The sequence below is a fragment of the Acinetobacter seifertii genome, assembly GCF_000368065.1.
Taxonomy (GTDB): domain Bacteria; phylum Pseudomonadota; class Gammaproteobacteria; order Pseudomonadales; family Moraxellaceae; genus Acinetobacter; species Acinetobacter seifertii.
Genome location: NZ_KB851200.1, coordinates 1,029,890 through 1,145,232, shown reverse-complemented (window position 1 = coordinate 1,145,232; position 115,343 = coordinate 1,029,890). Strand labels below are relative to the sequence as shown.

Annotated in this window: 103 protein-coding genes and 6 pseudogenes (2 of these 109 running past the window's edge); 37 read left to right on the top strand and 72 right to left on the bottom strand. The window is 38.8% G+C overall.

Going from position 1 to position 115,343, the window contains the following annotated elements; all coding sequences use genetic code 11:
• From F985_RS12825 to mgrA, 5 genes are all read left to right on the top strand, one after another.
• Window positions 1-802 carry the 3' portion of a TauD/TfdA dioxygenase family protein gene (locus F985_RS12825; protein WP_004701559.1) on the top strand. The gene continues 107 nt to the left of window position 1, outside the view, so 802 of the gene's 909 nt are visible here — the last part of the coding sequence; its start codon lies off the left edge, out of view; the stop codon is at window positions 800-802.
• Window positions 803-853: 51 nt separating this feature from the next.
• Window positions 854-1,921 carry an ABC transporter substrate-binding protein gene (locus F985_RS12820; protein ID WP_004701556.1) on the top strand — a complete coding sequence of 356 codons (1,068 nt, stop codon included), beginning with the start codon at window positions 854-856 and terminating at the stop codon, window positions 1,919-1,921.
• Window positions 1,922-2,049: 128 nt separating this feature from the next.
• Window positions 2,050-4,245: a TonB-dependent receptor gene (locus F985_RS12815; protein WP_081401367.1), complete on the top strand. Its 2,196-nt coding sequence runs from the start codon at window positions 2,050-2,052 to the stop codon at window positions 4,243-4,245.
• A gap of 62 nt (window positions 4,246-4,307) precedes the next feature.
• Window positions 4,308-5,636 (top strand): LLM class flavin-dependent oxidoreductase, encoded by a 1,329-nt coding sequence (locus tag F985_RS12810; protein WP_025469130.1) that lies wholly within the window; start codon window positions 4,308-4,310, stop codon window positions 5,634-5,636.
• Window positions 5,637-5,647: 11 nt separating this feature from the next.
• Entirely contained in the window at window positions 5,648-6,646 is a 999-nt protein-coding gene (gene mgrA / locus F985_RS12805) for an L-glyceraldehyde 3-phosphate reductase (protein WP_004701550.1), read from the top strand.
• Between the two features lie 66 nt (window positions 6,647-6,712).
• Here the strand turns inward: mgrA and F985_RS12800 are convergent, their stop codons facing one another.
• The 3 genes from F985_RS12800 to F985_RS12790 form a co-directional block, all read right to left on the bottom strand.
• On the bottom strand, window positions 6,713-9,190 hold the full coding sequence (locus F985_RS12800) for a TonB-dependent receptor (RefSeq protein ID WP_004701548.1): 2,478 nt from the start codon (window positions 9,188-9,190) through the stop codon (window positions 6,713-6,715).
• 225 nt (window positions 9,191-9,415) lie between these two features.
• Window positions 9,416-11,080, bottom strand: coding sequence for an arylsulfatase (locus F985_RS12795; protein ID WP_004701546.1), 1,665 nt, complete (start codon window positions 11,078-11,080; stop codon window positions 9,416-9,418).
• A gap of 117 nt (window positions 11,081-11,197) precedes the next feature.
• On the bottom strand, window positions 11,198-12,019 hold the full coding sequence (locus tag F985_RS12790) for a Crp/Fnr family transcriptional regulator (RefSeq protein WP_004701544.1): 822 nt from the start codon (window positions 12,017-12,019) through the stop codon (window positions 11,198-11,200).
• Between the two features lie 221 nt (window positions 12,020-12,240).
• Between F985_RS12790 and F985_RS12785 the strand changes: the two genes are divergently transcribed.
• A complete protein-coding gene (locus F985_RS12785; RefSeq protein WP_004701542.1) occupies window positions 12,241-13,194 on the top strand; it encodes a TauD/TfdA dioxygenase family protein in 954 nt (317 codons plus the stop codon).
• A gap of 72 nt (window positions 13,195-13,266) precedes the next feature.
• Window positions 13,267-14,367: an ABC transporter substrate-binding protein gene (locus F985_RS12780; RefSeq protein WP_004701540.1), complete on the top strand. Its 1,101-nt coding sequence runs from the start codon at window positions 13,267-13,269 to the stop codon at window positions 14,365-14,367.
• Between the two features lie 215 nt (window positions 14,368-14,582).
• Here the strand turns inward: F985_RS12780 and F985_RS12775 are convergent, their stop codons facing one another.
• A complete protein-coding gene (locus F985_RS12775; RefSeq protein ID WP_004699130.1) occupies window positions 14,583-15,917 on the bottom strand; it encodes an ISNCY family transposase in 1,335 nt (444 codons plus the stop codon).
• Between the two features lie 754 nt (window positions 15,918-16,671).
• On the opposite strand from F985_RS12775, the gene adeT1 reads away from it, so the two are divergent.
• Window positions 16,672-17,667: a putative multidrug efflux protein AdeT1 gene (adeT1, locus tag F985_RS12770; RefSeq protein ID WP_004701539.1), complete on the top strand. Its 996-nt coding sequence runs from the start codon at window positions 16,672-16,674 to the stop codon at window positions 17,665-17,667.
• A gap of 86 nt (window positions 17,668-17,753) precedes the next feature.
• Here adeT1 and F985_RS12765 read toward each other — a convergent pair whose 3' ends face one another.
• Window positions 17,754-18,653, bottom strand: a complete 900-nt coding sequence (locus F985_RS12765; protein ID WP_004701538.1) for a LysR family transcriptional regulator — start codon at window positions 18,651-18,653, stop codon at window positions 17,754-17,756.
• Between the two features lie 110 nt (window positions 18,654-18,763).
• On the opposite strand from F985_RS12765, the gene F985_RS12760 reads away from it, so the two are divergent.
• Entirely contained in the window at window positions 18,764-19,687 is a 924-nt protein-coding gene (locus F985_RS12760) for an alpha/beta hydrolase (RefSeq protein WP_004701536.1), read from the top strand.
• Window positions 19,688-19,839: 152 nt separating this feature from the next.
• On the top strand, window positions 19,840-20,724 hold the full coding sequence (locus F985_RS12755) for an alpha/beta hydrolase family protein (RefSeq protein ID WP_004701533.1): 885 nt from the start codon (window positions 19,840-19,842) through the stop codon (window positions 20,722-20,724).
• Between the two features lie 35 nt (window positions 20,725-20,759).
• Here the strand turns inward: F985_RS12755 and F985_RS12750 are convergent.
• From F985_RS12750 to F985_RS12730, 6 genes and pseudogenes are all read right to left on the bottom strand, one after another.
• Window positions 20,760-21,278, bottom strand: a pseudogene (locus F985_RS12750) (GNAT family N-acetyltransferase).
• Between the two features lie 304 nt (window positions 21,279-21,582).
• Complete coding sequence (locus F985_RS12745) at window positions 21,583-22,476, bottom strand: LysO family transporter (RefSeq protein ID WP_004701530.1); 894 nt, start codon at window positions 22,474-22,476, stop codon at window positions 21,583-21,585.
• Window positions 22,473-23,312 (bottom strand): 2OG-Fe dioxygenase family protein, encoded by an 840-nt coding sequence (locus F985_RS0104365; RefSeq protein WP_004701528.1) that lies wholly within the window; start codon window positions 23,310-23,312, stop codon window positions 22,473-22,475. Before F985_RS0104365 ends, F985_RS12745 begins: the two co-directional genes overlap by 4 nt.
• Window positions 23,313-23,450: 138 nt before the next feature.
• Window positions 23,451-24,011, bottom strand: a complete 561-nt coding sequence (locus tag F985_RS12740; RefSeq protein ID WP_004701526.1) for a TetR/AcrR family transcriptional regulator — start codon at window positions 24,009-24,011, stop codon at window positions 23,451-23,453.
• 735 nt (window positions 24,012-24,746) lie between these two features.
• Entirely contained in the window at window positions 24,747-25,055 is a 309-nt protein-coding gene (locus tag F985_RS12735; RefSeq protein WP_004701524.1) for a helix-turn-helix domain-containing protein, read from the bottom strand.
• Complete coding sequence (locus F985_RS12730) at window positions 25,052-26,383, bottom strand: type II toxin-antitoxin system HipA family toxin (protein WP_004701522.1); 1,332 nt, start codon at window positions 26,381-26,383, stop codon at window positions 25,052-25,054. Before F985_RS12730 ends, F985_RS12735 begins: the two co-directional genes overlap by 4 nt.
• A gap of 293 nt (window positions 26,384-26,676) precedes the next feature.
• On the opposite strand from F985_RS12730, the gene F985_RS12725 reads away from it, so the two are divergent.
• Window positions 26,677-27,117 carry an HD domain-containing protein gene (locus tag F985_RS12725; RefSeq protein WP_004701521.1) on the top strand — a complete coding sequence of 147 codons (441 nt, stop codon included), beginning with the start codon at window positions 26,677-26,679 and terminating at the stop codon, window positions 27,115-27,117.
• A 199-nt stretch (window positions 27,118-27,316) separates the two neighbouring features.
• Here the strand turns inward: F985_RS12725 and F985_RS12720 are convergent.
• From F985_RS12720 to F985_RS12660, 13 genes and pseudogenes are all read right to left on the bottom strand, one after another.
• A pseudogene (locus F985_RS12720) lies at window positions 27,317-28,087 on the bottom strand (hypothetical protein); the annotation flags it as partial.
• A 28-nt stretch (window positions 28,088-28,115) separates the two neighbouring features.
• Window positions 28,116-28,817, bottom strand: a complete 702-nt coding sequence (locus F985_RS12715; RefSeq protein ID WP_001223318.1) for an IS1-like element ISPa14 family transposase — start codon at window positions 28,815-28,817, stop codon at window positions 28,116-28,118.
• 60 nt (window positions 28,818-28,877) lie between these two features.
• Window positions 28,878-29,276: pseudogene (locus F985_RS12710) on the bottom strand (hypothetical protein); the annotation flags it as partial.
• A complete protein-coding gene (locus F985_RS12705; RefSeq protein ID WP_004701518.1) occupies window positions 29,269-30,597 on the bottom strand; it encodes a TolC family protein in 1,329 nt (442 codons plus the stop codon). The gene F985_RS12705 and the pseudogene F985_RS12710, both read right to left, overlap by 8 nt.
• Complete coding sequence (locus tag F985_RS12700; RefSeq protein ID WP_004701517.1) at window positions 30,594-32,180, bottom strand: GH3 family acyl-acid amido synthetase; 1,587 nt, start codon at window positions 32,178-32,180, stop codon at window positions 30,594-30,596. The genes F985_RS12705 and F985_RS12700 overlap by 4 nt, the downstream gene beginning before the upstream one ends.
• The gene (locus tag F985_RS12695; protein WP_171063669.1) at window positions 32,177-32,965 is read right to left on the bottom strand and encodes a hypothetical protein; all 789 of its coding nucleotides are present in this window, start codon (window positions 32,963-32,965) and stop codon (window positions 32,177-32,179) included. Before F985_RS12695 ends, F985_RS12700 begins: the two co-directional genes overlap by 4 nt.
• A 188-nt stretch (window positions 32,966-33,153) precedes the next feature.
• Window positions 33,154-34,701, bottom strand: coding sequence for a DHA2 family efflux MFS transporter permease subunit (locus tag F985_RS12690; protein ID WP_004701515.1), 1,548 nt, complete (start codon window positions 34,699-34,701; stop codon window positions 33,154-33,156).
• Window positions 34,702-34,724: 23 nt separating this feature from the next.
• Window positions 34,725-35,786: an HlyD family secretion protein gene (locus F985_RS12685; protein WP_004701514.1), complete on the bottom strand. Its 1,062-nt coding sequence runs from the start codon at window positions 35,784-35,786 to the stop codon at window positions 34,725-34,727.
• Between the two features lie 681 nt (window positions 35,787-36,467).
• Window positions 36,468-37,928, bottom strand: a complete 1,461-nt coding sequence (gene iaaH, locus F985_RS12680; RefSeq protein WP_004701513.1) for an indoleacetamide hydrolase — start codon at window positions 37,926-37,928, stop codon at window positions 36,468-36,470.
• A 92-nt stretch (window positions 37,929-38,020) separates the two neighbouring features.
• Complete coding sequence (locus F985_RS12675; RefSeq protein ID WP_004701512.1) at window positions 38,021-38,740, bottom strand: response regulator transcription factor; 720 nt, start codon at window positions 38,738-38,740, stop codon at window positions 38,021-38,023.
• Window positions 38,741-38,982: 242 nt separating this feature from the next.
• The gene (locus tag F985_RS12670) at window positions 38,983-39,246 is read right to left on the bottom strand and encodes a hypothetical protein (RefSeq protein WP_025469128.1); all 264 of its coding nucleotides are present in this window, start codon (window positions 39,244-39,246) and stop codon (window positions 38,983-38,985) included.
• Window positions 39,243-40,052 carry a hypothetical protein gene (locus F985_RS12665; RefSeq protein ID WP_004701510.1) on the bottom strand — a complete coding sequence of 270 codons (810 nt, stop codon included), beginning with the start codon at window positions 40,050-40,052 and terminating at the stop codon, window positions 39,243-39,245. The genes F985_RS12670 and F985_RS12665 overlap by 4 nt, the downstream gene beginning before the upstream one ends.
• A gap of 2 nt (window positions 40,053-40,054) precedes the next feature.
• Window positions 40,055-40,417 carry a hypothetical protein gene (locus F985_RS12660; protein ID WP_004701508.1) on the bottom strand — a complete coding sequence of 121 codons (363 nt, stop codon included), beginning with the start codon at window positions 40,415-40,417 and terminating at the stop codon, window positions 40,055-40,057.
• Between the two features lie 109 nt (window positions 40,418-40,526).
• Between F985_RS12660 and F985_RS12655 the strand changes: the two genes are divergently transcribed.
• A complete protein-coding gene (locus tag F985_RS12655) occupies window positions 40,527-41,177 on the top strand; it encodes a hypothetical protein (protein WP_228128569.1) in 651 nt (216 codons plus the stop codon).
• A 107-nt stretch (window positions 41,178-41,284) separates the two neighbouring features.
• Here F985_RS12655 and F985_RS12650 read toward each other — a convergent pair whose 3' ends face one another.
• From F985_RS12650 to F985_RS12630, 5 genes are all read right to left on the bottom strand, one after another.
• Complete coding sequence (locus F985_RS12650) at window positions 41,285-42,679, bottom strand: methylenetetrahydrofolate reductase C-terminal domain-containing protein (RefSeq protein WP_004701504.1); 1,395 nt, start codon at window positions 42,677-42,679, stop codon at window positions 41,285-41,287.
• 72 nt (window positions 42,680-42,751) lie between these two features.
• A complete protein-coding gene (gene ntrR, locus F985_RS12645; RefSeq protein WP_004701502.1) occupies window positions 42,752-43,519 on the bottom strand; it encodes an ADPR responsive transcriptional repressor NtrR in 768 nt (255 codons plus the stop codon).
• 60 nt (window positions 43,520-43,579) lie between these two features.
• On the bottom strand, window positions 43,580-45,073 hold the full coding sequence (locus F985_RS12640; RefSeq protein WP_004701500.1) for a nicotinate phosphoribosyltransferase: 1,494 nt from the start codon (window positions 45,071-45,073) through the stop codon (window positions 43,580-43,582).
• An 11-nt stretch (window positions 45,074-45,084) separates the two neighbouring features.
• Window positions 45,085-45,969 (bottom strand): phosphoribosyltransferase family protein, encoded by an 885-nt coding sequence (locus tag F985_RS12635; protein ID WP_004701498.1) that lies wholly within the window; start codon window positions 45,967-45,969, stop codon window positions 45,085-45,087.
• A 181-nt stretch (window positions 45,970-46,150) separates the two neighbouring features.
• Window positions 46,151-46,960 (bottom strand): sulfite exporter TauE/SafE family protein, encoded by an 810-nt coding sequence (locus F985_RS12630; RefSeq protein ID WP_004701496.1) that lies wholly within the window; start codon window positions 46,958-46,960, stop codon window positions 46,151-46,153.
• Between the two features lie 98 nt (window positions 46,961-47,058).
• Between F985_RS12630 and F985_RS12625 the strand changes: the two genes are divergently transcribed.
• Window positions 47,059-47,847, top strand: a complete 789-nt coding sequence (locus tag F985_RS12625) for an AraC family transcriptional regulator (protein ID WP_004701495.1) — start codon at window positions 47,059-47,061, stop codon at window positions 47,845-47,847.
• On the opposite strand, the gene F985_RS12620 is transcribed toward F985_RS12625, so the two are convergent.
• The 6 genes and pseudogenes from F985_RS12620 to F985_RS12595 form a co-directional block, all read right to left on the bottom strand.
• Window positions 47,842-48,330, bottom strand: a complete 489-nt coding sequence (locus tag F985_RS12620) for a GNAT family N-acetyltransferase (protein WP_004701494.1) — start codon at window positions 48,328-48,330, stop codon at window positions 47,842-47,844. The two genes, F985_RS12625 and F985_RS12620, sit on opposite strands and share 6 nt — an antisense overlap.
• Window positions 48,331-48,332: 2 nt before the next feature.
• The gene (locus F985_RS12615; protein ID WP_004701493.1) at window positions 48,333-49,097 is read right to left on the bottom strand and encodes an ABC transporter ATP-binding protein; all 765 of its coding nucleotides are present in this window, start codon (window positions 49,095-49,097) and stop codon (window positions 48,333-48,335) included.
• Window positions 49,094-49,495: pseudogene (locus F985_RS12610) on the bottom strand (FecCD family ABC transporter permease); the annotation flags it as partial. The gene F985_RS12615 and the pseudogene F985_RS12610, both read right to left, overlap by 4 nt.
• A gap of 27 nt (window positions 49,496-49,522) precedes the next feature.
• Entirely contained in the window at window positions 49,523-50,224 is a 702-nt protein-coding gene (locus F985_RS12605) for an IS1-like element ISPa14 family transposase (RefSeq protein ID WP_001223318.1), read from the bottom strand.
• A gap of 55 nt (window positions 50,225-50,279) precedes the next feature.
• Window positions 50,280-50,900 (bottom strand): annotated as a pseudogene (locus F985_RS12600) (FecCD family ABC transporter permease); the annotation flags it as partial.
• A gap of 2 nt (window positions 50,901-50,902) precedes the next feature.
• Window positions 50,903-51,922 (bottom strand): ABC transporter substrate-binding protein, encoded by a 1,020-nt coding sequence (locus tag F985_RS12595; RefSeq protein ID WP_004701486.1) that lies wholly within the window; start codon window positions 51,920-51,922, stop codon window positions 50,903-50,905.
• A 642-nt stretch (window positions 51,923-52,564) separates the two neighbouring features.
• Between F985_RS12595 and F985_RS12590 the strand changes: the two genes are divergently transcribed.
• On the top strand, window positions 52,565-54,112 hold the full coding sequence (locus F985_RS12590) for a tyrosinase family protein (RefSeq protein ID WP_004701484.1): 1,548 nt from the start codon (window positions 52,565-52,567) through the stop codon (window positions 54,110-54,112).
• 41 nt (window positions 54,113-54,153) lie between these two features.
• Window positions 54,154-56,118, top strand: a complete 1,965-nt coding sequence (locus tag F985_RS12585; RefSeq protein WP_004701481.1) for a multicopper oxidase family protein — start codon at window positions 54,154-54,156, stop codon at window positions 56,116-56,118.
• Between the two features lie 62 nt (window positions 56,119-56,180).
• Here F985_RS12585 and F985_RS12580 read toward each other — a convergent pair whose 3' ends face one another.
• The gene (locus F985_RS12580) at window positions 56,181-56,813 is read right to left on the bottom strand and encodes a TetR/AcrR family transcriptional regulator (protein ID WP_004701479.1); all 633 of its coding nucleotides are present in this window, start codon (window positions 56,811-56,813) and stop codon (window positions 56,181-56,183) included.
• Between the two features lie 167 nt (window positions 56,814-56,980).
• Between F985_RS12580 and F985_RS12575 the strand changes: the two genes are divergently transcribed.
• Both F985_RS12575 and F985_RS12570 read left to right on the top strand, forming a co-directional pair.
• Complete coding sequence (locus tag F985_RS12575; protein ID WP_004701478.1) at window positions 56,981-58,558, top strand: MFS transporter; 1,578 nt, start codon at window positions 56,981-56,983, stop codon at window positions 58,556-58,558.
• On the top strand, window positions 58,555-59,640 hold the full coding sequence (locus F985_RS12570) for an HlyD family secretion protein (protein WP_004701475.1): 1,086 nt from the start codon (window positions 58,555-58,557) through the stop codon (window positions 59,638-59,640). The genes F985_RS12575 and F985_RS12570 overlap by 4 nt, the downstream gene beginning before the upstream one ends.
• Window positions 59,641-59,717: 77 nt before the next feature.
• On the opposite strand, the gene F985_RS12565 is transcribed toward F985_RS12570, so the two are convergent.
• The 6 genes from F985_RS12565 to F985_RS12540 all read right to left on the bottom strand — a co-directional run bounded on the left by F985_RS12565 (window position 59,718) and on the right by F985_RS12540 (window position 66,162).
• The gene (locus F985_RS12565; RefSeq protein WP_004701472.1) at window positions 59,718-60,974 is read right to left on the bottom strand and encodes an OprD family outer membrane porin; all 1,257 of its coding nucleotides are present in this window, start codon (window positions 60,972-60,974) and stop codon (window positions 59,718-59,720) included.
• Between the two features lie 78 nt (window positions 60,975-61,052).
• Window positions 61,053-62,396 carry an MFS transporter gene (locus F985_RS12560; protein ID WP_004701471.1) on the bottom strand — a complete coding sequence of 448 codons (1,344 nt, stop codon included), beginning with the start codon at window positions 62,394-62,396 and terminating at the stop codon, window positions 61,053-61,055.
• Between the two features lie 111 nt (window positions 62,397-62,507).
• Window positions 62,508-63,209 (bottom strand): fumarylacetoacetate hydrolase family protein, encoded by a 702-nt coding sequence (locus F985_RS12555; protein ID WP_004701469.1) that lies wholly within the window; start codon window positions 63,207-63,209, stop codon window positions 62,508-62,510.
• Between the two features lie 32 nt (window positions 63,210-63,241).
• A complete protein-coding gene (gene maiA, locus F985_RS12550; protein WP_004701467.1) occupies window positions 63,242-63,880 on the bottom strand; it encodes a maleylacetoacetate isomerase in 639 nt (212 codons plus the stop codon).
• A complete protein-coding gene (locus F985_RS12545) occupies window positions 63,877-65,097 on the bottom strand; it encodes a 3-hydroxybenzoate 6-monooxygenase (RefSeq protein WP_004701465.1) in 1,221 nt (406 codons plus the stop codon). The genes maiA and F985_RS12545 overlap by 4 nt, the downstream gene beginning before the upstream one ends.
• A gap of 27 nt (window positions 65,098-65,124) precedes the next feature.
• The gene (locus tag F985_RS12540) at window positions 65,125-66,162 is read right to left on the bottom strand and encodes a cupin domain-containing protein (RefSeq protein WP_004701463.1); all 1,038 of its coding nucleotides are present in this window, start codon (window positions 66,160-66,162) and stop codon (window positions 65,125-65,127) included.
• A 154-nt stretch (window positions 66,163-66,316) separates the two neighbouring features.
• Here F985_RS12540 and F985_RS12535 point away from each other — a divergent pair, with 154 nt between their 5' ends.
• Window positions 66,317-67,222 carry a LysR family transcriptional regulator gene (locus F985_RS12535; RefSeq protein ID WP_004701462.1) on the top strand — a complete coding sequence of 302 codons (906 nt, stop codon included), beginning with the start codon at window positions 66,317-66,319 and terminating at the stop codon, window positions 67,220-67,222.
• A 22-nt stretch (window positions 67,223-67,244) separates the two neighbouring features.
• On the opposite strand, the gene F985_RS12530 is transcribed toward F985_RS12535, so the two are convergent.
• A complete protein-coding gene (locus F985_RS12530) occupies window positions 67,245-67,976 on the bottom strand; it encodes a GntR family transcriptional regulator (protein ID WP_004701459.1) in 732 nt (243 codons plus the stop codon).
• 111 nt (window positions 67,977-68,087) lie between these two features.
• On the opposite strand from F985_RS12530, the pseudogene F985_RS12525 reads away from it, so the two are divergent.
• The 3 genes and pseudogenes from F985_RS12525 to F985_RS12515 all read left to right on the top strand — a co-directional run.
• Window positions 68,088-68,363: pseudogene (locus F985_RS12525) on the top strand (SLC13 family permease); the annotation flags it as partial.
• A gap of 281 nt (window positions 68,364-68,644) precedes the next feature.
• Window positions 68,645-69,214 carry a TetR/AcrR family transcriptional regulator gene (locus F985_RS12520; RefSeq protein ID WP_004701455.1) on the top strand — a complete coding sequence of 190 codons (570 nt, stop codon included), beginning with the start codon at window positions 68,645-68,647 and terminating at the stop codon, window positions 69,212-69,214.
• A gap of 141 nt (window positions 69,215-69,355) precedes the next feature.
• On the top strand, window positions 69,356-70,375 hold the full coding sequence (locus tag F985_RS12515; RefSeq protein ID WP_004701454.1) for an MBL fold metallo-hydrolase: 1,020 nt from the start codon (window positions 69,356-69,358) through the stop codon (window positions 70,373-70,375).
• Between the two features lie 69 nt (window positions 70,376-70,444).
• On the opposite strand, the gene F985_RS12510 is transcribed toward F985_RS12515, so the two are convergent.
• A complete protein-coding gene (locus tag F985_RS12510; RefSeq protein WP_004701452.1) occupies window positions 70,445-71,143 on the bottom strand; it encodes a type 1 glutamine amidotransferase domain-containing protein in 699 nt (232 codons plus the stop codon).
• 138 nt (window positions 71,144-71,281) lie between these two features.
• Between F985_RS12510 and F985_RS12505 the strand changes: the two genes are divergently transcribed.
• The 3 genes from F985_RS12505 to F985_RS12495 all read left to right on the top strand — a co-directional run bounded on the left by F985_RS12505 (window position 71,282) and on the right by F985_RS12495 (window position 74,086).
• Window positions 71,282-72,616, top strand: coding sequence for an ISNCY family transposase (locus F985_RS12505; protein WP_004699130.1), 1,335 nt, complete (start codon window positions 71,282-71,284; stop codon window positions 72,614-72,616).
• Between the two features lie 170 nt (window positions 72,617-72,786).
• Window positions 72,787-73,203 carry a MerR family transcriptional regulator gene (locus F985_RS12500; RefSeq protein WP_004701448.1) on the top strand — a complete coding sequence of 139 codons (417 nt, stop codon included), beginning with the start codon at window positions 72,787-72,789 and terminating at the stop codon, window positions 73,201-73,203.
• Between the two features lie 76 nt (window positions 73,204-73,279).
• Entirely contained in the window at window positions 73,280-74,086 is an 807-nt protein-coding gene (locus tag F985_RS12495; protein WP_004701447.1) for a type 1 glutamine amidotransferase domain-containing protein, read from the top strand.
• 67 nt (window positions 74,087-74,153) lie between these two features.
• Here the strand turns inward: F985_RS12495 and F985_RS12490 are convergent, their stop codons facing one another.
• From F985_RS12490 to F985_RS12475, 4 genes are all read right to left on the bottom strand, one after another.
• The gene (locus F985_RS12490; RefSeq protein ID WP_004701446.1) at window positions 74,154-74,729 is read right to left on the bottom strand and encodes a dihydrofolate reductase family protein; all 576 of its coding nucleotides are present in this window, start codon (window positions 74,727-74,729) and stop codon (window positions 74,154-74,156) included.
• Window positions 74,730-74,930: 201 nt separating this feature from the next.
• Window positions 74,931-75,998 (bottom strand): saccharopine dehydrogenase family protein, encoded by a 1,068-nt coding sequence (locus tag F985_RS12485; RefSeq protein ID WP_004701444.1) that lies wholly within the window; start codon window positions 75,996-75,998, stop codon window positions 74,931-74,933.
• A gap of 15 nt (window positions 75,999-76,013) precedes the next feature.
• The gene (locus F985_RS12480; RefSeq protein ID WP_004701442.1) at window positions 76,014-77,252 is read right to left on the bottom strand and encodes an NADH:flavin oxidoreductase/NADH oxidase family protein; all 1,239 of its coding nucleotides are present in this window, start codon (window positions 77,250-77,252) and stop codon (window positions 76,014-76,016) included.
• Between the two features lie 161 nt (window positions 77,253-77,413).
• A complete protein-coding gene (locus F985_RS12475) occupies window positions 77,414-78,244 on the bottom strand; it encodes an alpha/beta fold hydrolase (protein WP_004701441.1) in 831 nt (276 codons plus the stop codon).
• Between the two features lie 317 nt (window positions 78,245-78,561).
• On the opposite strand from F985_RS12475, the gene F985_RS12470 reads away from it, so the two are divergent.
• A complete protein-coding gene (locus tag F985_RS12470; protein WP_004701439.1) occupies window positions 78,562-79,461 on the top strand; it encodes an acetoacetate decarboxylase family protein in 900 nt (299 codons plus the stop codon).
• 85 nt (window positions 79,462-79,546) lie between these two features.
• Here F985_RS12470 and F985_RS12465 read toward each other — a convergent pair whose 3' ends face one another.
• Together F985_RS12465 and F985_RS12460 are read right to left on the bottom strand one after the other, a co-directional pair.
• On the bottom strand, window positions 79,547-80,341 hold the full coding sequence (locus F985_RS12465) for a TorF family putative porin (protein WP_004701437.1): 795 nt from the start codon (window positions 80,339-80,341) through the stop codon (window positions 79,547-79,549).
• Between the two features lie 81 nt (window positions 80,342-80,422).
• Entirely contained in the window at window positions 80,423-81,337 is a 915-nt protein-coding gene (locus F985_RS12460) for a LysR family transcriptional regulator (RefSeq protein WP_004701435.1), read from the bottom strand.
• 100 nt (window positions 81,338-81,437) lie between these two features.
• Between F985_RS12460 and F985_RS12455 the strand changes: the two genes are divergently transcribed.
• The 7 genes from F985_RS12455 to pcaD all read left to right on the top strand — a co-directional run bounded on the left by F985_RS12455 (window position 81,438) and on the right by pcaD (window position 87,838).
• Window positions 81,438-82,544, top strand: coding sequence for a muconate/chloromuconate family cycloisomerase (locus F985_RS12455; RefSeq protein ID WP_004701433.1), 1,107 nt, complete (start codon window positions 81,438-81,440; stop codon window positions 82,542-82,544).
• A 23-nt stretch (window positions 82,545-82,567) separates the two neighbouring features.
• Window positions 82,568-82,858: a muconolactone Delta-isomerase gene (catC, locus tag F985_RS12450; protein ID WP_004701431.1), complete on the top strand. Its 291-nt coding sequence runs from the start codon at window positions 82,568-82,570 to the stop codon at window positions 82,856-82,858.
• A gap of 159 nt (window positions 82,859-83,017) precedes the next feature.
• Entirely contained in the window at window positions 83,018-83,938 is a 921-nt protein-coding gene (catA, locus tag F985_RS12445) for a catechol 1,2-dioxygenase (protein WP_004701429.1), read from the top strand.
• Between the two features lie 134 nt (window positions 83,939-84,072).
• On the top strand, window positions 84,073-84,744 hold the full coding sequence (locus tag F985_RS12440; RefSeq protein ID WP_004701426.1) for a 3-oxoacid CoA-transferase subunit A: 672 nt from the start codon (window positions 84,073-84,075) through the stop codon (window positions 84,742-84,744).
• An 18-nt stretch (window positions 84,745-84,762) separates the two neighbouring features.
• Window positions 84,763-85,416, top strand: a complete 654-nt coding sequence (locus F985_RS12435) for a 3-oxoacid CoA-transferase subunit B (RefSeq protein WP_000121765.1) — start codon at window positions 84,763-84,765, stop codon at window positions 85,414-85,416.
• Between the two features lie 417 nt (window positions 85,417-85,833).
• Window positions 85,834-87,048, top strand: a complete 1,215-nt coding sequence (gene pcaF / locus F985_RS12430) for a 3-oxoadipyl-CoA thiolase (RefSeq protein WP_004701424.1) — start codon at window positions 85,834-85,836, stop codon at window positions 87,046-87,048.
• A 10-nt stretch (window positions 87,049-87,058) separates the two neighbouring features.
• Window positions 87,059-87,838, top strand: a complete 780-nt coding sequence (gene pcaD, locus F985_RS12425) for a 3-oxoadipate enol-lactonase (protein ID WP_004701423.1) — start codon at window positions 87,059-87,061, stop codon at window positions 87,836-87,838.
• Window positions 87,839-87,902: 64 nt separating this feature from the next.
• Here the strand turns inward: pcaD and F985_RS12420 are convergent, their stop codons facing one another.
• The 14 genes from F985_RS12420 to F985_RS12355 all read right to left on the bottom strand — a co-directional run bounded on the left by F985_RS12420 (window position 87,903) and on the right by F985_RS12355 (window position 103,868).
• Window positions 87,903-89,390, bottom strand: a complete 1,488-nt coding sequence (locus F985_RS12420) for an NAD-dependent phenylacetaldehyde dehydrogenase (RefSeq protein ID WP_004701421.1) — start codon at window positions 89,388-89,390, stop codon at window positions 87,903-87,905.
• Window positions 89,391-89,433: 43 nt separating this feature from the next.
• Window positions 89,434-91,041 (bottom strand): GMC family oxidoreductase, encoded by a 1,608-nt coding sequence (locus F985_RS12415; RefSeq protein ID WP_004701419.1) that lies wholly within the window; start codon window positions 91,039-91,041, stop codon window positions 89,434-89,436.
• A gap of 66 nt (window positions 91,042-91,107) precedes the next feature.
• The gene (locus F985_RS12410) at window positions 91,108-92,325 is read right to left on the bottom strand and encodes a hypothetical protein (protein ID WP_081401364.1); all 1,218 of its coding nucleotides are present in this window, start codon (window positions 92,323-92,325) and stop codon (window positions 91,108-91,110) included.
• A 144-nt stretch (window positions 92,326-92,469) separates the two neighbouring features.
• Window positions 92,470-94,785, bottom strand: a complete 2,316-nt coding sequence (gene tynA / locus F985_RS12405) for a primary-amine oxidase (RefSeq protein ID WP_081401281.1) — start codon at window positions 94,783-94,785, stop codon at window positions 92,470-92,472.
• Window positions 94,786-94,993: 208 nt separating this feature from the next.
• Window positions 94,994-95,908 (bottom strand): transcriptional regulator FeaR, encoded by a 915-nt coding sequence (gene feaR / locus F985_RS12400; protein ID WP_004701415.1) that lies wholly within the window; start codon window positions 95,906-95,908, stop codon window positions 94,994-94,996.
• Window positions 95,909-96,106: 198 nt separating this feature from the next.
• Complete coding sequence (locus F985_RS12395) at window positions 96,107-97,063, bottom strand: p-hydroxyphenylacetate 3-hydroxylase reductase component (protein ID WP_081401280.1); 957 nt, start codon at window positions 97,061-97,063, stop codon at window positions 96,107-96,109.
• Window positions 97,064-97,108: 45 nt separating this feature from the next.
• Complete coding sequence (locus tag F985_RS12390; RefSeq protein WP_004701410.1) at window positions 97,109-98,062, bottom strand: PDR/VanB family oxidoreductase; 954 nt, start codon at window positions 98,060-98,062, stop codon at window positions 97,109-97,111.
• A 34-nt stretch (window positions 98,063-98,096) separates the two neighbouring features.
• Window positions 98,097-98,834 carry an SDR family NAD(P)-dependent oxidoreductase gene (locus F985_RS12385; protein ID WP_004701408.1) on the bottom strand — a complete coding sequence of 246 codons (738 nt, stop codon included), beginning with the start codon at window positions 98,832-98,834 and terminating at the stop codon, window positions 98,097-98,099.
• Window positions 98,835-98,844: 10 nt separating this feature from the next.
• Complete coding sequence (locus tag F985_RS12380; protein WP_004701406.1) at window positions 98,845-99,330, bottom strand: aromatic-ring-hydroxylating dioxygenase subunit beta; 486 nt, start codon at window positions 99,328-99,330, stop codon at window positions 98,845-98,847.
• Window positions 99,331-99,340: 10 nt separating this feature from the next.
• Window positions 99,341-100,618, bottom strand: coding sequence for an aromatic ring-hydroxylating oxygenase subunit alpha (locus F985_RS12375; RefSeq protein WP_004701403.1), 1,278 nt, complete (start codon window positions 100,616-100,618; stop codon window positions 99,341-99,343).
• A 29-nt stretch (window positions 100,619-100,647) separates the two neighbouring features.
• Window positions 100,648-101,181 (bottom strand): nuclear transport factor 2 family protein, encoded by a 534-nt coding sequence (locus F985_RS12370; protein ID WP_081401278.1) that lies wholly within the window; start codon window positions 101,179-101,181, stop codon window positions 100,648-100,650.
• A gap of 4 nt (window positions 101,182-101,185) precedes the next feature.
• Window positions 101,186-101,545, bottom strand: a complete 360-nt coding sequence (locus F985_RS12365; RefSeq protein ID WP_000387554.1) for a hypothetical protein — start codon at window positions 101,543-101,545, stop codon at window positions 101,186-101,188.
• A 28-nt stretch (window positions 101,546-101,573) separates the two neighbouring features.
• A complete protein-coding gene (locus F985_RS12360; protein WP_081401363.1) occupies window positions 101,574-102,722 on the bottom strand; it encodes an acyl-CoA dehydrogenase family protein in 1,149 nt (382 codons plus the stop codon).
• A gap of 36 nt (window positions 102,723-102,758) precedes the next feature.
• On the bottom strand, window positions 102,759-103,868 hold the full coding sequence (locus F985_RS12355; protein WP_004701396.1) for an amidase: 1,110 nt from the start codon (window positions 103,866-103,868) through the stop codon (window positions 102,759-102,761).
• Between the two features lie 149 nt (window positions 103,869-104,017).
• Here F985_RS12355 and F985_RS12350 point away from each other — a divergent pair, with 149 nt between their 5' ends.
• The 3 genes from F985_RS12350 (at window position 104,018) to F985_RS12340 (ending at window position 107,616) form a co-directional block, all read left to right on the top strand.
• Window positions 104,018-104,485, top strand: a complete 468-nt coding sequence (locus tag F985_RS12350) for a MarR family winged helix-turn-helix transcriptional regulator (RefSeq protein WP_004701395.1) — start codon at window positions 104,018-104,020, stop codon at window positions 104,483-104,485.
• Between the two features lie 415 nt (window positions 104,486-104,900).
• Window positions 104,901-106,250: a spinster family MFS transporter gene (locus F985_RS12345; RefSeq protein ID WP_004701392.1), complete on the top strand. Its 1,350-nt coding sequence runs from the start codon at window positions 104,901-104,903 to the stop codon at window positions 106,248-106,250.
• 109 nt (window positions 106,251-106,359) lie between these two features.
• Window positions 106,360-107,616, top strand: coding sequence for an OprD family outer membrane porin (locus F985_RS12340; protein ID WP_004701391.1), 1,257 nt, complete (start codon window positions 106,360-106,362; stop codon window positions 107,614-107,616).
• A gap of 33 nt (window positions 107,617-107,649) precedes the next feature.
• Here the strand turns inward: F985_RS12340 and F985_RS12335 are convergent, their stop codons facing one another.
• Genes F985_RS12335 through F985_RS12320 form a run of 4 tightly spaced genes read right to left on the bottom strand, consistent with a single transcriptional unit; the run spans window position 107,650 to window position 111,487 of the window.
• Entirely contained in the window at window positions 107,650-108,393 is a 744-nt protein-coding gene (locus F985_RS12335; protein WP_004701388.1) for an SDR family oxidoreductase, read from the bottom strand.
• A gap of 15 nt (window positions 108,394-108,408) precedes the next feature.
• Complete coding sequence (locus F985_RS12330; protein WP_004701386.1) at window positions 108,409-109,107, bottom strand: histidine phosphatase family protein; 699 nt, start codon at window positions 109,105-109,107, stop codon at window positions 108,409-108,411.
• Window positions 109,104-110,225 carry a phosphotransferase family protein gene (locus F985_RS12325; protein WP_004701383.1) on the bottom strand — a complete coding sequence of 374 codons (1,122 nt, stop codon included), beginning with the start codon at window positions 110,223-110,225 and terminating at the stop codon, window positions 109,104-109,106. Before F985_RS12325 ends, F985_RS12330 begins: the two co-directional genes overlap by 4 nt.
• 17 nt (window positions 110,226-110,242) lie before the next feature.
• Window positions 110,243-111,487 carry an acyl-CoA dehydrogenase family protein gene (locus tag F985_RS12320; protein WP_004701381.1) on the bottom strand — a complete coding sequence of 415 codons (1,245 nt, stop codon included), beginning with the start codon at window positions 111,485-111,487 and terminating at the stop codon, window positions 110,243-110,245.
• Between the two features lie 88 nt (window positions 111,488-111,575).
• Here F985_RS12320 and F985_RS12315 point away from each other — a divergent pair, with 88 nt between their 5' ends.
• Together F985_RS12315 and pcaU are read left to right on the top strand one after the other, a co-directional pair.
• Window positions 111,576-112,496: a LysR family transcriptional regulator gene (locus F985_RS12315; RefSeq protein WP_004701379.1), complete on the top strand. Its 921-nt coding sequence runs from the start codon at window positions 111,576-111,578 to the stop codon at window positions 112,494-112,496.
• Between the two features lie 42 nt (window positions 112,497-112,538).
• A complete protein-coding gene (gene pcaU / locus F985_RS12310; protein WP_004701378.1) occupies window positions 112,539-113,351 on the top strand; it encodes an IclR family transcriptional regulator PcaU in 813 nt (270 codons plus the stop codon).
• A 96-nt stretch (window positions 113,352-113,447) separates the two neighbouring features.
• Here pcaU and F985_RS12305 read toward each other — a convergent pair whose 3' ends face one another.
• The 4 genes from F985_RS12305 to F985_RS12290 all read right to left on the bottom strand — a co-directional run.
• A complete protein-coding gene (locus F985_RS12305) occupies window positions 113,448-114,314 on the bottom strand; it encodes an MBL fold metallo-hydrolase (protein ID WP_004701375.1) in 867 nt (288 codons plus the stop codon).
• A gap of 4 nt (window positions 114,315-114,318) precedes the next feature.
• The gene (locus tag F985_RS12300) at window positions 114,319-114,732 is read right to left on the bottom strand and encodes a DUF6691 family protein (protein ID WP_025469125.1); all 414 of its coding nucleotides are present in this window, start codon (window positions 114,730-114,732) and stop codon (window positions 114,319-114,321) included.
• 4 nt (window positions 114,733-114,736) lie between these two features.
• The gene (locus tag F985_RS12295; protein WP_004701371.1) at window positions 114,737-115,150 is read right to left on the bottom strand and encodes a YeeE/YedE family protein; all 414 of its coding nucleotides are present in this window, start codon (window positions 115,148-115,150) and stop codon (window positions 114,737-114,739) included.
• A 133-nt stretch (window positions 115,151-115,283) separates the two neighbouring features.
• Window positions 115,284-115,343 carry the 3' end of a DUF6438 domain-containing protein gene (locus F985_RS12290; RefSeq protein ID WP_004701369.1) on the bottom strand. 408 nt of this gene lie beyond the right edge of the window, so the window shows 60 of its 468 coding nt (coding positions 409-468); the start codon falls outside the window, past its right edge; its stop codon occupies window positions 115,284-115,286.

Sequence of the window (115,343 nt, the reverse complement as noted above, 5' to 3'; positions counted from 1 at the left end):
TAACCCTGAGGTCTTGGATCAAATTAGGCAATCATTGCTTGAACATAAAGTTATTTTTTTCCGTAATCAGGAACATTTAACCGATCAAGAACAGGAAAAGTTTGCCGAATTACTTGGACAACCTATTTCACATCCTACTGTTCCAGTGGCAGAGGGTTCGACTTATATATTTGAACTTGATTCCCGTCATGACGGTCGTGCAGACGTTTGGCATACCGATGTTACCTTTGTTTCAAATTATCCAAAAATCAGCATTCTAAGAGCAGTAACTACCCCCAATCGAGGGGGAGATACCACATGGGCAAATACAGAAGCAGCCTATGATGAATTGCCTGAGCCACTAAAGCTCCTTGCCAATCAGCTCCGTGCGATTCACACCAATGATTTTGATTATGGTGGTTTTCGGCCTTCTGCAAGTGATGAAGTCGTAAAACGCCATCAAAAAATCTTTGCTTCAACGGTCTATGAGGCAGAACACCCATTGGTCAGAGTACATCCTGAAACAGGTAAGCGAACCTTAATTTTAGGCCAATTTTTTAAACGATTTGTGGGTCTGACTGCTAAAGAGTCCAACAAGCTATTTGAAATTTTTCAAGATCGTATTACCAAACCAGAAAACACGATTCGCTGGACGTGGAAGGACGGAGATGTCGCTATTTGGGACAACCGTGCCACTCAGCATTTAGCCGTTAATGATTATGGTAATGCTTTGCGTATTATGCGACGCGTTACGTTGGCAGGCGATGTTCCTGTTGATATCGATGGCAAAGCGAGTAAGCAAATTAAGCCATCTACGTCATAAGTGACTAAATAATACGACGCTAATTTATCAATAAAAAATGTGGAAAATATAATGAAACCATCAATTTTTAAGAAATTGATCTTGCTGAGCTTATTGGCTTTTGGACATGCCAGTTACGCTGAAAGCCTTAAAACAATCCGAATTGGTTCTCCCGATTTGACTGCTGGTCAGAAACACGCGGGTGGTGGAGTTGTTGATGTGCTTTACAACAAAAAATGGCTTGAGCAAGAACTTGCAAAAAAAAATGTCAAAGTGGAATGGCATTTCTTTAAAGGTGCTGGGCCAGCTATTAATGAAGCATTGGCCAACAATCAACTAGATTTCGCCTTTTTAGGGGATTTACCTCCAATCATTGGTAAGGCCAATGGATTGGATACCCAATTACTTGTTCCAACGGCGCGCGGTATCACCAATTATTTGGCGGTAAGATCTGATCTTCCGATCAAAAATTTTGCTGAATTAAAAGGGAAACGCGTTGGTTTGTTAAGAGGAACAGCAGATGAATTGTCATTTGTGAGTGCATTGAACAGCCAAGGTTTAAAGCTCAACGATGTGCGAGTGGTCAATTTAGACTTTAACGCCGTCAACGCTGCTTTGGCCGCAAAAAAAATTGATGCATCATGGGGACCTTCTCGATTTTTTGCGTTACGTGACAAACACATCGTTAACTTGCCTATCAGTAGTCGTCAGTTAAATGGTGCAGGATCTACTCAAGGTGTGTTTTTAGGTCGTCAATCGTTTATTCGACAACATCCAAATGAAACACAACAGGTTGTGACTCAGGTTGTAAAAGGTCTGAGTTGGCTCTCAAATGAGCAAAATCGAGTACCACAAGTCGCACTCTTTTTTACCCAATCGGGTTATCCAGCATCTATCTATGCTCAGGAACTCAATGGTGTAAATCTGAAGTTTTTATATTCACCGTTATTTGATGGCTATTACACCCAACAATTGCAGCAAAAAATCACTTTGGCTACGCAACAAGGGTTGATACGCAAAAATATTGACGTCAAAAGCTGGATTAATCCGTCATTTGTAAATCAAGCACTTGAACAATCAAATTTAAAGACCTACTGGAAACCAACTCAGCAGTACGAATATTTGAAATCAGTGAAATAAGCACCGTCTTTTAAAACTTAATTATGGGGTAAATAATGTCGATACATTCGAAGAATGTAGCGCGTGATCCGTTCACGTCAGCTACTAAACAAAAAATTTTAAATTTAAGTCTGCTTTCGCTGAGTATCTTGTCAGTTTGGGGACAAGCTCATGCAGAAACAGTCTCAAATACCGCACGTTCTTCAGAGGATGTGGCACAGTTAGAAACCGTAGTTGTGACAGCAACACGCCGTGAAGAATCACTCCAAAAAGTACCTGTTGCCGTTTCAGTTATTAGTGGAAAGGAACTCGATAAGCAACAGCGAAACTCACTTGAAACATTAGTAACACAAGTACCGAGTGTTAACTTTCGGGCTGGAGCTTCCAATAAAGATACTTCTTTATTTGTTCGCGGTATTGGAACTGTTACCACTTCACCGGGTGTTGAGCCTTCCGTCTCTACAGTGATCGATGGCGTTGTGTACAGCCGACCGGGGCAAGCAACACTCGATTTGTTAGATGTGGATCGTATTGAAGTTCTTCGTGGTCCGCAAGGAACACTTTTTGGTAAAAATGCATCGGCAGGTGTAGTCAATATTGTGACCAAAAATCCAACCAGTGAAACCTCTGGTTATATCGATGCCTATGCCACTAACGATGGTGAACAACGAATTAAACTAGGAGCATCTGGTACATTAATTCCTGAAAAATTAACTGCCAATGTCTCGGCGCTATTAGGTAATTTTGATGGCAATGTAGATAACCTTACAACCAATCAAGATGTTAATGGCTATAAAAACTATGGGTTTAGAACCAAATTTGAATATACGCCTACCGATAGTTTAGTTTTAGGCTTTACTGCCGATTATCTGCATAAAAAAGGAAGTGCCCCAACAGGTATTGTGGTTAAAAATACCGATGCCAACTATGCAGCAGCATTATCGCCTGTTGTAGCATCTCCAACCAATCGAAGTACGGTTGAAAATACTCAAGCCTCGACTGATGATACCAATCAGGGGGTAGCGCTTACCGCAGACTGGACATTAACCAATCATCAATTGTCATCCATTACGGCCTTTCGCCAATGGAAAAACACACAGATTGGTGACAGCGATCAGCTTGCTGCTCCGACACCAAATTTTGCAGGAATTGCCGATTTAGGTCATGTTAACAGTAAGCAGTTTTCTCAAGAAATTAGAATTAAACCGCTCGATCATGGTTTTTTTGATTATGTCGCGGGTCTATATTTTTCTAAAAACAAAAACGATGAGACTTATCAACGTGAGTCAACTTGGTACAACAATGCTTCTAATGCTTATGTCGTAGATTTTGGTAAGGCAATCTATAACACAGACAGCACCAACTATGCTGCATTTGGTGAAGGTACCTTTCATTTCACAAATCGGTTGAGATGGATTGCAGGCTTACGTGTTACTCGAGATGAGTTGTCTTATGATCATAGCCGAGTTTCAACTGTTCCAAGCAGTGTAGGTGTCCGAAATGCTATTCGTTCTTCATTTAGCAGTGATGGATCAACCAGTGAAACTGGAGTTTCGGGCCGTATTGGACCTCAATATGACTTTACACCGAATATATTGGGCTATTTTACCTATTCAAGAGGTTATAAAGGTCCTGCATATAACGTTTATTTTAATATGCAGCAAAATGATACACCTGTCATTGATCCTGAAACGGCTAACTCTTACGAACTTGGTCTCAAATCTCAATGGCTGAATAATCGTCTGCGTGTCAATGTTGCGTTATTTAATACGGATTATGATAACTATCAGGCAAATTTTAGAACCCTCGACCCAAATGGTTTCCCGATAACCCGCTTGGTTAATGCAGGAAGTGTTTCTACCTATGGGGCCGAAATTGATTCGGTATATAAGATTAATCCAAATTGGGCACTAAACTTTTCAGGTGCCTATACACATGCACGAATTGATGACTTCAAATGTCCAGCTGCCGATACTTCGTGCCCAAATGTAAACGGTAAGCCGCTGCCATTTTCTCCTGATTGGAAATTTAATACCCAGCTCGATCGCTATTTTACTCTAGCAAATAACAAGCAAATTGAACTTTCAACCCAATATGCATGGCAAAGCAAAGTACAGTTCAGTCTCGACCAAAACCAAAACACCATTCAGGGTGCATATGGACTTTTGAATGCGAGCATTGCTTTAGCTGATACTGCTTCTGACTGGCGATTGGCATTGAATGTACGAAATATAACGGATAAATCATATGCGACCTTACTGAGCACAAATGGTAGCCGTATTACTCGTCAAGTCCCTAGAGATGATGAACGCTATTTTGGCATTTCATTCCGTAAAAATTTCTAAAAAGTATGTCTAGTACGCCTCGTTTTTTTCGAGGTGTACGCCCATCCATTGGACTGATTAAAATGAGTAATTCTTCGTCTACAAGAAAGCTTCACCTTAATTTATTTTTAGACGGTTATGGCCATCATTTGGTCAGTTGGAGACATCCAGCGAGTCAATTAAACCTAAGCCCCTATGAGCGCTACTTAAATGCAGCAAAAATAGCTGAAGAGGGTAAATTTGATGCCATTTTTTTTGCCGATAGTCTAGCTGTTGATCCAGCAACAGCCACATCAGGCAAAATTCGCGGTAGCGAGGTTGAGCCCCTTACGTTACTTTCAGCAATCGCGACACAAACCCGTCATATTGGACTCATTGGAACAGCTACAACAACCTATAATGAGCCATATCATCTCGCAAGAAAATTTGCCTCTTTAGACCAAATTTCTGCTGGACGTGCAGGCTGGAACCTCGTCACCACTGATTTTGCGCTTGAAGCGAAGAATTTCAGTACAAAGGAACATGTCAAACATCAAGATCGCTATGCACGTGCTGAAGAATTTCACGATGTCGTAAAAGGACTTTGGAATAGTTGGGATGAGGATGCAGCTATTCATGATAAAGCCACAGGCATTTTCTTTAATCCAGATAAGGTACACACGCTCAATCATTGCGGTGATATTTTCCAGGTAAAAGGTCCACTCAATATTAGCCCAAGCCCACAGTTTCACCCTGTGGTGGTTCAGGCAGGCAGTTCAGAACGAGGTAAAAATCTGGCAGCTCGTACGGCAGATGTCATTTTTACTGCGCAATCTAACTTAGCCGCGGCACAGCAATTTTATAGCGATGTAAAGCAACGTCTTGAAGACTTTGATCGCCAAGAACATGAGTTAGTGGTCATGCCTGGCGTATATGTGCTTGTTGCTCATACACATGAAGAGGCGAGGAAACAGCAACAGCTTTTAGATGAACTCGTTGATGATGACATTGGCCTAGCGCTTTTAGGAAGAATGCTGGGCAATTTTGACTTAAGCGGTGTTGATGTGAATGAGCCTTTAGCTTCCTTAGATTTATCTGAAACCCAAACGGGGCAGCAAAGCCGTCAGCAATTGATTCAGGCTCTTGGGCAAGAGCAGGGTCTAACCATTAAACAGCTCTATCAACGTATTGCATCGGGACGTGGGCATTTTTGTTTGGTTGGAACGCCAGAATATATCGCCGACCAGCTTGAAGAATGGTTCGTTAGTGGTGCAGCAGATGGATTTAACATTATGCCTGCCGTTATATCAAATGGAATTAGAGACTTCGTCGATCTGGTTATTCCCATCCTTCAACAGCGCAATTTATTCCGCAAAGAATACGAAGGTCAAACATTAAGACAAAACCTTGGCCTCTTGGCTGCTACCGAATAAAAGGGCAGAGTATGTATCTCGCAAATTCAGAACGATATCAATCATTCCAATATCGAAAAATTAAAAATAGCGGTTTGGTATTACCACCATTGTCACTTGGTTGCTGGCATAACTTTGGAGATGACACTCCAATTCAGCAACAAAAATCGGTACTTTACACGGCATTTGATCATGGAATTAATCATTTCGATCTGGCCAATAATTATGGAACACCTTTTGGAAGTGCAGAGAAAAATATTGGGTACTTTTTAAAAACTGATTTCAAGCCATATCGAGACGAACTCATTATTTCGACAAAGGCAGGCTGGGACATGTGGCCTGGACCTTATGGACAAGGTGGTAGCAGCCGAAAATATCTGATGGCTAGTCTTGATCAGAGCTTACAGAGACTGGGGCTTGATTATGTCGATATTTTTTATTCACATCGCTATGACCCAGAAACACCGCTTGAAGAAACAGCCAAGACACTTGCTGATATTGTGCAACAAGGTAAAGCTCTCTATGTGGGGATTTCTTCTGGATATACACCAGAGTTAACATTACAGTTGATAGAATTGCTTCAGGCTTATCACGTTCCACTTACTTTGCATCAACCGATTTACAATTTTTTTGAACGTCAGATTGAGCAAGGTTTAACGGAGACTGCTAAACAAGAGGGTTTTGGTGTAATTACGTTCTCACCACTGGCCCAAGGCCTTTTGGCTGGACGATATCTGAATGGTGTACCTGAAGACTCACGTATCGGGCGTGGTAGTCGTTATTTACAGTCAGAGCATCTCGTTTCATTGAAGCTACAGCAAATACAGCAGTTAAATGAAATAGCAAAGCGTCGAGACCAAACATTGGCTCAATTGTCATTGTCGTGGGTTTTACGTGATGAACGTATTACATCGACAATTATTGGTGCTAGCCGACCAGAGCAGATCATCGAAAACTTAAAAGCATTGCAAAACACGGTGTTTAGTGCAGATGAGTTGACTCAGATTGACGCTATTCTAAATAGGCCATAACTTGATACAAACTTTGCAGCATGGCTTTCAAGGAGCCAGTGCTGCAATGATTGAGCATTTTATTTGTTAAAAGCTAAGTTTCACTGTTGCACCAATAGTACGAGGCTGACCTAAACTAGCGAGAACAATACCATTAGAAGAATTCCATGTATTAGTTACATAGATTTCATTGGTGAGATTTTTTACCCATAGCGCAACATCCAATTCATTTTCACCAATACGATGTCTGGCACCTAGACTCGCATTTGTTAATCCATAGGCTTTAATAACACTGTACGGGTTATTATCTAAAGAGCCATATGACCAATCTCGCCAAGCATAACTTCCTGAAACATAGGGCTGCCAGTTATTATGCTCAGCTAAGTCATAACGGAAATTGAAATTTGCAATCCATTTCGGTACGCCATATACACGCTCTCCAGATAGATCTTGTGTGTTTACGCCTGTTGGAATGCTGATATTGGATGGAGCAGGGGCATTTTTATATTCTGTATAGGTAGTATCGTTAAGAGAGCCATTAAAGTTAAGTGTAAGGCGACGAATAGGTTGATAGGTTGCATCGAGTTCAATCCCTCGGCTGCGTACTTTACCCGCATTTGCCAATACACTCACTACAGAGTTACCGACTTGTTCATAGCTTGTGGTTTGATAGTCAGAAACATCAATCCAGAATATATTACTATTGAGCTGTAAGGTATTATTTAGAAAATTCTGTTTCAATCCAATTTCATAGTTATCTGCTTTTTCAGGATCAACCTTTAACGAGTTAGCACCCGCTGCTGGTGCAGAACCAATGCTTAGGTTAAAGCCACCAGATTTCTCGCCGTGTGAATACGTTGCATAGGCCAGTGTGCTCGGATTTACCCGATAGCTGCCAGTCAGTAAGCCAGAGTAACTTAAACCATGTTGCTTCAGTTCACCCGAATCGTATGCGCCAAGCTGGGCATTTAGTAAATTACGCTCTGCCGCACTTAAACCCGAAACTGGAGTACCCCCAATAGGGTCGGTTCTATAGATACTGGCAGATTTATCTTCATAGGTGACTCGTGCACCTGTGGTGATGTCTAACTTCGGTGTCGCATGCCATGTACTTTGACCAAATAGTGCTGAGCTTTTTGTCTCAGTTGTTCCGTATGCATACGAATCTCGATTATTCAAAATATTCGATTGACCATTTGCAATTAAGGTTCTCACGCTCGGAACGTTATAAAGATAGAATGCGTCAGCCGTATCTCCATATAAAGAGAAAGTCGTATTGTCTAACTGTTGCTGAAAGTAATATAGGCCCGTTACCCAATCCACTTTTTGATTTCCAGCAGATGTTAGGCGTAGCTCTTGAGAATACTGTTTATCTCGAACCGAAACACCGGCATTCGTCAATGCATTTGAACTAATAAAATCACTATTGGTTGGAGTGAAGTTCCAAAAGCGGTATGCACTAATCGACGTAATTTTTTTACCGCTATCTAGCGACCAATTGGCTTCTGCCGATCCACCACCTTGTTCAACAGACATATGTTGTGGGGCATCTGAATGAATCTGTTTATCTTTCCAGTTGGTATAAAGATTTTTGGCACCTGACTGTGTGGCATTTTCTAAGTAACGATTGTAGTTATTTCCATATACGGTACTGTTAAACGTTGGCCCAGCGTAGTACACCACCATCGCACCTTGATCATCATCTTGCTTGTTGTAATCTGCAATTAGACGTAAATTAAAATTCTCTTGCGGCTTCCAGAGAATTTGACCGCGGACACCTTCGCGATCTGTATTGTTATAATCTTTACCATTATAGGTATTATGAATAAAACCATCTTGAGTTGTTTTATAAAAAGAGAGTCGGCCTGCTACAGTTTCGGATAGAGCATCTGAAAATGTTCCTTTAGCCTGCAAATAATTGCGTGAGCCAAAAGAAATTTCAGCAGAATGGTCTGGGTCGAAGGTAGGCTGTTTTGAGCTAATGTTTAATAAACCCGCCGTGGTATTTTTACCAAATAATGTCCCTTGTGGCCCGCGTAATAATTCGAGTTGGGCAATATCTAATAAATCAAATACAGCCATGCCGGGGCGACCTAAGTAAACATTGTCCAGATAGACCCCAACACTAGCTTCCAAACCATCACTGGCTGGGTTATTACCCAAACCTCGAACAGCTACACTCGATTGACGTGGGTTCAAGAAAGCAACATTAAGGCTGGGTAGGGCTTGTTGTAGATCTTCAAGTTTGCTGAGTTTTTGTGTTTCCAGTGTTTTAGCACTTAAAATACTAATCGGTGTTGGAACATTTTGTGCTTTTTCTTCACGTCTTCGTGTAGTCACTATAACATCTGCAAGCTGAATGACATCATCTGCTTTACTGTTTGACTTTGAATTTGACGTACTGGCTTCCGTTACCGCTGTACCTGAAGTAGCGGAAGTGTCCTCGGCATAGACAATAGATGAATATCCTGCACACCCTATAAGTGAAATAAACAGACTTTGCGTGATTTTATTTAAAACTAATCTTTTTCTCTTGAAGTGAAAGGTGTGCTTTTGAACTGACATTAATGACTCCGTTTTGTGTTTTCTTTGTGATGATTTTAATTTTTATGTAATTGAACACTGTCATTATCAGTACAAACTTAAGTTTATATTTTGATGATCTTATCTTTATATTTAATAGTAATTTTTTAAACATAGGCCTTTTAAAATATTATTCAGGCGGCAAATGTAAAAGCCAGCATTTGCTGCTGGCTTAGTTCAATCTAAATACTAATCTTTTCGTTATTTTTATGCTTCAAATGGTTCTAGCTGATCATTCTGTAATAATCTTCGTTGTTGCACATTTTCGATGACACCATTTTCTTTGACATAAGTTGCCCATTCTTTGAGTAATTCATCGAGCTTTTCTGGATATTGTTTTGCCAAATCCTGAGTTTCGCCTTTATCATCTTTAAGGTTGTATAGCTGCCAGCGATTTGGACCATTTGGCGCAGGGATGAAGAGCGCTTTCCATTCTCCTTTGCGCAGAGCCTTTTGACCAAATAACTCCCAGCCTGTGACATGATCTTCACTGTGAATATGGTCTTGTTGTACTTGTAAATAAGGCAAGATAGAACGACCTCGTAGGGGTACCAATTGACGACCTTTATACACCTGACCAGGGTGCTGAATATTTAAATAATCTAATAGGGTTGGTAGTAAATCCATAACCGTCAAAAATTCGTGACTGATCTGATTTTGGCGTTTAAACCCTGCATAGTGAATGAACGAAACTGTTCTAATTCCACCTTCGCTAGTGTGTGCTTTATATAGGCGAGCAGGGGCAGTGGCTGCTTGTGCCCAATGTTCTCCGTACCAAACATATGAGTTTGCTCGTCCAATATTATCAATACTGTTGTCGTAATATTGCTCGATAATTTCATTAAGTTGACCTCCAAAGACGGGTAGAGCTTCGAGTTGAGCACCTTCTGCACCATTGTCTGATTGAAAAATAACAATGGTATTGTCCAATTCCCCTCGATCTTTGAGGTATTCCACCACACGTCCAACGTTTTGATCCATACGATCTACCATGGCCGCATAGACTTCCATAATTCTTGAAGACTTATCACGTTGCTCTTGAGTAAGATTTTCCCAGAATGGAGTTCTAGCGAGGACAGGGTGAATCGTTGTTTCCGCATCTACCAATTGAAGTTGCTTGAGTTTCTCAAGGCGCTGTTCACGTAGCTTGACGGGGCCATCTGCATAGCGTCCTTTATATCGATCGATATCTTCCTGAGGTGCCTGAAGTGGCCAGTGCGGTGCAGAGAAAGGTAAATATGCAAAAAAAGGACGTCCTTGGCGTGCTTCATCATCTTGTAAAAAGTCTAGAAGGCGAGTGGTAAAATAATCTGATGAATAAAACCCTTGAGGCAGTTCTTCCGAAAACTCATCATCTTCTGCATAGAGTCCTTTTGTTGACTTAAGTAAGCGTGGAATTTGGTCTTCTGGAATATCAGCTTCAAATAAATAATGATTAGCAGCCCCAGGTAATAGTGCAAAAGAACGTTCAAACCCTTTTTTTATTGGAAAATATTCTGGTTTTAGTCCCAAATGCCATTTCCCAGACATAATGGTGTAGTAACCTGCATCTTTTAATAATTCTGGTAATGCGGCAACTTTGTTATTTAGTACACCTTCGTAGCCTTCTTTACCTTCAAGTTCTGGGGTAAGGGCCTCAGCCATGGTTCCTAAGCCAGCTAAATGATGGTCAGTACCTGAAAGTAACATCGCACGAGTGGGGGAGCAGGTTGACGCCGTATGAAAATTAGTCAGTCTTAAGCCGTTTAATGCTAATTGATTCAAATGAGGTGTATTGATTTCTCCGCCAAAAGCACCTAAATCTGAAAAACCTAAATCATCTGCCACAATCAATAAAATATTAGGTTGGTTATTGATATTTACATCTGTCATGTTTTATCCAACAAAGCGACTAAAATGCTTAGTGTAAATATGACAAATTTTTATTCTGTTTCTATTCTGACAGTTATCTCCTAATAAAATCATATCATTATGACAAAAGCAGATATATCAAAGAAACTTAGTGGTACTGTTGAACTGATGAGTCTGAGCAATATCGCTTAGTTTTTCAAAGTCCAAAATAAAGATTTGATTGTATTTAACCTCAATGATGTTTTGGTTCGAAAGCGCTGCTAGTTCTTTATTAATGCTTTGTCTTGAAGTCTGCAAAAGCTCTGCCAGATTTTCCTGACTCAATTTGAGATTCAGTAAAATTTTATCTTTGTCCTGATAAGAATGATAATCCACTAGAAAAACTAGTTTTTTAGCGAGACGAGTTTGCAATGTTTCAGTTGAATAAATGAAGTTTTGTTCACGATTTAGTTGTGTTCTTACACAGATTAATTTCAGCACCATAAACAAAGCATCTGCGTTATTTCTGATAACATCCATAAACAATTGGCCAGGAAGGTTGGCAATGACCGTTCTACCTTGTGCAATATGGTCGTGAAGTAGGGGTTGACCCGTTACAATCGGAACAATATTGATTAATGTACCTGAGGGCACAAAAATATCGGTGTGATATTTACCTTGCGATGTGCTCCAGCCAAGTTTAAGTGCGCCTTCAAGCAAAATATTGATATCAGTGCACGGATCATTTTGATTGTATATCGTTTGATTATGATAATACTTTCTAATTTTTAAATGCTGAATAAGCGTAGATTTCTCTGTATTAGATAAAGATTGAATAACCTGATAGTTTTCTAAAATACGAATACTTTTATGAATAAATTCATTCGTTATAATTTGATGATCCGAAGATTGTCCGCCGTCAAAATCATTCTGATATTTTGAGATAGGATTCCTAAACTCGATAATTGATGATGCTTTCATGATAAATCAGAGATATAAACTAAGATTTTAAACAGCTTATCAGAGTTAAAATTTATTCAAATTTCAAAAAAATATAATTTCATATTTAATTTTCATATGTGCGTGTTATTAATTATTTAAATATCAAAATAATTTTTTACGTGATGGATTGTCTCTGAAATAACAGAATAAGCCGCCGTTTCTGATAAAAATTCAGTCATATATTACGACAGGAAATTAACATGACAACATTTATTCAGAAACCAGCACAACAACTACAAGTTAAAAAATTAACTGGTCGAATTGGGGCTGAAATATCAGGCATTCATTTAAGCTCTGAGCTTGATTCATCTACAGTTCAGTTTATACACGATGCGCTACTAGAGCATAAAGTACTCTTCTTTCGTGGCCAGCAACATTTGGGGGACACCGAACAAGAGAAATTTGCAGAATTGTTTGGTTCACCCGTTAAACATCCAACAGTACCAGCGGTGGATGGCACAGATTTTATTTTTGAACTTGACTCACAAAAAGGTGCACGAGCTAACTCTTGGCATACTGATGTCACTTTTGTCGATGCTTATCCTAAAATTAGTATCTTGAGAAGCCTAATCATCCCTGAAACAGGTGGTGATACAACTTGGGCAAATACTGAAACTGCTTATGAGGACCTTCCTGAGCTTTTACAGCAATTTGCTGAGCAATTGGTAGCTGTACATTCAAATGAATATGACTATGGTGGACCAAAACAAAATGTCGAGCCTGAACAACTAGAAAGACTGAAGAAAATTTTTGTATCTACCAAGTATGAGACAGAGCATCCAGTAGTCGTAGTACATCCAGAAACTGGCAAGAAAAGCCTATTACTTGGACATTTTTTCAAACGACTTGTGGGATTCAGTCAAAGTGATTCACAACTTTTATTTAATATTTTACAAGAAAAAGTAACGCGACCAGAAAATACAGTACGTTGGCAATGGCAGGAAGGAGATGTGGTGATTTGGGATAATCGCTCTACACAGCACTACGCGGTTAACGATTATGGTGATCAACATCGCGTTGTACGCCGAATTACACTTGCCGGTGAAGTAACGACTGGTGTACATGGTTTAAAAGGTAAAACCACATTACCCAAAGATTTATCAGCAGAACAACTCGAAAAAGCCAAGCTTCACGCTGTTTTAAATGCCAATTAAAGACTATTTTAAACATGCAAAACGTCACTGTTGTTAAGCAGTGACGTTGTATATGTTGTTGAGAAAAACGATATGGCCACACTATCAAAACGTAATCGATTTATCTGGATTATTCCTGCGCTTATTTTTATTGCTTTATTACTGTTTATTTTCAAACCATCTTCATCAGCACCATCAAAAACAACAAATCAGACTGAAAACATTGTAAAAATTCGAATTGCTGTACCTGATCTAAGCAGTAGTGAAAGACACAGCAGCGGCACACCATTAGTTGATTATATTTACTTAAATCAGTTACTTGAAAAAGAATTTTCAAAGAAAAATATTCAGGTTGAATGGCAATTTTTTAAAGGTGCAGGGCCTGTAATTAATGAAGCCTTAGCCAATAAGCAATTAGATTTTGCTTTTTTAGGTGACTTAGCTGCCATTATTGGTAAATCGAATCAAATCGATACTACTTTATTGGTAGCGACTGGACGGCACATAGATGCTTATTTGGGTGTTTTGCCAAATAAAGGATATACCAGTCTTGAACAGTTAAGAGGTAAACGAATAGCAATTTTTCAAGGAACTGCTATGCAATTATCGTTTGATCAATATATCGAGCGATATGGCTTTACTGAAAAAGATTTCCGCATTATTAATTTAGATCCTGCTGCGGCCAATGCAGCACTTGCAGCGAAGCAAATTGATGCTAGCTGGGGTTTAATGCCAATTCTAGCGCTCAAACAACAGAAAATTGTAGAAGTTCCTCTGAGTACTGGGCAGAGACAAGATGGTGCTGGAACAATTCAATCAGGTTTGGTGGGCCGTAGTGAGTTTATTAAGCAACATCCTGAAATCGTACAAACATTGGTCAATACGGTTTTACAATCAGCACATTGGGTTTCACAGCCTGAAAACCGCGATAATGCCATTCAACTTGTCACTAAAAATGCAGGATTACCAACAGAACTCTATGCATTGAGTCTACAAGACAAAGCCTTAAAAACGGTTTTTTCACCACTTTTGGATGAATATTATCTAGGGCATCTACAAGAAGGTGTGCAGACTGCATTAAAGGCCAAGCTGATAAAACGCGATGTTGATGTAAAACAATGGCAAAATGCTGAGTTTGTAGAACGAGGTATTCAACAGTTGAATTACGTCAATTATTGGAATTCTTCAAAATAAAATTATGAAATTAATTTAACTGTGCAAAAAGACCTTAACAAAGGTCTTTTTTATAAATTGCATAATACGCATCTAAAATAATTAATGATTCTTTGTAGAGGCAACAAGTATAGCTAAACGTACAACAACAGAATCAAGGACTTAATAGTGAATTATACAACTGTTATTCACCAATTAAAATGTCTATGCGATAAACCATTTAAAATGTCCTGTTTTTAACCACAAGAGTCAAGCACAGGATTTAACTTTCTTTGTTCAATAACAGCTTTCTGAGCTTTACGACTCGGCATACTTTTCTTGAGACGGGAACGTTTATTCTGTTTTTCCAACTCTTCATGCTGTTGCTGAATATGTGCCAGAACTGTACCTAACCGTTTATTCTCAACGATCTCATTCTGCTGTAGCCCAGCTAATTTATTGAAAATGCTGTAGTTGAGCTTTCGTCCCTCGTACATGAGGGCCACAGTGCCATCTGGGTACTCCAGAAATGAAATATATTGCCCAACAAGCTTATGATTCAGCTCTGTCGGTTCAAGCAGATAAATACATTTGTCATAGGTCAGGGTCAGATTCTTGGTGACCTTACGCGGTTCCTGCCAGGTAAAAATATCATCCAGTTCAAGATGAGATTCGGTTAATGGCCGATGTAAATTCTTTGAGTTTCGCGCACACTTGGCAAACTTCTGATTGAAATGCTCAATAAAGCAGGGCAGCCAGGCATTTGCCTCGGCAATTGAACAGATACCTTCTAGGCGCATTTCCTTGATCAGGCGATCCTGGAGTGTTCTATTGGCACGTTCCACACGGCCTTTGGCCTGGGGTGAGTTGGCGAAGATAATATCAATATTTAACTCATTCAGAATCCGCCCAAATTGCGTGATCTGGCTGTCCTGGCTCGATTTCTGGTTCACTCGGAAGACCGAATGTTTATCGCTATAAAAGGCCAGAGGCTTACCGTATTGTTCAATGTAGGCTCGGGTTGAAAGCATATAGTCGAAGGTCGTTTCCGCCTCACAGAAGCGCAGATGCAACAGCTTTCCAGTGGCATCATCGATATAAACCAGCAAGCAGCACTTAGCAGCGCGTCCTTCGAACCAGTCATGATATGAGCCATCAATCTGGATTAGCTCACCGAAGCAATCCCGGTTATAACGTGGCTGATATGGACGTTTAAGGCGCTTGGATCGTGGAATCCAGAGGTCATTTGCAGTCATCCAGCGCCGAAGCGTTTCTACCGGGATATTCAGGTCAAACATGCTGCTGAGCTTCTCATGGGCCAAGGTAGGTCCAAATCCCAGCAGATGTTCAGAAATAATGGAAAGACATTTTGATTTTAATAAATCATCATGGCGACGATGGCCAGGTTGACCACGACTGGCATGCGCCATACCTGAAACACCATCTTGATTGAGCTTCTGTAATAACCGGGTAATTTGACGGGTTGAAAGATTAAGGATTTCAGCAGCACGGACTTGTGTAATACGATGATCTCGAACGTCTTGCAGAACAGCAAGACGTTGAATTTCTTTGTCAGACATAGTGATCAGCATCTATATTTCATATCCAGTCCATGATGTTTAAGCCATCATAAACTAGACATTTTTATTGGTGAGAATATAGACACTTTAAATGGGTTCTAACAACAACTGTTCGTATAATGTATATTATGTTAAATAAGATATGTAGAAACCTACCTATATATGACTTTGGCTACTCTACGTTGCTGCTACGCCGTTTATTTTTTACTATGGTCAATTATTAAGCTTGTGCCAATTTCTGCTGAGTCTTCGCGCTCTTAATTACCTTTGGGATAACCCTATTTCTAATTTTAGTCAGAATAATTCTCTAGGCAGCCTTCTACAAAATGTAATTACACTTTTATATTTGCCCTAGCGAGCTGATCGACTCACTACATCCTAAATTCATCATCTGTATTTGTGGTTACTGGATACCTAGAGATTATTTTGCTAAATCGACTTTTGGCTCCTAAAGTTATTAATTTGCTTAGGCTAAATTGCAATACACAAAAAATTTTCTATCTTATTGAAATTTATATAAATATTTCTAAAAACCCTCTTTACATGCTCTTAAAAACTGATATAGTACGTGTGTGCAGCTATTCTTTAAATTTAACTCACTGATAGTGCTCAAATTATTTAAGCCATAGCTAAATCACAAAAAAATAAGATCCAACTCAAAGCTGTCTTTTGACTTCTTCACTAAATATTTTCCTTGAAATGCCATATCTAATCTACGTCAGACTCATAAAATAATTTTTATAATTTGAATAATGGATAATTAAATATGGATCGTTTGAAAGTTATTTTATTGATTGCAAGCACATGTTTAACAACAACTCTTTATGCCAAACAACAAGTCGTCTGTGTTTTTGACCCAATTGGTAAGTCAGGAGATGCTTTCGCTTTAGCTAAAGACTATGCTCTTGAAGCCAAAAATTGGGGAGCTGATCTATCTTTAAAAGCATATGTTGATGAACGTGTTGCGGCTGAAGACTTAAAAGTTGGGAAATGTGATGGCGCTATTATTAGCGGTTTACGTGGCCGTCAGTTTAATAAATATACAGGGTCTTTAGATGTTGTTGGCGCATTAACAAATATGAAAACGGCAATTAATGCCTATAAGCTGTTGTCATCACCCATGGCCGCAAAAAACATGGTGGTAGGCCCTTACGAAATTGCAGGTTTAGGGACTATTGGCCCTGCATATTTATTTGTAAATGATAGAAGTATCAATACACTCGCTAAAGCTGCCGGTAAGAAAATTGGGGTATTTAAATATGATGAAGCTCAACCAAAGCTTGTGCAACAGGTTGGCGGTCAGGCTGTATCGGTAGACGTCACCAATGCTGGCGCAAAGTTTAATAACCATGAAATTGATATTTTACCCGCTCCTATTGTAGCATTTAAACCTTTTGAGCTATACAAAGGTTTAGGTGAAAAAGGAGCTATCGTTCGTTTTCCTTTAACTCAAATTTCAGCAAACTTCATTATTCGTAAAGACCAATTTCCAGCAGGTTTTGGGCAAAAGTCACGGACTTGGGTAGCCAGCCAACTAAACAGAACGTTTGGCGTTATTGCTAAATACGAAAGTGATATTCCTTCAAAATACTGGATGGATATTCCTAAAAATGAACAATTAAACTATATGAAAATGATGCGCGAAGCACGTATACAGCTAACAAAGGCAGGTATTTACGATCCTAAAATGATGAATTTTCTTAAGAAAGTAAGATGTAAAGAAAACCCAAGTAATTTTGAATGTGCGTTAAATGATGAATAAATTAAGGAACTTCTTCTTTCATCATTAACTTAAACCAATTTTCTTACACGGATGTTCTGAAATACCCATGTTCATTTAATGAGCAGCTATTTTTTATTAAAATTTTCTTTTAACGCATCAATTAAGATATTTAATAAAGGTGCTTGCTCACGTCTGTGGGGATAATACAGATGATAAGGTTCATAGCTATGTCGCCAGTCCTTAAGTATCTCTTCTAATTCACCACTTTCAATATAAGGCTGAACCATATCAATAGGTAGATAAGCGATTCCTACACCGCTCCTTACTGCTTGAAGCACTGGAGATAAGGTTGTAAAAATAACTTTAGCGTTAACGGTAACTGTCTGAGTTTTACCTTGTTTGGTAAATTGCCAACGATAGAGTTCACCATGTGTTGGTAATCTTAAATTAATACATTGATGTTCAACCAAATCTTTTGGATGCTTTGGGTGACCATAACGAGCTAAAAACTCTTTGGTTGCAACAGTGAGCATTTGTATTGGCTCACTCACCTGTAAAGCAATCATATCTTTAGAAACTAAACCGCCTCTTCTAAGTCCTGCATCAAAACGCCCTTCTACAATGTCAACAAGACCATAATCAGATATGATCTCTACTGAAATTTTTGGAAATTGTTGTATGACTTTTTCAACTGCTGGCCATAAAACACTTTGTATTCCATATTCATCTGCGCTAATACGTAATGTTCCTGCTGGATCATTTTTTAAAGCACTAATTTGATTTATGCCATTTTCTATTTCTTCTATTGCAGGTTGAAGCAAATTTAATAGATATTCACCTGCTTCTGTAGGTGCCACACTTCGTGTTGTTCTTGATAATAGTTTTATGCCAATTCGGTCTTCTAAATTACGGAGTGTTTGACTAATGGCTGACTGTGAAGTCCTGAGTTTTGCGGCTGCGCGGGTAAAGCTCCGTTCTTGAGCAACGACCATAAAAGTGTGTAAATCATTTAAATTTTCTTTCATTATTTATAAGTATTCAATATAAGTGCTATCTAATTATAGTGGATTATCATAATAAATCACTACGGGTATATTTGTTTCATCGACCTAGTTTCTCTATTGGAGATAAGATGATGAAAACTGTAACCTTCAAAAATAAAAATATTGATGTTTCTGCAACTATACGTTTTCCAAAAGATTTTGATGAAAACAAAAAATATGCAGCGATTGTATGCGCCCACCCAATTAGCAGTTGTAAAGAACAAACTGCCGGCGCAATCTATGGTGAAAAACTCACTGAAGCTGGGTTTATTACTTTAGCATTTGATGCATCGTATCAAGGTGCTAGTGGTGGTGAACCTCGTTTTCTTGAAGACCCTGCAACACGTGTAGAGGATTTCCGCTGTGCAGCCGACTATTTAACAACGCTTACTTATGTTGATGAAAACCGTATTGGTGTATTAGGTGTGTGTGGTGGCGGTGGTTATGCTGTTAATGCTGCTATGACTGAACGCCGTTTTAAAGCAGTCGCAACTGTGGTTGCAGCAAACTATGGTCGTTTAATGCGTGAAGGTGACCAAACACCTGAAGCTGCCATTAAAACTTTAGAAGCCATTGCAGCACAACGTACTGCGGAAGCTCGTGGTGCCGAACCGTTTATTACTCAGTACATCCCTAACTCACAACAAGAGCGTGAACAAGCTGGCATTCATGATATTGATATTAAAGAAGCTGTAGATTACTACAAAACCCCGCGCGGTCAGTCAGAAGGTTCACCCAATAAACTTCGCTTTTCAGGGTTAGCGGCTGCTGTTGGGTTTGATGCGTTTCATTTGGCAGATCATCTACTCACCCAACCCTTACAAATTGTGATTGGTGGAGTTCCGGGAGGCTTCGGTTCATATCGTGACGGTTATGAGCTATATAGCAAAGCGGCTTCTAAAGATAAAAACCTCTTTGTAGTTAAAGGTGCAAGCCATTATGACTTATATGATCAACCTGAACCTGTTGCTCAAGCCTTAGAAAAAATTATTCCATTCTTTCAAAAGTATCTTTAAAAAAGATGTTGGAAAGTTTCTCAATCGGGGAACTTTCCAAACCTTGTCTTGAGTATTCAATTTAGCAAAAACAATTAATAAACTTATATATTGATTTTAAATTTCAATAGTTAGAGAATCATTCACAACCATAAATAACTATAAGAGTTCTCATGCTTCCTAATAAGAAAAAGAATATAGCCCTTTGCTACATTCTTCCTTTGATTTTAGTTATTGGCTTCTATGCCTTTTTCCGTGTATCTATTCTTCCTTATATTTATACCAAGCAAGCACAGCATCAACTTTTAATAGCAAACAATCAAACAACTGAGATTTATTGGAAAAAACCAGCTCTCTTAGCCGATAAAAAGTATCCAGCAATTATCTTCTTACATGGTATTCAGAAAGATAAACAAGGTGCTAAAGCCTTTGTACGCTCAGGCTTGTTAAGTGAATATGCTAAAAAGAACTTTTTCAGTTTTGCTGTATCTATGAGTGGATATGGTGAGTCATCTGGGAAATCAGACTTTTGTGGTAAAGCCTCACAAAATAATCTTATACAAGCCATTAATTTTGCTCGATCACAGCCCAATGTTGACCCAAACAAAGTTGCAGTAGTTGGAATTAGTTGTGGTGCGTCTATAGCAAATGTTGTAGCAAATTCTGGAAAGATAAATGCTTTAATTCTGGTCTCTGGGTTTTATGACTTTAAAGGTATGTATGCTGAGTGGAGTTCTAACGCTAGAACACTACCGTCAAATGTTATGAACGAGATAAATGAATCTATAACTGCTGAGAAAAATATAGAAACAGCATCTAGTACAAGATCATCATTACCAATTTCGTCTCAGTATCCACCTACTCTTATATTAGTTGGCACTAAAGACCCTATTGTTGGCCCAAAGCAAAGTATTCAGCTACATCAAGTACTTGATAGTAAAGGTATTCCAAACACTTTAGAACTTATTCAAGATGCCAAACATCCTGTGCCTGCTAATGTCTGGAAAACTAAAAGTGATTCATTTTTAGAAAAAACTTTGAATATAAAAATTAAATGATAAATGGGTTGCTCTGTAGATACTTATATCAGCCCTCAATCAAGATTTTTATAATAAATAGCTGTGCCGTCATAGTTCCCGTTTGAACTTAATGCAAAACTTGGAATTACTCCCACACGAACAAATCCAATTTTGCTATATAAAAGTTCGGAGACATCGCCTTCACGCGTATCTAAAACAAGTAAGCGCAAATCCTTTTCTCGTGCAAAATTTTCTAGTTCATTCATTAGAAATGTTGCTATTCCTTGTTTTCTTGCTTTTGTCAGAACCATGAGTTTTTCAACTTCGGCTCTATGAACGCCGTTCTTTTTACTCACCAAGGACAATTGAACACTACCTACAATTTTTCCTTGTTGAATGGCAATCCACAGACGACTATTACCTTGTGCTAATTTATGGTTGACCTCACGCCAATAATCTAAGACTTCGTTCTTTTCTACGGGAGCTAAGAAACCTATAGAAGCTCCGCTATTTATAGAATCTTCTAACAATAGTGATAAGCCTTATTCATAGTCACCAATTTCTTTTATTTCTAAAATTTCAATATTTTTCATATTTCTTCTCAAAGTTATTTGAATAAAATTTTATTAGATCTTATTTTAGAAAATTATTAAAAGTAAAGTATCAGTTATATCAACCACTCATACTCGATGGTAAAAGTATTCCAAACACCTTAGAACTTATTTAAGAATGCTAAAACTATGGCTGCTTTTGAAAAATACTTTGAATATAAAATCAAGTGAGATTGATTTAAATTTTAGCCAGCAGAGACAATACCTATTGTCTAACCACTGGCTAAAATTTATTTATAACTAATTAGGTTTTAGTCAATATCCAACTAATTTTTATCATATTCTTTTAGACAAATACTGAAAAGAACACAATAAAAAAAGGTGCCAATACTGTTAAAATAAAACCACTAAAAATAGCAATCTGAACATCTAATTGTGAACAATTGTTTTTTACAAATGGAAGTGTTGAGTCCATAGCTGTAGCACCACAAACTCCAATCACAGGATTCGGATAATTTCTTCCAAGAAGATATAATAGTCCTATGGCATAAAACTCTCTGATTAAATCAGTAAGTAGAGCAAATGTGCCCTGCTCTGGTCCTAATAGCTTTCCTATTAACGGTCCCGATAGAGAGAACCATCCAAAGCCACTTCCTAAAACGACCAGTTCAAAAAAAGATTTACCTAAAATAAATTTTGCTACATAAGCCGCAACAAATAATGAAAGGATTGTAACTAAGGGCACCTTAAAGTGATTGATAGTTAGAGATTGAATTCTAATCGTTGATAAATCAATTCCCACTAAAAAAATTAAAATATAAAGTAAAATACTACTTATAACCTCACTACTCCAACCACTAGGCAGTAAAAGATATAAGACCATACCAATAATAACCATAGAAATGGCAATTAAGCATTCTTTAATAGGTTTAAAAATCTCAGATAAAGATTTTTTATGTTCATTTACATTTTTAACCCTTTTAAATAAAAAGATAAAAGTAACTAAAGTGATTATTGTTGAATAAACAAAAGATTCTAAAATTACTTTTGTACCTAATTGCTTATCAAAAAGAATACTACCAAATTGAAATCCTATAGATATTAAAAGTAACCAAACTAGAATAGATATATAACTAACTAATTTATCTCTAGTATTACTATTTGCGGCTTGTCCGACTCCCCATCCTGAGACCAGAGCTAATATGATAGGGAGTAATGAAAATATAAGGTGATTTATCATATGTTTTGTTTCGTTAGGGAATAATCAATTAAAATCATCCATCTTTCACCTATTAAATCATCTTGATATGATTCAACTTTTTTAATTGGTGATACATAATGGCATACAGAGGAATCATGAACAGCGAAACTATCGGAAATATTTTTTAATGTAAAATGACTATAAATATTCTCAACATTAACCTCTTTTAGACTTTTATTTCTCTCACTTGGATGAGCTATATAATTTTCCCCTCCAACAATATTACCACTACGATAAATTAAGTGAGCAAAAGTAAAAGGTTCTCCATCCTGATGAAAACAATCTGGTGAACTAATTCCTAAAATACCATTTGAATTAGAGGTTAATTTAACAAAATGTACCCCAATATAAATAGGAAGATAATGATCGTTTAGTCCAAATGTTAACTTATAATCATCAATAACAAGTTGATTTAAATACTTAGTCTTTTTTACATCTTCACTTAAAGCATTAAAGTATCTGATAGAGCTATGTTCGGGGTTGTTATTCCCTTGGTCATATCCTGATAAATATTCACCATTATCATTTGCTACAGGTGGTAACCAAATTGGTTTTATCTCTTTTTCCCATGGCAATATTAAAGCATTTCCGTACCGACGATATCGCTGGGTATCTGAAGGAGCAAATTGATCTTTTTCTAACATTTGAAACTCTTCAAATATTACTCTTTTTGAATCTGAATCAACCTCAGCAGCCTTATATTGTAAAAAGCCATTTTTTTCAAACGAACTTTTTAAAGCTAAAAAAGAATCTTGATAGTTAACATCTAAAAGCTCTTCTGAATTTATTGTGTTTGAGTATGCTAAGTTTTTCATATTTTACCTATTTAAATATTATTGATTTATATTATGTGAAATAGCATTATACAGAACTGTCTGTACTCTTCAACATGAAAAATAAGAATTCAAATACATATTCATAGTTAGTCCGGACTTAATCATCTACTCAATTATTCAATGAATTTTACCCCCCATCCCCCTCAAAAACACCTCCAACACCCTTTCATCAACTTCATCTGAGCTTAAAAGCTGAATGATTGCACCATCAATCATATATAGAAAGAGTTTGGCATCTGTAAAAGAAACATCGGAGTTAAGTGCTCTAAGCTGGCTATATATTTCGTTGGTGAGCCATGTTCTATATCTCACGGCGGTTGTGTACGCATTTGGGTAGTTATTTTTCGTTTCAAAAATGGCTTTAAATAACAGGTAATACAGCCCGTCTATGTCTGCATGTAAGTCATAGAGCTTTTTAAGTTTATCAGCTGCGCTGGTGTATTCGTCGTATTCGACCATAGAGACTACTTTTTCTTGGAGTCGTTCTTTTTGTACGATCAGGCAAATTTCAATAAAGCGTTCTTTAGATTGAAAGTAGGTATAAAAGGTCATTTTTGGAATACCAGACTCTTTTACAAGTCTGTCCACGCCGACTATATGAAACCCGTTGTAGTGAAACAGCTCAATTGATTTATTTACGACTTTTAATGCACGTGTTGGGAGAGTCAAATTTTGCATATTTTTACCGTTATAAATTAAATTTTTGTTGTATATAAATGAGATATAAAACCCTTCCACTTTTCTAAAGGTGAAAAAAAGGCGTAGCAAAGCCGTAAAGACTGTGCCGAGCACATCTCAAGTTTTAGTTGTTGATGAAGTTTTAAGTAATAACGAGCTAAAGCCTGAAAAAGCCTTACGGCGATCAAGCTGCGTTAAATGTTTTAAGCTGTATTGTTATAGCTTTTGGCAATGGTTGCCAAGAAATTATGGATGTGCAAAGCCAACTCCTTATATATGGAGTTCTGCCAGAGCATAAAATTTATGGTGGCAGAACGGAAGAGGGTTAGCAGACTGGTTTCGACTCCAGCACACCCGAGGGTGTCCCTCTCCCGTCCTACCGCTACGGGAGGGAACTGGGAGTGCGCGCACAAAACTATTCCTCAGAAGAAATAATCCTGATGCGGTCGAAACAAACGGTCTGCTAAAACCGACTGGCGATGTAGGCCAGCCCGCAAATGGTAATCTCCAATATTTGAGGTGTCAATGTGAAATTGGCTAGAAATTATTTAAATAGTTATTATTTTTCATTTAATTAGATAATTAAGGAAATTCTTAAGTAATATTTACAATCATCTTTTATATCATTAAGTTAAAGTTTAAAATTTCAAAAAGTTAAAAGTTATAGGCTAGATAAGCTCAAAAACTTTTTTTATAACGTTCATGAGCTTACCCTAATGAATATTCATTAGGTACCTACTCGCTTGGCTTTATAATTTTACTCACAATATGTTCATGCGTAGGCACAAGCCCTGCTTTTAAACCAAGTGGCTTAAATACTTTATCCAACACAGACTGAGTCAGTTTACCTTTATCTTGCTCAATGTCTGTTAAAGTTCGACGGCTTATACCCACTAAAGTTGCATATTGTTCTTGAGACAAGCCCAACACATTTTTGCGTAAATACGAGAGCAGTTGTCCTAGCGTAATCTCACTCAACAAATACTGTTTATATAAATCGATAAGAACTTGCTGACGGTCTTGGGTTTGATTTTTTATATTCATAGCAGTTCCCATCTTTTTAATTTAGCTTCTATGTAATCAAATGATAGCGCAGGCATTTCAATAATTTGTTTCGGAACACCTTTCTCAACTAATCGTTGTCTTAAGCCAAGCAGATTATTTGCCAGAGTCTTTAATGTTGCTAGCGATACGGCAGGATCACACCAAGTAGCAAGTTTTTGAGTAATTTGCGCCCAACGGTATTCACCACCTTCTTCGTATGGACTTCCCCAAGTCGTCGATCTGGTCACAACTTCTGGATCGGCTTTCATAGGTGCAAAGTCATAAATAGGCGAAAGATAAACTTTTCCAGATTTTTTTAGGAATGAGGTATTACGACCGTGGTTATCTGAGTTACCAAAAATGATATTGAGTAAATCTCGTTGTAACCACTCACAAACAAATTGTGAAGCATCAAAATCTGCATCAATGCTTGTGAGTAATCTACATAGATCTTCAATGACTTCAAAATGATTAAGATGACTGCCTGAAGATTTATTGAGTATCGAATACACAGACTCTAGGCCATGACGATGCCAACTTTGATCACGCCATTCTGTGTCAAATCGTGGTAGCCACAAAGATGGATATTTTGTACCTTCAATGAGCTGCATTTGCGTTGTTTCAATAGTACTAAAACCTAACTCATTGAGTATTTGATAGTAGTAATATTCAGCTCTGAGAATGTCACAATCAATTTCACTACGTTTATTTCGCGGAAATTTAACTAAATAATGCTGATCTGGCTGATCAAATTGTTCTTGGTAGGTATCAATCCAGACTTGTTGCTCTGGTGAAACACGAATAAGTAACTTGGGAGCTTCACCACCTGCACCAGTTGCACCACCACTAATAGCTCCCATTTGTTGAGCATATTCCAGAAAATCAATATTACGCTCAGCCACATCTTCCTTAGAAAAATAACGTAAATGTAAGGTTGATTCTGGGTTTAGAGGAGGTAATGCTTCCTTAATTCGTAAATTACCAACGGGTGCCATCCCACCTTTTTCTAACAGAATACTTTCTTGCTCTGCATGGGTTAAACGTTGTAAATCTAGATAGTTCACCCAATAACGGCGTGCGGCTCCAGATGGAACAATGTCATCTAAAAAGCCAAACCATGTGTTCGATTCGTGTTTTATAAGAATTTGTACAGGAAGCGATAAACTACAGGCGTGCTCATCTCGTCTGTCTAAGTATTGAATAGCATAATCCAATTCATATTCTAGTTCGCTGGCACTAGCCGAACCCAACTTAGGTTCTAACAGTTTTAGCTCTGCTATATCTATCCAGTTTTTATTTAGTAAAGCTTGTATTGTTAATTTTTTCATTCGTGTAAATGAGCAATTATTTTCTCAAAAATACTATAAAAATGATTTTTTGTGAATATATTTGCGCAATTTTATTTATTTTAGATAAATTTGAGCAAATTTTTGCGCATTGCATATTTTTAGATAGCAATAATTTATTTATTCTTTTGCATACGTTGAATATCACGTTGCGGAGGCTCTCCAAACAAACCAGAGTATTCACAACAAAGCAGCTATTCAGTATAAAATTATGACCTAAGCGACCATCTTACAAATTAGGCCGCGTCATATACTTAAAGTGATAAGAGCAAAAAATGACTCAAAATCAAGTTGAACTCGCAGAGAAATTATCAAAAGAATCTCATCAAGGTCAAAAGTATGGGCCTCATGATTACTTTGAGTACCATATTAAAGGTGTAGTCAATTCATTAATCGAGCATCAATTTTCAGAAATCTACATTATTACCGCCCTTCTACACGATAGTGTTGAAGACACGCCTCTTACCCTAGACAAAATCGAAAGTTTATTTGGAAAAGAAATCCGCGATGCCGTCGATGCATTAACTAAACGAGAAGATGAAACACGCGAAGAATATTTATTCCGTTGTGGTTTAAATCCAATTGCTCGAGTGGTGAAACTTCATGATGCAGCCTTTAATGCGCATAACTCACATAAGGACAATAATCACTCACGCGTCGATTATTACCTTCAAACCATGTTAGCTGTTTCAACGGCGCAAGATAGGTTGGCCTAAAGGGTCAAAGTTGCTAGGTTTATTAAATCAAAAACGTTTTATCTTGATTTTGTAACGTAATCAAAATCACTATTAAAAAGTCTCTTGCTCTAACGAACATTCACCATTTTGCGCATATATTTGCTCAAACTTATTTAACATTCATAAGAATTGAGCAAATATTTGCGCATTCATGACCTATGGCGAAGCTATCTAAGCGTTAAATACGCCCAACTTCTAAGTATGGAATCAGGTTTTTATCAAAATTTGGTCTTGGGTCGCCCTCATAACTAATAAAACCATGCATACCCGTTAAACGCTCACCTTTATAAAACTGATTTAACTGATAACGCGGGTCTTTATGGGAAAGTGTAAAACTCACCACACCAACACCCTGCTCTTTGGACTGGTTATAAGCGTCTTCGAGCATTTTATGATGCAAAGCTAAATCTTCGGGATGACACACAAGCGTATGCAATACATGGTACTGAATCGAGTCACCGAGTTTAGGCAAACGCATCCCTTTAGTAATTGGAGTTAGCAAATTATAAACGGGTCTAAGCACACCTATAGCCGAAGTATAATTTAGAATTTTAGTTTGTTTAATACTATGCTGATCCCACAAGCCAAACATCCCCACCAGTTTTTCATCCTTAAAGTAAAGTGAAAAGTCTGAGAGTTTCATCCCTGAAAAATACTGATGACCTTGAGCAAGTTCTTCAAAGTTATAGGCTGGAATAAAGTTATAGTATTCTGCCATGTCGCGAATAAACTGATTCATGGCTGGTACATGTTCGGCTTCGGCTATACAACTATGAATCTCTTGAATATCACTTTGCTGAGAAGTCTGCTTTAGAAAAGCCGTGATTTTTCGTTTTGCGCCAGTACTCGTCAGACTGAGTGTCTCTATAAGCCCTTCATCATAATAATCAGGCATTCCGGTTTTGCCCGTTTGTATAGCGGCGCGTGCGGCATGGTTATCATCAAAAATAGGTGGTGTTTCAAAAAGTATGCTGACATTAAATGAAGCCATTATTGATGTAAAAAAAGGTTAAGTCGAAAGCTTTAAAATGGTTTTCAATCTTTTTTGAAAAATTACAACTCCTTCTAAAACCACGCCTAATTCGATGCCTTATTTTGCAATTATTACCTTCAATACCTACAGTAAAAAATTTACCAATACTTTGCTTGCAGTTTTTAAAAGCAGTTATGAAACTGTCCCAATGATCACTTGCAATTCGGGTGTAGTGAATACCTAATTGTTTAAGCTTTGTTTTCAATCGTTGAACTGTAGCTAAGTCTCTTTTACCCCAAACATAAGCAACAATCTCACCTGTTTCTCGATGGTAGGCGTAAATAAGCCATTGTTTATTATTTTTATTTCCCACAAAAGTCCAAAACTCATCAACTTCAAGAGACTCATAATGACTTTGTTTAGGCTGAATTTGGTAGGTCGATTCGGTTAAAGTACGTAAAACTTTACCGATACTGATTCGCTCAACTTCAGCGATATCTCGTATACCACTACCTCTGACCATCAACTGTAATATTTTTCGAGTAATGCCTGAATTACATCCTAGATAGCTCAGAGCATGGTCACCAATAAACTGACGTTTACAGTCTTTGCACTGATAGTTTTGTTTCCCATCTACTTTGATGCCATTTTTCTTTATACTGTCACTGAGGCAGGTTGGACATTTGATTTCTAGAGTTATTCGCATTTCTCTATTTTATCAAAATTCAACCTGCTTTGTTTCAGCATACTTTTTGAAACACCACCCAAAAATAATCATTTGGCTAAAGTTGGGTGCGTGCATGGTCTGTTTTACATGCTTGGCTAATACCTTCACCAGTGATTTACCCCGATAACTATGATCTACCCGTAAGTCGCCAGCGTATCGCAAGTTTTGAACGCTCCGATCAACATAACAAGGACGATAGCCATTGCTATAACAAGCGAGTTTCTTTTGACTCTCGGTGTCTTCAATTACAACATGCAGTTTATGCCGATACACAATGTCGGACGCCTTAAAATAACTCGGTTCACGCTGAAAGCTAATTTGTATACCTTTGGTGGTCATGGGCACCGCAATTAACTCTCGCAAAGCCTCGTCGTCTGCCAAAGTTGCTTCACGGGTAATCAGGGTATTTTCTACGAGTGGTGTATTTGTTTTATTCATTATTCACCTGTTGTGCGGTCTGCATAGGAACCAAACTATTTAAGCGCCCCATTTGGTCGAGGAGCTGATAAACAAACACCACTTCGTCTTGTTCATTTACGGTTTTCTGAGTTTGGGCATCGAGTAGCTTCTGCTCGGTATTAAGCAAGTCAAAGGTGGTTTTGGTGCCCACGTCAAACTCTTTACGTGTATAAACAAAGGCAATCGACGCTGCCTCTATGGCATTTGCCAGTGCGTCTTTATTTTGTCGGATGGTTTGAAGCTGCGCGTAGGTGGTACGGGTACGCTTATTTAAGTCCAGTTCAAGACTTCGTATTTTCTGGTGAGCCAAATCGATATCGGCCTGCGCTTTTTTAACATTGGCGCGATTTAAACCATCGTCATAGAGCGGAACATTGAGCTGCACTCCAATCATATAGTTATTACTTTCAGAACCAATATAACTCGCTTCATCTTGCTTTCCGGCACGGCTGGTCAGCATGACTGTTGGCCACAGTTCCCGTTTAGTTAAAGCGTATTGTTTCTCTGCGGCTTGCATTTCATATTTAGCGCGCATTAAAGCTGGATGGTTCTTGGTTTGCGCCAAAATCTCATCTAATCCATTCGGTATAGCAGGCAATTGTTTAATTGCAACAAGGTTGTCAGGTGTTGTACCAGTTACTTGATAAAACTGTGCTTCACTTACAGTCAAGTTAGACTGCGCCTGTGTAATATCGGCTTGGCCTTGCGCGACTTGTGCCAAAACTTGAGCCAAGTCTGCACGGGTAATCATACCGACATCAAAACGGCGCTTTGACTCATATAAAGACCGTTGCAGATTTGCCATAGTCTTTTGTCTGAGTTCTAAAATGGCTTTCTTCTTTAATACGTCGGTATAGACCATGACCGTATTTAAAATCGTTTCCGACCGTTGATCTGACAAACCTTGGTGTTGGGCAGAAAGCTGACTCTGGGCAATATCTACACCCAAGCGATGCCGCCCAGAGGTATAAATCGGATAATCTGCCTGTAACTGCAAACTTCGTCCTTTACGGTTTCCTTCGGTTGGAAACATAACTTTTGGTGGCGTATCTATTCTTTCATAGTCAAGTTGCCCAACTAAATTGACTTTGAGTCCATCGCGCTGTTTAGCCTGTTCAAGCATAGCGGTAGACTGGTTTACGCTTAAACGGCTGACTTCAAGCTGACTTTCATGTCTTAAACTGGCAGACAACGCCTCGTCTAAAGTCATGGCATGTGTATTCGACACAACCAACACGCCTAAATACAAGGCGTGTCGAAGTGTTAAAAATCGAGTATTAAATGACTTCATCCCTTTCATAGTTGTTCCAAACTATTGAGGGTGACTTTTTTAAGTGGCTCAGGTTTGATATTGCCTTCGATAATGCCATCAAACATGACCAGTTGCTTATACGCATTCCAGCCGTTATGGGCTTGGCGAATTTGAGGCTGGTCGAGCTGTCCCAAGTTTCGTGCAAGTTCATAATGGAAGTTTTGACGCAAAATACTGTCGATATATTCATTGCTAATGCTGTGGTGAATTTCACCTTCAAAAAGCACACAATAAAATGGTTTAACTTGTTGTTGAGTATCAATGGCAAGTAAAGAAATCGCTTTCGATTCCGTTTCATTTAACTGAGACAACAACTGCTGGGCAGTTTCAGGTGCAAGTTTCTCACCGACCAGATCTACCCCAAAACGGCGGCCTTGGAACTCAAAACACGGAATTTGCTCTATAAAGTCAGTCACTTTTAAGCAGTCATCTAGACAATAACGCAGTAAGCCATTCCCCGAAGTAATGAGTGGGCTGACCACATCGCCTTGTTTGAGTTGCCATGAAGGAACGATTTGACCTTGTTTCTCACCTTCTAAGTATTCAAACTCATAGAAATGACTTTGGTAGGCCAATGGGTATTGGTTGTTATAGGGAATAGTCACTACACCTTCGGTTGCCCATAACCCTTTGCCTTCAAACTGAACACTGGGCAATTTCTCTTTTAATTTCTCGGCCCAAGCTTTTGAGCCTGCGGTATCCCAACTCGAAACCAGACTTAACTTTGGCCAAAGTTTTTTAAAGTCGATCTGTGCGCCGTTTGAACTTGCAATTAATGCTTGAGCACTTTCACGGCTATGGGGTGCGGTCACTTCTTTTAGTGAAGCCTGACGGTTGCCCCATTTGCCACTGTTAAGCACCTCTATCACGTCTTTTTGCAATGACTCCAAACGCTCAAGCAATTGCAACGCAAACGTTGGACTCCATACCGAAATCATCGCTAAATTACGGTTTGCGACCAAATAACAAATGGTGGCAAACAGTGCATCATCTGCATTGGCTGCAAAAGCAACGTTACTTGGAACGGCTTGGGTAAACTTAGATAAAATGCGCTTACCTACGCCAAGTAGCGCACTGTCATCATTTAAGTTTTTATCTTTTAAAACTTCACGCTGACTTTCAGGTAACCATGACACCGACCAGTAATGTGTACCCGAACTAAGCTCTGGACACTTACGGTATAAACTTGCCATCCACGGCGCAATCGCATGGTCAAGTTCATCTAAAAACAGCTTGGTATATGGAATAAACTTGATTTGTTCACTCGAACCACTGGTTGGCTGGAAACGAACCAGCTTACTACTAGACAGTGAAAGCTTTTGTTCACGGTAACGCTGAATGTCTTCTCGCCATGCGCTATAACGAGTCGCAGGAAAGGCTTTTACAAACTGCTCATAGTTTTGAACCTTTTTATCTTTGGCAAAGGTCGAGGTCTGTAATATCGAATGCAAAATTTGACGTTGTGTGGTTTCTAAAGCATTAAACTGTTTTTGGAAATTACGGTCAGATGCATCACACCATTTTTTTAAAATAAGATGCGAGCCAAGCGTTAGCCATTCATTAGTTTTCATTGGATGGCCTCTCTACGTTTTGTTTTATGGGTTACACAAGCTTCAAACTTTCCTTTACTGGTTGGCTTAGTCATGAGCTTAACTGGGAAACGGGCAATATCTTTCCAGCCTAGACGACCAATACATGGCAGTTCTGTACCGGCTTTCCATGTCGGATTTTTTTGTTCAAAGAAATGAATATTTGGGTTCTTTTCTCGCATTTCGGCGGTAATGGGTGCAACTTCGCCTTTTAGTGGCTGATAGTCATCACCAAAGTTGAGTAAACCAGCTTCACGGTCGTAATATTCACCAAAGAATTTCTCACAGTAGTGCTCAACCACTTCCGAAAGGTGTTGGTTTTCATCTTTAATGTTTGGGTAATAGACATAGTAGTTATTGGCAAGTAATAGATAGGTCTTATAGCCCTTAGAAATGAGTAACCAATAAAGTTCGTTAAAAGGATATTTGATGCGAAGCTTAATCATAAGCTTGAGCATGGTACTTTGTAAGCTACGGGTGCCCCAGAACTTCTTCAAAATGACCGTATCACCGCTAAAGAGCACGGTGTAGTCTTTACCGTTTAAGTAGAAGTGCTGCACCACAACAGTCGAGAAACCCACAATCTCATCTGTTTCTGAGTCAAAAATTAAGATCGCACCGCTTTTATTTTCAAAATCATCTACAAAAATAGAAAATCTGGTATTTTCATAATACTGTTCGTAAATGGAATACATCTCTTTTAGTCGATCAGTATCAATTTGCTCTTTTTCAAAATATTGCCCATAAGTTGCGTTTTTCAGGTTCAATTTTGAAATCAGTTTATATGTTGTATTAATCATAATACTTTAATCTCCCACATTCAGATCTGTGAGTTCCGCTCGCTCGTACGGCGATGTTAGAAACTCGTATAAATGTTCTTTTTCTAAGAAGGGATACGTTTTGATATGCCCTATTGTTTTCATTCTTTAAAAAGCTGTCTTTTACTGCTAAAAATTTACATATTCATTTTCTTCCCCCTGTCCATAAAGATGGTTAAAAAGGCGGTCACAAACATAATGATTGCGAGCATGCGTAATAAATCATTAAAGCTCGATGTCAGAGCCTGAAAATGAATGTCGCGATAAATCACACTCAGCGCGATTTGCTGGGCATTTGCACCGACTTCTTGATATTGCGCCGTGAGTTGGTCAAGCCTTTCTGTAAAAATCCAGTTTTGCGGTGTCATCGCCTGATTAATCTGGGTAACATGCATGGCGGTCAGCCAGTCTAAGGATGAGTTAATCAGCGCCAGTCCAACCGCGCCGCCGATATTGCGCATCAGGTTATAAATACCACTGGCATCGGCCACTTTACTAAGTGGCAAAGTGCTCATCGCCAAATGCGACACCACAATTAGGCAGATCATAAGACCAATACCTCGGTAAATTTGCGGCCAAAACATAAAGTCATAATCGCTGTGAATACTGAGGTGCGAATTTAGCCATACACCAAAACCAGCCAGAACCATTCCCACAAATACGGTTTTGCGGGTATCGAAGTTAGGAATAAGCCACGCAAGGAACGGTGCAAAACAGAACATGACAATGCCTGTCACCATCATGACGTGACCAATTTGGCTACTGTTCATTTCACGGACTTGCCCAAGAAACACGGGAATCATGTAACCCAAGCCATACAGCGCCATACCAATCACAAACGTTGTAATTGCACTTAAGGTAAAGTTTTTGTTTTTAAATACCGATAAATCGAGCAAAGGCTTAGGCTGGGTAAAACTTCGAGAGAAGAAAATCATGCCGCCTATCAGGCAGACCATAAAAGCAATACGAACGCCTGTGTCTGCAAGCCAGTCATGTCGTGCACCTTCATCGAGGAAATATTCAAGCCCACCCAAAAACATCGCCATACCGACCAGACTAAACCAGTCCATGCTTTTGATGAGTGAATAGTTCGCTCGGTCGATATTTGGGCCTGAGTAAATGACCGTAGCAATGATAATGCCCGGAATAATATTGATCAGGAACATCCAGTGCCATGAGAAGTTATTGGTGAGCCAACCTCCAATGGTGGGGCCAATCGCAGGCCCTAAAGTACTGATCATGCCAAACATGACCAAAGGCAATGACCGTTTTGGTTCGGGGAACAGTAAATACAACGCCGTCATGGAAGTCGGAATCATGCCGCCGCCCATAAAGCCTTGAATGCCACGGAACACCAGTAAACTTTCCAAGTTCCATGACAAAGCACAAAGTAAAGAACTCACCGTAAAACCAATTGCACAGATGGTGTAATACACCCGTGTTGAAAGCACCCGCGAGACAATACTCGACATTGGAATTGCAATAATTTCGGCTATTAAATAAACCGTTTGTACCCAAGTGACTTCATAACGACTTGCACTCATGCCAGCTTGAACTTCGTTTAGAGAACTCGCCACAATTTGAATATCAAGAATCGCCATGAAGTTGCCAAAAATCATGGCAGCAAAAATTGCCCATGCAGTTTTTGCAGGAAACCTCCACTCGGCTTCAACATGCTTATTCATTTTCTTATTACCTAAAATTTTTATTAAGTTCTTAGGTCAACGGTGGCACTCACCGACATTCCAGGTTTTATCAAATCAATATGTGGGCTTGAATCTATGGCAATACGTACAGGAATACGCTGTACAACCTTGTTAAAGTTGCCCGTTGCATTGTCCGGTGGCATGAGTGAAAAAGTTGCACCTGAAGCTGGTGAAAAACTCTCAATTTTTCCGGTATAGGTGAGGCTCGGATAGGCATCAAGTTTTAACTTCACCTTCTGACCAACATGCATTTTTTCAATTTGGGTTTCTTTAAAGTTCGCTTGTACATACAAACTGTTTTCAGGAATGATCGCCATTAAGCGGGTTTGTGGAGAAACACGTGAGCCTTTTTGAATTGCAAGGCTACCGATCTTACCGCTCACAGGACTCACCACTTTTGAAGAAGCTAGATCGACCTGATAGAGATTCAAATTTGCATTGGCACTTTGGATATCTGCTAAAAGCTGTGCTCGACTCGCTTGTAAACTCCCCAACTGAGCTTCTGCTGCATTTACGGCGGCTTGCGCTTTGCTGAGCTGTGCTTGAGCTGTTAAATATTGAGACTGAACACCCTCAAAGTTTTGACGGGTAATCACGCCATCTTTTAATAAGTCTTGATAACGCTCAAACTCTTTTCTTAAGCGAGTTAAATCGGCTTGTGCTGCAACTACGCCACTATTTGCTTCTGTAATTGATGACTTGGCAGACTTTTCATTTTGTTGTTGTACACCGAGTGCGGCTTCTTTCAAGCTGACCACAGAACGGGCTTGATCATAACGAGCTTGATAATCGCGGTGATCTAATACCGCTAAAGTTTCCCCTTTTTTTACCACCTGATTATCATTAATTAATAACTCCATCACTTCGCCTGAAATCTTTGGCATCACCCAAGTTACATCGGCTTGCACATAAGCATTATCAGTAGATTGATAAAATCGGTATACAAAAAAATAATATACGATACCAGCAATTAAAAATAACAACAGGACACTAAAAACCCCCCATGTTATTTTCTTTCGACTTTGGAAATTAGTATCAGTTTCTAGCTGAGCTACGTTATCCATATTCATTCCGCTTATTTGTAATATTCGATTTTTTATTTAAGCCAATAAAATTATTGGTTTCTTATTTACGTAACTTTTCACTTGGTTTTATTCAATGAATCGTGACAGCGTAAAATTTGGTGCAAATTATGGTTCTGAAGTTAATTAAATATCATTGACCTCTTTGCCATATATTTTTTCTATTTATGTCAATAAATCATGTTATATAAACTATATTTAAAAAATATTTAATTCTAATTACGATAGATTTCTCTTAATAAATCGATTTAAAAATCAAACATAAATATTTGTTAATTAACAAATTACCAAAATTATTTATATTTTATTCAAAACTCCAAATCGGTTAATTTATTGCAAAAATGTTAACAATAAGTTTTATTGTGTAATATTTAAGTATTATTAATTAAAATAACATGTAATTTAAAAATGAGTTAACAATCAAAATTTTTATACTTATACATATAGAATATATATAATTTATAAATATTATATTTTTTAAAAACAACAATAAGAAATCTAACAAAATCATTAAAGATGATAAACGGTAATTTTTAATAATTAAGTCACTCTACCGAGTAAAGTGACTTATATTTTTCCAGATAAAATAAAAGCAGAAACTATCTCAAACCCATTATTTAAAAGCAAAAACAAACCTTTAAAAATAGTAGTTTAAGTGATTTTTTATTGATTTAAACCTTTGAAAATTTTTTCTAAAGTTATTCCAATAGCAAGTATTTCACTGTCCTGATGAGCTAAGCCATCTATTTCTAAACCAACTGGCAGTTTTGATTTCGCCCCCTTTCCAATAGGTAAACTCAGCCCTGGTATTCCTATATTACTGCCGGGATCTGTATTTCGCATGAGGGTCTGGAAAGTTTCAATTGAATAAACTTGTTCATTTGCTAGTGGTGCCACAATTGGTGATGTTGGGAATAATAAAGCATGTAAGTTATGCGCTTTAAATGTGTTTTGATAGAGTTCAAGCAATTGTGGCCGAGCTTCGCTAATCGCTTTTTCATACAAAGGTAAAACTGGAACAAGTTGCCCCGTCGGATCTAGAGTTAGCTCAGGAAGAATATTCAGTTTAAAAATTGCCTGTACATCTGGGCTTGAGATCTGATCGACTACAGCCTCTATGGTCAAATTTACATGATGATCTTTCAAATATTGAATTAGGTCATATTTGCCTTCATAGATGGCCACAGGAAATGAAATAGCTTGATTGAGTTGTTCTAAATTTGGCATATCGACCGGAATAATTTCGACTCCTGCACTTTTTAAAAGCTCAAGCGCAATACGAGCCTGCTCATAAACATCTTCGTCTAAATTATTCCAAAAATATGAATTGATACCGAGTCGAATTTGATGAGGCTCAAATGGTTCTTTTCTTGGTTCTTGAGTAATAAGCTCATCAATTAAAATAACATCAGATACGGTATGAGCTATTGGGCCAGCGGTATCGCGAGTATGTGAAATTGGGGTAATACCTTCTTGTGAATATCGTCCTACTGTTGGACGAAAACCTACACAACCATTTAGGGCACTTGGCAGTCGAATAGAAGCACCTGTGTCTGTACCCATAGCAATCGGAACCATGCCCGCTGCAACAGCCACCGCACTGCCCGAAGAAGACCCACCAGCAATGTGTAACGGGTTTACAGCATTTCGTGTACCCACAACGCCTTCTATATGCATGGCAGTATTATAACCTGTTACCCCAAAGGCTAATTCGTGCATATTGGCTTTACCAACAATGATTGCACCTTGATCAATAAGCTTTTGAATAACGGGGGCAGAAGTTTGAGGTCTAAATTGAGCTAAAGCTGGCGTACCTGCACTATTGGGAAAACCTGCAACATGAATATTGTCTTTAACCGCAATTAAAATACCCATCAAAGCTGGACATGGTTTTCCACTCAGTAGGTATTTATCCCAATATTGAGCTTGTTGAATTGCTGAAGCTTTATCTGTGCTAATAAATGCATTTAAAGATTGCTGTTTTTCAATATTATCGAAGTAATGATGCACAAGCTCTTCACAAGATACTTTTCTTTCATGAATGAGTTTAGTAATGATATCTACTGAAGCGTTTGATAAATCGAGTGATTCGATCCCATTATTTTTTTCATTTGTATTTAACATAGTAACTTAGAATCCATTTAAGTTGTAATTTTAGGAACTTAGTATAAATTGCTCATTGATTCGCATCCTCAAATTTGAGGATTGCTTAAACTTTAATGTCGAATGAGCAAGGCCATTTCAGTGCGATTATTGCAGCCGATTTTTCTCATAGAATTGTTCAAATGAGTCCTTAATGTAGTAAAGCTAATACCAAGTAAATTTGCCACCTCTTTATCACTTAAACCTTTAATTACCAAGCGAACCACTTTTTGTTCACGCGAAGTCAAACCGTATTGACTTGATAAATTAGTTGGTAAGGCTTGGGTAAAATAAGGTTCAAGTAGGCTTAATATTCTTTTTTCACGTTCACCAAACATGTCAGCGTCTTTCGCACGCCAAATGCGTAAATCACCAATATCCATACCGTTTCGGACAAAATAAATATTGATGCCATGATACAAACCATAGGCACTCAAAAACTCATTGTAATAGGGTGTTTTTTTCAGGTCTGCGAGAGGCATAACCTCATTTACAAAGGTTGGTTTTTGACGTTTACGAAGCTGTACAGTAATCGGATCATCAAATTGCCAAACACACTCATAGTCCTCCATCGCTTTTGGGTCGATTTTCCATATAACGCCTTCTCTCGATAAGTTATTGGTTGAATCCCAAATATAAGATGCCGCGAAATCAGCCCGTAATAAGATGGCAATATCTGCAAGGATATTTTCACGTAAATTGTATTGCCCTTTCCCTGAGCCAAGTTTCCATAATATTTCGGAGAACAATGTAAACTCAGATGGGCTGAAATCCTTTTCTAAAAGTGCGGTCATTGTTTACCTATACAACGAAATCCAACGAATTTTAAGAAGATCGGTTAAGCGCTTCCTTTGAGCTTATTCTTATTACTAACTCCATCCTTTTCTATAACATTTATATGCAAATATTAAAATAATTTTAAAGCATACTGCCTACTTAAAAATATTTCTTTCTTAAAAGCGGCTATTAGTAAAACCCTGAAAACTCAGGGCTTTGAAAGCCTTAAATACATAAAAATAAATTTAGCTCAAATGTATTATTTTTTACATTCAGATAGATACTTTTCAATCATGAAATTGACTATATCTGTTTCACCACGAGCCTCCCTAGTTTTTTCAGTATTGTAAGTTTTCCAAACTTCATCCCAATGGTCTTTAATATATTTGACCATACATTCCTTGTAAGGATTTGGTGTATTTTCATGAATATGCGCTAAGAATTTGTCTTGATGCTTAGCGGTGGAATTGGCACAACCAAATAATGAAATCATAAGAACTAATCCTATACTTAAATTCTTCATTTTTTAATAATATATCCTTCATCAACTAATGGATCTTTATCTTTAGGTTTTAAACTCCAACCTTTGATTAAATGAAATCCTTCCGAAATAACACCTTTTCCTGAAGCCTTCCCTGCAAGAGGATAAATAATTTCAGGTTTAGCAAATTTTGATTTCTTAAAATTATAATGCCACATATAGGGATTTATAACATTTAAAGTAGGGATACCAGCTTGCTTTATAGCTCCAGTCCCATCCGGTAAATTACTAATATATTTACTTAAAATATCCCTAGCTGTTTCAGCACAAGTATCATTTATCCAAGCTGTATACTTTTGGTCGCCAGAAATGATTTGTTGACGTACTTGATTAGCTTCAGCAATTATTTTTTTAGCTGAATCTTCGTTAACCACTATTCTATAAAGCGTTGCAGTTTCCCCAATTCCATAATCAGGTGTTCCTGGCCGACTACTAGCATATCCATCTTTGATAGGGGCACCAGTATTCCATTTGTTTGGTGCTTGGCTATTTCCTTTATTAAACCATCCACTTTTTCCTGCACCAGATGGCCCAAAACTAAAAAAGACTTCAACAATATCATTTTTGGTAACGTAAAAAAAAGCATGACCATAATCAATATCTAGCAATTGTGTTCGCTCATTACTTTTTGAAACCCAACCATTATCACGTTCAACAAAAGCATCAGGATAGTTAACCTCAAAACCAATGGTCACAATATATTTATTTAAGACGACAGAAGTTGTAGGTTTATCATTTGCTGTTCTAACTTTCTGGAATTTCTTATATTTAACTTCATTTTCGGCCATAATTATTTCAACCCTAACTGCTCCATTTTTTCAATAGCATCAGCACCATAAAAAACTCTCAATTCAGTATTTTCAGCATAAAAAACTCGTTTAGTTAAGCCCTCTTTATTTGTTTTACCTATATGTGCTTGATTATTTTGATCTAAAATTAAATATTCCGTATTTTCACATGGATTATTATTTTCATCTATAACTTTAAATTGATGGCTTTCTTCATGAGGTACAAATGTTGGTAATACACGAGCTTTTACAGCGACTTCAGCACCACTTTTGAAAATATGTTGACCAGCTTGATATAAAATTTTTCCACCTGTTGAAATCATAATACCTTGCTTATTTATTACAATACGTGAACCACCAGCCATTTTTATTCTCTATAATGTAATTTTGTGTCTAGAATAACACATCTTTTTAAAATTCAAATAATGTATATCTATGACAATGATTATATCCGCCCACTTAGGGGATTTTATCTTGATTTCAGCAGACAAACGGGCAATGATCTTTGACTTGGAAACAGGGGCAATGCGCGTATCAAATAATGATGAATCAAAAATAGAATTATGGTGTAGAGGCGCTATCGCAGGAACTGGTGATACCGTATTAATAAATAGAATTATGAATTACTTTAAGAGTTTAAATCCAACTGATCTAAATCTTTACCAATTAAGTATAATTCATAAAGAAGTTGAAAGAAGATTAATAGAAGGAATACCAAAAGAGGTACTAATTAATACTACAATAATTTTTTCAATATATAATGGCTGTGAAACTTCTTTATATACTATACCAATTGAGCAGTTTTTTAAGAAAATTGATATAGAAGGTATACCAATTATTCGCTCTAGAATATATGAAGTTAAAGAGTGGACAATAGATATTTGTTGTTTTAACCTTCCATCTGATTTAAGCAATTTTCAGAATTTTCAATGTAATTTGAAAAGTTTATTAAATTTTGATAACGAAATTGATTTTATTAACTATTACATCGAACAATTAAAAAAACTTTTTGCAATTCATTCCTTAATTGATTCTAGCATAACACCTTCATTTGACCTTTATCTTCAATCTTGTGAAACTGGGAAAAATTTGGCGTTACATGTTAAAAACTATAATTTAAACTAATCTATTGATGTTTAACTTAAAATATTTACTATAATTTTTGACTTCTATTAGCTTATACACCGCTTTTTAATTTGAACTATCGTTGTGCTTAAGATGGAATGCAAATCTTAAGCTTCCACACCTAAATACCAATTTTTCCAAGAACTGGTTCCTCTGATTTCAAGAGGCACAGTTGGAATGAGTTTTTCTTTTAATATTTCAGTTTGTTCAACAGCTTTAGCAAGTCTTGCTTTGACCGAATGAATACATTCACGGTCACCAAATTCACAGCGGTCTAAAGTTGTTCCACCACAAGGCCCGTTGGCTAAACCTTTTGGACACGTTTCAGGGCAAATATATAAAGTATCGCTTAGGCGACACTGACCACAGCTTTCACAACCCACTAAGCTATGTTTACTCAGTACTTCTGTTTTAAGTAATACTTTAGCGACCAAAGTATTTTCCCAAAAAGACGCTTTAAAAATAAACCGTCCAATACCTTTAGCAATTTTTGAACCAAACATTGCTTCATGCATAACATGCAGTTGGCGATATTTAATGATTTGTTTAGACGTTGGCTGACGCGAAAACCGAGCAATTTCAGGCGAAAACTCTTTACCTTTAGTGACTTGCCAAAGTGAATTCCAAAGCTCTTCTAAAGCTTTAAGCTCCAGATGTCTGTATTGCTCGACGTAGCTTTCAAGCAGCATTTGCTCCTCTGGCTTATGGCAGGCAGATAAGTGAATTCCTGCAAATCCTAAGTGTTTACATATCAAAATTTGCAAAGCGCAGCGTAAATAAACTCGGTCGGTATGCCCTGCCTGTTTTTCATCTGCCAAGACTTTTAGCATGTGGGGAGTAATTACAATACCTGCAACTTTATGCTTCACCATAAAATTGGCACGACCTAAAGTCAGTGGCATGACGCAAGCCAGTATTTGCTGTGAATAATTGTTTTTGGTTAAAAATGCTTTGGCTTGTTTTAAAGCTTCAATGTCATAGCCCAATTGGGTAATGATAAAGTCAGCACCTGCTTTAATTTTCTTATGTAGTTTTAAATACTGTGCATCACGCTCAGCTTCAACATATTTAAATGGGTTAAAAGCAACCCCAATACGAAACCCGCCATGTTGCTTGGCAGCCATTACGGCGTTTACGGACTCTAAGTAACGACTACGAGGCTGCCCATCTCGACCATTATGGTGTTCTTTGAGTTTATCACCTGTAAGCAATAACAAGTTTTGAATATTGGCTGCTTGAGCTTGTTCTAAAAATTGCTCGAAGTCTTGTATATCTCGGGCCTTACCTGAAAAGTGTAAGACTTTATCGATTGAGTCCGGATAACTTATGCTGGCTTCAAGCGGAGCAATATCATGATCTGAATGTACGCGATCTGCCAATGTCATTGCAGCCGGATATCCTGCAAACTCATGTTTCACAGGATAAATTTCATGCAGTGAAGTGAGATATTCCACCAACACAAAAAACTGATTTTGTTGGAAGCAGGGAGAAACGTGTGACATAGGCAAAGTGCTGATCAAAAGATGACATCAATCATAAGCGCGGCATTATAAATCAAAGTGCATCAAGATGCGCTAGTCAGAAAGCTCATTGTTTTGCTTATCTTCACCCTCCTTATTTCTGGGTAATTCGAGTGAGCGTGGAAATATAAAATCAAAAGAATCGAGTGCGTAGCGGTAAAGCTGAGCTGGGCGTTTTCCCACAATTTTACTGTGATTGGTTTCTTCAACTGCACCTGCTTCTATCATACGGCGTCTAAACGCTTTTTTATCTAACGATTGCCCAAGAATAATTTCATAAATAGTCTGTAGCTCGGTAAGTGTAAATAATTCAGGCATCAGACTGGCTGGTAATGCGGTATAGCGGGTTTTATTGGTTAAACGCTCTAAAGCTAAGCTGAGCAATTCATTATGATCAAACGCCAATGCTAAATCTTGTGCTTTTGCTACAGACACCCATTCGCTGTACTCAGCCAAAGCTTGGTATTGATAGGCATTAAAATCAATTAAAGCAAAATACAAAATCGTCACAGCCCAGCCACGCGGGTCACGTTTGGCATTGCCGACAGAAGCAACTTGTTCCAAGTAAGGTGAAGCAATTCCTGTTTTTTCGACTAGCTTACGATAGGCTGTGGCCATCAAATCTTGGTCATAGGTTAAATCGGCAAAACCACCCGGTAAAGCCCATTGGTCTTTGGCTGGAAAGTTGGGTCGCTTAATGAGTAATACCTGCAACTGACCATTAAATACCGAGAAAATAGCCATATCGACCGTGAGTAAAGGTGCGTCATAATCTCGGCGATCATAACTGGCAAGGAATTCTTGTTCAGTTTGAATAGTCACGTTCAGCCTCTCAATAAAAATGATGAGCCGATACACATGCAACGGCTCATCTAAACTCAATTATGCGATGGATAAACGCTCGCGAATTTGATCCAAAGTACACTCATATTGAAGTTTACCATTTTCAAAGACTGTTTTAAGTGCTCCGCCTTGTTCTTGTTCGGCTGTTTGCTGATCAAACAAGGTAAAACCATTTTCACTTTCTTCGATGCGTAAAAGACCTTTCGCAGATTTTTTCACACCTGAGTCAGTAATTGGGTCTTTAAACAGCTCGCGTCCTACACCATTTACTTGCCCCCAAGTCGCTTTCACAGCAAATCCAAAGGTATCGCGAGTTAAATAGTTATAGGTAAAGCTGCCTATACCAAACACCAAGTTGTTTGAAGCAAAGCCTTTGACTTCTAATCCTTCTAAAATACGCTGTGCACGTTCTAAAGTAATCGAGTCGCCATAAATTAAACCGACACGTTCATTCAGTACTTTATAGCCTTGGTCTGTGGTTGTACCACTAAACACTTCCCATAAACATTCAACTGCGCCTTTGTAGGCTGGGCTACCGACTTCGGCGTCTGGGTCACCACAAATAATTTTGACAGGGTCACCAGAGTCTGGTCGGAAAACCAATTTAGCCAAGCCTAAAGCATTGGGTTGTCTTGCCAAAATTTCAGATTTTAAAACCACAGTAAACTCGGTAATCACTCGCCAAAAATCCCATGTATCAGACACAATACTGACAACACCAGACGGATAAAGCTCACAGATTAAACGCTTAAATGTTTCTAGCTCACTGTTTTCTGTGCCCATACACATCACACTGTGTTCGGTCGCTGGTACAGATATCCCAATCACACCTGTGGCATTGTAATATTCTTCTGCGTAGTCAATTGAAGCAACCGAGTCTGTTCCAATAAAACTAGTTAAGTGCCCCACACCTGATTGTGCAGCATCATAAATTCCACTCATACCACGGCTACTAAAATCGTGTCCTTGCACAGGTACAAAATCGAGTGGTGCGCCAGTTTTTAAAGCATATTGAGTTAATAAGCGTTTGTACTCATAGGCAATTGTGGCCGTAGTACAGCTTTTCCAAAGCTCAGCACTTAATACAGTTTCAATATAGTTAGTTAACCAAAAGAAACGTGGGTCAGTGTTAATCACGGTGAGCACAGGTACACGCATATTGACGCGGCTGCCTTCTGGCAAGGCTTTAATGCGTAATGGTAAATATCCCAAGTCGTGTAACGCTTCAATGTGATCAACCGGTACAGCACCTTCACCTAATGAACTATCCATACGGCGTTTATATGCAGCCACAATTTTTTCTTTAGGCTGTTTGAAAAAGCCTTCATTCCATGTATCTATTAAAAAGTGTTTGATAAAACCCTGAAGACCAAAGAACACAACTTTATCGTCAAAGTCAGGTAGCATTTTTGCGAGTCGAGATGAACGCGGCGTAAAGTTGGCGTATACATACTCTGTACCTGCTGGATACTGACGTCTGTGATCAGCTTTATAAAAATCGATAGCGTTTAATGGATTAAGTTTAATAGTCATCTTTGTTCTCTTTATTTTGCTGCAAAAGCAATTACTGAAATTTTGTCTGTTGCTTGTTGTGGAAAGCTGTCCGAGGTAAATAGTTGGTCAAGCAATCCATCAAAAACCTCTGTTCCTTTACTGAAAATACCGTGGGTCACGTATAGAACGACCTTATGGCAATTGAGGCGACGCAGTTCTTTGGCAATACCAATAAAGGTTGCGCCGCCGTCGCAAATGTCATCGGTAATAACAGCTGTTAAACCCGATAAATCAGTCGCATGTACATGTGTACCTAAAATTTTGCTAGTCACTGGATCACGCTTTTTATCACACTGAATAATAGTGATGGGTTGTTTGCGCTCCAGATTAAAAGCATCTGCAACCATTTTTGTGCGTGCTTTTGCGCCTTTGTCTGGGCAAACCAGCACTGTTTTTTCATCTTTTAACAGTGTGCTTAGTGCTTCACTCTTAGCAATGATGTCGACTGAACTCACATTTACAACTTCACTAAAAGAAGTATTGGCAGCGAGTAAGGCTGTAGTAACTTCACTATGGCAATCCCAAACAGTCACCTTGCCTTGTTTACCCGCTTTTTTGTCTGCGTTGATGTTAAGTAGCTTGGTCATCACATCGAGTGAGAACGCTTGGCCTACTGCACAAATACGGTCCTGACGAGCGTATGGAAAATACGGAATTTCTAAGTCAACTGTTAACCCCTGATTCAGCAATATATTTTCAAGTAGTAAATAGTCCATCACATCGTGACTTGAGGTCATTTGCGCGCGGACCAATACGTTGCCAGATAGTGAACCTAAGATTGTCTCATCAATCTGAACATGACGCTCTCCACCAGAAAACTGCGTGAATTTCACTGGAATTTCATTTCTTGCCGCATCTAAAAGCTGGATAGCCATATCATCCTCTTTTTGTCTGATGACCTTCGATGAATATATAGTGGCACAAAGCCACTATATATTTCAAGTCTATTTTTCAAACTTTTTTCAAAGCCATTTAAGGCATAAAATTTACGGTTTTAGAGCATTTAGAGATTCAATTTTTAAGAGAAATTATTCTTCAATTAATTGAAATAAAAAGTTAATTTACAAAAATCATGACTACTACAACTATTATTAAAAGTAGCGGATACAATCTTGCCCGCCATAAATCAGGTAGTTTTGAGATAAATTTTTCTGAAAAATATAGCCCGATCCATGTTCCAGCAACTAAGAATAAAGCAGCTTCAAACCAGATTAGACCGATAAATCCACTAGGTGCCCATGTAGATTGCCAAAGTGACAACACACAATAGGTTAGCGTTGCAGTTAAAGACAAAGGCAGCGTGAGAATATTTGCAATAGCCGCAGCCTCTGCCATAGAACTACCCCGCCGCCGCAACAAAGGAACTGTCATTACACTGCCACCCACACCTAAAAGTGCTGCAACCCAACCAATTATTCCGCCTTTAATGAGTTCACTGTTTTGACCATAGTTTTGCGTTTGTCTTGATGCCACCATAAAGCCTGGTCGGTAATAACAATCAATAATGGTTATGAATACATAACCCATAAATATCCAGTGAAGCCAGTTTCCATTAAATAGTGAAGCCATTACCGCACCAACAACTCCACCAAATGCGATACCACCCCATAAAAAATTGATCTTTAGCCAATCTATGTGTCCCGAACGATAGTGCCGAAAAGTTGCAAAACTTGCCGAGCAGAGCATGACAAAAGCTGATGTAGCTACGGCGATTTGCATCGCATGTACCCCAACCATACTTTCGCTACTGTAATTTTGAATAATGACTGTATAAAGCAAAGGAACAGCAACAAAACCGCCGCCAAAGCCAAATAACCAAGTGGTAACTCCTGAAAGTAGTCCAAATAAAAATAGCTCATATAGCATCGTTATCTTCCTCACATTTATAGAGGCATGATATAAAATAGCTCTATGGCAAACTAACGTAGAAAAGCCATCTTTTTATTTATTTCAGACAAAAATATATGCGTAATATTCCAATTAACGATGTAGACCATCTACCACAAGTGGTTTTAGCGTTAGGATCGGACTATCCTGCTGATACTTTGTTAGATACGCATAGCCATCGCCGTGCTCAGTTCTTATATGCACCCGAAGGGCTTATGAAAGTTGAAACTGAAGATGGACAATGGCTCGTGTTACCGTACAGTGGCGTATGGATACCCGCAGGCAAACCACATCAGGTATGGCTATCTAAAGTCAGTACTTATAGTTTGTATATAGAAGTAAGTAATGCCCCAAGACAGGCAAACTATTGCGAGGTCGTGCAAGTTTCACCGCTAATGCATCAGTTGCTGATTCAAGCAAATCAACTGCCTGTTGACTACCAACGTTCAGGCCGTGACGGCGCTGTTATCGATTTATTGTTATATGAATTAGAAGCTGCACCAGCCCTGCATCTGTTTATTCCATTGCCTCACAACACATTACTATCTAATCAGTGTGCTGAGTTTATGGAGCATCCCGATATTCATAGCAGCCCTAAAGATTGGGCACATGTCCATAATAAAAGTGAGCGAACATTTCACCGCTGGTTTAAGTCAGAAACGGGCATGTCATTTCAGGCTTGGCGTAATCGAGTCTGCATCATCTATGCTTTAAATGCATTAAAAGCAGATATCTCGATTACTGAAATTGCCTTTAGTTTGGGCTATGAGCACTCGGCAGCATTTACTGCAATGTTCAGTAAAATTATGGGTTATCCACCTACCCATTTTCAAAAAAGATTTCATACGCATAATAAAGCGCTATAAAGATTTACTCATGTGAATGGTGTCATAGGTCTCGATCCACTCACGGTTAATGACATCAAAGCCTTGTAGACGCCAAAACTTTTCAGCCGCTGGCAAAAATGGATGAGTGTGCAAATACAAAGTCGTAATTTCATTGTTTTTTGCATGGCTAAACAACATGTCACATAGCTGAGTTGCGATACCATTACGGCGGTATTCAGGCAATACAAACAACTTAACCACTTCCACTGTATTAGATGGCAAATTTAAATCAAAACGATGGTCATACGCCCGATATGCAATAGTGCCAATAATACGGTTTTTATCTTTTACGGTAATAAAGCAACCTAATGGATCATTAACATAATATTGCCCAAAATTTTTTAAATCTTTGGGAACTTGCCCATGATAGATTTCTGGGAATAATAAATGTCTTGTATAAAGTGCAAACTCTACAGCAGATGCATAGTCTGATTTGTCTGCTAGATGATAGTGAAAAGTCATATTTATAGCCAAGAATGGTCAGGGATAACAATGGTTTTGTCTTGAATCATGGCTTCATGGAACTCAACATCATAGACACTTTTTAAAAACTTCGGATCGGTGATTCGTGTTTTTGACTCAGGCTTAACTACTTCGTGTTGGCGCATAAAAAACAAATGATCTGCAAATAAAAAAGCCAAATTAGGATCATGCATAATTGCAATCACTGTAAAATTTTGCCGCGACAACTGACGCAATTTTTTCATTAAATAAGACTGGTAATAAACATCGAGATGATTGGTTGGCTCATCAAGCAAAATCACTTTGGGTGCTTGCACTAAAATTCGGGCAATCATAACCAATTGCCTTTCACCACCTGATAGTTCTGTATAAGGACGGTCACGTAAATGCTCAATATCTAAATCAAGCAAAGCTTGATCTACACGCTCCCAGTCTGATTTTGAAGGTCTATATCTGCTAAAAGCGGAACGTCCCGTAATAACTACATCTTTAACTAAAAATGGAAATACGGTTTTATGAAACTGTGGTAAAAAGCCAAGTAACGCAGCCCGATCTTTACCTTTAAAGTCTGATAATGGTTTTCTAGAGTAACGGATCAACCCATCTTTTACAGGTTCTAAGCCAGCCATCAATTTAAAAAGTGTCGATTTTCCACAGCCATTGCGCCCTAAAATGACGGAAAACTGATTTTCAGGAAACTCCAGATGAATATTTCTAAGAACCTGTTTGTGCCCATAGGCATAATTTAACTGATCAATTTGAATCATGCCCAATGAGTCCTCTGTGTTTTCATTAATAATAAGAAAAATGGCGCACCAAGTAGCATGGTAAAAATACCAATTGGTATTTCAAAGGTTAGTAAAACCCGTGAAAAGTTATCAATCATGAGTAGGAAACTACCGCCCAACACCATATTGGCAGGAATGCTGTAGCGGTGATCTGGCCCCACCAATATTCTCACAATATGCGGCATAAAGAGTCCATATAAACTAATAATGCCAGCAGCAGCTACAGAAGTTGATGTACATACAGTCACTAGTACAATTAAAAGAAGCTGTTCCCAACGTGGATTAACACCCACCGCCTGCGCTTCTTCAGCACCGAGTGCCATTAAGTTTAAGCGCCAACGCATTGCAAATAATCCGAGAAGGCCAATACAAATAGGGGTGGTGTTTCAAAAAGTATGCTGACATTAAATGAAGCCATTATTGATGTAAAAAAAGGTTAAGTCGAAAGCTTTAAAATGGTTTTCAATCTTTTTTGAAAAATTACAACTCCTTCTAAAACCACGCCTAATTCGATGCCTTATTTTGCAATTATTACCTTCAATACCTACAGTAAAAAATTTACCAATACTTTGCTTGCAGTTTTTAAAAGCAGTTATGAAACTGTCCCAATGATCACTTGCAATTCGGGTGTAGTGAATACCTAATTGTTTAAGCTTTGTTTTCAATCGTTGAACTGTAGCTAAGTCTCTTTTACCCCAAACATAAGCAACAATCTCACCTGTTTCTCGATGGTAGGCGTAAATAAGCCATTGTTTATTATTTTTATTTCCCACAAAAGTCCAAAACTCATCAACTTCAAGAGACTCATAATGACTTTGTTTAGGCTGAATTTGGTAGGTCGATTCGGTTAAAGTACGTAAAACTTTACCGATACTGATTCGCTCAACTTCAGCGATATCTCGTATACCACTACCTCTGACCATCAACTGTAATATTTTTCGAGTAATGCCTGAATTACATCCTAGATAGCTCAGAGCATGGTCACCAATAAACTGACGTTTACAGTCTTTGCACTGATAGTTTTGTTTCCCATCTACTTTGATGCCATTTTTCTTTATACTGTCACTGAGGCAGGTTGGACATTTGATTTCTAGAGTTATTCGCATTTCTCTATTTTATCAAAATTCAACCTGCTTTGTTTCAGCATACTTTTTGAAACACCACCCAAATAGGAAGTACGGCGTATTGAACCTTTTGCCAAGATGCCTGATGTAAGTTGCCCATCGTCCATTGCACAATGGCTTGTAATTTAAATGGATCACTTAGATATTGAATAACTGTAAGTCCTGCCAAAAACAGCCCCGACACAATCATGCCGGATAAAATTACCATCACTAAAGACGTCTGGCTTTCATGTTTTTGATGTGCAAATAAATACGTTAAAGCAACAGCACATACGCCAAAAATAAAGGCGGATAGATTTGACGAAAGCCAATTTAAAGAAAGTGCCAAAGCTGCACCAAACGCGGCACCAGAAGAAATACCGAGTACATACGAGTCAACCAAAGGGTTACGAAACAATGCCTGTAAACCGTTACCCGCTGTTGCTAACGCAGCTCCCACCATAAATGTCAGTAAAATTCTGGGTAATCTGACATTGACTAGTATGTTTTGCATCAGCCTAAATTGTTCAGCATCAAAATATGGCGTACCAAAGACTGCTTGAACACCCCACCGCAAATAGTCCCATGCACTCAAGGTTTGAGTTGGCCCGATGAGCAAAGAGATAAAAATCATGATGAAAGGTAACGGGTAAAACCAATAATATTTCAGTTTTTGCATATTCATTGCACCAACGCTTTGGCAAGGTGCTCACCATACAACTTGGTTAAAATACGCTGTTGTAAAGCACTTACTGGTAAATCGGACTGTTCAGGGTAAATGCTGTGGTTCAAATAAATCGCCGTAATAATGATTTTGATGGTATGGGGGTTATAAATAAATGCAGGGCTCAAATTAAATACCTTACGGTTTTGTACGGCACTTAAGCCTTGTAATTCTTTGCGTTCATAAATCAATTTTGGGTTGGTATTCCAAAGCACAATATTGTCAGGATTCCATTCAATGAGAGTCTCGGGATTTACATTAGGTTGGTTAGCATTGGTCTGAACAATGTTGTAAGCACCTGCCAGCTCAATAAAATCATTGGTAATAGACTGACGTCCTGAAGTGGAAAAAATTCGCCCACCTGACCACGCATAGTAAATCGATTGCTTATTTGGCTGACGTGCTGTTTTGGCTGTGACTTCTGCCATAATTTCATCAGAAAAACTCAAAATTTCTTGAGCTCGCTTTTGAGCACCGCTCAGAACAGCAATTTCAGATAGCTCTTCTTTCACTTGCTGGTAAGTGCCAGACTCCATTACATATACAGCGATACCAAACTGTCGTAATAATGCGATCGTTTGGGTCTGCCCGCTCCCCAAAATTACTAAATCGGGTTTCAACAATACGAGACTTTCAATATTGGTTGCATTGGCACCTTGTGAAGGCGTTGCAAGCTGTTTATTGGCAATGCGTTGATCTATTTTTGAATAGGCGTTAAATAATAAAGGTTGAATGTATACTTCAGCTGGTATGCCAATCACTTTATGGCCTTGCCCTAGCATATATAAGCCATCTAAACCTGACTCAAATAGAGAAACAATTCTTTGCGCTGGCTTGGCTACACACACTTTTGTATTTGTACTATCAAAAACGCATATCGAATGAACTGCTAAGTTTTCTTTAGTTTTTCTACTTTGTTCAGATGAAGAACATCCACATAGAATGAGTAAAGTGAGTATTGAAGCCCAAAACCTCATTACACCTCTCCATGCACAAATATGGTGCAAAATAAAAAGATGTACTTATTTGGTGCAATTTTCATGTGAAAAAAACACCATAAGAGAGCAAAACGGTTTGAATCATCATTTATATGGGGTGCAAATTAAATGTTTAATTAAAGATACAAATAATTAAGCAATAAAAATGCCAGAATTAAAAAATAAATTTACCCATCAATCGGTTGTCATACTTGTTTCAAGTCAGAAAAAATATTTATGGGCTTTCATACTTCTCTAATAATGAGTTAACTAATACCAGTTATTTTAAAATCTAATTGAGTAAAATATTTAAAAATAATGAGATCTAAAAACATAAAAATTAAAAAAACGAAACACAATACTCAAAAAATATAGTTATTTTCTCATTTTTAATTTTATCAATTAAATAAATAATTAATAATAAACAAAATCTTAGTTAAAATAATAAAATTAAGTTTTTCTAAAAAATTACAACTTTAAAAAGTAAATTAATCTAAAGTTAATATTAAAGATAAATCTTTAATAATGACTATTTCATGTGCTAGATTAATGTACAAGAATTATCCAATTATTTGGAAATTTCTCATACTACAAATAACTTACGAACTATAAGAATATTAAACACGACAAGGATTTTAAACCATGAAAAGAAATTATTATATATTAGGCACTCTTTTATGTGGCATGAGCTTAGCAACACATGCCGACTCATTACGAATGAGTGCCACGGAGTTTGCAAAAGACCCAGCTAAAGTAAGCGCACTGCAAAAAGGTCTGGAAAAAATGCGAGCAAATAATAATGCAAATCCATTATCTCCGGAGTTTCGTACAAGTTTTAATTATTGGGCAAATACTCACGGCTATTTTGGTACGGGTACACATGGCACTGATAAAACTACATATCTTAAAAACCGTATGGCAGGTTGCTTACAAGATAATAGTCAAGCCTTGTGTGATAGTTACTATAAACATATTCAAAATTCTACAGTTCCAAAAGATGGCTTTACCGATGAAGTTTGGGGTACATGCCAACATGGCAATCTAAACTTCTTACCTTGGCACCGTATGATGCTTTATTTTTACGAGCGAACAGTGCGCAAATATGTTGGGCAAGATTACTCTCTTCCTTATTGGGACTATTACCAAGAAAAAGCGGCTAATGGAAAAGGACTAGCCCTGCCTCAATTGGTTCGAGGTAAACAAGCAGGTAGTTTATATGACCAGTTCCGTACACCAGGTTTAAATGAGAATATCAGCGCTATAGATCCAGACGATGCCAGCGCTGCCCAAGCATTTAAATGGAATGACTTCACATCATTTTCCAACCAGTTACAGTCTCAGCCTCATGGTGTAATGCACTGCGCGGTAGGTAAAAACTGTGTGCTGCCAGATATGGGATTTGTACCAATTGCAGGTTTAGACCCTGTATTTTATATGCACCATGCCAATATCGACCGCTTGTGGCAATGTTGGCTAAATAAAAAAGCCAATGGACAACCCATTACACTTGAGTGGGCAAAGAAAAACTTAGGTATGCCAGATAGCTGGTATAACACTCGATACACCTTTGCAGACGAAAACGGCAATAAAGTCACCATGACCATTGCTGATGTATTTACCCCTGGTAAAATTCCGGTGCGTTATACCAATGAAAATGCATGTAAAGTTCAAGCACCAGTTATGAGTAGTCAAGCAGGAAAAGTAAATCTATTCAAAAAGGCGCATAAACCAGTCAGCAGTAATAAAACCATTCAACTGATGGGTGTAAGTCAAAAAGTAGCTTTAGCGCCTCAAACCACAACGTTCTTAAAAAGTGCTAGTCAACTTTCCCAAACTACACTTTCATCAGGACAAACTTATTTAATCTTAGATAATGTACAAATGGTGGGTAATCCAAATCTAACTTATAAGATTTATTTATCTACTAAAAATAAACCTGACCAAAAAATTTATGTTGCCACAATTAACTATTTCGGTGTGTTAGATCATAGCCACGGCGGGCATGCGAGCAATGGTGCTATGGGTGAATTGGTCTATCAAGTCAGCGATCAAGTTAATCAATTAGGCGTACCTGCTGAAGACTTAGAGGTTCAGTTTGTTGCTACCGATTTAACCCTTAACCCAGTGAAGCAAAAGGTAAGTTCTCAAGGACTGAGCATATCTCAAGTTCGCTTAGAAACTTCAAAATAATAATTAAGGGAGAGGCCTGATTTTTCAGGCCTATATTTATTATGAAAATAGCTCATTTAATATTATGTACCCCTCTAACGTTAGTGAGTGGGTATGCCTTAGCAGAGGAGTCTTCTGACCGTATATTAGAAGACCCTCCTGAAATGTCTGTTGCACGTAATCATCAAGCTTTACTTGCGGTACCGAGCCCTACTACTGCCACAACAACCGTTCCGCAAATGCAGTCTTCAAATGAAGCACTGTTTACTTGGGAGGTTAAAAAAACAATAAATAGACTCTGGAACCCAGCAACAAACAGTTATGACAAAGTCATGTTACGCAGCTATCAAGGCACAAATACACAGCCCAATACACCTTATATTGCTCCAACCATTGAGGTGTTTCCTGGTGAAACTGTACGAGCAACTTTAGATAATCAGCTTGATATAGATCCAATAACTCACAGAAAACTTCCTAAAGACCCTAGTTGTACTGGCGATCATTTTGATGTGAATAAACCACATTGTTTTGATGGTACCAATATGCATACACATGGGTTATGGATTAACCCTGCAGGAAATAGTGATAACGTTTTAGTTTCGATTAATCCGGGTGTTAACTTCCAGTATGAATACAATATACCGCCAGATCATCCAGCCGGAACATTTTGGTATCATCCACATCGACATGGTTCAACCGCGATTCAAGTCGCAAGTGGTATGGCGGGTGCGCTAATTATTCGTGGATATCGACAGCCCACACCAAATAAAACAGGTGATTTAGATTTACTCACCTATGGTTTTAAAGAACGAACGCTCGTTTTTCAGCAAATTCAATATGCTTGCTATGATGCTAACGGCAAAATCCAAACTGACTCAAAAGGTAATTATATTTGCCCAAATAATCAAATTGGTGAAATTAGGGATTATCAGGGCTTTGGTGTCGGCGGTTGGGGAAAATCAGGACGATATACAAGCATTAATGGTGAAGTTCAACCTTTCATTACTCAAGCTGTAGCAGGACAAGTCGAACGTTGGCGAATGGTTCATGCTGGTGTGCGCGACAGTATTAACCTGAGCGTTCGTCAAATGCAAAACATCCCTTCTGAACTCGATTTAACACCAACGGGTGAAAAGCAATTATTAAGAGAAAGCTGTACAGGCCCGATTGTAAGTCAACACCTTATTGCAGCCGATGGCTTAACTTTCAAACAAGTCATGGATAAAACAGTCACTGTTTTTCAACCGGGTTACCGTTTCGATGCCTTAATACAATTTCCGCAAGAAGGCCGCTATTGTCTGATTGATGAAGCTGCTTCAGCTTCTGCTAACGTGGACCGTATATCTTCTGAGAGACGCTTACTGGGGATTATTCAAGTCAATAAATCCACTTCAGCACCTCAGTCTTTAACAACAGCATTAAGTAATAATGCAACACGCAATATTGCACCAGATATGCGTCTTGCTGTGCTTCAAGATTTACAACAAAATTTAAAGCTCAGTCATTTTGTTCCTCATCAGGATTTACCGGCAACACCAAATAAACAATTTTTAGAATTTAATATTGATACTAAGGCTAATCCAACTCAATTTCAGGTCGATGGAAAACCATATAAACCAGACCGAATTGACCGTACGCTCGAGTTGGGCAAAACCGATGAATGGATACTCACCTCTAAATTAGCCAGTCATCCATTCCACATTCATGTAAATCCATTTCAGATCGTTGAGATTAAAGATCCTAGTGGAAAAGATGTCAGTGATATCAACGCCGTTGATGACTACGACAAATCCGCTCCACCCGACCCACAATACCGCGGTCTCAAAGGTACATGGAAAGACACCATTTGGGTTAAAAATGTAAAAGGAGCCAGTTATAAAGTCGTTGTCAGAACCAAGTACGAACGCTACATTGGTGACTTTGTATTGCACTGCCATATTCTAGACCATGAAGATCAAGGCATGATGCAAAACATTCGCATTAGCCTTCCAGATGGTAATGGTGGTGTTTCACAGGGACATCATTAACCATAAATCTTTTTCATACAGAATTAAAAAGGCCGCTTCTCGCGGCCTTCGTTTTATCACTTTTATGTAGAACTTTTATTTTCTTGATAATTCATATTCTTTAAAAATAAATTGACTACATATTCAACCCAAATACTAATTTCACTCTCAGATATTAAATAATCAGGATGGGTCAGACATTTTAAATGAGCATCACTTCGTAAAAGCGATAAAAAGATATTTGCCGCAGCTTCAGAGGAAGAACTTAACTCAATTTCTCCTTGTTTGACCGATTTTTCAAGATAACCCGCAATAATATTTGCCAGTTTTTGTGGTCCAAGTTCAAAGAATTTTTCAGATAATTCTGGGAACCTGACTGCTTCAGCAATACAAACCCTAAAAAAAGCCAAACCTGAATGTGACAATATAAAGCAGAGATAAGTTTTACCCATCTCTGTTAAAGCTGAACGTAAATTTTTAGCTTGCGTTTCAACTAAAATAATTTGCTTTTGCATGTTGGTGCATTGACGTTCAATGACCGCAGCGAACATCGCTTCTTTATTTTTAAAACAACCATACATGGTGGCTTTTGAAACACCAGCTTCTTTTTGAATCATGTCTGTCGTTGTGCCACTAAAACCGTGGATCAGAAAAAACTTTGTTGCTGCATCCAGAATTTTTTGATCTTTCTCATTGGCTTTAATGCAATCAGACATACGAACCTACAAATATATTTAGAAATTTCATGATTAGTGTAACTCATCGAAAAGTTCAAAATCGAGAATTGACGTAATTTTAATAAGATAGTACAGTACCGATCGGTACAGTTGAGCTCAATAACTTCTCTATGCAACGAGTTCATTTTTAAAATTTAAGGTAAAAGATGAATATACGACCACTCATCGGTTTGGCAGGTGCAATTTTTGCAGCAATGACTGTCGAGTTTAATAACCGAATTACCAGTATTACTTTGGTCGATATTCGCGGTGCAATGGGTATTAGTGTCGACTCTGGTTATTGGGTCAGCAGTATTTATGCCAGTGCCATGATTATTGGCATGATTCTCTCTACCAGTTGGGCCGTTATTTTTTCCATGCGTAGAGTCCTTCTTTTTGCCATAGGTCTTTGTCTCATCTCTAGCGTTTTAATTCCTTTTAGTCCCAACATTGAAATATTTTATTTATTACGTGGCTTGCAAGGGCTTGCCAATGGTTTAACCATTCCTTTACTCATGGCATGTGCACTTAGATTTCTAGGGCCAGAAATCCGTTTATGGGGTTTGGCCTGCTATGCGCTAACAGCAACTTTCTTTCCCAACTTAAGTGCTGCACTCTCTGCGTTTTATTTAGATGTGATTGGTTGGAAAATGATATTTTTCCAAACCATTCCTTTTTGTGCACTAAGCGCTGCGCTAGTTTATTTTGGTATTCCCCAAGATCCATCAAATTATTCAAAAATAAAAACTTACGATTGGACAGGTGCGATTTTAGCGATTATTAGCTTAGCAAGCTTAAGTACCATGCTTTTACATGGCAATCACTTGGACTGGTTCCATTCTAAATTGATTAGTGTTTTGGCTTTAATCAGTTCCATTACCCTACCTTTATTTTTAATACATGAATGGCGCTACCCAACGCCATTAATTAAACCGCAAATGCTCGAAATACGAAATTTTGCCTATGCCGTTATTGCCCTGTTTTGTTTTGTGGTTATTGGCATGTCAACAAGCACTTTACCACTCAATTACTTAAGCGCTGTACATGGTTATAAACCAACTCAAACCATGTGGATTGGTTTACAAATTGCGGCCTTACAATTTATTTATATTCCAATTGTTATTAAGTTTTTAAATCAAGCTTGGGTCGACAGCCGTTATGTACATGGCTTTGGTTTGCTTCTGGTCATTGCTGGTTGCCTAGGTGCAAGCCAACTCGATACCACTTGGAATCAAGACCAATTTTACTTTTGGCATGCCATCTCATGTTTGGGCCAAACTTGTGTCGTGCTCTCACTCTTAATGATGGGTACAAACAGTGTTCATCCAACCATGGCAATTTATGCATCACCAATGATTAACACGCCGCGTGCAATTAGCGGTGTACTGGGTGTGTGCATATTGGATTGGGTCAATCGTGTCCGCGGTGAATACCATTCAACACGGTTGATTGAAAATACCGCACAACATGTTTTCCAAAATATTCAAGGCCCTGTCATTAATCCACTTACTCCGCCTGTGCTTACCGCAAATGGTGCAGATCGTGTTTCAGGCGGTTTATCTGCTCTAAATTCTGCGATTCAAGCGCAACAATCTGTTTTAGTGATTAGCGATCAATATCTAATTTTAGCTGGCCTTACTGCAATTTTATTTATCGTTATGCTGATTTTACCCGTTAGAACTTATCCACCACGCATTGCTCTCATTAAGTTAATGAATAGTCATAACTCAGGAAAATCTTTATGAGTACTCTAGAAGCCCAAGATCACTCTGCGACCGAGTCAGCCAAATTAACAAAGGTGCAATATCTCAAAAAGCATTGGGTTATGGTTATTGCGTTCATTATTGTTTTAGCCTCTATTTTATGGGTTTTAAAACTTATATTTTTACCATCTTCGACTATTGAAACAGACGATGCACGTGTAGATGTAGAGTACTCAACAATTGCCCCTAAAGTCTCTGGAAATATCGAAGAAATTTATATTAAAGATCATCAGACCGTAAAAAAAGGCCAGCTTTTGGCACGGATTGATGCAAGAGATTATGAAGCTGCTTTAGCTGAAGCAGAATCTAATTATGCTAAAGCTGAAGCTGATTTAAATGAAGCAAAGCTAGCAGTAGAAAGACAACCGACTGTTATTCGAGAAACAGAGGCTCAGCTTAGAAAAGTAGAAGCTGGAATTAAACTCACTAAAGATAATACAGCGCGTTATGAGCAACTACAGGCACTTGGTGCTGAGTCTAGATTAATTACACAACAGTCAAAAACTACATTGACTGAGCAATATGCTGACTTAGACAGCAGTAAAGAAAAAGTTACCGATGCACAGTATCAGCTCAACCAATATAAAATTCAGGTTCAAGCCAAACAAGCGGTTTTAAAACAAGCACAAGCGGCACTTGATAAAGCAAAGTTGAATTTGAGTTATACAGAAGTTCGAGCACCTATTGATGGCATGATTGGTCAAAAGTCAGCTAACGTAGGTAACTTTGTCAGCGCTGGTAATCCACTCATGGTGGTTGTGCCTTTAGACCAAGTTTATGTAGAAGCAAACTTCCGTGAAATTGAGCTAAAACAAATTAAAATCGGTCAGCCTGTCACTGTCTATGTTGACGCTTACAATGTTGAATTAAAAGGTGTAGTAGACAGCTTCTCTCCATCTACTGGCGCATTTTTCTCTCCGATCTCTGCGACCAATGCGACAGGTAACTTTACCAAGATTGTTCAGCGTTTACCTTTACGCATCAAGCTTATTGAAAATCAAAAAGATGTTAAATTATTACGTCCTGGTTTATCGGTTTTAGTATCAATAGATATAAATAAATAGATAGTCTAGATTTCAAAATATGAGAGAAAAAGAGACCATTTACGGTCTCTTTTTTAATGATGAACTTTAAAAAGTCTTTAAAACTTTTTGGTATAGTTTACAAACAAGCGGTCTTCACCAAAGTCATTACCATTTTTTACGTTGTAGTCAATACGAATATATTGCAGAGCAAAACCTTTTAAGAGCGGTTGTTGAAATGTATAGTTTAAAATCACATTCGACTCAGTTTCATGATTTTTCTCACCATTGGCTGCTTTAAAATCATTTCCGTAAACATATTTCACCATCACATTTAAGCCCGGCACGTAATCTTTAAAGTCGTAGCCATACATGACATGGTAAGACTTTTCATCTTTTTTAAAGAAGCCAGTGGCATTCCAGTTAATGAAATAGGTCTCTGGTAAGAAACCATCCGGTAATGGGTATGCCGATTCACCAATAATTTGTTGGTAACCCAAGCCAAAGGTATGATTTTTTACTTTGAGTGTTTCTAGTACTCCAATGTTTTGCGCATCGATATCAAAAGTATTGCCGTCATTTTTGGCATTGAAGTATTTAAATTTAGAAGTAAGCGCAAAGTTAGGTTGTTTCCAGTTATGCTCAAGTCCTGCATAGTGTTTGTTGTAGAGATCTTCTAAATTACCAAAGTAATATTCACCCTTGAGTGACGGCGTAAATTGATAGCGCAGGTCAATGTAATTCAAACCATCAGATTCTTTAGTCATTCCATTTGCCGTGAAAGAAAACTTTTTAAAGTCTTCTTCATTGCGTGGTGACACTTTTTCCACTCGGCCAATTTCTGCATAAAGCTGATCTGAAAGTTGCGACTTAAGATTGGTTCCCCAATAAGAAGCAAGTAATTGTCGGCTAGCATCGACAGCCGTTACAGGTAAATCTAGCCAGAGTTCGCCTACGCTTAATAGAGTTTTGTCGTAGCCCAGTTTTAAAGTTGCGCCGTATTTTAAAAAGTCGGATGCTTGTGACTGTGTTTCTTTATTAAAAGGCAAAACCGTGTCCGCAACATGTTTATCTGAACTCAAGCGAACGGCATATTGAACAGAAGCATCGGCACCAATCGTAATCGGTTTGTCTGCAATTTGCAGTGGAGTGTCATGCATTTTCGACTTATAAAATAATGATGCTGCCTGAGACCAGCTACCCGTATCTTTGAGTGCATCATTATCAAAATTACGATTAATATAGGCATTCTTTAGCGTAAATTTCCATTCATCTTCGCCTTGTTGAGTGGTATGTGCTGCCCACAACAATGAATGACCACTACAGATAAATAAAAGAGTAGAAAACTTTAAATATGGTGTTTTTAAATATTTCATGAAACAAATCATCCTTTAACTATTGTCTGCGCCATCCTTTGGCGCAGACATATATTTGTCCGGTGGAATCGTCTTATCTCAGTTCGATGCGACTAAAACTTGGGACTGATTTTTCTTTAAACGTTTAATGAGTAACAACGAAACAGCGGCACAAAATGCAGGTATCGCTAAAATACTTAAAATTTCAAAACTGGAGAGATTTAATGACATTAACCAGCCGCCCATAATTGATCCCACAATCGACCCTGAGCGCCCTACTGCATTGGCCCAACTTACCCCTGTTGCACGACAATGTGTTGGATAAAAACTAGATGCAAAAGCATTTGCTCCCACTTGCGAACCACTAATTCCTGCACCTACCCCAAACATGGCAAACATCAATAAAGCCGTATTTGCCTGTTCAATTCCAAACCCTAAACAAATCAGGAAAAAACCACCAAAAACATAAGCCGTACTTAAAATTTTAGTTGCATCCATCTTATCCATTAGCAGGCCTAAGACAATCGCACCAATGGTTCCACCTATTTGGAAAATTGAAGTCAGCCATGACGCGTTGGATAAATTAAAGCCTTCATTGGTCAATAAAGTAGGCATCCAACTTGAAATCATATAAATAATGAGAAGGCTCATAAAAAAGGTAAACCAAATCAAAAAAGTGCCCAAAGCAAAGCCTTTATTAAACAAATCTTTCAAACTTGATTTTTCGACTTCATTGACTGTTGGAACCAAAGTCGGTGTGCTATTTAAATGCGGTGCGATACGATGAATAATCTTTTCAATTTTTTCGGTACCCTTCTTTTTAAGCACTAAAAATCGAATAGATTCAGGTAATAAAAAATATAAGAAAGGTACTGTTGCTAAAGGTAATACTCCCCCAATGAGCAAAATACCGTGCCAGCCAATATGAGGAAGTAGCTGAGCCGAAAAAATACCACCAAGAGCGGAACCCACCGTAAAGCCACAGAACATCATGGTCACTAAATTAGAGCGACGAGATGTAGGCGCATATTCAGAGGTTAAAGTAATTGCATTGGGTAAAGCCCCTCCTAGACCCAAACCAGTGAGAAATCTCCAAATAATCAGTGTTTGTAAATCTGCTGAAAAAGAGGCAAAAACACTGGCAATTCCAAACATAATGACCGACCCAATCAAAATCGGTTTACGGCCTAATTTATCGGATAAAGGTCCGAAAATAAGTGCACCAGCCATCAGTCCAAATAAGCCAGCGCCAAATAAAGGCGCCAAATCGGTTGCTTGCAACCCCCATTCTGCCTTTAAAGCAGGTGCAATAAACCCAACTGCTGCGGTATCAAAACCATCAATCGCAACAATCAAAAAACACAACCACATGATTAATTTTTGCAAAGACGATAGCGGTATTTCATCAATGAAACTTTGTACGTCTATAGAGTTTTGAGACATGAGAGCTCCTTTCGCCAATACATTGGCGTATATGCAATCCTTAGCAAAAGTGCCCAACTGTATTTTTTATTTAGGTTGAGCACCTATTTCAATAAATCAGATCAATTTGATTTATTTCACATTCACCGTAATGCCAGTCAACCCGGTAATGTCTGCACGCATAACATCACCTTTCACTACAGCACCCACACCTTCTGGAGTTCCTGTAAAAATCAAATCACCTGCTTTTAGTTCAAATAACGTAGATAAATTCGCAATCGTTTCAGCCACAGACCAAATCAGGTGACTGACATCGCTGTGCTGTTCGGTTTTACCATTTACAGTTAAATGAATATCGGCATTATTGATTTCACCCGTTTGAGTAATCGGATGAATTGGGCCAATTGGTGCAGAAAAATCAAAAGCTTTACCGATTTCCCATGGGCGACCTTTTTCACGCATTGCCATCTGTAAGTCACGGCGTGTCATATCTAAACCAACGGCATAGCCATAGATATAGTTCACTGCATCCTCAACCGAGACATTTTTGGCATCTTTACCAATTGCAACAACCAACTCAATTTCATAATGAAAATTTAAAGTTTCAGATGGATATGGAATATCAACCGCATCTGTATTTACTGGAACAATCGACTCAAGGTCATTTGGCTTACAAAAGAAAAAAGGTGGTTCACGGTCTGGGTCAAAACCCATTTCACGTGCATGAGCAGCGTAGTTACGGCCAACACAATACACACGGCGTACTGGAAATTTATGCGCTGAGCCGTGAATAAATAGACCCGCAGTGGTCATTGGTTCAAAAATAAATGACATATCTAAATTCCTTCTATTAAGTTAATCACGACTCAAAATGCATCGGCCTGCTGTTCAGGTGCTGCTTTTTGAAATGCTTCTAAGGTCATGCAATGTTGGTAAATTTCATTAATGTTTGGATAAGCCGATAAATCGACTTTAAAACGCTCGGCAGAAACGACTTGTGGAACTAAATAGGCATCTGCAATGGTCGGTTGATTGCCATAGCAGAACTTTTCGCGATTCTGGTCTTGTTCCAAAATATGCTCTAAAGCTGCAAATCCATCCTGAATCCACTTGGCACACCATGCGTTGATTTGTGCATCATCCAGCCCTAAGTTCTGGCGTAAGTATTCAAGAACACGCTTGTTGTTTAATGGATGAACATCGCATCCAACTAATGCAGCAATGGCGCGGACTTTTTCACGACCCAATGCATCTGTAGGCAATAAAGCGGGTTCGGGATATTGTTCTTCTAGCCATTCGATAATGGCTGGACTTTGCAACAAGTTTCCTGATTCAGTTTCAAGTACTGGTACAAACCCTTGCGGATTTAAGGCTTTAAAAGCAGCTTGAAGGTGTTCATTTTTAGCGAGCGAGATATAAGTTGCTTCGTAAGCCAAACCCTTTAGGTTCAACACAATACGAGTTCGATGCGATGTACCGCTACGGAAAAAGCTATAGAGTTTCATGCTACATTTCCTTGATAATTTTTCACTGCATCAAGGCAGTTATTGACATTCCAGCCATATAACCATTCCATTGCATCATAAAAACGTTCAGTAGGACGTCCACGCCACAAATCGTTTCGAACCAAGCGTTGTACACCTTTGGCATGGTAAATTTTGCCCATTTCACGTGAAGACAAAACAATACGTGCTGTACGTGCCACACGTGCTTTTTGGTAGATATCAAAAGCTTTTAAAATGTCATGATTGGTAACACGTAACGCTTCACCTAAAGTTACAGCGTCTTCCATCGCCATACATGCACCTTGCGCCATATATTGCGTGGTTGGATGTGCCGCATCGCCAAGTAATGTCACACGGCCAAAAGTCCATGTTTCAATTGGTTCACGGTCTGCGGTTGCCCAACGGCGCCAACTTTTAGGTAACTCAATCAATTGACGAGCTTTCGGGCAAATTCCTTGAAAATAAGACAGCACTTCTTCTTTAGAGCCGTCGGTTACACCCCACTGTTCTTGCTCACGGCTATGGAACGTCACCACAACGTTATATTCCTTTCCGCCGCGTAGTGGATAATGCACAAGGTGGCAATTTGGCCCGACCCAAATACTCGCGGCATTCCATTTCAAGTCTTCAGGAAACTCGCTTTCAGGTACTACAGCACGGTAAACCACATGACCTGTAACCAATGCAGGGTCACCCACATAGGTATCACGCACAACGGATTTAACCCCGTCAGCACCAATAAGTGCCTGACCATGATATTGTTTGCCGTTTTGATCGGTAATCGTTACACCAGCATCATCTTGCTCAACTTTTTGAATATGACAATTAGTAATAATTTCCAAGTTGCCGTATTGTTTAGCGCCTTCCACCAATGAACCATGAATATCAGCACGGTGAATCACCGCATATGGGTTACCAAAACGTTCACGGAATTTTTCATCGGTTGGAATTTTACCAACCTGATATTCATCAATCGCATCATGCATAACCATATAGTCGGTATAGACCGCCTTACTGCGAGCAATTTCACCAATTCCTAGCGCATCAAAGGCATGAAATGCATTCGGGCCTAATTGAATACCTGCACCGATCTCACCAATTTCAGGCGCTTGTTCAAAAACCTGTACCTTAAAGCCTTGTTTTGCCAAAGCGAGTGCAGCTGCAAACCCGCCAATGCCACCACCAGCAATTAATATCGGTTGTTGAGTATTTGACATGATTTATATCCTTATAAAATATTCTATTTACTGGCGCTCACGCACAGAGTACAAACCCAGTTTCCGTTGTAAGGGTGCTTCATCTGCAATAAACAAATAACATGGTTGATCTAAGGTATTGATTAAATCAATATGAGAAAAACATGGCGCACATGCCGTATCAGCTTTATTTAAATTGAAATCTTTCTGATCAATTTTGACTTGGAGCTGACCGTCAATCACATGAAAAATTTGGGCACTAGAGCGCGGTTGGAGCTGTAAAGTTTCATTTGGTCTGAGCATTAAAGCCGAATAACCAATAATATTTTGACAGTCATCACCGGTTTCAGGATTGATGTAAGTCACCTGAATTGGGGCTTGATGGTTTTTATCATCGGCAAGCGCATGCAAAACTTTTTTGGTTTCTTTCCAAGAGTAACGCATGATCGGATACGAAGCATTTTCACGAGTAAAATGTGCTGTTGGTACAATGCCCGTTCCATAATGATGAGCATTTCCGGCACTGGTCACTTTTTGGATTTCGCCCGGTTGTACATAAGAAGCTTCCATGTAATAAACCAAAGGTAAATCCAACACATCTAACCAGATCACAGGCTCATCGCCATCATGTCCATGTTCATGCCAAAGCCCGGATGGCGTAAGGATTAAATCTCCATGCTCCATCATGCATTTTTGACCTTCAACAGTCGTATACGCGCCTTCACCTTCAACAATCAGACGTACTGCATTTGGGGTATGTCGATGTGATGGCGCCCACTCTTTTGGTAACAAAAGCTGCATGCCAAGATACATGACCGAACTGGCTTTCATATTTTCCAGACCATGTCCGGGATTGGCTAAAACCAATACACGGCGTTCAGCTTTTTCAATTGGTGTTAACTCACCTGCTTCGAGCAATAAAGGTTTAATATTCTGAAAATACCAAGCAGTTGCTACGGTCTGCGGCATCGGTTTATGCGGAGGTAATACATTGCGTAAACTTGGCCATAAAGGGACTAAATTTGATTCTTCAAGTTGACCAAGATAACGTTTTGGCAAGTCATCTAGCGTTGCTAACTGTTCCATTTCAGATCCTCTATTTAAGGCCAATTTGTACAAGAATGCTTTGTACTTTTACGACCTATTCTTCCTTGATCATCAATGTAACAATCGAAAATTGTTGAATCCATGCACAAAAAACAATAGTCTGTATTGATAAAATCAATATAAGGAAATTAAAGTGTTTGATCTTGATACTCGGCTTTTACAAATTTTCTTTGAAATTTATAAACATAGCAGTGTGTCTAAAGCTGCTGAACAGCTTGAAATTGGACAACCCACTTTAAGTATTGCGTTAAATAAATTACGTGAGCATTTTCAGGACCCACTTTTTGTCCGTATTGAAAATAAAATGCAACCTACTGAGTTATCTAAACAAATATATCCACTTGTTGTAGAAATTCTGAACCGACTAAAACTGGTTCAAAACTACAATATTGAATTTGATCCACAGACTTCAAATTATCAATTTAAAATCAGCATGACTGATATTAGTCATCTGGTTTTATTACCTAAACTGATCAATTATTTACGTGCCCATGCACCCAACATTCGCTTGGAAATTATCCCAATTGATGCCAATACGCCAGTGATGATGTCAAATGGAGACATTGATTTAGCCATTGGTTTTTTGCCTCAGCTCGAAGCGGGTTTTTATCAGCAAACGCTTTTCCAACAACGTTATGTTTGCATTGCTAGTAAAGAACACCCGAGACTTACAGGTACAACGCTTTCAGATCAAGAATTTCGCCAAGAGCTACATGTCGATATTTTTGCAACGGGTGGACACTACGTGCTGGAGCATGAACTACAAAAACTGGGAGTAAACCGAAATATTCTGGTTCGTTTACCAAGCTATTTAGGGGTTGGTTTGGTTGTACAAGACACAGATGCAATTGCGACTATTCCACACTATTTAAGTCAAGTGCTTTTGGTCAGAGGCGGTTTAAAAGTTTTAGAACCACCCTATAGTTTTCCGACTTATAGCGTGAAGCAGCATTGGCATGCACGGGTTCATCAAACACCAAGCAATCAATGGTTAAGAAGAGTATGTTTTGAACTTTTTTCTGAATCAAATCCATTTTGAAATCAGAAATTAAAACAAGTCATCAGTTAATCGATATTTCATAATGAAAATTATCGGCCAAACCATAAGACTCACGGTATTCGACTGCCACACCTTCAAGGTTTTTTGCAATACGACACACCTTAACCAAAGGATCTTCAAGCTTATTATTTAAATGGCTATCTTTGATATTTTTCTCGAAAGTTAAGCGTTCTGTTGCAGAAGAAATAAATTGACCACAGTGCTGATAATAAAAAGGATAAAGTAGATTCCCAAACTCAGCGATTGGAATTTCTTCCAGATTTTTAAATAAATGTTCAGGCAACCAGATTCGTTCACTCAACACAACGACTTCTTCATGCTTACGGACACGCTCGATATAAATAAGCTTTTCGGTGTGCCCAAGTTCCAGCTCTGCATTCACCTCTGGTATTGCATCGCACACTTCTACTTTTTTAATTTGTCCTTGTGGCTGAATGAACTCGCCTTTTTTATTACGTAGTCTAAAAAAACGAATAAGTGAGTTTTCAAAGTTAGGCTGTTTTAGGAAAGTACCTTTGCCTTGCTGTTTAACTAACAAGCCATCTTCAACTAGTCCTTCTACAGCTTTTCTTACGGTTCCTACCGACACGCTATACATTTGAGCAAGCTCTTGTTCACTTGGAATAGGCTCTTCAACTGTCCATTTTGACTGGATCAGTAGCTTTTGAAGCTCCCAACGGACCTTTTCATATCGTGGCAATTTAAAATTTTTAAATGCAGTCTCATCAAGCATTTGCGTTAAACATTATGAAATCGATTTGACAATATTAGCATAGTTATATGTAATACAAAAAACCAAACATATATATGTTTAGATGTTTATATATTTATCAAGGAAGATAATATGGCTGCATTGATGCTTATAGCTTTAGCCGTATCTATAGGTTTAGGTTATAAAACCAAAATCAATATTGGATTTTTTGCAATAGCATTCGCCTACCTCATTGGCTGCTTTGGGATGGGTTTAAAGCCTTCAGAAGTTATTGAGTTATGGCCTGTCAAAATTTTCTTTATTATTTTATCGGTCACTCTTTTTTATAACTTTGCTCTAGCAAATGGCGCTTTAGAAAAACTTGCCAGCCATCTTTTATATAAATGCCGTAAGTTGACATACCATTTGCTGATGCATTTCGCTGGGCAATAGGCTTTGCCAGAACACAAGGTTCTGTAGCAATATTGCTAGTAAGCCGATTAAGAGCCCAAACCGATACATGAAAAATTAGTCTCACCAAAGTGCTGTGAAAAATAGCATATTTTTTTTAATATATTCAGCAATCTTCGACTCTCATCTTCATTGTTTTTAGAAATTTTGAATAATTTTTTACTTCTACACAAAAGATAACTTGCTCTCTCACATTTTTTATATATGATTGAGTAATCACTCAATTAATATGTTTGTATATGGCTCGTCCTCGTAGTGAAGATAAACGTAATGCAATTTTAAGCGCTGCTATTGAAACATTAGCAGAGCTTGGCGAGCGTGCATCTACCTCAAAAATTGCTAAAGTTGCTGGCGTGGCAGAAGGTACTTTATTTACCTATTTTAGTAATAAAGAAGAACTGCTTAACCAGTTATATCTTTCGCTCAAGGCTGAGCTACGTCAGGTCATGATGCTTGGTTACCCTACCAACTCAGACTTACAAACACAAATGTCGCATATCTGGCAAAGCTATTTAGACTGGAGTTTAGAAGCTCCCCTTAAGCGTAAAGTGATGGCACAGCTTTCGACCTCGGAACAAATTACTGAGCAAAGCAAACAAATTGGTATGCAAACCTTTTGTGACCTCACCCAAAACATTCAGGAACGTATTAACGATGGCAAATTAAGAGATTATCCACCGTTATTTATTGCTTCGATTTTAGGTGCGCTTGCCGAAGTTACTCTTAATTTTATTGCCCAAGACCCTTCTCAAGCCGAGCGTTATCGCAAATCTGGCTTTGAAGCGTTTTGGCATGCAGTTTCAATATAGATAAAAAATAAGGATGCACGGCGTCCTTATTTTTAAACAAATTAATGAGTGAGTAAATACTCATTTAATTAAGTCAAAATAAGTACTTAGCCCAAGTTCTTATTTGCATATATAGGTTTGTTCCAATAAAGGAAAAACAAGATGACTATTTCAAACACAACAGACTTGCCTTCTCCCTTAATGCCATCTCAGCAGCACAATGGCAAATTTAGAAATACGCGTCCGAACCAACACAAGCCTTCTTTTGGTAAAACACTTCAACTTATGTGGAAGTTTTTATTTAACAAACCAAAAGACACCGTTCCAAACAAAGAAATTCCTGTTTTAAGCTTAACCAAAGAACAGCTTTTAAGTGCGCCTGACCGCTCTCTATTTCGTTTGGGCCACTCAACCATTTTGTTAAAACTGCAAAATGAGTTTTGGTTAACCGACCCTGTTTTCTCAGATCGTGCTTCACCTTTTCAATGGATTGGTCCAAAACGTTTCCACCAACCACCGATTAGTATTGCTGACTTACCACCGATTAAAGGCGTGATTTTGTCGCATAATCACTACGACCACCTTGACTATCATGCAGTGATGCAGCTTAACGATAAAGTTGAACATTTCTTAACACCGCTTGGTGTGGGCGACACCCTTATTAAATGGGGAATTCCAGCAGAAAAAGTTCAACAACTTGATTGGTGGGATACTACCCATGTGGATGGACTAAAATTGGTTGCCACCCCTGCTCATCACTTTTCAGGCCGTGGTATGGGCGATAGCAATGCGACGCTTTGGGCTTCGTGGGTAATTATTGATAATGACTTACGTGTATTTTTTAGCGGTGACACGGGTTATTTTGACGGGTTTAAAGAGATTGGACACCGCTATGGCCCGTTTGATTTGACTATGTTAGAAACTGGCGCTTATGACCCTGAATGGCCCGATGTTCATATGCAACCAGAGCAAACTTTACAAGCACATATCGATTTAAAGGGTCGTCATTTATTACCTGTGCACAATGGTACGTTTGACTTGGCACTGCATGCTTGGGATGATCCGTTTGAACGTATTGTCTGTTTGGCACATGAAAATAAGTTAGCGATTAGCACGCCTCAGATGGGTGAGATCTTGAACTTAAATGAGCCAAATGTCGAAAATTATTGGTGGCGTTCATAGTTTGATAAAAATAAGCCGAATGCTCATTTGCAGTATTCGGCTTATCTTATTTATAACTTTGATTGATTTTCACGAAGCACTCTTTTCAAGCGTTTCTATAATCGCTAAAGCCGTCTTCTTAGCTGAAAACGGGTTTTGACCAGTAATCAAGTTGCCATCTTGAACGACATACGGTGCAAATGGAATGAAAGCTTTTTCATAACGAGCGCCATTTTCTTTAGCGAGCTCTTCGGCATTATATGGGACTTTTTTTGCAACCCCAGCCAGAACCTCTTCACTCCATGCAAAGCCAGTTAACTTTTTCCCGTCTATAAGCCGTTTACCATTTGAAAGCCTAACATTGAGCAAGCCGCAATATCCGTGGCAAACACTTGAAACAATACCGCCCTTTTCATAAATATTTTTGGTGATTTCTTGCAGTTCAGGATTATCTAAAAAATCCCACATGACACCGTGACCACCTGTGTAGTAGATCACGTCATAATCTTGCCAATGAATATCGGAAGGCTTAAAGGTGTTTGCCAGCAGCATTATAAAAGATTGATCTTTTTCTCGGTCTTTAACGGATTTATCTGCAACTAAAGGCAAAAGTGACTTAGGTTCAATCGGTGTTTTACCACCATTTGGGCTAACAATATCTTGTATATAACCTTGCTTTTCAAACTCATCATAGGCATGGGTAAGTTCGCCTAACCATAGCCCTGTTGGTTCATCAACATCCTTATAGCGTGAAATATTAGTCACGACATGTAATATGCGTTTAGACATTTTTTTCACCTCATTTCCATATTTATAATTCTATTCTTATATCTATTGTTAGAACCCATTTAAAGTGTCTATATTCTCACCAATAAAAATGTCTAGTTTATGATGGCTTAAACATCATGGACTGGATATGAAATATAGATGCTGATCACTATGTCTGACAAAGAAATTCAACGTCTTGCTGTTCTGCAAGACGTTCGAGATCATCGTATTACACAAGTCCGTGCTGCTGAAATCCTTAATCTTTCAACCCGTCAAATTACCCGGTTATTACAGAAGCTCAATCAAGATGGTGTTTCAGGTATGGCGCATGCCAGTCGTGGTCAACCTGGCCATCGTCGCCATGATGATTTATTAAAATCAAAATGTCTTTCCATTATTTCTGAACATCTGCTGGGATTTGGACCTACCTTGGCCCATGAGAAGCTCAGCAGCATGTTTGACCTGAATATCCCGGTAGAAACGCTTCGGCGCTGGATGACTGCAAATGACCTCTGGATTCCACGATCCAAGCGCCTTAAACGTCCATATCAGCCACGTTATAACCGGGATTGCTTCGGTGAGCTAATCCAGATTGATGGCTCATATCATGACTGGTTCGAAGGACGCGCTGCTAAGTGCTGCTTGCTGGTTTATATCGATGATGCCACTGGAAAGCTGTTGCATCTGCGCTTCTGTGAGGCGGAAACGACCTTCGACTATATGCTTTCAACCCGAGCCTACATTGAACAATACGGTAAGCCTCTGGCCTTTTATAGCGATAAACATTCGGTCTTCCGAGTGAACCAGAAATCGAGCCAGGACAGCCAGATCACGCAATTTGGGCGGATTCTGAATGAGTTAAATATTGATATTATCTTCGCCAACTCACCCCAGGCCAAAGGCCGTGTGGAACGTGCCAATAGAACACTCCAGGATCGCCTGATCAAGGAAATGCGCCTAGAAGGTATCTGTTCAATTGCCGAGGCAAATGCCTGGCTGCCCTGCTTTATTGAGCATTTCAATCAGAAGTTTGCCAAGTGTGCGCGAAACTCAAAGAATTTACATCGGCCATTAACCGAATCTCATCTTGAACTGGATGATATTTTTACCTGGCAGGAACCGCGTAAGGTCACCAAGAATCTGACCCTGACCTATGACAAATGTATTTATCTGCTTGAACCGACAGAGCTGAATCATAAGCTTGTTGGGCAATATATTTCATTTCTGGAGTACCCAGATGGCACTGTGGCCCTCATGTACGAGGGACGAAAGCTCAACTACAGCATTTTCAATAAATTAGCTGGGCTACAGCAGAATGAGATCGTTGAGAATAAACGGTTAGGTACAGTTCTGGCACATATTCAGCAACAGCATGAAGAGTTGGAAAAACAGAATAAACGTTCCCGTCTCAAGAAAAGTATGCCGAGTCGTAAAGCTCAGAAAGCTGTTATTGAACAAAGAAAGTTAAATCCTGTGCTTGACTCTTGTGGTTAAAAACAGGACATTTTAAATGGTTTATCGCATAGACATTTTAATTGGTGAATAACATCCTATCAAAGCATAGAAAGCTGTTACTGAAAGTGTGTGCTTGGTAAAGTTATGAACCTTGCTTTTAAGCAACTATAAGTCTAAAGTTAACTTGAATGTCAATAGAGTCTGTGGCCATGAATATTAGCGAGTTATCAAAATTAAGTGGTTTAAGCACCCCTACAATTCGTTATTACGAGCAAATCAAACTCTTACCTAAAGCAAAAAGAAAATCAAATGGTTATCGTGAATATACCGATAACGATTTGAAGCAGCTTTCTTTGATTCAGCAAGCCCAGCAAGTTGGTTTTTCTTTAGCAGAAATTAAAGCTTTTTTGCCTTCAAAAGTTGCCACTTGGAACCATGACGCACTCATCCAAACCATTGAATTAAAAATTCAGGAAATAGAACTTTTAGAACAAAAGCTAAAGGTGAGTAAGCAAAACTTACGTACCATGATTGATGCAATCAACAACAAACCCGATGAAATTACCTGCGAGCAAAATGCAGAACGTCTTATGAATCTCTATTTCGACAAAGCAAAAACACCATAATTTTTTAACAACTCTATTGACCTTAAAGCGTGCTTTAAACATACGATTGGCTACAGGTAATGAATGAGGATCTGTCATGTTTAAAGTTTGGAATTTTCAGCGTTGGTTAACCATTATTTTTGCCATTCTTTTATCTACAAATGTGGTTTATGCCGCAGAGTCAGATAAAACTCAAAGCCTTGCAAAAACAAATGGAAAAATTTTAGTCGTAATGACTAATCATTCGACTTACCCTTCTCGTTCAGATAAAACAGGACTTTGGCTAACCGAACTCACCCATTTTTATGATGTTGCATTAGCTGCCGGCTATGAAATGGATTTTGTAAGTCCTTTAGGTGGTGAAGTGCCTCTAGATGAACGTAGCTTAAAGTCTATTTACCTAGACAAATCTGCCCGTCAGCATTTAGCCGACTCAGCATTTATGCAACGATTAAAAACAACATTGGCTCCAAATGTGATTAATCCTACCCAGTACAAAGCCATTTACTATACGGGTGGGCACGGTACCATGTGGGATTTTCCAAACAATAAAGCTTTGCAAAACATTAGCGAACAAATCTATCGCCAAGGTGGAGTCGTTTCAGCGGTCTGTCACGGCGTAGGTGGTTTATTGCCTTTACAGGATGAAAGTGGCAAAGCCTTAATTGCAGGTAGAACTGTTACAGGTTTTGCAAATATAGAAGAAACACTTTCAGGTATTAAGTCTCAAGTTCCATTTTCTTTACAAAATGGACTCATTGAACGTAGCGCAAAATACAAAGAAGCATTTATTCCGTTTACGTCGTATGTGGTTTCAGACGACAGAATTATTACTGGACAAAACCCTCAATCAAGTAAAGAAATTGCTGAAGCAGTGATTAAGCGTTTAAGTACAATTCAATAAATCTAAAAAGACGAATTACAGACTACCCCTGTAATTCGTCTTTTTCATATAAATATTATAGAAAAAATTAACCAACCTTTTGATAGTGAAGAGCTATCGCACCAGAAGCAAAAGTTTTATTTTCAATGAGTTTAAGATTGGTCTTTTCTTGAATACCTTGGAATAGCGGCAAGCCACTACCAATTAGTACAGGTGAAACCGTAATTTTATATTCATCAATTAAACCAAGTTGCATCAAATAGTGCGCGAACCTTGGACTCCCCAGAATCACCATATCCTTACCCGCTTTTTGTTTCAGCTTATTAATTTCTTCTTCGACATGGTCTTTTACCAATCTGGAATTATTCCATTCAACTGTATCTAATGTGGTTGAAAAAACGATTTTTTCGGTCTTTTCAATCCACTTAGCGTGATTACGTTCATGCTCTGAAGCTTCAGGATTTGAAAGCATGGTTGGCCAGTAATTATGCATCATTTGGTAAGTCGCACGTCCCCAAATCACCGTATCGGCAGTGCTCAAAATTTCTTTGGCATGATTTGCCAAATCGGCATCGTAAGCAATCCAGCCTATGTCCATTGCCCCATTTGGACCTTCCACAAAACTGTCTAGCGATGCATGTAGAAACAGTATGAGTTTTCTCATTATTCTCATTCCTTTGTTATGAAAAATATTTATCGCTTTTTAGTATATTCAATTTGAATTATTACTTATGGAGTGTTTTGTTTTCTGTTTTTCTTTTTATCTATAGAAAGCTCTATTTACTTGAAATATTTAAAAAAAACCCGAACAAGAATAACTCCTTGTTCGGGACGATCTATAAACATGCTGTTTTAATAAAAGCTTTTAATTAATGATCAGCGGACCAGAACCCGGCAACTCGGTCACTAGCTTATAACCCATCAGTTTTGCTGGTGTATATGTACCACCTTTAACAGTATTTTTGAGTAAATAATTCACCACAGTCAGTGAGCCATTTACGGTAAGGCTATAGGCATTTTCCGTTTGGATGCGGGCGGTTTTGATTTCCCCACGCGTATTTCTTGCCTCACCCCAAACATAGGTAGGTACTTTCGCGCGGAGTTCCTCATTTGGCCCAACAACCGTTTTTTCAATACGCGACTTAATAAACTTCTGCACGGCATTGATTTTTAATATTGGACGTACATAGTTCATCATTTTCGCACCAAAAATCATTTTGGGAAATGCGGGTACAAAGACTTCAATGTTTGGAATACCTGTTGTATAGAACGCTGTAGATACGTCTCCCCAAGGAACACTCATGGCACTTTTTTTACCATCACCAAAATCAATGGTCCGAACATAATGTGCTAATGGAACGGTGGTAATTTTTCCGTTTTTACGAATTTTTCCACCTTCTGCCATGCCTTCTGTACTGGTTTTAGCAGTACCCGGTGAAAACCCTGTTCTAGAGTCAAAACCAAGTGCTAAATGAGTCGCATCTGGCAATGCTTCTTTGAGCGCGGCAGCGACACAATCTGTCGGAATCACATCGAAACCAACACCCGGACAAAGCACAATATCGGCTTTTTCAGCTTGGCTGTTCAGTGACTGTGCCAACTCAAATACAGCGATTTCACCGGTAATATCTAAATAGTGAGCGCCGGCATTTATACACGCTTCCATCATAGGCTTCGATGTCGCTGAAAAAGGCCCTGCACAGTGCATAACCAGTTTAAAACCTTGGAGTTGCTCACTTATTGCATCTACGTTATCAAGCTCAAAAGCTTTATAGTCAAGCCCCAACTCTTGTGCAAGTGCTTCAACCTTAGCTTTGTTACGGCCAGCCAAAGTCGGTTTTAAACCTTGGCGTACAGCTTCACGAGCGATTAATTCGCCCGTGTAGCCATTTGCTCCATAAATTAACCAGTTTGAATCGTTAAGATTTGTCATAACACAACTCACTTTTTAAGAAGCAAATGAATAGTCACGCATGCCTTTTTTGTATTGGCGAGTACGGCATGACATCGCTGATTGTTGCAAAATTAAAGCCCAAGCTGGTGAAACATTTGGTTTTGTTTTTTTACCAGCACTTAAATTACGTAACTGAAATTTGACCACAGCCATATTGGCAAGTGAAGCAAATGTTTTATTTTTCCAAGTAATTGGTTTGAGTTCAGGTGAAACATTTTGGCCTTGTTTCCAAGCATTTGGCAAATTAGGTTCAATGGCTAAAGCTGTGGCAATACCGACCATATCTACACCACTTTCAACCACCTGCTCTGCTACCTGCTTACGGCGGATACCGCCTGTGACCATAACAGGCATTTTGGCAACTTTTCGGATTTCTTGAGCAAACTCTAAAAAGTAAGCTTCACGGGCAAGTGTACGACCATCACGTGCTTGGCCTTGCATGGCTGGTGCTTCATAACTACCACCTGAAAGTTCAACCAAATCGACTGCATGCACATTTAACATTTTAACCACTTGTTGAGCATCTTCAGCACTAAATCCGCCACGTTGGAAATCGGCTGAATTGAGTTTTACCGCTACAGTAAAATGAGGCGAAACTACTTTACGAACTGCTTCCACAATCTCAATTAAAATACGAGCGCGGTTTTCTAAAGAACCACCCCAGCGATCTTGGCGTTTATTACTCAGTGGCGAAAGAAACTGGCTTAATAAATAACCATGCGCTGCATGAATCTCAACACCTGTAAACCCTGCTTTTTCGCCTAAACGTGCCGTATTTGCAAAACGCTGAATCACTTCTGCAATCATAGATTCGTTCATTTCAATTGGTGTATTAAAGCGGTCTGACATTTTTCCTAAATCTAAAGCAACAGCAGAAGGTGCCCATGTTTGTTGCCCTAAATTTGACTGCATTTGACGACCGGGATGATTAATTTGAAGCCAAACCTGAGCGCCTTTTGAACGGCTAATTTGCGCCCATTTTTTAAAAGTATCTAGATGCTTTTCATCTTCTAGTACGACACCACCCGGTCCAGTCATTGCTCGGCGGTCTACCATCACATTTCCGGTAATGATTAAACCTACACCACCATTTGCCCAAGCTTGATATAAACGCATTAACTCTTCTGACGGTGCATGGTTTAAATCAGCCATGTTTTCTTCCATTGCTGCTTTGGCAATACGGTTAGGAACATTTGAGCCATTTGGAAATACTAATTTTTCGAACACTTTCATTGGAATGACCTCATTCAGTATGGCTTTACTTTAAGATTAAAGCTAACTTTAATGTCAACACCTTTTAGTATTTATCTCATTAATATTTTGAATTTATTAATTTTTATATAAAAAAAGAGGCACTCGATATGCCTCTTTTTCTAAAGTCTAAACGCTTTTAATTATTCACGAATAAATGCCAACAAGTCCGCATTAATCACTTCATGATTGACAGTTAACATGCCATGAGAAAAACCCGGATAGATTTTGAGTTGGCTATTTTGAAGCAATTCAGCAGATTTCACGCCAGAAGTTTTATAAGGCACGATCTGATCGTCATCACCATGTAACACCAAAACAGGAATGGTGATTTTCTTTAAGTCTTCGGTGAAGTCAGTTTGCGAGAATGCCACAATACCGTCGTAATGCGCTTTGGCACTACCTGTCATGCCCTGACGCCACCAGTTAGCAATAACACCTTCAGATGGCTTCGCATCTGGTCGGTTAAAACCATAGAATGGACCAGATGGAAGGTCTCGGAAAAATTGCGCACGGTTGGTGAGAACTTGATTTTGCAGGTCATCAAAAACTTCTTTTGGTAACCCTTCTGGATTATTTTCAGTTTTAACCATAAGCGGCGGTACTGCGCTTACAAGCACAGCCTTTTTAACGTTTTCTTGACCATGGCGAGCAATATAGTGAGCCACTTCACCACCACCTGTTGAGTGGCCAATATGAATTGCATTTTTAATATTTAAATGCTTCACCACTTCTGCAACGTCATCTGCATAGTGGTCCATATCGTGACCATCCCACACCTGACTTGAACGCCCGTGCCCACGGCGGTCATGAGCAACTACACGAAAACCTTCTTTAAGGAAAAAAAGTAATTGAGTATCCCAATCATCTGAACTTAAAGGCCAACCATGATGAAAAAATAATACTTGGGCATCGTGTGGACCCCAATCTTTATAGAAAATTTCTACGCCGTCTTTTGTGGTTACATATCCCATCTTTGTTCTCCTGCTAAAAAACTGTTTATAGATTGGTTATAAAATTTGAATATTGATACTAAGCTTAAAGTTAACTTTAAGGTCAATCACCTTAATTGTATTTTTAAAATAAAATTTATATGAAAGTACCGTCTTAAATTCTTCTCATCTTTCCCCTTTTTTATTTCATTTAAATGTCAAAGACATTAATCATCAAAATTAAAATCTTGACTTTAAAGTTAACTTTAAACTTATAGTTTCTGAACTGGTTCTAAATTAACACGTCTTGAAATATACAGCATTAGCTACTCGGTCAATTAATGTAAAGGTGAACTTTCATGAATACAAAACAACGGTTTACTGAAGTTGAATTTGGGCAACAAAAAGTCAAAGTACCCAAAGGTGGTTATTATGACCGTTTCAGAATGAACCCCGATTTAGATGAAGTCGCTCTAGATCCTGCTGTTGGTAACATCGACTTTTTCCGTCATATTCCTAAAAAAATTGTGGAATCACGTGTAGGCCCTGTCTGGGCACCCAATTTTTATTATCGTAGTGCGAATGTACAACTGCTCATGCTTGCGCCCATTAAAAAGATTAAAGCAAAACTGCCTGCTGCCTTAACACCGTTACAACCATTTCCGGGTTATGGATTGGTCGCGATCACATTCTTTAGCTATTCAGTTTGTGATAATGACCCTTATAACGAAGTTTCGATTGCGATTGTTGTACGTAAACCTAATGCTCACGGACCACATATTGCGGAGTTGATGAAATCCATACGTCAACGTCATTTTTATGCACATGTTTTGGCTTTACCTGTAGATACAGAAATTGCCAGAGTCCGTGGGGTATATGGTTACCAGCTACCAAAATGGTTAACGAAAATTGACATCGACATTAACCAAAAAGAAGTGCAAGCCAATATTGCCGATCTTAATGGAAAATTAGATTTAAGCTTAAAAACTCCTGTACCGACTTTAAAACGTGTCGATTCTGAAACTCATATTAATAAAGCAACGATGCTACATGTAGTCGATGGAAAATGGCATCAAACAGAAGTTGAGTCCAACATTCTTTCTTTTGCACAAAAGCTTTTTCCAAAGAATGTTCAACTTCAGAAACACGATGGGCCTTTAACAAAGTTATTAAATGAACTTGGCGCTTCAAAAATTTTACGCTTAGATGTTATAGAAGATGCACAAGTCATCCTTAATTTGCCGACCTTAGTTCAATAAAAATTAATTTTAACTGCGTTTGGAAGTTTAAATTTACACCTAACTTTCAAACGTAGTTAATGAGACCATTATTAATAAATTTAAATTAAAAGACCTTTTTTACAGATACTGTAAAAGTCGAATCGATAGGATTTGAAACAGGTGCGCCTGCCTCACCATTGCTATACTTTTTATAATAAGCATTTTTATCCCATGCTTTTGTATACGCTAGTCCTGTACTCCAACCATCACCTAAATCTTTAATAAGTTCGGCTTTAACATCCTGAAAATTCGACTCTGAAAAGTTTTTGATTCTTTCATAGCTATAGTGAGCGCCAAAAGTCCAAGTATCACTGATAGGCTGGGTAAAGTTAAGATCTAAATAACTTGATCCTCTCGACCTTTTACCAGCAGGTCCCCCCATGGTTTTAGAGTTATAACCAGCATAATCTGGTGTGTAAGTCACAAAGTATTTAAGGCTTAAAGGGCCATAGCCAATTTGAGGTACAATCTCACCATAGTTATAAGTGCTACTCCCCGTTTCTGGTGTACTTTTCGCACCTGGGTAGTAGTAGTAAAAAACCGACATCCCAATTGAAAATTTATCAATTGTTTTTAAATAACCTGTATAAAAATCCCATTCAACCGAGGCATCTCGCAGATAGTTAGAGCTGACACTTGATGCCCAAGTCCCTACAAAAAAACCATTAGGATTAGCATAATCCAATCCACCTTGTAAGGCTGGTTTACCCCATGTTTGTTGGAAACCACGTGAAATATATTGACTAGCAAAAGTAACATTTGCGCTATATGGAGAGGTTTTTTCTTGTTCTTTTAATTGTTCTGCATGTACAACGCTAGTAGACATAATAAGTGAAACTAAACCTAAAATTTTTCTCATTCAATAATTCCTTTTACATATTACCTATAGGTTTAAAGTTTTAAAATAACATGAAATATCCACTTTAAGAACCTTAAAGGTTTATAAATTCAAGTTTCTAGATACATCTTCTTCGCTATAAATCTCTTCAATGCAATCTAAAATTTTAGGAATATAGGAACTTTGATCCATGTTGCGCATGGATAGAGAGATTGGACTATAGGCTTCTAAGTCCAAGATATTTAAGTAAGTTAAATTCTTCATACCAATGTCACAGGCACTTTCCGGAATAATACAAATACCTTCGCCAGATGCCACTAGTCCAAGTGCCATATGAATTTCTCGGACTTCTGTCAGTTTGGCTGGAACTAGACCTAATTTGGTAAATAAAGCTTGAATAGTGGTCGAGAAATTCGGTCTAGGTGTAGTTGGATAAGAGAAAATTGTCTCATTAATAATTTGAGATAAATAAATTCCTGACCCTTGGAACTCACTTAAAGGATGTTTTTTATGAATCGCGAGTTTTAATTTTTCTTTGCGAAGTAAAAGCCTTTTAATGGCAGGGTCACTAATTGGCAAGCGACCAAAACCTAAATCGATTTTACCGAGTTTTAATGCTTCAACCTGATCTCGTGTACCACACTCAATAAGCTCAACATGAATGTCAGGATTTTTTTGTCTAAATAGATAGATGACCTGTGGTAATCGTCCATAAAGAAGTGAACTCACATAACCCACTTTAACAACGTTCTCGACTAGCTTCATTTTTTTAGCCATCGAAGCAGCTTGAGCCGTATGCGTCAAAATTTGCACCGCATGTTGGTAAAAAAACAGCCCTGCTTCCGTTACTTTTAATGGACGAGAGCCTTTTTCGAATAAATCGATCCCTAATTCTTCTTCTAGTTTTTTGATTTGGCGTGTTAAAGGCGGCTGGGCAATAAAAAGCTTTTCTGCGGCTTTGGTCAGGCTCTGTTCTTCAACCACGGTAACAAAATAACGTAGATGTCTTAATTCCATTAATATACCTTTTTAGTATCTTAAAATACCGTTCTATATCTATTTTAGGCTATTACATTCTTCTATGGTATACAAACAAGTTCGTAATAGTTGAAACTTCATGTATAGAACCATAGAAACCATACTTGTGGATATTCCAACTATCCGTCCTCACCAGTTGTCTGTGACTACTATGCGTATCCAGACTTTGGTACTCGTTAAAATTACGACCACGGATGGTATTGTCGGTTGGGGTGAAGCCACCACCATTGGTGGGCTGAACTATGGTGAAGAAAGTCCTGAGAGTGTCAAAGCCAATATTGATACCTACTTTGCACCATTACTGACATCAGTTAAAGATTTAAATGTTGCACAAACACTCAAACTGATTCGTAAAAATATTAATGGTAACCGCTTTGCCAAGTGTGCCATTCAGACTGCCCTACTTGATATTCAGGCCAAACGTTTAGGTGTGCCATTAAGCGAAGTTTTAGGTGGCCGTCTGCGTAATAGTTTACCTGTACTTTGGACGCTTGCGTCTGGTGACACTGAAAAAGATATTGCTGAAGCTCGCAAAATGATTGAGCTGAAGCGCCACAACACGTTCAAACTTAAAATTGGTGCACGTCCTTTACAGCAAGATGTTGACCATGTGATTGCGATTAAAAAAGCACTAGGTGCAGATATTAGTGTACGTGTTGACGTAAATCGTGCATGGTCAGAGCTTGAATGTATTCAAGGTATTCAACAGCTCCAAGATGGTGGAATCGATTTAATCGAGCAGCCATGTGCAATTCAAAATACCGAAGCACTTGCTCGCCTCACCCAGCGTTTTGATGTCGCAATTATGGCAGATGAAGCCTTAACTGGTCCTGACAGCGCATACCGTATTGCAAAAAATCATGGTGCAGATGTATTTGCCGTGAAAATTGAACAATCTGGTGGCCTGATCGAAGCTTGTGAAGTTGGCAAAATTGCTGGTTTAGCTGGAATCGACCTATATGGCGGTACCATGCTTGAAGGCCCTGTAGGAAGTATTGCTTCTGCTCATGCATTTGCAACTTTTGAAACGTTAGCGTTCGGTACTGAATTATTTGGTCCGTTATTACTGACCGAAGAAATTTTAAAAGAGCCGCTACGTTACGAAAACTTTGAATTGCATTTGCCAACAGCTCCGGGCTTAGGCATTGAAATTGATGAAGATAAGATTGAGAAATTACGTCGTTAAGGCAACAGGATAAGGAGTTTCCCATGTTATTTCATGTACGTATGGATGTGCATATTCCACTTGATATGCCAGCCGACAAAGCAAATGAAATTAAGGCCGTTGAAAAGGCTTATTCACAAGATTTACAACGCCAAGGTAAATGGCGTCACATCTGGCGTATTACAGGCCAGTATTCAAATATCAGTATTTTTGATGTTGAGAGCAATGAGGAATTGCACAACATTTTACAGGGCTTACCTCTCTATCCATATATGGACATTGAAGTGATGGCAATGAACCGTCACCCATCTTCTGTTCGTGATGATGATTCGTAAACCAAAAAATTTTTTAAATGTGATCTCTGAAGTCCATTTAAAAACCAAGCAGATTATTCAGAAGGTAAAAAGGAATGTGGCAGCACTTATTCGCTAGCAAAACAAAATGCCCGCAGCGCTGCCACCCAAAACCGTATTGCATACTTAAGGAGTTTTAGTATGAACCGTCAACAAATTGATGCGCTTGTAAAACAAATGAATGTCGACACTGCTAAAGGTGAAGTCGATGCACGTGTTCAACAAATTGTTGTGCGCCTTCTCGAGGATTTATTTCAAGCCATTGAAGATTTAGACATCCAACCTTCAGAAGTATGGAAAGGTTTGGAATATTTCACAGACGCAGGTCAAGCAAACGAACTTGGTCTTTTGGCAGCTGGTTTAGGTTTAGAGCACTATCTTGATTTACGTGCTGATGAAGCTGATGCAAAAGCTGGCGTTACGGGTGGCACACCACGTACCATCGAAGGCCCACTTTATGTAGCTGGCGCGCCTGAATCTGTTGGCTTTGCGCGTATGGATGATGGTACAGAATCTGGCAAAATCGATACCTTAATTATTGAAGGTACTGTGACCGATACTGATGGCAAGATCATTGAAAATGCCAAAGTTGAAGTATGGCATGCCAACAGTTTGGGTAACTATTCATTCTTTGATAAGTCTCAATCTGACTTCAATTTACGCCGTAGTATTTTGACTGATGCTGATGGTAAATATGTTGCATTAACCACGATGCCTGTTGGTTATGGTTGCCCGCCAGAAGGTACAACTCAAGCCCTTCTTAACAAATTAGGCCGTCATGGTAACCGTCCATCTCACGTTCACTACTTCGTTTCTGCGCCAGGTTTCCGCAAGCTGACTACTCAATTCAACATTGAGGGTGATGAGTACTTATGGGACGACTTTGCCTTCGCAACCCGTGACGGCTTAGTGGCAACAGCAGTTGATGTAAATGACCCAGCTGAAATTCAACGCCGTGGTTTAGATCACGCTTTCAAACACATCACATTTAACATCGAACTTGTTAAAGATGCCGCTGCCGCTCCTTCAACTGAAGTTGAACGTCGTCGCGCTAGTGCTTAATTGAAAGTATATGTGAGTTAAAAGTTCGCTTTTGACTCACAAAATTTATTCCATTTATTACTACCATTAAGAATTTCAATAAATTTTTAGCGGTAGTAATACATCACGTTACCTCATGCTCTAAGGTTTCTCACATGATTGACAAAAGTAAGTCCTCACTAAGCGAGGTTCTATCGCAGATTAAAGATGGTGCAACCATTCTGATTGGTGGTTTTGGTACCGCAGGACAACCCGCTGAACTCATTGACGGTCTTATTGAACTGGGTATTAAAGATTTAACCATTGTCAGCAATAACGCCGGTAATGGCGATTATGGCTTGGCTAAACTGCTTAAAGCTGGTTCGGTTAAAAAAGTAATCTGTTCTTTCCCACGTCAGTCAGACTCTTATGTGTTTGATGAACTGTACCGTGCCGGAAAAGTAGATCTTGAAGTCGTGCCTCAAGGTAATCTGGCGTGTCGTATTCAAGCGGCGGGTATGGGCCTAGGCGCTGTGTTTACCCCAACAGGCTTTGGAACACTTTTGGCCGAAGGCAAAGAAACCCGTGAGATTGATGGGAAAGATTACGTACTCGAATATCCAATCAAAGCAGACTTTGCCTTGATTAAAGCCTATAAGGGCGACCGTTGGGGCAATCTGGTTTACCGTAAATCTGCACGTAACTTTGGGCCAATTATGGCCATGGCTGCAGATGTCACCATTGCTCAGGTTTCTGAAGTGGTTGAACTCGGTGGACTAGATCCAGAACACATCATTACCCCAGGTATTTTTGTACAACACGTTGTACAAGTAGCGCCAGCACAGTAAGCAATAAGGAGAAAGAACATGAGCTACCAGAAACTCAGCCGTGACCAGATTGCAAAACGTGTGGCACAAGATATTCCCGATGGCGCCTATGTAAACTTAGGCATTGGCTTACCAACCAAGATTGCAAGTTACTTACCTAACGATAAAGATATTTTCCTTCATTCTGAAAATGGCCTGTTGGCTTTTGGTCCACCACCAGCGGCAGGTGAAGAAGACCCTGAACTGATTAATGCGGGTAAAGAGTTCGTGACCATGCTTGAAGGCGGCAGCTTTTTCCACCATGGTGACTCATTTGCCATGATGCGTGGTGGACACCTTGATATTGCAGTGCTTGGCGCCTTTCAGGTTGCAGCGAATGGTGACTTGGCGAACTGGCACACGGGAGCACCGGATGCGATTCCTGCCGTGGGTGGTGCGATGGATTTAGCTGTAGGTGCCAAGAAAGTATTTATCACTACAGACCATGTTACTAAGCAAGGTGAACCGAAGATTGTGGCTGAGCTGAGCTATCCGGTTACGGGTAAAAAATGTGTTGACCGTATTTACACCGATCTTTGCGTGATTGATGTGACCAAAGATGGTTTAAAGGTGATTGAGAAAGTGGAAGGTCTTAGCTTTGATGAGTTACAGGCTTTGACTGGTGCAACTTTGATTGATGCGACTCAAGGCTAAGGTTTGCATAGCAAAAATCTATTACAGCATTCAGTATCGTGACAGGCGACATGGATGTCGCCCGTTGGACAGGGAGGCAAGGAAGCCTCCTCTGTTCAACGAAGGTTTTTGTTACTTTTGACCTTTCAAAAGTAAGGTATCGCTTATACAACAGACCTACGGATATCACAGTAAATTACAGCCATGATGTTATCCGTTGATATGAAAATTTATAAATCATCACAACGGAGTCTTATCTGTTGAAACCAGATGCCACCAGCTAATTCATGTCACTTTTTTAAAAAAGTAACCAAAAACCTTTGTTACTCAGACACAACCTCCCTGTTGTGCTGAGCAACGAGGCGACATCCATGTCGCCACCTCGAAATACTTACGGAGAATGGCTAAAAAGGCCTGAAGTAAAGGACAAAAGTTAGAATGAAAAACGCTTATATCATCGATGCCATCCGTACACCATTTGGCCGTTATGCCGGTGGCCTTGCACCTGTCCGTGCCGATGACCTTGGGGCTGTGCCGATTAAGGCTTTAATCCAGCGGAACCCAAATGTAGATTGGGAACAGGTCGATGATGTGATCTATGGCTGTGCCAATCAAGCCGGTGAAGATAACCGTAACGTAGGCCGTATGTCGGCATTGCTTGCAGGTTTACCGTATCAAGTGCCGGCAACCACGATTAACCGTTTGTGCGGTTCTTCACTCGATGCCATTGCCATTGCTGCCCGTGCCATTAAAGCAGGTGAAGCGAACTTGGTGATTGCAGGTGGTGTGGAAAGCATGAGCCGCGCACCTTATGTGATGGGTAAGTCTGACAGTGCTTTTGGCCGTAGCCAGAAGATTGAAGATACCACTATGGGTTGGCGTTTCATTAACCCTAAACTTAAAGAATTGTATGGTGTAGACACCATGCCCCAGACTGCCGAAAACGTCGCTGAACAGTTCAACGTGAATCGTGCAGATCAGGACCAGTTTGCCTTGGTGAGCCAACAACGCACCGCAAGCGCGCAAGCCAAAGGCTTTTTTTCTAAAGAAATCGTGGCAGTTGAAATCCCTCAGCGTAAGGGTGATGCTGTTGTGATTGATACCGATGAACATCCACGTGCATCTACTACGCTTGAAGCTTTAAGCAAACTTAAACCTGTGGTTAAAGTAGATGGCACAGTAACAGCAGGCAATGCTTCAGGGATTAACGATGGTGCAGCCGCATTGCTGATTGCTTCTGATGAGGCGGTTCAAGCTTACAACCTCAAACCACGTGCCAAGATCATTGCTTCAACAGCGGTGGGTGTAGAACCACGTATTATGGGGTTTGCTCCGGCACCAGCCATTAAAAAATTACTTAAACAAGCCAACCTGACTTTAGATCAGATGGATGTAATTGAGCTCAATGAAGCTTTTGCTGCACAAGCTTTGGCAGTGACTCGTGATTTAGGTTTGCCAGATGATTCTGACAAGGTAAATCCAAACGGCGGCGCAATTGCATTGGGCCATCCACTGGGTGCATCAGGTGCACGCTTAGTCACTACAGCCTTAAACCAGCTTGAACAAACAGGTGGTCGTTATGCCTTATGTTCAATGTGTATTGGTGTAGGTCAAGGTATTGCTTTGATTATTGAACGTGTTGAAGCACTTTAAGGAGAAACAAATGCCATCTTTTCAAGCTGCCGAAGCACAAATTAACTATCAAACCTTTGGCGAACCATCCTCCCCTGCTTTGGTGTTTTCCAACTCTTTAGGTACCAACTATGGTATGTGGCAAAAACAGTTTAATGAGTTAAAAGATCAATTTTTTGTGATTTGCTATGACACTCGTGGTCACGGTTCATCATCTACGCCTGACGGTCCATATACTGTAGAGCAATTAGGTGAAGACGTTATCCGTTTACTGGATCATCTAAATATTAGCAAAGCTGCTTTTTGTGGTATTTCTATGAGTGGTTTAACTGGTCAATGGCTGGCAATTCACTATCCTGACCGTTTTAGTCATGTAGTTGTGGCAAATACTGCCGCTAAAATTGGACAAGAACAAGCATGGCTTGACCGTGCAAAATTAGTACGTGAACAAGGTTTACAACCAATCGCAGCTACAGCAGCTTCGCGATGGTTTACAGATCCCTTTATCCAAAGTCATCCTTCTATTGTCAACAACCTGTGTAACGACTTAAGTGCTGGCAGCGCAATGGGTTATGCCAATTGTTGTGAGGCTTTGGCTAAAGCGGATGTCCGTGAGCAGTTAAACGACATCAAAATACCTGTATTGGTGATTGCTGGAACTCAAGACCCAGTAACGACTGTTGCAGATGGTGAATTTATGCAGCAACGCATTCCACAATCAAAACTTGCAGAAATAGACGCATCTCATATTTCCAATGTAGAACAGCCTGAAGCTTTTAATAAAATCCTAAAGGATTTTTTATTAGGTTAATTTAATGATTCAAAAAAAATGGCCTATAGGGGCCATTTTTTATATCTGCATTTAGTTTTTAAAATTAATAACGAATCATCACCGATTTTAATTCGGTGTAATCTTCAATAAATGCATCAGAAAACTCTCTGCCAATTCCTGAAGCTTTTACCCCACCAAATGGAACAGATGGATCTAAGAACGTATGCATATTGACCCACAAGGTCCCTGCTTCAATTTTAGAAATTAAACGCAAAGCTTTAGATAAGTCATTTGTCCAGATACTAGCGGTTAAACCAAAGCGCGACTCATTCATCAGTTGAACGAGTTCTTCATCAGTTTCGAATGGCATTACCCCGACCACTGGACCAAAAGTTTCCTCTGAAAATAAAGGATCATCCGTATTTTTAAAGGAAATTAAAGTCGGTTGTACAAAATACCCTGTCTGATCTAAAGCCTCACCACCCGCAATAATCTGGTTGTTGGCTTTAGCTATATTTAAATAATGTTTTACTTTATTAAAGTGTGGCTGATTAGAGAGTGGACCAAACATACTTCCTTCATCCATAGCCGATCCAATTTTGAACTGCGAGAGTGCTTTAGAGAGTTTCTCGACAAGTTCATCATGTTTTGTATGGTGTACAAAAAAACGCTCGGGCGATGCACAAACTTGGCCTTGATGTACAAAAGTTGCTTGCAGCAAAGTTGGTAAAATCTCATCAATATTTGCATCAGCCAAAACAGCTATGGCATTTTTACCGCCCAGCTCTAGACTTACACGGGTTAAATCACTACTCATCGCAAGTTTACCAATCGTAATACCTGTTGGTACTGAACCTGTAAATGAGACTTTCTTAACCAGCGGCGACTCAATTAAATATTGCCCTGTATCGCCCTTACCCGTAACCACATTAATTACACCAGCTGGAATACCTGCTTCAATCGCAAGTTCGGCTAAACGTAATAAAGATAAGCTGGCAAACTCACTTGGTTTAAGCACAATGGTACAGCCAGTTGTTAAAGCTGAACCGATTTTCCATACACCAATCATGAGTGAAAAATTCCAAGGCACAATCCCTGCAACCACACCAATCGGTTGTCTTAAAGTAAAGGCCGTATATTTCTCACCCTGCATAGACGGAATAGAGGGTTGCATGGTTTGACCATTAATTTTAGTTGCCCAACCAGCAAAATATCTCAAGAAAATAACAGATTGTGCGACTTCAAGGTGTCTTGAAATATTGATAAGTTTTCCGGTAGACAAAGTTTCAAGCTGTGCAAGTTCTTCACCATGTTGCTCAATTAAATCGGCTAACTTGTTCAGTTTAACGCCACGTTCATACGGCGTAGTTTCAGCCCAAGCATTTTGAAAAGCATGTTCAGCACTTTTTACCGCACTATCTACATCTTGTTGACTACCAATACTAATTTGAGCAACCACTTGTTCAGTCGATGGATTCACAATATCCACTTTATCTAAAAGCTCGGCAGCAACTAACTTCCCATCAATAAAATGTCCATGTTGACGTGCCATAAATTGCTGTACGCTTGCTAAAATCTGAACTTCACTCATTTTCTTTTCCTCTTTTCATTTCTAAATATTGATATGACAGTAACTACGCGACCTGATTCAAAATAAAGTCTGCACCACGCTCACCAATCATAATGGCAATTGCATTGGTATTACCGCTTGGAACTTGTGGACAAATAGAACAATCCACCACACGTAAGTTTTTGAAACCATGTACTTTAAGCGTCTGATCGGTGACCGAATCTTGCGGAGCATTACCCATTTTGCAGCTACCTGCGGGGTGATAGACCGTTTTAATGTTCTGACGCATCCATTTATCAATCGCTTCAATATCATCAGGATCGACATTTGCAGGCTCAATCACTTCTTTGACAATCGCTTTCAATGCTGGTTGTTGTAATAAGCGAAGTCCGGCCTGTACCGCACGGATATTTGCGTCAATATCTTCTTGATGTCCTAGATAATTAGGGTCAATGACAGGCAAATCTTTTGGATCTTTACTGCTTAAACGTAAAGTCCCACGTGCTTTTGGCTGTACATGCCCGACTTTAATGGTAAGGCCATGTGCCTGAGCAACTGCTTTTTCACCAGGGGTATTATCGAAATTATCCAGCACAGGTAAAAAATGAAATTGGACATCAGGTCGACCATTGTTATTGGTGTCAATAAAACCACCACCCTCTAAAATATTGGTGGTTAGCAATCCTGAACGCGTAAAACACCACTGTAAAAAGTGTCGTACAGCGGTTAAACCTTGGTCTTCACCAAGCAGACTATTATTGGTTGTTACTGTCGCATTAATCGACATATGCAAATGATCGTGAAAATTGTCACCTACAGGTAAGTCACGAATGCATTCTATTCCGAGTTCCTCTAAATGCTGTTTTGGACCAATTCCCGAAAGTAATAAAACCTTAGGACTGCCAATTGCACCAGCACTCAGAATGACTTCTTTTTGAGCCTTTACCGTAATTGGTGATTTTCCGCTAACACTATAAGTAACCCCAGTAACCTGATCACCTTGAGTTTCAATTTTATGTACCAAGGCATCCGTAATAACCGTAAGGTCTGGGTGGTTTTCGACTGACTTTAAATAGGTTTTAGAAGTACTCGCCCGAGAACCGTTTTGAGTAGTAGTTTGATAAAACCCTACACCCGCCTGATCCCAACCATTAATATCATTGACGTAACTCATCCCCATTTGCTGACCTGCTTTAATACAAGCAAGCGTTAAAGGATGGCGATAGCGGTTTTCACTGACAGGTAAAATGCCATCTTGTCCATGATATTCATCAGCAAGACTTTCATTTTTTTCTGCTTTCTTAAAAAAAGGCAGTACCTCCTGATATGACCACTGATTGCATCCCCACTCTGACGCCCATAAATCATAATCCTGACGTTGGCCTCTGCAATAGATCATGCCATTGACCGAGCTTCCACCTCCCAACACTTTTCCTTGTGCAAGGATCATTTCACGATGATTACAACATTTCTGCGGAACAGTCATGTATTGCCATGATTTTTGCTGGAATACTTTAACCACCGTGGCAGGTATGGTATGAAACATGCTGCTATCTCGGCTTCCTGCCTCTAGAACAAGAACACGCCCTGCCTTGGCTTCTAATAGTCTTGCTGCGACCACACAGCCTGCTGAGCCAGCACCAATCACGATATAGTCATATTGTTGATTCATCTGATTTCATCCTAATTTTATTTCTATGAATGTACCGCCAATAAACACGATCTCCTTCGCTCTAATTTAATAGATGTATTGCAGAATCAACTGCGCATATACATTGGTCTTGTCATCGTAGTTTTGAGTACCACCACTATGGATATCGTGTTTTGGTTTATAGAGTCCCACTAAAGGAATAACGTTGAATTTTTTATTAACCGACCAGACTGAAAAGACATCCAGTTCATGTCCATCTACATTGGTTAAAGACTTATTTACTGTTTTGAACTTATAGGCCAAAGCACCCAACATAAAATTTTCTTTTAGATTCATACTGTAAGAGACTTGATGGATATCTGCATTTTTATTAAATGGGCCAGCATAATTTCCAGCAACTTCTCCCTGAAACCACGTGCCAAAACCGACTGTATTTCCATAAAACATGGTGTCGTATTGGTCTGAAAAATGACTAAAGCGGTAGCCTAATGAAGGCGTATATTTTGAAGATAAAAAGTTATAGTTCAGTGCTAAGTAGCCAGCATTTTCTTGGCCATCTTTTTTATCTTGCACAACAAACTCAGTTTTAACTTGTAGCTCTGGTAAAGGTTGATAATTCAGACGTAAAGCATAATTTTTAAGGTCTTGTCGTCCTGAAACCTGTTCAGCATCTTCAAGATCCAATACATTTAAGTAAGTGAACCCAATGCCTTTATCTTTAAGCTGATACATCAGATCAGTCACAAACAGTTCAGGTGAAAATTGTGCTTTATTGTCGGACTTTAAATAAGCCAACTTTAGGGTTGTATTCTCTTGCGGTTTGTATTGAAGCAAACTTGTAAAATCAAAGCTTCGACGAGCTGCCAGATAATATGCTCCGCCCCGATCTAGTGTGCCGTCCGCAGGCGCTTTACCGAGATTTAATGCATCACCCGCAATAAAGAATCCGTCACCAATCATGATATTTTGTCGACCAATACTTAAATCATAGGTCGTTAACTCATCTTTATTGGTGCCGTCTTTAAAACCAATGATCCATTCATTCACATCTGTTTTACGTTCTTTGCCATTACTATTTTGGCCGGCGTCACCATCACCAAATGTTGCCGAGCTAATGCCGCTCAAGCTTGCATAGAGCTGATTGTTTTTAAAGGTGTAGTTTCCCTTCGCACCATATTTAAGATGACCTTCTTGCCAATTGATTCTTTCATCATCTAGGTTTTCGCCGTTATAGCTTTTACCGCTACTAAAAGCCCCAAAAGTTGCTTCAAAAGTCGGTTTAATTTCAAACTCACCAGCATGCACAGTTGAAAAAAATGAGACAAAGAGAGTCCCTCTCATAACCTGAGAAAATAAATTTTTCATTGAGAAATTCCTTTTTTGCGAACGGCCTAACCGTGCTCAGGTATGGGTAACTGATTCGTTACCCATTCTGGCTTATTCACATTTTTAGTGATGGTCGTGCTGTGTGTTTTGCTCTTCTTCACCCAAGTTTAAAGTCGGGGTGTTGTCAAAGAAGTTCCAAGGTTTGATGAGTGTATTCACCCATTCTGTCGGCATGATTGGCCACTCTTCAGCACGTGCTACATGGGTTGTACCGGTTGTCATCCACACCACAAGGTCTTTATTTTCAATATTCTCATTGTTGCCAATGAACTGTCCTAACCCTGTATCATGAGTTGAACGGTTTGAATATTTCCCTTCAGGATAGCGTTCGTCTGGATTGTACTGAGTCACCCAAATTTGCTTATCCATAAAGTTCAAACGTTTAAATAACCATTCATCTTTCGAAAAATTGGCACCCTTCGCCACAGGGTGTGTTCCACCTGCAAACGGAATCAATTGGTAAGAAACCGGATTGCCTAATTTATTTTCCTTATTGAAATTCGTAAGTAAGCGAATGGTAGACGGATCAAATTTTTCAGCTGCATTTTGCTCATTCGTAATGACTTTACTGTCAATTTGCATTGAGCTTATACGGACACCACCTTTGTCATTGGCTTTCACCACAGGGTCCATATGCATAAAGCTGTTGTTTTCCCCATCTACATCCATGTCTAAGCGGAAGTTATAAATGTGTTGATGGGTTGTCCCAACAATATTATGGTCAATTAAAGTTCCATATTTAGTGTCTTCTTTGGCTGTATTGTCATGCATGGTGCGTGATTTAACGCCTTTAACAGCTTCAATACCGGTTGCACCCGCATTAATCCCAATTACACCATTTTGGGCAAATACCCAGTCAAACATGTAATCGTAGTTTCCAACCGTACTAATCCAGCGCACGACAAGTTCACGGCGTGCTTCACTGGCATCTTGATTGCCAAAAATTTCGTGATGTTTATATTCAGGTCCTGCATAACGTTCAAACACAGCAATGGCATTTGGAATTACTTGAGGCTGGCCTTTATAGTCTGCAATCACGGCATCAAGTAAAACAGCGTTGTCGGGTGCATCTGTTCCCGGAATAATAGATGAGGTAAGTGTTCCCATACCATATTCGCCAGAGTCCAAATAAGATTTGAAGTACCAACCAATATCAGGGTCGCCATATGGAACCACCATTCCCCCCAAGTTACCTTCATACATGACTTTACGCTTTACGCCCTTATCTTTATAAGTCACCGTTGAAAGCTGTAAGCCAACACGAGAATCTAAGGCCACATGCAAACACCAGTTCCCCCAATGTATGGTTTGACCAGTAATGCTAAAGTTTTTACCCTCAGGTTCAGTAATATTGAGTGGTTTTAGCTTACTTGCTACGGGCTTATTCGACATATATGGTCGATTTGCCATTGGCACAGGAATGATGGCACCTTCTTCAATCTTAATAATTTTTTCTTTATCTAAATCGACTACAGCAACTAAATTTTCAATAGGATGCGCCCAGTAGTTCCCATCTCCTACATCAAGGTAAGCGACGACTTTTAATATATTGAGTTGTTTATCCAGACCATCTTTACCGCCAAAATATCCAACAGTTAGCGGAGTAGCAATCACTTTCTTCACATCACTAATGCCGCGTTTGCGTAACGCATCTTGATATTCTTTACTTGTCTCAATTACACGTTGTACAGCTTCAAAATTATCTAGAAGCACCATACCGTGAGTATCTTTAAGTACATTCCATTTTGTGACCTGTTGAGTATTAAGATTAACTTCACCTTCAATCGCTTGTTTGCCCTTTAATAAAATAAATGAGGCAATACGATCTTCTTTAAATTCTTTGTGATTAATAAAGTAATCCCAAACTTTAGCTTTCTCAGGTTCTTTAAGCTTTAACTCGGCAAAACGCATATTTTTGTAGGCGTATTTCGAGCGATTAATCACATCAAATGTATTTTTGATTTCATCAGAATTTAAGCTATTGAGCGGGTGAAAGGTATTTTCAACTTTAAAAGTTTGATCTAACCCCGACTGGAAGACTTCATTAAAAAAATCTTTTCCAATAACAGGTTTACCCTCTTTGATTAATAAAGGCACGCTGAGTTTTAAAGGTTTGCCATTCACTAAAACCTGATTTGAGTTTGGCTTGGCTCTCACCACCATAGAGCCTTTGGTAATTGTATAGGTATTGGTAAAGTCATCTTTAACAACTTTAGCGCCTTGCTCACTCATGTTCTGATAAAGTGAGACCATGTCGGCCTTGCCACCATGAGCAAACGCTTGAGTATTGAGTCCCCAAAAGCTTGCAGCGATTGATAAGTTAAGTACCAGTATTTTTTGTATGTCATTCAATAATCGTTGTTTACGCATTGGTTTCATCCTTTTCATCTATCCCTGAACTATCTGAATCAGATAGTTAAAATGCACTTCCTGTGAGTGAAATTCATTAGACCAACTTAATAGTTTTATGGTTATTAAGCTTATCTAACCTGCTCTAATGAATTTAATTTCAACACAGTTACATAGGGCTAGCTTGTTCAAGAATGACGTCGAACTTGTCTAAAAATGACATTGAGAGATGAAAATTTTAAACCGACATCCCCTCTCTAAATTCTTTAGGGGAAATACCATAAGTCTTTTTAAAGATTTTTGAAAAATGAGCGCCATCCCAAAAACCCCATTTCAAGGCAACTTGGGTAATTGAGCTTTGTTTGTTCTTTTTATCAAGCAAATCTGCTTTAACTTTTTCTAGGCGTTTAAGCTGTATATATTTGTTAATAGATAAATTTTCTTGAAGAAATAGACGGTAGAGATGACGTAGCGACACTCCAATATGCTCTGCAATTAATTTAGGTGTTAAATCTGGTTTTGCTAAGTTTTCTATAATATAACGCTCAGCTTTTTCCATTAGATTATTGGAGCTATTAATATTTTTATAATTGATTGTGGGTTTGATTAAGGCGATCAGCGCATCTTCAAAAGCATTACCATCTTCAGTTGCGTACCAAAGTTTGATGTTTTCAGCAGACATATTTTTCAAAATATTCTTGAGCAAAAAACCACTCATATTTTGCGTAATCAGTTTTCCAAAATATTCGGTACTAATATTTTCTTTAAGTAATTTTTCACGCGACAGGTGCACTGAAATCTGGCTTACCAAACCTTGCGGGTACATCGAAATGGTTTCGACTGGGTCGACCAACACAATATCGCCTTCATTCAGGCTTAAGGTTTCATTTTTATATTCGAGCAGCATTTTTCCCGAATACTGCAAAATCAAAAAACAAAAACGATTATTGACTCGATCGATTTCATCGGCTTTTCGGACAATTTTATTGGCATTGTTTTTGATAAAAGCAATTTCGGTATCGCCCAATAAAAAGCACTGAACTTCACCAATGAATAAATTACGGGTTCCGTCAAAATCGGTTTCAAAATTGCCGCACACACTTTTAATATGGTGCGTCCATGTGAGTAATGCATCGCTTACATATTGGTTCATCCCTTACCTCTCTATACATGTGCAACCGCTCAAAATTTTGCGTTTATGGTGGTGCAATGTCTTGGCTTATTTGCAATCTTGTTTTATTGATAAACAAATTATGTGCCAAAAATTCCTTATCCTTGGAATTGTTTTGATGATAGTCAGCTAGATGTGAAGAAGCTGATAAATCAATTCAATTTATCAGCTTAATGGGACTTATGCTACTCCTGCAAAATCTCGCAGCATGGTAATAAAAATATCCTTTTGTTCCTCAGAATACTTTTTAAACACCTCATTTTGATGGCTATCGGCAATATCAAACAAATACTGTGCCGTTTGTTTACCCTTTTCCGTTAGTGCATATAAATTATCGTGATCAACCAATAACCCTTCAAATTTTAGAATTTCAGCCGATCTTTCAACCTCTTGCATTGGCATAGCAATATCACGCGGTAAATCTTCCTTACTTGAAGCAGTACCACTGGCCAAAACGAGCAAAAGACGTGATTCACTGGTCCGGAAACCAGAAGCCATTTGCTTAGGAATATAGTCGGTTTGATAAGCTTTAAAAGCACGACTCATCAAATAGCAGACATTGTTATATAAGTGCCCATAATGTGTTTGGTCTACGCCGTTCTCTTCAGTTTGCTTAACTTGAAGGCTTGGATGCGGCATGACACAAGAATATGCACCTTGATGGTATACCAACGGGCTTCGGCCTTGGTCATGGAAACGAACCACTTTACCAACAATAATCCAGTGGTCACCACCTTCAATAACCTGATAGCGTTCGCACTCAAACACCGCAGAACAATTTTCTAAAATGGGGGCGCGTCCTGCACCAAGTTGAAAATTGGTGTCTGCAAATTTATCAATATTACGTCTCGAAAACTTATTAGATAGCTCAATTTGCGTGCCCGATAAAATATTGACTGCAAAATGTGTCGCTTCTTCAAATACTGAAAAACTTGAAGATTTTTTATCAATGCTCCACAAAATAAGTGGTGGGTCGAGTGACACCGAGTTAAAACTATTTGCGGTTACACCGACTTTCTCACCTTGTGCATTTTGTGCAGTAATAATGGTAACGCCTGTTGCAAAATTTCCTAATGCTCGTCGAAACTGTAGTGGATCGACCGTAAACTCATCTATTTGTTGTAATACATTCATCATCTTTCTCCTAAACCTTCTCTTACATCCATATAAATCACGAGAGCATTAGATATCTAAAACTAGTCTCGGTGTTTTAGAGCGCGAACAGCACACCAATATTTGTTCATTGCTGGCTTTTTCTTCATCAGTAAAATAAACATCTCGATGATCAGGTTCGCCTTCAATTACATCACACATACAGGTTCCGCATACGCCTTGCTCGCAAGACATTTCAATGTCGATCCCTTCTTTAGCTAAAGCCTGCAAAATGGTTTCGCCAGCTTCAACCATAATAATTTTTCCGCTACGCTCAGCCACCACCTCAAATGAATCTCCAGAAGTGTCAGTTTCAACTTGGAAATATTCTTTGTGGATTTGCTGTTCAGTAAAATCGTGAGTCGTGGCAAGGTTAATCACCCAGTCCATGAAACCGACTGGACCACAGGTGTAAATATGGCTTTCCGAGTCAATATCTTTAATGGCAGATTCAAAAAATGCTCGGTGGCTTGCACCTTCGGATTTAAAATGGAAGGTTGTATATTTTGCTAACTCACCATTTTTAATTTCATCAACAAAAGCGCAGTTTTCAGGGCTAGCGCCGCAGTAATGAAGCTCAAATGATGACCCTTCATGTGCAAGTTGATATGCCATCGTGATTAATGGCGTAATCCCGATTCCACCACCAATCAATACGCTGTGTTTGGCTTTTAAAAGTGGAAACAAATTTTTCGGTTCACTGACCTGAATTTGCATGCCATCTTTAATTTCATCAAAAGCCGAGACTGAGCCACCACGTGATTCAGGGTCACGCAAAATTCCTAGTCGGAACTTACCTTCGTCATTTGGATTTTGACAAAGCGAATATTGGCGCACCATACCATTTGGTAGGTGCACATCAATATGCGCACCCGCTTCAACTTTTGGCAATGTTGTAGAAGTGGCAGACTCAAATTCCATGACTGCAATATTTCCACCTTCCACATGGCGATTTTTAACGACAACATCATAAAGTGTAGTCATGATTTAACTCCCTTTTCATGGTTAAGCGATTGGCTTAACGCATGAATAAACCACCGTTAATATCCCATGTTGCACCAGTCACAAACCCCGCATTTGGACTCGCAAGCAACCCACAAGTTTCAGCAATAAAATGCATATTTCCTAAAGCTTTAACCGGAATATTTTGGATGAACTGTTCCATTTTTTCGTCAGACACCACACTATGAACGATTGGAGACTCCATCGGTCCCGGTGCAACCGCATTGACCGTCACCCCCTTTGCCGCAAACTCTTTGGCAAAAATTTTGGTTAACGTCACAATCGCGCCTTTGGTTGCCGCATAGTGTGCACCCGTTGCCGTACCGCCATTTTGTCCAGCTAAAGACGCCATATTAATGATGCGTCCATAGCCTTTTTTAGCCATATATTGACCAATAATTTGGCAAGCTTGAAAGGTGCCACGTTGGTTGACTTGGGTCACCCAATCAAAATCAGCTGCGGTAATTTCTAATACTGGCGTTGCTTTGGTGACGGTTGCGTTGTTAATTAACACATCAAGTTTAGAAAATTTCTCTTCAATCCATTGCACCGCAGCATGAAAATCTGCCTCAACTGAAATATCTAATTTCAAGGGAAACATATTTTGTGCATATTGACTTTGTGCCTTGGCGTTTTCGGCTTTTGCAAGCGTACTCGCTGACAAAATCACTTGATGGCCTTGGCTCGCAAAATATTCAGCAATGACATTACCGAGTCCAGAAGCAGCACCTGTCACTAAAACAACTTGTTTCATGTTACCGCTCCTAAAGAATGTAGCTAATACCAGCTAAGGTATCGGTAGAATTAACCAAATTAATGATTTTACGGTTAATCTTAAAACCTGTAGCCGCATCACGAGTTAGATGGTAGGTAATATCAGCTGTGTAATGCTTGAGGTTTTCTTTCCGGAATTCACGTAAGTTTTGAGCACAACGTAAAACGATTTCATCATCCTGATCTTGAATCACTCGTACACGAGAAATACTACGCACAGTATTTGCTTTAGGCGCTGTAGAAATTGCTTCACCATTTTCCAGACGCTCTACACGCAAAGTACGCATATGATTATCGTCATAGGCATAATTTAAGTTGTTTTCGTAATCAGTGAGGTTTGGGTCAATCGGAATGATATAAACACCTTTTTCATTCCATAAATTGAGCCATTCACGGTATTCACTGTGGTCTAACATATCTGCTTCAGCCCAGATGAAAGCAGTGACTTCATTTAATAATTGCAGATTCATATTCATTGCTCTCTCCTTAAGCCGTCATCATCTTTTTCCACTGCTGATATGCTGCACGCATACCTGTTTCAGCACTGACATCACTTTTTAAGCCATCTTCGGTTTTGACTTCGCCCGGTAAACCGCGGTTGAGCATGATCCATAAATCATTACCAGCATTGGCGCCGTGTTGTACGCGCTCCCAAGCTTCTGAGTCATCTGGTGTACCAAAACCAAATGGACCTTGGAAATGTTCATGCAAACGTAAGCGATATTGGTTGGCAATTTGTGGACCACCGTCCATCGTAATCACCGAGTGATGAATTTCTGTTTCAGCAACTGAAATTGGCTGTAAAACACGGAAGAACGCCATTGAACATGCAATATTCGGGAATAAATTTAAATTAAAGCCAGAACCCCCAACTGCACGAACAATACGGCGTACTTCTAACTCTTCATGACCTTCGTCGCGCAAAGCTTGAGCCAAGCCTTCAAAACGTTCTTGAATTGGACGCTCCATGAGCTCTTCGTCTAAATCAACCAGTTCAGGAATCATGACCATCACACTGTGACCATTACCTAAATCTTCAACAAAACCCGGCTGGTTTTCGAAGTTAAAGAGTTCTTCGGTTTTTTCATCGACAGAACTTAAAAATGACTTGTGTACCAATGGGAAGTGATAAGCATCGGTAGTATTTTCAAGCTGGATTTTCCAGTTACCTGGGAAGCGGAAACGGTGTTCACCCAACACTTTAATTGGATAACCTGCACCTTGTTTCATAAACAGGTCAATCCATTTTTTTGCTGGTCCAAGGAACTCTTCAAGCGGTTGGATATCTTCTTTAAATGAAGCGAAGATCATGCCGTTATATTCTTCTACACGTAGACTCACCAACGGTAATTCTGATTTATCTAAACAATAGCCGTAACTTTCCGGAGATGGCACCCCACGTAAGCTACCGTCAAGTGCATAACTCCAACCGTGGTACGGACATACAAAACTGTTGGTTTTTCCTTTCTTATGTTCACATACAGTTGCTGCACGGTGACGGCAACGGTTTAAAAGTACATGGACTTTCTTTTTACGGTCACGTACCACAACCACAGGCTGTTTACCGATATTAATGGTTTTATAGCTTCCGCCTTCTGGAATTTCGCTGGCATGTGCAACCCACACCCAAGTGCTATAAAAGATTTTTTCCATTTCCTCATCAAAAATGCGTTCATCTTTATAAAGAGAGGTATGGGCACGGTCACTTTGAACCAAAGCATCGTAATCAGTGCCAATGTTATGCGTTGGGATAATACTGTTCATATCAATAGTCCTTTTAAATATGTCCTGGGTCATTCCTGGGAAGGTACCGGCAATTCGGCTTCACTGTGCCAATGCGATACGGGACGACTGAAAATATTCTGTGTTTGGAAATGTTTAATTTTCCATGTTCCATCTGCTTGCTTTTGAAACTTCACGTTGAGCTTTGCTGTATTTAAGTGACTACGGCCATCTTTAAACGTTGAAGTCTGCAACATCAGCCATGAAGCATTTGCATCATTTTGATTTACATAAATTTGTTCTGAATTTACAAAGTGTGCATTCATAACAAAGTGAGATTCTTTTTGGGTATAGCTTTTAAACATGTCGTAAATCGACTGCCAAGAATCATAACGGCCAAAGGATTTGGCATATTTCTCACCAACACCTTCCCAAATACAGTCTTGATCAAAAAGATTCATCAGCTCGTTAAGGTCTGTATTTGCATTGAGCTCGTCGCAGATTTCCATATAACGGTTCAGGCAGTTACGAATGGCGTTGTGCGCTTCTAACTGTTCTAGTCGCTCTATGATTTCTGCAAAATTCACTTTGTCATTCATTGCCATCGCCTTAACGTTGGATAATCAATTCACGCCCAACACGAGCTTCAACTTTGCAATATTTCCAAAGTTTGTATGGCCCTTCGCCCACTACCGTCGTTCTAAACAAGTTACAAGCGGCATGTACGGTTTCAATATCCGGAACATCAGCAAGCAAATAAGTGGTCCAAGGCCAACCTGCACTTGGGCCAACCATGCTTTGGTCATCATCAAGATTTCCAAAAACATGCACGCCCGGTAAGTCATGAATGCCATTCCACATTTCACCAAACGCTGCCCAAACTGCTTTGGCTTCAGCAGGTTCTGCATCAAAAAAGTTTTGGTTAATACCCATGCAGAACAAAACGCGTAATGATTTTTTAGCTTCCATCTCAATATCCTTTTTAAAAAATTAAAACTTATAAATAACCTGGGGTTGGCTTTAACCCGAAACTGATTGAGCCTGCATTTTGTAAGGTCGCATCGCCCATAAAGGCATGCTGAGTCACCACGTTAGTGTCATTCACAAAACGGCTAAATGGATTGTTGGTATAGATCGCTGTCATGCCCGCGAGCATTTGCATTTTTCGGGTGACTTTGGCGCAAACTCGCGCTGCATGGGTACATGCCAGACGCATATCGCTAATTTGTTCAGCAGTTGCTTCACGCCCAGCAATAATTTCATTCCAGACAATATCCATGGTTTGATAAAACCAAGACTTTGCAGCCTGAAATTCTGCATCTGCCTGAGCAAACTCATATTGGGTCACTGGACGGTTTGCAATTTCTGACCCACCTGTAATGGATGCTTTACCCGGTGCTAATTTTTCAAATTCTTCTAATGCGGCAGCGGCAACTCCAATACCCACCACGGTTAATACTTGAGTCGCTAAAGACAGTGACGGATATTTAAAAAATGGTTCACTGAGTTTTGAAGGTTCACCACGGACAAAGGTCCATTTCTTTTCGACCAATACATCTTCAACGACTAAGTCATGGCTTCCTGTACCTTTTAGGCCAACGGTGTCCCAAGTCATTTCAATTTTGGCTTTTTTGGCAGGCATCACTGCCATGCGTGGTAAGCCTTGCATTTCATTGTTTTTAAGCGGTGAAATTCCCACGCCAACAATGTCTGCTCCCATGCAGCCACTTGAGAATTTCCAACGCCCACGAACCACTACACCTTCATCGGTAATTTCAGCAGGTTGTGGTGGAAAAATACCTCCTGCAAACACAACATCTGGTCCGTTTTGGTACAATTCTTTAAGCGTTTCTTCTGGCAAACTTCCTAAATAAGCAGGGCTCATGCCGAAACTTGCTACCCAGCCCACCGAACCATCAGCTTTAGATAAAGTTTCGATCAATTCGCAAAACTGTCGTGGTGAACATTCATCACCACCAAAACGTTTCGGAACCAGTGCACGGTAAACACCGATTTGTTTAAGTTTTTCGATAATATCCAGTGAGATATAAGCCTGCTCATCAAACTCACCTGTCACTGCGCGCTCACGGATTTCTTGGCACAAAGCATCTAAGTTAACTGCTTTGTCTTGAGAAACAAACTCCATTTTAGACAACTTATTCATCATCTAACTCCTTGTAATTTATTGCATTGCATCAACACAAAATTTAGCTATAGCGCATAATTGCTCATCTTTTTGATGCTTCGATACGATCTGTAAGCCCACTGGTAAACCTTCACTGGTTTCAAGTGGCACTGAAATAACGGGATGACCTGATAAATTAAATGGTCGAACTAAACCTGTAAGATTCAAAAAAGCGACCGTGTTTTCAGCTTCAGAAACTTTTGGTGGAATTTGCGGAAGTGTTGGTAGAACCAAGGCATCATATTTTTCTAGTAGAGCGTCAAGTTCTTGGGTCAACTGCGCTTTCACAGCTTCCGCTTGTTTTACTTGCTCTAAAGTGGTGTGTGCTGCTTTTAATAAACGGCCATTTACATCAGAACCAATTAAGCCAGTTTGGGTTAATTCACCAAAAGCTTGCCAATTTTCATAATTAATAATCTGCATGCCTGCATCATAAGCTGCTTCAAAATGTTCAACTTTTTCTAAAGTGGTCTGTAAATTGGCTTTTTGAAGTGCTTGATGAATACAGTTCCAAACAACCTGATCTGCGCTTACATCGAGAACAGCAATTTTTGGTGTACGAGTAAATTCCGTAGGTTTGAAAGTTGGATCAATAATTTGCATGGCCTTTTCAATCATCTCGACTGAATTTGCAAAAGGACCAACGCAATCTAAAGAACTCGACGGCGGATATACACCTTTTCTGCTCACACGGCCAAAAGTTGGTTTTAAACCAAAAACTCCGCAGCACGCAGCGGGCATACGGATAGAGCCGCCCGTGTCGGTACCTAAAGTAAAATCTGCTTGTTTTGCTGCAACTGCCGCAGCCGAACCACTCGAAGATCCGCCTGGAATAAGTTCAGGATATTTAGGGTTGATGGGTGTACCAAAAGCATGGTTAATGCCTGTAATGCCAAAAGCCAATTCGTGCAAATTTGTTTTGGCAATAATTTCACAGTCAGCTTTTAAAATGTTTTTAACCACCTCAGCATCATCTTGAGCAGGTTCAACATTTAGTAAAGCTCGACTACCAGCAATGGTTTTTAGACCTTGAATATCAATTGTGTCCTTGACCATCACCTTGAGCTTGCCACTTCCTTTGTGCACGCTTTGGCTAATAATATTCATTCACTTTTCCATGTATTTTTATTAATCAATTAAAATATCGGAAAATTTAATGGAATTGTCAAGTATTTTTTATAATTTGTTCCCAAGGAAATATCCAAAATTTTGTTTATAATAGGATTACCCTTTTTTCACTAAGTTATTGCTTAGCTATGCTTGATCATTTAGAACAATTTCTTCCTAATAAAGAACCGTCGAGTATTCAAAACTTCCCTTTTTTTTGGGTATCCCAAGTTAACGGAAAATATTCACAACTCATTGAAAAATCAATAAAAAAACTAGGTATTGATAATACACGCCGTAAAATCATTTTAAGTACTAATGCTTTGGGTGAAGCCAGTATTACCGATATCGCTAATCTTTCTACCTTAAAGTTAACTACGGCAACAAAAGCTGTATATCGCTTAGTAGAAGATGGAATTGTTGAGGTCTACTCTTCTACCACCGATGAACGAATTTCGATGGTGAAATTAACTCCCAAAGGTGTCGAGCTGGTTGAACAGATTAATCAAATTAGTGTGGTTACCTTGGCAGGCATCCTGAATGCTTTTTCAGAAGATGAGCTCCACAATTTAAATCACCAGTTAAAAAAATTATTTGACCTCATGCCATCAAGTTAATTATTTGACTTGATATCGGGTTAGATACGCTCAAGAGCAGCATGAAACAGTTCTTCTTTTCTCGCTGCTCTTTATCAAAATAAGTTTTAATATTAAAAAATAAATAAAAATCAGTTTCTTAATTCAATAAATTATTACTATTTGTTTACTTAACATACTTTTTAGGTATTCTAACATACTCAATAAGTAATGGAATTTTACATATAAAAAGAAAATAATAATTCCATGATCTTTAAAAACCCATTAACTCCTAATTGGGTTTAAACACACTCTTCCGGTCTATACGAGACCAAATTACTCATTTCTAGCCTATTTATTATTCTTATCTAAAAGGGGGAAATATCGAAAACTTCAGAGGAATAATAAAAGTTAGATATCAATTTCTTTAAGCGTTTTATACATAAGGATTAAGTGTATGAACCAAAGTAATATCGCTGTTGAAAGGACACAAAAGAAAAGCAATGCTTATGCATGGTATGTCGTCACACTTTGTATGTTGGCATATATATTTTCATTTATTGACCGCCAAATTCTGGCGCTGATGATTGAACCCATCAAAGCAGATCTCCAGCTTTCAGATACACAATTTAGCCTATTACATGGCCTTGCCTTCTCACTGTTTTATGCGGTTATGGGTTTACCCTTAGCCTATATTGCCGATCGTTTTTCACGACCAAAATTGATTTCAATCGGGATTATTGTTTGGAGCTTAGCAACGGCCACTTGTGGTTTAAGTAAAAACTTTATTCAACTGTTCCTGAGTCGTATGGCAGTCGGTGTGGGTGAAGCTGCGTTATCTCCAGCCGCTTATTCAATGTTCAGCGACATGTTTAGTAAGGACAAACTAGGTCGTGCTGTCGGAATTTATTCAATTGGCGCTTTTTTAGGTGGTGGTATCGCCTTTTTAGTGGGCGGTTATGTCATTAATTTGCTTAAAGGCGTAACGCTCATTGAAGTTCCACTATTAGGCGCACTTAAAGCATGGCAAATTGCCTTTTTTGTAGTCGGTTTACCTGGCATCATTATTGGTCTGCTATTTATTCTGACCGTTAAAGACCCTGCACGTAAAGGCCAACAGCTCAACCAAAATGGACAAGTTGACCAAGTCAAATTCTCACAATGTCTTCAGTTTATCAAAAAACATTCGAAAACATTTGTTTGTCATTATTTAGGTTTTACCTTTTATGCAATGGCACTCTACAGCCTGACTAGCTGGACACCTGCATTTTATATTCGAAAGTTTCAACTTGCACCGACTGAAACAGGTTACATGCTCGGTACGATTCTGTTAATTGCAAATACCTTAGGTGTGTTTTGTGCAGGTTGGCTAAACGACTGGTTTATTAAAAAAGGTCGTCAAGATGCACCAATGTTTACGGGGGTGATTGGTATTGTTGGCCTGATTATTCCAATCGCGTTTTTTACCCAAATAGATCAGCTCTGGCTTTCAGTCAGCTTATTGATTCCTGCAATGTTCTTTGCATCTTTCCCTCTAGTAATTTCGGCAACAGCATTACAAATGTTAGCGCCCAACCAATTTAGAGCACGTCTTTCTGCCCTATTCCTTTTGGTGAGTAACTTAATTGGACTCGGTATTGGTACAACATTGGTGGCAATTATTACAGATAAAGTTTTTGGTAGTCCGTTAATGGTGGGTTCTTCTTTATCTATTGTGGATGGTCTGTCGTGTGTACTGGCTCTAATTCTGCTTTTTAAAGGCTGCAAATTCTTTAGTGAAAGTATGAAGCTTGAAAAATTAAATTAATAGGTCTCACCAATTGCCAAAATGTACTCTCTAACTAAACGCTTAGAGAGTACCGAAATATTCAAAATTACGTAGTGCCGAGGACTGGCATACATTTGGGAAATGGATTATGGAATTATTTCACCGTTTTAAACCACACACTTTAGCCGTTGCCACTTTATTACTGATGTGCAGCAACTCATGGGCCGCAAATCCAAATCAGCAAACTGAAGATGAATGGAAATTCACTTTAAAAAATGCTTATATCAATCGCGATTTTGATAACGATGCCATCAAAGATACGGGTAGTTGGTCTCAGGCAGCGTCATTATTTTATAAGTCGAAAATGCATGACACCCCGTTAGTCATAGCTGACAAGCCAATCACAATTGGGGCCGATGCTTCTGTTCAATACGCCGTGCGTTTAAGTTCTGACAAACACGTCGCAGATACGGTTCTACCTTTTAATAAAGAAACACAATCTCAGGCATCCGACTATTTAAAATACGGCGCTACTTTAAAGCTGGGCTATGACAAAACTTTATTAAGTGTGGGTGAACTTTGGTTAGATTTACCAGTAACTGCCGTAGACGCTAGTCGTCAGTTACTCACTTCATATTGGGGAACCAACTTAAAGTCACAACTTTCAGATCAGCTTTATGCTGAAATTGGCCGAGTGGAAAAAGTGTCGCCACGAAATGAAGAAGATTTTAAAAAGTTTTCGTTCACATCAAATGGAATTACCAAAGAATCTGATGGCTTGAATTACATTGACCTGCGCTATCAATTTACGCCGTCTTTAAAGGGCGAATACTACTTCGGTAATTTAGAAGACCTCTACAACAAGCACTATGTAGGACTTGAGCATAATTGGAAACAACCTAACTTTGCGCTTACTTCTAAGTTTAAGTACTTCAATGCCAAAAATGACGGCAATACTTTTGATATCGATGCGCAGAATATTGGGGTACTAGAAACAGTTAAAGTAAAAAACCATACCTTTGGTTTGGGTTACCAACAAATTATTGGTGAATCGGCATACCCTTTACCGGATGGTTTCTTACCAGAGACCTATTTCATTAACTGGAACGCCACCGGATTCTTTAAAAAAGATGAAAAGTCTTATCATGTCATGTATGGCTATGACTTTAAAGATTATGTACCAGGCTTAAACGCGATGGTGAAATATGTTTACGGAAATGACTTTAAAGCAGCCAATGGTGAGAAAAATCATGAAACAGAATCGAATGTGATTTTAAACTATGCGTTTCAGCAACCCTTCTTAAAAGGCGTGGCCCTACAATATATTCGTATTGATTACAATGTTAAGCACGGCAATGACTTTGGCGAAGACCGTTTTTTTGTTAATTACACCAAAAAGTTTTAATTAAAAAATACCCCCTAAATTAGGGGGTATTTTTTATCCTAATTTATTAACTAATCTTAAAGGCAAAACTTTCATAGCAATACTCATGGGTAACCATGGCCACTGCGGCACATAAGCCTTTACAGGTTGTTTTTCGATAGCTTTGACCAAAGCTTTACATCCTGTTTTTGCATCGACTTCAAAAGGTAAATGTTTAGCGCCTTCATTGATTTCAGTTCGGATGTAACCCGGGAAAATGGTTGAGACTTTAATTGGGGTATCTAATAATTCAGCACGAATACCCTCGGCCAAGTGAGCAACCGCGGCTTTACTTGCAGCATAAGTCGATAAATGTTTTGGTAATCCACGCATAGCACTCATAGATGACATCACCACCAAGTGACCTGCATTTTGCTCTCTAAAAATTTCAACTGCTGCCTCACACTGTGCTAAAGCAGAAATAAAGTTTGTTTCGGCCGTGGCTCTATTAATTTCAAAATTACCTTTACCAATACGACGGCCATTTCCGACTCCCGCATTTACAATAATTCGGTCTAAATAGCCAAACTCTTTTTTAAAGGCGCGAAATACTTCAAAAACCTGATCGTAATTGGTGACATCGAGACTTTTTGCAATGACTTTTATACCGTACTCGTTTTCAAGTTCAGTTTTTAAAGTTTCTAATCTGTCTAAACGGCGTGCACAAATCGCCAAGTTATAACCTTTGGCTGCAAATTCATGCGCCATACCTGCGCCCAATCCAGAACTTGCACCTGTAATTAAAATTGTCTTTGCCATGCTTTTATCCTTATTTTAAATCCATGTCAGTAAATCTGGACGTTCAGCTTTTATAAAATGGTGTTCATTTAAACTTAAAACCTGAGCTTCATTTCCAACTAAACGTAAAGTCGTGAGGCTTGTATTCGCAATTGCCCAATTCAATGCAAAAGTTCGATTAGGACTGAGTTCAAGCAGTTTTCCAATTGCTACAGAAATCACACCACCAGATGTAAAAACAATTGCATAGCGAGGTTTGGTTTTTGCTAACTCATCACAAAGTTGCTGCAATGCTGTTTCGACTCTTTCTTTAAAGTGGGGCCAAGACTCATCATATTCATGATGAAAATCGCCATCTGTCCATCGTCCAATGGCGCCTTCAAATATTTTGGCAAGATAAGCACGCGGGTTTTGTTCTTGTGCAACATCAGCTTTTAGCAGTTCAGGCTGTTCAAAACGCGGCTCATAGCGTGCAAAAACCTGTTGATGGTTAAACTCATTCCATAAATTATTATGTTGAATCACCGCATCTGGAAAGCATTCATTAAGTGCGAGCTTTGCAGTCTGCTCATGGCGCTGCATAGTTCCTGCAACCACATAAGGTTGTTCTTTCAATATTTGCTTAAAATAACGACCTAATAAATTCGCCTGAGCCTCACCATTTTCAGACAGCTCATCATAGTTACTTTTACCAAACGATGCCTGTCCGTGTCTTACCAGATAAATTGTGGTCATTTTCTTAAAATACCCTGTATTTTCTGTAGAGATTGCTGAGCAAATTCAGATTCTTGCAATTTTTGCTGTGCGATAAGTTTTAAAGCTCTGATATGTAGCGCATGAATGACAATCCAGAAATCTTTAAAAGCAGAGTTTCGAGTTTGTTTATGGTAATAACGGTAATAGATTTGCTGGGCAATCACTGCTAAACGGAATACACCAAACACTTCATAAAAAGCCCAGTTTTGAGGCTCCAATCCTGTTTTTTGCAAATAATACTCAACGACTTCCTTACGAGAGAACATTCCCTTTAAGTGAGTTGGCTGCCGGCGTGTTGATCTAAAAATCATATTATCCGTTGGCTCAACCCAATAGGCCAAAGCGCTACCCAAGTCCATTAATGGATCGCCCAAGGTCGCCATTTCCCAATCCAGCACCCCAATCACTTCTGTTGGATGCTCTGGATTTAAAATCACATTATCAAAACGCCAATCATTGTGAATAATACAAGTCGTAGAGTCTTGAGGGATATTATCATTTAACCATTTTCGGACATATTTAAAAGAAGGGACATTGATTGTGCGGACTTTTTCATAACGCTTATCCCAACCTTCAACTTGTCTACGGCAATATCCTGTTCCTTTGCCAAGTTCAGCTAAAGGCGTGTTCTCATAAGGAACTTGATGTAATTCAATCAACTTATCAACAACATTTACGCAAAGCTCATGAACATTTTCTTCATTAAAGCCAAGCTCAGGCGGTAATTTTGCACGAGGAATAATTCCTTCAATGCGTTCCATGACATAAAAATCACAGCCAATGACCGATTCATCCTGACAAAGTGCGACCATTTTAGGAAGCACAGGATAATAAGGTGCAAGATTTTTCTGCACCATATATTCACGGGCCATATCGTGGGCTGACTTGGCTTTTGTGCCTTTAGGAGGACGACGTAAAATTAAATCGGTATTTTCATACTTTAAACGATAAGTCCAATTCGATGCCCCACCTGTATATTGAGTAACGGCTGCTGAGCCGATCAACTCAACACCTTGGTTCTTTAACCAGTTTTCAATTGCCCCAATATCAAGCTCTTCACCTTCACGTACTTCACCGCCTATATCAATTACCGACATCTTCATTTCCTTTAAACTTATACTTTCTTATGACGACCGAAATAACCACGTTTGGCCAACTCTAATTTGGCAATCATGCCTTTATGTACTTCATCTGGACCATCAGCTAAACGTAAACTGCGTGCTTGGGCAAAGAAACCCGTTAATGGCGTATCTCTTGAAACGCCCGCACCGCCATGTAGCTGAATCGCCATATCGACTACTTTTTCTAATACACTTGGAGCGACTACTTTAATTGCAGATATTTCTGTTAAAGCAGCCATATTTCCTAAAGTATCCATTTTATAAGCAGCATACAAGGTTAAAAGTCTGGCTTGATCTATGGCGACACGAGCATCAGCTACGCGTTCGAGGTTCCCACCAAGTTTTAAAATTTCTTTGCCAAACGCCGTTCTAGACATGCCTCGATCAATCATAAGCTCTAAAGCTTTTTCAGCAGCTCCAATACAACGCATGCAATGGTGAATACGCCCTGGCCCTAAACGACCTTGTGCAATCTCAAAACCTTGGCCAGCTCCACCAATAAAGTTTTCAATAGGTACTCGAACATTATTAAAATGAACCTCACCATGTCCATGTGGTGCATCGTAGTCACCAAACACAGGTAACATTCGTTGAATTTCGACACCCGCCGTATCAATCGGTACTAAAACCATAGAGTGTTGATGATGGGGGTCTTTAGTTTCATCTGGAGTATGTGCCATAAAAATAATGACTTTAGCATTTGGGTCACCTAAGCCAGACGACCACCACTTTTTGCCATTTAAAACAATTTCATTACCATCGATGAGTGCAGTTGCTTGCATATTGGTTGCATCGCTTGATGCAACATCAGGTTCAGTCATGCAAAAAACCGAACGAATTTTTCCGTCCAATAAAGGCTGTAACCATTGCTTTTTTTGCTGTTCACTGCCATAGCGCCATAACAATTCCATATTTCCTGTATCTGGTGCATTACAGTTAAAAACGGTAGGTGCCAATAAGCTGCGGCCAGTTAATTCAGCAATATGCGCATATTCTTGAACAGTTAACCCTGCACCCAGCTTTTCATCGGGTAAAAACATATTCCAAAGACCAGCTTGCTTTGCTTTAGATTTCAAAGTTTCTAAAAGCTCAGGCCATTGCCATTTTTTCCAGTCTCCATCTGGATTTAATTCATGAACTTCTTCCCAAAATTTTGCTTCGACAGGTTCTATTTCTTCTAAAATAAATTTTCTTGTTCGCTCGGTAAAATCCTGAGCTTTTTTTGAGAGTTCAAACATTCTTTTTCCTTTACATCATTATTTGGTCTTTACATCAACATAACTTGAAACTTAATATGAATAAAATGATTTTATTAAATAACATCAAATGAATAATATTCATAACCTTCACGGTTTAGACTTAAGCTTTTTTCACCGAATTGATATCAATTTATATCCGCTATTTATCGCAATTTATGAGCAAAAAAGTATTTCAAATGCGGCAAGTAGTCTCAATATTACGCAGTCAGCAGCAAGTCATGCTTTGCAGCGTTTACGTCAGCAACTTGAAGATGATGTATTTATACGTGTAGGTAATAAAATGTCTGCAACGCCTTTTGCAGAACAGATTTATCCAACTGTGAAACAAGCACTTTTAACCATCCAAAATATTAGCCAGCAGAAACATGTCTTTGATCCAACCAGTTTAAAAAGCTTAAAAATCGCCGTGCATGATGAAATTGAGCCTATTATTCTTCCAAGGCTTGCTCAACATTTTCAAAATCTTAATTTAGATTTGCAGTTTGTCAGTATGAAGCTCGATCGAAAACATATTATGGCGGACTTGGCGACGCAGCAGCTCGATTTCGTGATTGACCTAGAACAATACTTATCTCCTAAAATTACCTTTGATCATTTGGTCACAGATGAGTTCGTCATTTGCAGCCAACTTAAAGAAGTCGATTTATCTCGTTATATTAATGGACGACACATCGGTGTTTCGTCACGCCGTACGGGTGCTTTGCTTGAAGATATTTATTTAAACCAACATCAGAAAATTTCAAGAAATGTATTTATGCGCTGTCAAAACTACTCAACGGCGTTACAAGTTCTGGCGGCTCAAGCCAACGCAATATTGACCATGCCTCGTATGATTTTGCAGCATTTATCTTATAGTCCTGAAATTTGCTTACATTCTCTGCCTTTTGAGATAACCAATATTAAAATGGGTATGTTTTGGCACGAAGATTTAAGGGATAATTTAAGACATCAATTTTTGCGACATGAAATTAGTAAACTTTTTCAGTAAAGCAAATTGATCTACTAAGCTTCTATCGTACAAGGACCAGTAATGAGTAAAGATGAACGGATAATCCAGAATCAGGACAACAAAAAAACGATTCGTCATGAAGATTACATTGCTGGCATCGGTAAAGGCATGGCGATTTTAGATAGCTTTAGCAGTAATCAACATCGTTTAAACATTTCTATGGCAGCTGAAAAAACCGGACTCACCCGAGCGGCAGCAAGACGACACTTATTAACATTAGAATATTTAGGTTATCTTGAGTCAGATGGCCACTATTACTATTTAACTCCGAAAGTTCTTAAATTTTCAGGAGCTTATTTAGGTGCAGCTCAACTTCCAAAAGTGTCTCAGCCTTTATTAAATCTGTTAACTAACCAAACTTCTCTCATTTATTCAGTGATGGTGCTTGATGGTTATGAGGCCATTACCATTGCCCGTAGTGCTGCCCACCAACAAACCGACCGTGTAAATCCATATGGTTTACATTTGGGTAACCGCTTACCTGCTCATGCGACATCGGCGGGTAAAATTTTACTGGCACATTTAAGCCAGCAAGAACAATTGGACTGGCTTCAAAAATATCCTCTTCAGCGTCTAACCAAATATACGCATGTCGAAAATGATAAATTTTTAGAGTTACTAAAAGAAATTCGAGAGCAAGATTGGTGTTATTCACGTGAAGAACACGAATTAGGTGTTCATGCGCTCGCCGTACCCATTTATGGACAAGACTTTAAAGTGGTTGCAGCTTTAAATATTGTTTCTCCAACTATGAAAACAACTGAAGAATATTTAATCCAACACATTTTGCCTTTATTGCAAGAGACTTCGCGGGATTTAAGACAAGTTCTTTAAATCTTACTTAGGCTATTTTATAAGGTGTCAATTTTATAATTAGCTTAGGCTATTCGGATAGATAAAAAAGATTTAGAATAACTGCTTAGGCTATTTTTAGAAGTAGTTGAAAGGTAGTTTCAAATAACGGATGCCATTTGATTCTGGTTCCGGAAAGTTTCCACCGTTTATATTAATTTGAATGGAAGGCAGAATTAATTTTGGCATTGCCAAAGTAGCATCTCGCTCTTGACGCATTTTTATGAATGAGTCTTTGGAAACTCTTTGGTTTAAATGAATATTGCTTTGTTTTTGGGTTCTAATATCTGTTTGACAGACATATTCATTACGGCCTTCTGGCTTATAGTCATGGCATAAAAACATGCGCATGTTGTCAGGAAGTGTATAAAGCTTTTGTACCGAATCATAAAGTGCTGCCGCACTTCCTTTAGGAAAATCGCATCTCGCTGAGCCATAATCAGGCATAAATAAAGTATCACCTACAAAAACAGCATCACCCATCACATAGCTTAAGCAAGCGGGTGTATGCCCAGGTGTAGGAATGTTATAGGCATCTAACTCTCCTATTTTAAAATGTTCATGGTCTTCAAATAAATAATCAAAAGGCTGATTTTCATTGAATTTCTTAAAATCAAAATTATAAATAGCAGAAAATGTTTCTTGGACAATTGAAATCTTTTGACTAATCGCAATTGTACCACCCAATTGAGACTTTAAATATTGAGCCGCGGTCATATGATCCGCATGTACATGGGTTTCTAAAATCCATTGTACTTTAAAGTTCTGAGCCAAAACATAATCGATAATTAAATCAGCGTTGGTTGTTTTTGTAGTTGCTGAAGCTGCGTCGTAGTCAAGCACACTATCAATAATCGCGCATTGACGAGTCGCTAAATCTGCAACAACATAGCTAAAAGTATTGGTGTTTTCATCAAAAAAATCTTTTACTAGAGGTTGTTGCATAAGTTTAATTTCCTTTATTTAAAACTCGGTAAATAAACATTCCTAATAACATTGCCACAATAAAATAAAGCGCTTCAAAATGTCCTAATCCGATAAGTGTTAAAGCGGGCGCTGGACATATGCCTGCTATTCCCCAGCCTATACCGAAAATAAAAGCACCAACAATTAACCTTTGGTCAATCTGTGTATTCATTGGTAATTGAATTTGTTCATTAAAGATTGTTTTAGGACTTTTTATAGCCTTTTGAAATGGAATAAATGCCACAGCAATTGCGCCTAACATCACAAACATTAAGCTGATATCCCACTGCCCAAAGATATCTAAAAAACCTAATACTTTTTCAGGATTCGACATTCCCGAAATCATTAAGCCTAATGAAAACAAACTACCAAATATAAAAGCAAAAATGTTTTTCATGACATTACCCCAAAACATGACGAACGATATAAACAGTTAACATGCCAGCGAACATAAAAACTGCTGTTGCTATCATGGAGCGTTTTGACAATCTGCTCATCCCACAAATACCATGACCACTTGTACAACCTGATCCAAGCCGAGTACCAAAACCAACCAATAAGCCTGCTAAAATAAGAGCAAACATATTCGCTTTAATTTCAATTTCGGGTTGAAAAAAATAGCCATAAATAAAGGGTGTAATAATTAATCCAGCAATAAACCAAAATGCAGAGCCTTTAAAGATATCTTTAGACGGATTAATGATTTGAGCAAGCAAACCACTAATTCCAGCGATGCGACCGTTTATATATAAATAACCGACTGTTGCAATGCCCAGTAGCAAACTACCTAAGAAGGCATAAACAATATTTGACATGTACTTACCCAAACAATATATGTTTTTATAATATGTATTATACGCTTATTTATTTAGAAATACTTAAAATAAAACTCTTAAGTCTATAAATATTCTTAACAAGAAAAAGCCCCAAATTATGGGGCTTTTATCGTTAGATTAAATCTTTGATGCCTAATTGTTCAGGTAACTTTTCCATAACTTTATTTAGTCT

Coding starts and splice junctions, on each gene's coding strand:
- F985_RS12455 (WP_004701433.1), top strand. CDS start 81,438: ATGTATAGAACCATAGAAACCATACTTGTGGATATTCCAACTATCCGT.
- F985_RS12335 (WP_004701388.1), bottom strand. CDS start 108,393: ATGGCAAAGACAATTTTAATTACAGGTGCAAGTTCTGGATTGGGCGCA.
- F985_RS12295 (WP_004701371.1), bottom strand. CDS start 115,150: ATGTCAAATATTGTTTATGCCTTCTTAGGTAGTTTGCTACTGGGCATT.
- F985_RS12345 (WP_004701392.1), top strand. CDS start 104,901: ATGAACCAAAGTAATATCGCTGTTGAAAGGACACAAAAGAAAAGCAAT.
- F985_RS12320 (WP_004701381.1), bottom strand. CDS start 111,487: ATGTTTGAACTCTCAAAAAAAGCTCAGGATTTTACCGAGCGAACAAGA.
- F985_RS12670 (WP_025469128.1), bottom strand. CDS start 39,246: ATGAAGAATTTAAGTATAGGATTAGTTCTTATGATTTCATTATTTGGT.
- F985_RS12465 (WP_004701437.1), bottom strand. CDS start 80,341: ATGAGAAAAATTTTAGGTTTAGTTTCACTTATTATGTCTACTAGCGTT.
- F985_RS12580 (WP_004701479.1), bottom strand. CDS start 56,813: ATGTCTGATTGCATTAAAGCCAATGAGAAAGATCAAAAAATTCTGGAT.
- F985_RS12715 (WP_001223318.1), bottom strand. CDS start 28,817: ATGCGAATAACTCTAGAAATCAAATGTCCAACCTGCCTCAGTGACAGT.
- catA (WP_004701429.1), top strand. CDS start 83,018: ATGAACCGTCAACAAATTGATGCGCTTGTAAAACAAATGAATGTCGAC.
- F985_RS12545 (WP_004701465.1), bottom strand. CDS start 65,097: ATGTCAAATACTCAACAACCGATATTAATTGCTGGTGGTGGCATTGGC.
- F985_RS12540 (WP_004701463.1), bottom strand. CDS start 66,162: ATGGAACAGTTAGCAACGCTAGATGACTTGCCAAAACGTTATCTTGGT.
- iaaH (WP_004701513.1), bottom strand. CDS start 37,928: ATGTTAAATACAAATGAAAAAAATAATGGGATCGAATCACTCGATTTA.
- F985_RS12620 (WP_004701494.1), bottom strand. CDS start 48,330: ATGACTTTTCACTATCATCTAGCAGACAAATCAGACTATGCATCTGCT.
- feaR (WP_004701415.1), bottom strand. CDS start 95,908: ATGAACCAATATGTAAGCGATGCATTACTCACATGGACGCACCATATT.
- F985_RS0104365 (WP_004701528.1), bottom strand. CDS start 23,312: ATGAAAAACTTAGCATACTCAAACACAATAAATTCAGAAGAGCTTTTA.
- F985_RS12630 (WP_004701496.1), bottom strand. CDS start 46,960: ATGCTATATGAGCTATTTTTATTTGGACTACTTTCAGGAGTTACCACT.
- F985_RS12640 (WP_004701500.1), bottom strand. CDS start 45,073: ATGACTATTAAACTTAATCCATTAAACGCTATCGATTTTTATAAAGCT.
- F985_RS12460 (WP_004701435.1), bottom strand. CDS start 81,337: ATGGAATTAAGACATCTACGTTATTTTGTTACCGTGGTTGAAGAACAG.
- F985_RS12355 (WP_004701396.1), bottom strand. CDS start 103,868: ATGAATATTATTAGCCAAAGCGTGCACAAAGGAAGTGGCAAGCTCAAG.
- F985_RS12765 (WP_004701538.1), bottom strand. CDS start 18,653: ATGAAAGAAAATTTAAATGATTTACACACTTTTATGGTCGTTGCTCAA.
- F985_RS12605 (WP_001223318.1), bottom strand. CDS start 50,224: ATGCGAATAACTCTAGAAATCAAATGTCCAACCTGCCTCAGTGACAGT.
- F985_RS12325 (WP_004701383.1), bottom strand. CDS start 110,225: ATGTCGGTAATTGATATAGGCGGTGAAGTACGTGAAGGTGAAGAGCTT.
- F985_RS12725 (WP_004701521.1), top strand. CDS start 26,677: ATGACTCAAAATCAAGTTGAACTCGCAGAGAAATTATCAAAAGAATCT.
- F985_RS12305 (WP_004701375.1), bottom strand. CDS start 114,314: ATGCAACAACCTCTAGTAAAAGATTTTTTTGATGAAAACACCAATACT.
- F985_RS12780 (WP_004701540.1), top strand. CDS start 13,267: ATGGCCACACTATCAAAACGTAATCGATTTATCTGGATTATTCCTGCG.
- F985_RS12650 (WP_004701504.1), bottom strand. CDS start 42,679: ATGTCACACGTTTCTCCCTGCTTCCAACAAAATCAGTTTTTTGTGTTG.
- F985_RS12490 (WP_004701446.1), bottom strand. CDS start 74,729: ATGAGAAAACTCATACTGTTTCTACATGCATCGCTAGACAGTTTTGTG.
- F985_RS12555 (WP_004701469.1), bottom strand. CDS start 63,209: ATGTCATTTATTTTTGAACCAATGACCACTGCGGGTCTATTTATTCAC.
- F985_RS12575 (WP_004701478.1), top strand. CDS start 56,981: ATGAATATACGACCACTCATCGGTTTGGCAGGTGCAATTTTTGCAGCA.
- F985_RS12570 (WP_004701475.1), top strand. CDS start 58,555: ATGAGTACTCTAGAAGCCCAAGATCACTCTGCGACCGAGTCAGCCAAA.
- F985_RS12515 (WP_004701454.1), top strand. CDS start 69,356: ATGACTATTTCAAACACAACAGACTTGCCTTCTCCCTTAATGCCATCT.
- F985_RS12660 (WP_004701508.1), bottom strand. CDS start 40,417: ATGGCTGGTGGTTCACGTATTGTAATAAATAAGCAAGGTATTATGATT.
- F985_RS12340 (WP_004701391.1), top strand. CDS start 106,360: ATGGAATTATTTCACCGTTTTAAACCACACACTTTAGCCGTTGCCACT.
- F985_RS12760 (WP_004701536.1), top strand. CDS start 18,764: ATGAAAACTGTAACCTTCAAAAATAAAAATATTGATGTTTCTGCAACT.
- maiA (WP_004701467.1), bottom strand. CDS start 63,880: ATGAAACTCTATAGCTTTTTCCGTAGCGGTACATCGCATCGAACTCGT.
- F985_RS12375 (WP_004701403.1), bottom strand. CDS start 100,618: ATGAACAGTATTATCCCAACGCATAACATTGGCACTGATTACGATGCT.
- F985_RS12510 (WP_004701452.1), bottom strand. CDS start 71,143: ATGTCTAAACGCATATTACATGTCGTGACTAATATTTCACGCTATAAG.
- F985_RS12585 (WP_004701481.1), top strand. CDS start 54,154: ATGAAAATAGCTCATTTAATATTATGTACCCCTCTAACGTTAGTGAGT.
- F985_RS12520 (WP_004701455.1), top strand. CDS start 68,645: ATGGCTCGTCCTCGTAGTGAAGATAAACGTAATGCAATTTTAAGCGCT.
- F985_RS12705 (WP_004701518.1), bottom strand. CDS start 30,597: ATGAAAGGGATGAAGTCATTTAATACTCGATTTTTAACACTTCGACAC.
- F985_RS12635 (WP_004701498.1), bottom strand. CDS start 45,969: ATGGCTATCCAGCTTTTAGATGCGGCAAGAAATGAAATTCCAGTGAAA.
- F985_RS12480 (WP_004701442.1), bottom strand. CDS start 77,252: ATGAAAGTGTTCGAAAAATTAGTATTTCCAAATGGCTCAAATGTTCCT.
- F985_RS12700 (WP_004701517.1), bottom strand. CDS start 32,180: ATGAAAACTAATGAATGGCTAACGCTTGGCTCGCATCTTATTTTAAAA.
- pcaD (WP_004701423.1), top strand. CDS start 87,059: ATGCCATCTTTTCAAGCTGCCGAAGCACAAATTAACTATCAAACCTTT.
- F985_RS12795 (WP_004701546.1), bottom strand. CDS start 11,080: ATGACAGATGTAAATATCAATAACCAACCTAATATTTTATTGATTGTG.
- F985_RS12665 (WP_004701510.1), bottom strand. CDS start 40,052: ATGGCCGAAAATGAAGTTAAATATAAGAAATTCCAGAAAGTTAGAACA.
- F985_RS12590 (WP_004701484.1), top strand. CDS start 52,565: ATGAAAAGAAATTATTATATATTAGGCACTCTTTTATGTGGCATGAGC.
- F985_RS12755 (WP_004701533.1), top strand. CDS start 19,840: ATGCTTCCTAATAAGAAAAAGAATATAGCCCTTTGCTACATTCTTCCT.
- F985_RS12690 (WP_004701515.1), bottom strand. CDS start 34,701: ATGAATAAGCATGTTGAAGCCGAGTGGAGGTTTCCTGCAAAAACTGCA.
- F985_RS12530 (WP_004701459.1), bottom strand. CDS start 67,976: ATGCTTGATGAGACTGCATTTAAAAATTTTAAATTGCCACGATATGAA.
- F985_RS12790 (WP_004701544.1), bottom strand. CDS start 12,019: ATGAAAGCATCATCAATTATCGAGTTTAGGAATCCTATCTCAAAATAT.
- F985_RS12565 (WP_004701472.1), bottom strand. CDS start 60,974: ATGAAATATTTAAAAACACCATATTTAAAGTTTTCTACTCTTTTATTT.
- F985_RS12360 (WP_081401363.1), bottom strand. CDS start 102,722: ATGGAGTTTGTTTCTCAAGACAAAGCAGTTAACTTAGATGCTTTGTGC.
- F985_RS12785 (WP_004701542.1), top strand. CDS start 12,241: ATGACAACATTTATTCAGAAACCAGCACAACAACTACAAGTTAAAAAA.
- F985_RS12800 (WP_004701548.1), bottom strand. CDS start 9,190: ATGTCAGTTCAAAAGCACACCTTTCACTTCAAGAGAAAAAGATTAGTT.
- F985_RS12420 (WP_004701421.1), bottom strand. CDS start 89,390: ATGAGTGAAGTTCAGATTTTAGCAAGCGTACAGCAATTTATGGCACGT.
- F985_RS12440 (WP_004701426.1), top strand. CDS start 84,073: ATGATTGACAAAAGTAAGTCCTCACTAAGCGAGGTTCTATCGCAGATT.
- F985_RS12330 (WP_004701386.1), bottom strand. CDS start 109,107: ATGACCACAATTTATCTGGTAAGACACGGACAGGCATCGTTTGGTAAA.
- F985_RS12415 (WP_004701419.1), bottom strand. CDS start 91,041: ATGAATCAACAATATGACTATATCGTGATTGGTGCTGGCTCAGCAGGC.
- F985_RS12820 (WP_004701556.1), top strand. CDS start 854: ATGAAACCATCAATTTTTAAGAAATTGATCTTGCTGAGCTTATTGGCT.
- F985_RS12380 (WP_004701406.1), bottom strand. CDS start 99,330: ATGAATATGAATCTGCAATTATTAAATGAAGTCACTGCTTTCATCTGG.
- F985_RS12740 (WP_004701526.1), bottom strand. CDS start 24,011: ATGCAAAATTTGACTCTCCCAACACGTGCATTAAAAGTCGTAAATAAA.
- F985_RS12470 (WP_004701439.1), top strand. CDS start 78,562: ATGAATACAAAACAACGGTTTACTGAAGTTGAATTTGGGCAACAAAAA.
- pcaU (WP_004701378.1), top strand. CDS start 112,539: ATGAGTAAAGATGAACGGATAATCCAGAATCAGGACAACAAAAAAACG.
- pcaF (WP_004701424.1), top strand. CDS start 85,834: ATGAAAAACGCTTATATCATCGATGCCATCCGTACACCATTTGGCCGT.
- F985_RS12735 (WP_004701524.1), bottom strand. CDS start 25,055: ATGAATATAAAAAATCAAACCCAAGACCGTCAGCAAGTTCTTATCGAT.
- F985_RS12615 (WP_004701493.1), bottom strand. CDS start 49,097: ATGATTCAAATTGATCAGTTAAATTATGCCTATGGGCACAAACAGGTT.
- F985_RS12485 (WP_004701444.1), bottom strand. CDS start 75,998: ATGACAAATCTTAACGATTCAAACTGGTTAATTTATGGAGCAAATGGC.
- F985_RS12745 (WP_004701530.1), bottom strand. CDS start 22,476: ATGATAAATCACCTTATATTTTCATTACTCCCTATCATATTAGCTCTG.
- F985_RS12395 (WP_081401280.1), bottom strand. CDS start 97,063: ATGATGAATGTATTACAACAAATAGATGAGTTTACGGTCGATCCACTA.
- F985_RS12685 (WP_004701514.1), bottom strand. CDS start 35,786: ATGGATAACGTAGCTCAGCTAGAAACTGATACTAATTTCCAAAGTCGA.
- F985_RS12300 (WP_025469125.1), bottom strand. CDS start 114,732: ATGAAAAACATTTTTGCTTTTATATTTGGTAGTTTGTTTTCATTAGGC.
- F985_RS12385 (WP_004701408.1), bottom strand. CDS start 98,834: ATGAAACAAGTTGTTTTAGTGACAGGTGCTGCTTCTGGACTCGGTAAT.
- mgrA (WP_004701550.1), top strand. CDS start 5,648: ATGTATCTCGCAAATTCAGAACGATATCAATCATTCCAATATCGAAAA.
- F985_RS12435 (WP_000121765.1), top strand. CDS start 84,763: ATGAGCTACCAGAAACTCAGCCGTGACCAGATTGCAAAACGTGTGGCA.
- F985_RS12560 (WP_004701471.1), bottom strand. CDS start 62,396: ATGTCTCAAAACTCTATAGACGTACAAAGTTTCATTGATGAAATACCG.
- F985_RS12500 (WP_004701448.1), top strand. CDS start 72,787: ATGAATATTAGCGAGTTATCAAAATTAAGTGGTTTAAGCACCCCTACA.
- F985_RS12625 (WP_004701495.1), top strand. CDS start 47,059: ATGCGTAATATTCCAATTAACGATGTAGACCATCTACCACAAGTGGTT.
- F985_RS12370 (WP_081401278.1), bottom strand. CDS start 101,181: ATGGCAATGAATGACAAAGTGAATTTTGCAGAAATCATAGAGCGACTA.
- F985_RS12730 (WP_004701522.1), bottom strand. CDS start 26,383: ATGAAAAAATTAACAATACAAGCTTTACTAAATAAAAACTGGATAGAT.
- F985_RS12595 (WP_004701486.1), bottom strand. CDS start 51,922: ATGAGGTTTTGGGCTTCAATACTCACTTTACTCATTCTATGTGGATGT.
- F985_RS12390 (WP_004701410.1), bottom strand. CDS start 98,062: ATGACTACACTTTATGATGTTGTCGTTAAAAATCGCCATGTGGAAGGT.
- F985_RS12810 (WP_025469130.1), top strand. CDS start 4,308: ATGAGTAATTCTTCGTCTACAAGAAAGCTTCACCTTAATTTATTTTTA.
- tynA (WP_081401281.1), bottom strand. CDS start 94,785: ATGAAACCAATGCGTAAACAACGATTATTGAATGACATACAAAAAATA.
- F985_RS12495 (WP_004701447.1), top strand. CDS start 73,280: ATGTTTAAAGTTTGGAATTTTCAGCGTTGGTTAACCATTATTTTTGCC.
- F985_RS12775 (WP_004699130.1), bottom strand. CDS start 15,917: ATGCTGATCACTATGTCTGACAAAGAAATTCAACGTCTTGCTGTTCTG.
- F985_RS12315 (WP_004701379.1), top strand. CDS start 111,576: ATGAATAATATTCATAACCTTCACGGTTTAGACTTAAGCTTTTTTCAC.
- F985_RS12505 (WP_004699130.1), top strand. CDS start 71,282: ATGCTGATCACTATGTCTGACAAAGAAATTCAACGTCTTGCTGTTCTG.
- catC (WP_004701431.1), top strand. CDS start 82,568: ATGTTATTTCATGTACGTATGGATGTGCATATTCCACTTGATATGCCA.
- F985_RS12365 (WP_000387554.1), bottom strand. CDS start 101,545: ATGGAAGCTAAAAAATCATTACGCGTTTTGTTCTGCATGGGTATTAAC.
- F985_RS12475 (WP_004701441.1), bottom strand. CDS start 78,244: ATGGGATATGTAACCACAAAAGACGGCGTAGAAATTTTCTATAAAGAT.
- F985_RS12350 (WP_004701395.1), top strand. CDS start 104,018: ATGCTTGATCATTTAGAACAATTTCTTCCTAATAAAGAACCGTCGAGT.
- adeT1 (WP_004701539.1), top strand. CDS start 16,672: ATGGATCGTTTGAAAGTTATTTTATTGATTGCAAGCACATGTTTAACA.
- F985_RS12675 (WP_004701512.1), bottom strand. CDS start 38,740: ATGACCGCACTTTTAGAAAAGGATTTCAGCCCATCTGAGTTTACATTG.